The sequence below is a fragment of the Arthrobacter sp. MDT2-34-1 genome (genome assembly GCF_059091365.1).
This window is the reverse complement of record NZ_JBNHGO010000001.1, coordinates 1,027,299-1,141,165: the sequence shown is the minus strand read 5'-3', so window position 1 is coordinate 1,141,165 and position 113,867 is coordinate 1,027,299. Positions and strand designations below refer to the sequence as shown.

Sequence of the window (113,867 nt, the reverse complement as noted above, 5' to 3'; positions counted from 1 at the left end):
GAAGCGGGCACTGCGGCTGCTGGAGCTCGTCGAGCTGCCCGACCCGGAAAAGGCCTTCCGGTCCTACCCGCACCAGCTGTCCGGCGGCCAGCGCCAGCGCGCCATGATCGCCCAGTCGCTCTCCTGCGACCCCAAACTGCTGATCGCCGATGAGCCCACCACCGCCCTGGACGTTACCGTCCAGGCCGAAATCCTGGACCTGATGCGCAACCTGCGCAACAAGCTGGACAGCGCCATCGTGCTGATCACCCACGACATGGGCGTGGTCGCCGACCTGGCCGACAAGATCGCCGTGATGCGCCGAGGCCGCATCGTGGAGGCCGGCACCGCGTTGGAAATCTTCAACAACCCCCGGCACGAATACACGCAGGCCTTGCTGGCCGCCGTGCCGCACCTGGGCGGGCGCCCCGAGGACGGAACGGAAGTCGACCTCACGGCGGCGCTGGCCGCCGCCACCGGGGTCTCGCTGAGCATCGACGAGACCGAGCTGCAGCGGCGCGAACGCGAAAACGCCGAAGCCCTGGCGCACTCACGCCATGAATCGGCCAAGGGCGACCCGGTGCTCCAGCTGACCAATGTGGCCATCGAATATCCGAAACAGGGCCGGGTGCCCGCCTTCCGCGCCGTGGAGGGGGCCAACCTGTCCATCTATCCGGGACAGGTGGTCGGGCTGGTCGGAGAATCCGGATCGGGCAAGACCACGATTGGCCGCGCCGCCGTGGGACTGCTGCCCGTCGCGGAGGGCTCCCTGCGGGTGGTGGGTCACGAGATCGCCGGCGCCCGGCCCAAGCAGCTGCACGCGCTGCGCCGCCACGTGGGCATGGTGTTCCAGGACCCGTCGTCCTCGCTGAACCCCCGGCTGCCGATCGGCGAGAGCATCGGCGAACCGATGTACCTCGCCGGTGTCGCCAAGGGTGCCGCCCTGCAGCGGAAGATCGAGGCGCTGCTGGACCAGGTGGAGCTGCCGCGCGCGTACCGCAACCGCTATCCGCACGAACTTTCCGGTGGCCAGAAGCAGCGCGTGGGCATCGCCCGGGCACTGTCGCTGGAGCCGAAACTGATGGTGGCGGACGAACCCACCTCCGCGCTGGACGTGTCGGTCCAGGCCACCGTGCTGGACCTGTTCCAGAACCTGCAACAGGAACTGGGCTTCGCCTGCCTGTTCGTCACCCACGACTTGGCCGTCATCGACGTGCTCGCGGACCGCATTTGCGTGATGCGCCACGGCCGGATCGTTGAGCAGGGCACCCGGGACGAGATCCTGCGCAACCCGCAGGAACTTTACACCCAGCGGCTGCTGGCGGCAGTGCCGTTGCCCGATCCGGAAAAGCAGCGCGAGCGCCGCGAGCTGCGCGCCCAGCTGCTGGCCGCCGGCGACTGACAGACCCGCAAGCCCGCCATCCACAGTGCCGAGCCCCCGCCCATGATGAAATGGCGGCGGGGGCTCAGCCGCCCCTGGCCGGTGCGCTGCCGCGACGGTGCCGCCGGCCATCGCGCAATCCAGGAGTGTTAGTGGTACGCAGCATGAATATCGAGGCGATCGAAAAGGGCATCGGCGTCAGCTGGGCCGAAGTGGAGGAGTACTTGGCCGGAATTAACGCTAAGGAACTCAGCCACAAGGAGATCGCCGCCGCCTTGCACGAGTCGGGGCTCGCGGACGGCTGGTGGGCGCAGACGGCCACCGTCGCCTACGAACAGCAGATCGGCCGGCGCCAGCCCGGCCAGGACTGCGACGGGGAGTTCCAAACCTCGGTGAGCAAGACCGTCACCGGAAGCATGGATGAGGCGCGGAACAAGTGGGTGGCCGCGGTGGGTGCGGCGGAGGAATTCTCGGGCATCGCGGTCACCCGCGGACCCGAGTTGAGCGACACCGCCAAGTGGCGGTACTGGCGCTGCGGCTTGGCCGACGGCTCCCGGGTCAGCGTGCATATTTATGAGAAGCCTTCGGGCAAGTCCTCGGTGGGAGTGCAGCATGAACGGCTCGAGTCGACCGAGCAGCTCGACCACTGGCGTGCCTACTGGAAAGCGAAGCTCGCCGAGCTGTCCTGAGCGGACGGAGACCGGTCCGTTGCCGTCGCCCCGGTAGGGTTCGTGGCCGTGTCGGTCCCGGCACACCGGCCCGGAAACCTGGGCAGCGGCCGCGTTAGCACCTCTTTTCACCAAATCGCAACCGAATTGGAAGCAAGGCCTGTTATCAGCGTCACAGTTGGCGCCTATGCTGGTGCCACCTGAGCCTGCGCGGCTGAGATCCATGCCGGCGCGGAAAGGTCCGGCGTCACAAGCCGCCGGATGGAGCACGGTACCTGAGGAGGCGGCATGCGTTTCGCTCGAACATCCCGACTGGTTGGACTGGCCGCCGCGGCAGCGCTCGCGGTCACGGCCTGTGGGGGCGGCGGTGGTGGCGGCGGCGGCACGGAGGCCGGCGGCGGCAATGCCGAGGCGGTGATAACGGCCAACAGCACCGAGCCGCAGAACCCGCTGGTCCCCACCAACACCAACGAGGTCGGCGGCGGCCGCGTGGTTGACCTCATCTTCGAGGGGCTGATCAGCTACGATCCCGAGGGCAAACCGGTCAACGAGGTGGCGGAATCCATTGAGACCGAGGACTCGCAAAATTACACGATCACCCTGAAGCCGGACCAGACGTTCACCAACGGCGACCCGGTCACCTCCAGCTCCTTCGTGGACGCCTGGAACTACGGTGCCGCCGTCGAGAACGCCCAGCTGAGTGCCTATTTCTTCGAAAGCATCGAAGGATACGACGAGGTCAGCTCCGAGGGCGCGACCACGAAGGAGATGTCCGGGCTCAAGGTCGTCGATGACACGACCTTCACCGTGGCGTTGAGCCAGCCCGAATCCGACTGGCCGTTGCGCCTGGGCTACACGGCCTTCGTGCCGCTGCCGCCCGTGGCCTTCGAGGACATGGAGGCCTTCGGGGAGAACCCGATCGGGAACGGTCCCTACATGCTGGGCGGCGACGGCGCGTGGCAGCACGACGTGCAGATTGAGCTGGTGCCGAACCCGGACTACCAGGGCACCCGGACCCCGCAGAACGGCGGGATCACCTTTAAGTTCTATTCGTCCTTTGAGGCGGCCTACCAGGACCTGCTCTCGGACAACCTGGACGTGCTCGACACCATCCCGCCGAGCGCGCTGGCAAACTTCAAGACCGACCTCGGCGAGGGCCGCTGGCTGGAAAAGCCGTATGCCGGCAACCAGACCATCGTCATTCCCCAGTACCTGGACGAATGGACCGGCGAGGCCGGGCAGCTGCGGCGCCAGGCCATCTCCATGGCGATCAACCGTGACGAGATCACCCAGGTGATCTTCCAGGGCGGCCGGCAGCCGGCCACCGAGTTCACCGCCCCCGTGCTCACCGGCTACAGCGACAGCATCCCGGGCAACGAAGTCCTGCAGTACAACGAGGAAGAGGCCAAGCGGCTGTGGGCGGAAGCCGACAAGATCGAGCCGTGGGGCGACAAGACATTCACCATCGCTTCCAACGCCGACGGCGGCCACAAGGAATGGATCGAAGCAGTCGTTAACGGCCTGAAGAACGTGCTCGGGATCGACGCCCAGTTCGAGTCGTACGCCACCTTCCCCGAGCTGAGGACCAAGGTGACGGCGAAGGAAATGACCGGTGCCGCGCGTGCCGGCTGGCAGGCCGACTACCCGTCGCTGTACAACTTCCTCGGCCCGCTGTACGGCACCGGAGCGGGTTCCAACGACGGCGACTACTCCAACAAGGAATTCGACCAGAAGCTGCGTGACGGGCTGGGGGCGGCCACGCCGGAAGAGGGCAACCAGATCTTCAACGAGGCGCAGGAGATCCTGATGCGGGACCTGCCCGCCATCCCGCTGTGGTACCAGGTCCGGCAGGTCGGCTGGAGTTCCGTCGTCGACAACGTGGACACCGCCTGGAACGGGGTGCCGATCTACCACCAGATCACCGGCAAGTGACCCCGGGCGTTGCGGGGCCTGGCCACGGCCGGGCCCCCGCAACGCGCCCCAGCTCCCGATCCCACCGAGAGGCAGGATTGATGATCCATCACTTGGCGGCACGCCGGGCGCAAGGAGGAAGCTAGTGCTCTGGTACATCTTCCGCCGCTTCCTGCAGATGATCCCGGTGTTCTTCGGCGCCACGTTCCTGGTCTATTTCCTCGTTTTTTCGCTGCCGGGTGATCCCATCCAGGCCCTGTTCGGCGACCGGGCCGTCAACCCCGCGGTGGCCGCCCAGCTCCGGGCGCAGTACAACCTGGACCAGCCGTTCCTCATCCAGTACGTCCTCTACCTGAAAAACCTCGTCACCTTTAACCTCGGCAACGACTTCTCCGGCAGGCCCGTCGCCGAGGTGCTCGCCCAGATCTTCCCGGTCACGGTCAGGCTCGCCATCCTCGCGCTGATCTTCGAAGCCGTCTTCGGCATCCTCTTCGGATTGATCGCCGGGCTGCGGAAGGGCCGGATGTTCGACGGCACCGTGCTGGTCGCCTCGCTGATCGTCATCGCCATCCCGATTTTCGTCCTCGGTTTCGTCCTGCAGTTCCTCGTCGGCGTCAAGCTCGGCTGGGCCAGGCCCACGGTCGGCGCCCAGGCTGGCTGGTCCGACCTGATACTCCCCGCCGTCGTGCTGGGCCTGGTGTCGCTGGCCTACGTGCTGCGCCTGACCCGAACCTCCATCATCGAGAACATGAACGCCGACTACGTGCGCACCGCGATGGCCAAGGGATTGTCCCGGCCGCGGGTCGTCGTCGTGCATATCCTGCGGAACTCGATGATCCCGGTCGTGACGTTCCTGGGCGCCGATCTCGGAGCCCTGATGGGCGGGGCGATCGTGACCGAGGGCATCTTCAACGTCCCCGGTGTCGGCCAGCGCCTGTACCAGTCGGTGCTGCGGGGCGAGGGCCCCACCATCGTGTCCATCGTCAGCGTGCTCGTGCTCGTGTACATTCTGGCCAACCTGCTGGTGGACGTGCTCTATGCCTGGCTCGACCCGAGGATCCGTTATGCCTAGAGAACCGCTGGAACGCGACAACCAGGCCATCGAGCATTTCGTGGCGCCCCTGGACGAAACGCCGCTGCTGGCGACCGACAAGGTCGACGAGGATGTCCAGCCGCTGAGCCTGTGGGCCGAAGCCTGGCGGAACCTGCGGAGGCAACCGCTCTTCATCATCTCGGCGCTGCTGCTGGTGCTGGTCATCGTCGTGGCGCTCTTCCCGTGGATCTTCACCCAGACGCCGCCGGCGCAAAACTGCCTGCTGGCCAATTCCGACGGCGGACCGGCGCCCGGGCACCCGCTGGGGTTCACCAAGCAGGGCTGCGACGTCTATTCGCGCATCATCTACGGGACCCAGGCGTCGCTGACGGTGGGTATCTTCGCCACGCTCGGCGCCCTGCTGATCGGCGGGACGCTCGGCGCCATCGCCGGGTTCTACGGCGGCTGGCTGGATTCGGTGATCGCCCGGATCGGTGACGTCTTCTTCGCGCTGCCGCTGATCCTGGGCGCCATCATCATCATGCAGTTGCCGTTGTTCCGGGCCAACCGCAACGTCTGGACGGTGGTCATCACGCTGGTGGTCTTCGGCTGGCCGCAGGTGGCCCGCATCACCCGGGGCGCTGTCATTTCCGTGCGGAACGCCGACTTCGTCACGGCGGCCCGGTCGCTGGGCGTCTCCAGGCTTGCCGCCCTGGTCAAGCACGTCATTCCCAACTCGCTGGCGCCCGTCATCGTGGTGGTGACCGTGAACCTGGGCATCTTCATCGTCGCCGAGGCCACCCTGTCCTTTTTGGGCATTGGGCTGCCGCCCGACGTGATGTCCTGGGGCAATGACATCTCCACGGCCCAGGTGTCGCTGCGCTCCAACCCGGCCAGCCTGCTCTGGCCGGCACTGGCGCTGTCGGTCACCGTGCTGAGCTTCATCATGCTCGGCGACGCCCTCCGCGACGCACTTGACCCGAAGGCGAGGAAGCGATGACGCACATCCGCGAAGTCGAGGGCGCCGCGCCCCTGCTGCAAATCAAAGACCTGGCGATTACGTTTCGAACGTCCACCGGCGACGTGGAAGCGGTCAAAGACGCCCACCTGACCGTCATGCCGGGGGAGACCGTGGCGATAGTGGGCGAATCAGGCTCGGGCAAGTCGACCACCGCGCTGGCGGCCATCGGCCTGCTCCCGGAGAACGGCCGGGTCTCCGGCGGGCAGATCGTCTTCGCCGGGGAAGACCTGGCCGGCGCCAGCAGCCAGCGGATCGTGGAACTGCGCGGCAATTCGATCGGCATGGTGCCCCAGGACCCCATGTCCAACCTCAACCCGGTGTGGAAGATCGGCTTCCAGGTCAGGGAAACGCTGCGCGCCAACGGGCTCCGGTCCGATAACGCCGCGGTGGCCAAAGTGCTGGCCGAGGCGGGGTTGCCCGATGCCGCCAGCCGTTCCCGGCAGTTCCCGCACGAGTTTTCCGGCGGCATGCGCCAGCGCGCCCTGATCGCCATCGGCCTGTCGTGCCGGCCGCGGCTGCTGATTGCCGACGAACCCACCTCGGCTCTCGACGTGACGGTGCAGCGCCAGATCCTGGACCACTTGGAATCGATGACCCGGGACCTCGGCACCGCCGTCCTGCTGATCACGCATGACCTGGGCCTGGCCGCCGAACGTGCCCGCAAGGTGGTGGTGATGTACAAGGGCCGGGTGGTGGAGTCGGGTCCTGCCCTGCAGATACTGCAGAACCCGCGCCACCCCTACACCCGGCGGCTGGTCGAGTCCGCGCCGTCCCTGGCCTCGCGGCGGATCCAGTCGGCGAAGGCCGCCGGCGTCGAAACCACGGAACTGCTGGCCCCGGTCGGCCAGAAAACCCAAGCCACGGACAATGTCATCGAGGTCAAGGACCTGACCAAGGTCTTCAAACTGCGCAGCGGGTTTGGGAAGTCCACCGACTTCACCGCCGTGGACAACGTGTCCTTCAATATCAAGCGCGGAACCACGATGGCGGTGGTGGGGGAGTCGGGATCCGGCAAGTCCACGGTGGCAAAGATGGTCCTGAACCTCGAGTCGCCGACCAGCGGCCGCATTGTCTTCGACGGCGTGGACATGACCGGGCTCAACGCCAAGGCCCTGCTGGCCTTCCGTCGGCGGGTCCAGCCGATCTTCCAGGATCCCTACGGATCGCTGGACCCCATGTACAACATCTTCCGCACCATCGAGGAGCCGCTGCGCGTGCACAACATCGGCGACCGCAAGAGCCGCGAAGCCAAGGTCCGGCAGCTGCTGGACCAGGTGGCGCTTCCGGCCTCCGCCATGCGCCGGTTCCCGAACGAGCTCTCCGGGGGCCAGCGCCAACGGGTCGCTATCGCCCGTGCGCTGGCCCTGGATCCCGAGGTCGTGATCTGCGACGAGGCCGTCTCCGCGCTGGACGTGCTGGTCCAGGCCCAGATCCTGGACTTGCTGGCGGGCCTGCAGCAGGACCTGGGGCTGAGCTACCTGTTCATCACGCACGACCTGGCCGTGGTCAGGCAGATCGCCGACCACGTCACCGTGATGGAAAAGGGCAGGGTGGTGGAGGCCGGCACCACGGACGGCGTCTTCGATTCTCCGCAGCAGCGGTACACGCAGGAGCTGCTGGCCGCCATTCCCGGCGCGAGCCTGGAGTTGCCGCCGGAGGTGGCCTGACACGGGATTCCGGCCCCGTCGCCGGCCCGCGGTCCGGGGGCCCGTTAGGCCATGAGTGGCGTTGCGGATTACAATGGAGTGCCTACCCGCATCCGGGCACGGCGCTGGCTGTCCGATATTAGGCCCAGGTTCCATGTAATCCACGGAAGAGTAATCCCGCATGTCTGAAACCACCGCATCGACGCAGAGCGCCGTCCGCAGCGACCTTCGCAACGTCGCGATCGTAGCCCACGTCGACCACGGGAAGACCACCCTCGTGGATGCCATGCTGAAGCACACCGGTGCCTTCTCCAGCCACGGCGAAACCGAAGAGCGCGTCATGGACTCCGGGGAACTGGAACGTGAAAAGGGCATCACCATCCTGGCCAAGAACACCACCGTGTTCTACTCCGGTCCGGCCGCCCAGGGCGAGACCATCACCATCAGCGTGATCGACACTCCCGGCCACGCCGACTTCGGCGGCGAGGTGGAGCGCGGCCTGTCCATGGTGGACGGCGTGGTTCTGCTGGTTGACGCTTCCGAGGGCCCGCTGCCGCAGACCCGTTTTGTGCTGCGCAAGGCGCTGGCCGCCAAGCTCCCCGTCATCCTGGTGGTCAACAAGACCGACCGCCCGGACGCCCGCATCGACGCCGTCGTTGCCGAGGCGATGGACCTGCTGCTGGGCCTGGCCTCGGACCTTGCCGACGAAGTCCCCGATCTGGACCTGGACGCCGTCCTCAACGTTCCCGTTGTCTACGCCTCCGGCAAGGCCGGCCGCGCCTCGCTGACCCAGCCCGCCGACGGTACCCTGCCGGAAGACGAGGACCTGGAGCCGCTGTTCGCCACCATCATGGAGCACGTGCCGGCCCCGTCCTATGACCCCGAGGGCGTGCTGCAGGCCCACGTGACCAACCTTGACGCGTCCCCGTTCCTGGGCCGCCTGGCGCTGCTGCGCATCTACAACGGCACCCTGCAGAAGGGGCAGACCGTGGCCTGGGCCCGCCAGGACGGCCAGCTGAAGAACGTCCGGATCTCCGAACTGCTGGCCACCAAGGGACTGACGCGCGTGCCGGCCGAATCCGCCGGCCCGGGCGAGATTGTCGCCGTCGCCGGCATCGAGGACATCACCATCGGCGAGACCCTGACCGACGCCGAGAACCCGCAGCCGCTGCCGCTGATCAAGGTGGACGACCCGGCCATCTCGATGACCATCGGCATCAACACCTCGCCGCTGGCCGGCAAGGTCAAGGGCGCCAAGGTCACCGCCCGCCAGGTCAAGGACCGGCTGGACAAGGAACTGGTGGGCAACGTCTCGCTGAAGGTGCTGCCGACCGAACGCCCGGATGCCTGGGAGGTCCAGGGCCGCGGCGAGCTGGCACTGGCCATCCTGGTGGAGCAGATGCGCCGCGAGGGCTTCGAGCTGACCGTGGGCAAGCCCCAGGTGGTCACCAAGACCATCGACGGCAAGGTGCACGAGCCGATGGAGCACATGACCATCGACGTGCCCGAGGAGTACCTCGGCGCCGTCACGCAGCTGCTGGCCGCCCGCAAGGGCCGGATGGTCAACATGGCCAACCACGGCACCGGCTGGGTCCGGATGGAGTTCATTGTTCCGGCCCGCGGACTGATCGGTTTCCGCACCCGGTTCATGACCGAAACGCGGGGCGCCGGCATCGCCGCGTCCATCTCCGAGGGCTACGAGCCGTGGGCCGGACCGATCGAGTACCGCACCAACGGTTCGATGGTGGCCGACCGGGCCGGCGTGGTCACGCCCTTCGCGATGATCAACCTGCAGGAACGCGGCTCCTTCTTCGTCCAGCCCACCTCGGAGGTCTACGAAGGCATGATCGTGGGCGAGAACTCGCGGGCTGACGACATGGACGTGAACATCACGAAGGAGAAGAAGCTCACCAACATGCGTGCCGCTTCCTCCGACAGCTTCGAGAACCTCACCCCGCCGCGGAACCTGACCCTGGAGGAGTCCCTCGAATTCGCCCGCGAGGACGAGTGCGTTGAGGTCACCCCGGAGTCGATCCGCATCCGCAAGGTGGTCCTGGACGCCAACGAGCGGCTCAAGGCCGCCCGGGCGCGCGCCCGGGCATAAACTGGACCCTATGACAGAGCAGAGGCAACCCGCCGGAGACCGCGGCGGGTTGCCTTCCGCTGTTTCCGGGCAGGGCCCCGAACGGCGCGCGGCACGACGGCGGAGTCCCGCCTTCCACGGGTGGGGCACGGCCGTCTTCGGGGCGGTGGCGACGGCGGTGGCGGGGACGGCCCTGCACTCGCAGATTCTCTATGCCGGGGAGTCCGGGTATCCGTGGGGCGCCGCGGCAGCCCTGCTGTTCGCCCTGGCGGTGATGGTCTGGGCCGGACTCAAGACGCATAACGTCCTGATGGCCGGCCTGACGGGCGTCCTCTCCTACGTCCTCGTCGGGCTGATGGCGATGGCTCCCGGCGGCGAGCCGCTGATCGTCACGGGAACCACGGCGGCGGTGGAACTGCCGATCGCCGTGGCGGGGCGGATCTGGATGATCGGGCTGGTTTTCGCCACCATCGTGGCGCTGCTGGTCTGCGCCTGGGCGCTCAAGCCGCGGCGGGCCGGCGCCTGACCGGCCCCGCCCGCGCGCGGGGCGTCAATTCGCCGTCTGGTCCAGATGGTGCGCCATGAAGATTGAGGTAGCAGTCCCGTCCTCGTCGGCGGGCAACATCGCGTATTCCTCGAAAATTGCGCGGATCTTCGCCAGCATCTCCTGGCGGTGCGCGTCGTTGAGCTTAATGCCCATCCGCGTGGTTTCGATCTCGTCCGGGGCCAGGCCGTCGATTTCCTGCAGGAAGGTCTCCACCAGCACCGGTGCCGCGTCCGGCATCTTCGCGCCCCAGGACATCCGGGTGGCGCGGTAGGGGACTTCCTTGGCCCCCCGGTTGCCCTTCCGCGGTTCCTCGGCCTCCAGAAAGCCGGTGTTGAGCAGTGTGCGCACGTGGTGCAGCGAGGTGGCCGGATTCAGGCCGAGCAGCTCCGCGATCTCTTTATTGGTCCGGGACCGGTGGAGGCAGAGCCGGAGAATGCGCAGCCGTACCGGGGAGCTGAGCGCCCGCCCGGCGGCTTGCAGGTCCTGATCCGTAGGCATGTCTCCAGCATACGACACCGGGCACCTAATGATTGACTTTCCCCAATCGCTACCCGAGACTGTGACCTGTGACCCAGCTACCCGCGCCCGGGGCCTCCGGAACCGCCCCGGCAGCCGGCGCCGCCCACCCGGGCGGGGCACCGCCGTCGTTATGGCGGGACCGGAACTTCCGCACCTTCTGGTCGGCCCAGGCGCTCAGCCAGGTCGGGGCCCAGGTCGGCCAGCTGGCCGTCCCGGTGCTCGCCGTGGCCGTGCTCGGGGCCAGCGAATTCCAAGTGGGTGTCCTCAATGCCAGCGCCACCGCCGCCTTTCTGCTGATCGGGTTGCCGGCGGGGGCCTGGGTGGACCGCTGGCTCAAACGGCGGGTCATGATCACGGCCGACCTGGTCCGTGCCGCCGCGATGCTGTCCGTGCCGCTGCTGTGGTGGGCGGGCGTGCTGCAGATGTGGCACCTGTACGCGGTGGCGGCCGTGCTCGGCTGCGCAACGGTGTTTTTCGACGTGGCCTACCAGAGCTACATCCCGGTCCTGGTGCGCGGCGACCAGGTGTCGTCGGCGAACTCCAAGCTGGAGAGCACCGCGCAGCTGGCGAGGATGGGCGGACCCGCCGCGGGCGGCGGCCTGCTGCAGGTGATGGCGGCTCCGCTGCTGTTCCTGGCGGATACGCTCGGCTACCTGTTCTCGGCCCTGTTCCTGGTCCGCACCTCGGACCGGGAAGTGCCTGCTCCGCGGCACGGCCGGAGGCCGCTCGCGGTGGAAATCCGGGAAGGGCTCGGCTTCGTGGTCCGGCACCCGCTGATCAGCCGGATAGCCGCGTGCACGGGTTTGACAAATTTCTTCGCCGGACTGGCCTTCACGCTGTTTCCCATCCTGGTGCTGCGCGAACTGGGTCTGGGCCCGGCCGCGCTGGGGCTGGTCTACTCGGTCGCCGCGGCCGGCGGGCTGCTGGGAGCGGTGGCGGCGCCCCGGCTGGCGAAGCTGACCGGCGAGGGGGCCCTGATTCCGCTGGCCAGCGTTGCCTCGGCGGTCTTCCTGGCGGCGATGCCGTTGTCGGTGTTGATGCCGGACACCGCCTCGGCACTGTTCCTGCTGATCGTCGGCGAGGCCGGCGTCTCCTTCTGCTCCCTGGTCTACAACGTGATGCAGGTGACGATGCGCCAGCGGGTCTGCCCGCCGCGGCTGCTCGGGAGGATGAACGCGTCGATCCGCTTCGTGGTGTACGGTGTGTTGCCGCTCTCCGGGCTGCTGGCGGGCCTGCTCGGCGGAACCATCGGGTTGGTGCCTACCCTGTGGATCGGTGCGGCCGGTTCCGCGCTTGCCGCGGCGCCGGTGCTGTTCTCGCCCCTGTGGGCCCTGCGGAAACTGCCGGACAGCTACGAGGTCTGACCGCCGGCCCGCGGGCGGCGTCGCGGCGGGGCGGGCGGCACCTGCTTGGCCGCGGCCACGGCCGGCAACGGGACGACGACGTCTCCGCGCCTGGTGCCTACCGTGCAGCTGTCGGCGTCGACGGCCCGCAGTTCGCCGAGCACGTCGGTGAAGCCGCCCTCGATTCGGTACCGGACCACCACGCGCGTTCCCGGTGCTGCTGCGGCCAGGAACGCGGCGGGGGTAGCGGGTATCACGTGACCATCTTAGGCGGGCCGTGCCCGGCTGGGGAGATAATGGTCCCAACGGATACGCTAGTGGGAACTGTTCAGAAAGGTGCTGACGGACGTGACGTACGTAATCGCACAGCCGTGCGTGGATGTAAAAGACAAGGCATGTATCGAAGAATGCCCGGTGGACTGTATCTACGAAGGCGAACGGTCCCTGTACATCCACCCGGATGAGTGTGTCGATTGCGGCGCCTGCGAACCGGTCTGCCCGGTCGAAGCCATCTACTACGAGGATGACACCCCCGAGGAGTGGGCCGACTACTACAAGGCCAACGTGGAGTTCTTCGACGACCTGGGTTCCCCGGGCGGTGCCGCCAAGCTGGGCAACACCCACAAGGACCACCCGCTGATCGCCGCGCTGCCGCCGCAGAACCAAGACTGAACTCGATGAGTCCTTTCGGCCTGCAGCTGCCGGAATACCCGTGGGACGCCATGGCGCCCTACGCGCAAAAAGCGGCCGGGCACCCCGGCGGCGCGGTGAACCTGTCCATCGGCACGCCGGTTGACTCCACTCCGGCCGTCGTCCGGGAGGCCCTGGCCGCGGCCGCCGATGCCCCGGGCTACCCCACGACCCACGGCACCGCCGAACTGCGGGAAGCGATCACGGATTGGTTCGGCCGCCGTCGCAACGTTCCCGGCCTGGATCCGGAAGCGGTCATGCCCACCGTCGGTTCCAAGGAGCTGGTCGCCTGGCTGCCCACCTTGCTGGGACTCGGGGCGGGCGACGTGGTGGTGCGCCCCGTCGTGGCTTATCCGACCTACGACATCGGCGCCATCCTCGCCGGCGCAACCCCGGTGGCGGCGGACAACCTGGCGGACCTGGATGCGCAGACCAGGAGCCGGGTGAAACTGGTGTGGGTAAACTCGCCGGGCAACCCGACGGGCATTGTCCGGGACCGGGCAGAGCTGCGCACCCTGGTGGAGGACGCCCGCGGCCTGGGCGTGGTGGTCGCTTCCGACGAATGCTACGCGGAGCTGGGCTGGGGCGCCTGGGACACCGCCCGCGGCGGGCAGGCCGTGCCGAGCGTGCTGGACCCGTACATCGCGCAGGGCTCGCACGAGGGCCTGCTGTGCGCCTACTCGCTCAGCAAGCAGTCAAACCTTGCCGGGTACCGTGCCGCGTTCCTGGCCGGCGACCCGGCGCTGATGCCGAACATCATCAACAGCCGCAAGCATGCCGGCATGATCGTGCCGTTCCCGGTCCAGGCCGCGATGCTCGCCGCCCTGCGCGATGACGCGCACGTCCAGGAGCAGAAGGACCTGTACCGGAGCCGGCGCGAGCGGCTGTTGCCGGCGCTGGAGAATTTCGGCGTGCAGATCCGCCATTCCGAGGCCGGGCTGTACCTGTGGGGGAGCGCGGGGGAAGATACATGGACAACCGTGGGCCGCATGGCCGAGCTGGGCATCGTCACCGGACCCGGCGTGTTCTACGGCGAGGCCGGCAACGGCCATATCCGGGTGGCGCTGACCGGCAGCGACGAACGCATTGACGCCGCCGTCGAGCGGCTTTCCTGACCCGGCCCGGCAGCGCCTGACTGTGGATATGAACAAAAATATATGTCGCGGATTAGATATATCCGCGACTCTACGGGTAGCGTTTTACCCGAGTATGTGCATGCTCAGTGCCACAAGCGCCCGGCGTGCCGTTAGCTTCTATACCTCCTGAAGGGGACTCAATGACTGAGCAGACCGGTGCCAAGCTGCACTTCGATGGCGGCGAACTCGAACTCCCACGGCTCAAGGCCGCCGAAGGCAACGACGGTTACGACGTATCCAAACTGCTGAAGCAGACCGGCGCGGTCACCTTCGACCCGGGGTTCATGAACACGGCGGCGACCACCTCGGCCATCACCTACATCGACGGCGACGCCGGTGTGCTCCGCTACCGCGGCTATCCGATCGAGCAGCTGGCCGAGCACTCGAGCTTCCTCGAAGTGTCCTACCTGCTGATCTACGGCGAACTGCCCACCCCCACCGAGCTGGAGGAGTTCGACCACAAGATCCGCCGCCACACCCTGCTGCACGAAGAGCTCAAGGGCTTCTTCGGCGGGTTCCCGCGCGACGCGCACCCGATGCCGGTGCTCTCCTCGGCGGTCAGCGCGCTGTCCACCTTCTACCAGGACTCGCTGGACCCGTTCGATGACAAGCAGGTGGAGCTCTCCACCATCCGCCTGATGGCGAAGCTGCCGGTGATCGCCGCCTACGCGCACAAGAAGTCGATCGGCCAGGCACTGCTCTACCCGGACAACTCCATGAACCTGGTGGAGAACTTCCTGCGCCTGAGCTTCGGCCTGCCCGCCGAGCCCTACGAACTGGACCCGACGGTGGTCAAGGCCCTGGACCTGCTGCTCATCCTGCACGCTGACCACGAGCAGAACTGCTCCACGTCCACCGTGCGCCTGGTGGGCAGCTCCAACGCCAACATGTTCGCGTCCGTCTCGGCCGGCATCAACGCGCTGTTCGGCCCGCTCCACGGCGGCGCCAACGAGGCGGTGCTGAACATGCTCCGCCAGATCCAGGCCAGCGGCCAGGAGCCGGAGCAGTTCATGGAGAAGGTCAAGAACAAGGAAGAAGGCGTGCGCCTGATGGGCTTCGGGCACCGCGTCTACAAGAACTACGATCCGCGCGCCCGCCTGGTCAAGGCCACCGCGCACGAGATCCTGGGCAAGCTCGGCGGCAACGACGAGCTGCTGGATATCGCCATGCGGCTGGAAGAGAAGGCGCTGGCGGACGACTACTTCATCGAGCGCAAGCTGTACCCGAACGTGGACTTCTACACCGGCCTGATCTACAAGGCCATGGGCTTCCCGGAGAAGATGTTCACGGTGCTGTTTGCCATCGGGCGCCTGCCCGGTTGGATCGCCCAGTGGCGGGAGATGATTAAGGACCCGCAGACCAAGATCGGCCGCCCGCGGCAGCTGTACACGGGTGCGCAGGAGCGCGAGTACCCGGCCCGCTAGTACGACGGCGGAGCACGCCATAACGCCGACGGCCCCCGGAGCGATCCGGGGGCCGCTCGTTTTGCTTCAGCCGGCGTAGCCGTTCGGGTTGTTCTTCTGCCAGCGCCAGTGGTCTTCGCACATCTGCTCGAGGTTCTTGACCGCCGACCAGCCGAGCTCGGCCAGCGCGGCGGAAGGGTCGGCATAGCTGATGGCGGCGTCCCCGGGGCGCCGGTCGGTCAGCTCGTAGGGGATGTCGAATCCCGCTGCCTTGCCGAACGCGGCGAGCACCTCCAGGACGGAGGAGCCCTTGCCGGTGCCCAGGTTCCATCGGCGCACGCCGGGCCGGCCGGCGATGAAGTCCAGGGCCGCCAGGTGTCCGGCGGCCAGGTCCATGACATGGATGTAGTCGCGCACGCCGGTACCGTCCGGCGTCGGGTAGTCGCTGCCGAAGACCCGGACCCTGTCCCGGCGGCCCACGGCCACCTGCGCCACGAACGGCAGCAGGTTGTTGGGCACACCCGTCGGGTCTTCGCCGATCCGCCCGCTTTCGTGCGCTCCCACGGGATTGAAGTAGCGCAGCAGGGCCACGTGCCAGCGCGGGTCGGAGTCGCCCAGGTCGGACAGGATGTCCTCGATCTGTTCCTTGGTCCGGCCGTAGGGATTGATCGCGTCCAGCGGAAGCTTCTCGGTCAGCGGCACCTCCTCGGTGGCGCCGTACACGGTGGCCGAGGAACTGAACACGATCGTGCGGACGTTGTGGGCATCCATCGCGCGGAGCAGGTTCAGCGTGCCGCCCACATTGTTGTGGTAGTAATGCAGGGGTTTTTCAACGGACTCGCCGACGGCCTTCAGGCCGGCAAAGTGGATCACGGCGTCCACGGACTCGGTCTCCAGCACCCGGGTAAGCGCGGCCTCGTCCAGCAGGTCGGCCTGGTGGAACCGTGCCTGCCGGCCGGCAAGCTCCTGGACGCGGCGCAGCGACTCCTCGCTGGAATTGGCCAGGTTGTCGAGCACCACCACGTCGTGCCCCGCCTCCAGCAGGGCGAGCGTGGTGTGCGAGCCGATGAAGCCGGTTCCTCCGGTGACCAGAATTCTCATGCCCACCAGCTTAGTAGCTCACCCCCGGTCACCCCGCCACGGCCCGCAGCGGGGCAGGTACAAGGGCTGGACAGCAAGGTCTAGAGTTGAGCTACAGGCGGCAGTGGGGATGCCCGCGGGCGGCACCCGCGTGCGGGGGCCACTGCAGATGAGCTGCGTCGTCGGTCCGAGCGAAAGGACGCGGACAGCATGCACCAGACGGGCGGGCCGGGGTGGCGGATCACCGCAGACACCTCGGGACATATGCTGCTGGCCCTCTACCTTCGCGACGTCGCCGGCCTGGCCGGAGCCGGCCGGCCCGCGGTGTCGCCGGTGTTGCCGACGGTCCGCACCGCCGATCCCACCCAGCTGACCGCGCATGTCGGCGGCCCGGCGGCGCTGCGGGACGAATGGGAGAAGTGGTGGGAGGACCTGGTCCGTGACCGCCCGGGCAACGCCGCGAAACTGGCCCCGCCGTCCTTTCCCGCCTTCGCCGGCAGCCCCGCGCTGCGGCTGCTGCTGCAGGCCCACTTCGGCGCCGGGATGAGCTGGGCGCGTGCCCGGATGGCCGAGTACGGGAAGTTGGCGCAGGAGCGCGAGGCCAAGGGCACGAACGGGTTGATCCGCGAGCTCGTCCAGGACCGGGAGATGGAGCTCGGCCGCGCCGCGCGTACCTTCGAGCTGAAGCTCATCGAGCTGCCGCTGTGCGAGCCGCGTGCCTGGTTCGTGGAGCCGGACCGGGTGCTGCTGTGCCAGACACTGCTGGACGACGAAAGCGCCTTCCGCAGTTACCTTCAGCCGATCGTCGAACTCATCGTCTAGCCGCGCCGGGCGGTTCAGGCGACCGGGCCCCGCGCCACCGTGATCACGACGTAGCCGGTGTCGGTATCGGCGCCGACCCAGCCGCCGTCGTCACGCTGCCAGCTGAGGCCCGCGTGGGCCACCGACTCAAGGTCGAGCCCTTTGGCAGAAGCCACCGCCCACTGCGCCACCGCCCAGCCCCGCTCGTCGGCTGCCGCCACCCGGACCTCGCGGCCGGCGACGGCCATGTCCAGGCCGGGATGCACGGCCTCCAGCTGCGTCAGGACCGCAGCGGGGTCGCCGGCTGCCTCGGCATCCTTGAGCACGCAGTTCAGGGCGGCGGGCGAGTGCCCGGTCAGCGCCGAGGCGAAGGCCTTGGCCTCGGCCTCATGGTCCGCGTACGCCAGCGGATAGGCGCTGCGCTGGACGGTCTGGGCTGCGTCGGTCACCGGCATGGACTCGTAGCCCGGGACCTGTTCGAGCACCTCGTAGAACTTGTTGGCCGCATACACCGGGTCCTGCACTTGTTCCTCGGTGCCCCAGCCCTGGGACGGCCGCTGCTGGAACAGCCCCCGGGAGTCGGGACCGGCCGTGTCGCCGTAATCGATGTTGCGCAGCTTCGACTCCTGGATGGCCGTCGCCAGGGCGATCGACGCGGCGCGTGCGGGCAGCCCGCGCCCGACGGCAATCCCCGAGATGAGCGCGGCGTTCGCGGCCTGGTCCGGTGCCAGTTCGTAGGTGTCCGAACCGACGACGGCGGTGCACCGCTCGCGGACCAGGGTTTGGGAACGGTCAATGAAGGTGGCGGCGAAGTAGGCGGCACCGCCGACCAGGGCCAGCAGGACGATCAGGCTGAGCAGGCTGCGTGTCCTGCGTGCACGGGCTTGCCGGGACATGGCGGTGCCGTCCGGGACTGCTAGTTGGCGTGCAGGACCGCGTTGAGCTCCACGCTCTGGCCCTTGCGCGGCAGGACTTCCACTGCGCCGCTGGTGGAGTTGCGGCGGAAGAGGAGGTTGGGCAGGCCGGAGAGTTCCACGGCCTTGACCTGGCGGTGGTCCCCGGTGGCAACGTCGATCAGGCTGACCCGGGTTCCGGCGGTCACATAGAGGCCGGCCTCGACCACGCAGTCGTCGCCGATGCTGATGCCGACGCCCGAGTTGGCGCCCAGCAGCACGCGCTCGCCGATGCTGATCCGTTCCTTCCCCCCGCCGGAGAGCGTGCCCATGATCGAGGCGCCGCCGCCGACGTCGGACCCGTCCGCCACAATGACGCCGGCGGAAATGCGGCCCTCCACCATGGAAGTGCCCAGCGTGCCGGCGTTGAAGTTGACGAAGCCTTCGTGCATCACCGTGGTGCCGGCGGCCAGGTGCGCGCCGAGGCGGACCCGGTCGGCCTCGGCAATCCGCACGCCGGTGGGAACCACGTAGTCCACCATGCGCGGAAACTTGTCCACGCCGAAGACGGTGACCTGGCCGCGGCGGCGCAGCCGGCGGCGGACCGCTTCGAAACCGTCCACGGCGCACGGGCCGAAGTTGGTCCAGACCACGTTGGGCAGCTGCCCGAAAATGCCGTCCATGTTCAGCGAATTGGGGGTGACGAGGCGGTGGGAGAGCAGATGCAGCCGGAGGTAGGCGTCGGCGGTGTCGGCCGGCGCGGCGTCCAGGTCGATGCTGCGGGTGAGGACCTCAAGACGGGTGCCGCGGTCCGCGTCGGCGCTGTCCGCGGCGTCGGCCTCGAGGCCGGTCTCCGCGTCCCCGGCGGCGCCGGCAGGGCCCAGGGCCGGCGCCGGATACCAGACGTCGAGGACGTCACCGCTGTCGGTGACGGTGGCCAGCCCGGTGCCGTGGGCGGTGCGCGGAGTAGCGGTGGCGGTGGTGCTCGCGGTCATGGATGCAAGTCTACCGAGCGCGCCGGGGCCAGTGACGCGGGGATGCCGCAGGCGCGTCTGGCTAAGCTGGGGGAGTGACTTCCACCATTGCCCTGGACTTGACCGCCGACGTCGCCGAGCTGACCGCGGCGCTGATCGACGTTGACAGCGTGTCCGGCAACGAGACCGCCCTGGCCGACGCCGTGGAGGCCGCCCTGCGGGCCCTGCCGCACCTGAAGGTGCTGCGCGACGGCGACGCCATCGTCGCGCGCACGCAGCTGGGGCGGCCGGAGCGGGTCATCCTGGCAGGCCACCTCGACACCGTGCCGTTGCCCGCCGTGCCCGGCTCCCTCGGAACCGTGCCCTCGGTGTGGGACGGGGACGTGCTGTACGGGCGCGGCGCCACCGATATGAAGGGCGGGGTAGCGGTGCAGCTGGCGCTGGCCGCCGAGCTGACGGCACCCAACCGCGATGTCACCTACGTCTTCTACGACCACGAGGAAGTGGATGCTGCGATGAGCGGGCTGGGCCGGCTGGTGCGCAACCACCCCCAATTGCTGCAGGGCGACTTCGCCATCCTGCTCGAACCGACCGACGGAACCGTGGAAGGCGGCTGCAACGGCACGGCCCGGTTCGAAGCGAGCACGGTGGGCCAGGCGGCGCATTCCGCGCGCGCGTGGCGGGGCATCAACGCTATCCACGCCGCGGCCGACATCCTGGTCCGGCTCCGGGACCATGAACCGGCCACTGCCACGGTCGACGGCCTGGAGTACCGCGAGAGCCTGAACGCGGTGAAGATCAAGGGCGGCACGGCGGGCAACATCATCCCCGACAGCACCACGGTGGAAATCAATTACCGGTTCGCTCCGGATAAGACGCCCGCAGACGCCGAACTGTACGTGCGGAACCTGCTGGAGGGCTTCACGGTGGTCTGCACGGATGCCGCGGCCGGCGCCCGGCCCGGCCTCGACCACCCGGCAGCCGCCGAATTCGTCGCCGCCGTGGGGGCGGAGCCAAAGCCGAAGTACGGCTGGACCGACGTGGCGCGGTTCAGCGAGCTGGGCATTCCGGCCGTCAACTTCGGCCCCGGCGACGCGTTGCTGGCCCACACCGACAACGAACACGTTCCGGCGGAGGCCGTCCGCGAGTGCCGGGCGGCGCTGCGCCGCTGGCTGCTGGCCTGAGGCGGCGGAGGACGCCGCCGCCGGGCAACAAGGCCGCCGGGCAACAGGGAAGGGGAGGACGCGCAGGCATCCTCCCCTTCCCTGTCGGCGGTCAGCGGCAGCCGGTCACACCTTGACGGCCATCGGCTGCGTGGTCAGCGGCGCGGTCTCGCCCGCGGTCCTGCTGCTCAGGAACTTGGAGAGCCAGTTGGCTACCCAGGACAAGGCGAAGTTGACGACGATGAAGAGGACGGCCGCAATTGTCAGCGACTGCAGGATCGGACCGGCGGAGCCGTAAATCTGCATCGACCGCAGCAACTCGGAGTACGTGATGATGTAGCCGAGGGCAGAGTCCTTCAGGATCACCACGAATTGGCTGACCAGGGCCGGCAGCATGGCCACCAGGGCCTGCGGCAGTTCGATGCTGCGCAACGACTGGGCACGGGTCATGCCAATCGCCATCCCGGCTTCACGCTGGCCCTTGGGCAGGCCGAACACGCCGGAGCGGACCAGTTCCGCGATCACCGATCCGTTGTACAGCGTCAGGGCCGTCACGACGGCGTAAAACGGGATGTCTGCCGGGGTGCCGATTCTCAGCTGCCCGAACAGGAGCCAGAAGAAGATCATCATCAGCAACACCGGGACAGCCCGCAAGAGTTCGACGATCACTCCGCAGAGCCACCGCAGGGGGCCGTTCGAGGCGAGCCTGCCCACGCCAAAGAGTAGCCCGAAGACCACGGACGTGAGGATCGAGACTGCGGCGGCCTTAAAGGTGTTGATCAGCCCCGGCAGGATGGTGAACTGCCAGACCTCGCCGGTCAGGAACGGCGTCCACAGCTCGGGTGCCAGCTGGCCCTTGTCGTTCAGTCCGACGAAGACGAAGATCGCCGCGCCGAGGAAGAGCAGGATGCCGATGATGTTGGTGACCATGATCCGCGCACGGGCCTTCGGGCCGGGCGCATCAAAGAGGACGTTCTGCTTGATGTTCATCGTGACACCGCCAGTTTCTTGGAGAGCCAAGTGGTCACCAGGCCGATCGGCAGCACGATGATCACGAAGCCGATGGCGAAGGTCGCGAAAATGGCCATGATGACATCCGGCCGGAACTCGATCATGGTTTTCATCAGCCCGGCGGATTCGGCGACCGACGCCGCCGTTGCCACCGTGGTGTTCTTGGTCAGGGCGATCAGGGTGTTGCCCAGCGGCGCCACGGCACCCCGGAAGGCCTGGGGCAGGATGACCATCCGCGCCGCCGGCAGGAAGCTCAGCCCGATGGCGCGGGCCGCCTCGGCCTGTCCCAGCGGCACGGTGTTGACGCCGCTGCGAATGGATTCGCAGACGAAGGCCGCGTGGTAGACGGACAGCCCGACGATGGCCCAGAGAAAGAAGTTGAAGTCGAAATCGCCGGAGAGGTTCATCTGGAGCTGGAAGACCGCCACCAGGATGCAGAACACCATGATGATGGTCAGCGGCGTGTTGCGGAAGACGTTGACGTACGCCGCGCCGGCCCAGCGGAAGCTGGGCACCGGTGAGATGCGCATCAGGGCCAGGACGGTACCCAGCACCAACGAACCCAGGGCGGCCCAGAAAGCGAGCTGGATATTGACCCACAAGGCTCCGACGACGTCGTAGGTCTCCAGCGCCGTCAGGTAGCTCTGGAAATACTCGGACAAACTGTCCATCCCCTTTCGGTGGGAAGAGGCAGATCATGTTGTGGGGCGGGAGTGCCCCGCCCCACAACGGATGGTGCTAGGCGCAGGCTTCGCCCGGCTTCGGCGGGTTCAGGTCCTTGTTGTAGGAGTAATCCACACCCTCGGTGTTCTTCTTGAGGGCTTCTTCCCAGGCACCTTCCTCGACCATCTTGTTGATGGCTGCGTTGATGTCCGCGCAGAGTTCCGAGCCCTTCGGCAGGCCGACGCCGTAGTTCTCCTCCGAGAACGGGTTGCCGACCACCTTGTACTTGCCGGCGTTGTTCGGCTGCGCCGCGAGTCCGGCCAGGATGATGTCGTCGGTGGTCACCGCGTCGATCTGGCCGCCCTGCATGGCGGTCACGCACTCTGCGTAGCTGGGCCGCTCGACCAGGTTCACTTCGGCGGCGTGCTCGTCCTTGATGCGCTGGGCGGAGGTGGAGCCGGTCACCGAGCAGAGGTTCTTGCCGTTAAGCGCATCCGGGCCGGTGATTTCGGTGTCGTCGGTCCGGACCAGCAGGTCCTGGCCGGCCACGAAGTACGGTCCGGCGAAGTCGACGGTCTGCTTGCGCTCGTCGGTGATGGAGTACGTCGCGAAGATCATGTCCACCTGGTTGTTGGCGAGCATATTTTCGCGGTTCGCCGAGGGCGACTCGACGAATTCGATCTGGTTCTCCGAGTAGCCCAGCTCGTTGGCCACGTACTTGGCGACATCCACGTCGAAGCCGCTGAACTTGCCGCCGGAGGAAAAGCCCAGGCCCGGCTGGTCGTACTTGATGCCGATACGGATGCCTTCGCCGCCGCCTTCGCCGCCGCCGGCAGTCTCGCCGCCGCCTCCGCCGCCTGTGCCGCCGCCGCCGCCGCCGCAGGCGGACAGCACGAGCGCGGCTCCGGCTGCCATGGCAGCCATTCCATAACGGGTCTTTCGCATGTTTTCTCCTTGCGTTGTCGGCCCTCCGTCAGTGAAGGGCCAGGTGTGGGGGTCAGTGTTCGAGGATCTTGCCCAGGAAGTCCTTGGCGCGGGTGCTCTTCGGGTTGGTGAAGAATTCTTCCGGGGTGGCCTGCTCCACGATCTGGCCGTCGGCCATGAAGAGCACCCGGTCCGCCGCCTTGCGGGCAAAGCCCATCTCGTGCGTGACCACGATCATGGTCATGCCTTCGCTGGCCAACTGCACCATGGTGTCGAGCACTTCGTTGATCATTTCCGGATCCAGTGCCGAGGTGGGCTCGTCGAAGAGCATCACCTTCGGTTTCATCGCCAGGGCCCGGGCAATCGCCACGCGCTGCTGCTGGCCGCCGGAGAGCTGGGCCGGCAGCTTTTGCGACTGGTTCGCCACGCCGACGCGCTCGAGCAGGCTCATGGCCAGCTCCTTGGCCTCGGACTGCTTCATCCCCTTGACCTTGATCGGTCCCAGGGTGACGTTCTCCAGGATCGATTTGTGGGCAAAAAGGTTGAAGGACTGGAACACCATGCCGACGTCGGCCCGCAGCTTGGCCAGGGCCTTGCCCTCGGCCGGCATCTTCTCGCCGTCGATCAGGATTTCGCCGTCGTCGATGGTCTCCAGGCGGTTGATCGCCCGGCAGAGGGTGGACTTGCCGGAACCCGACGGCCCGATCACGACCACCACTTCGCCCTTGGTGACCTCCAGGTTGATGTCCTGCAGCACATGGAGGGATCCGAAGTGCTTGTTGACGTTCTTCAGGGACACCAGCGGCTGACCCGCCGGCGCGGCGGACGTGGCTCGGGATGCCGCCGCAGGAGCAGCAGGCGGCGTTTTACTGTGCGATGCGTCACTGGTCATGGAACGAATCTAGCGAAAGATTCCCTTCAAGCAATGCATTCGCGACCGAACCGCCGGAATCGTGATTTAAGAGCAACCTGCGCCCCGGACCGCGTGAGGGCCGAATTGCCACCGAAACGGCGGAAACCGCCACGGATGGCCGGCGGATCTGTAGCCTTGGGAAATGACAAACCAGCAAGACATCCCGCTCCCGTCGCAACTTCCGGGCGCACCGAAAACCCGTTTCAAGGGGCCGGTGGAGCTGCGCCGCAGCCAGGCGGACATCCCGCAGGCCGACCAGTACCTGCTGGACACCAAGGACCGGGCGGAATTTACGCACACGGATCCCTGGCGCGTGCTGCGGATCCAGAGCGAATTCGTCGAAGGGTTCGGCACCCTGGCCGACCTCGGCCCGGCGATCAGCGTGTTCGGTTCGGCCCGCACCCGGCAGGGAAGCAAGCACTACGCCATCGCCGAGGAGATCGGGCAGCTGCTGGTCCGGCATAATTTCGCGGTCATCACCGGCGGCGGCCCCGGTTCCATGGAGGCGGCCAACAAGGGCGCCAGCGAGGCCGGCGGCGTCTCGGTCGGGCTGGGCATCGAACTGCCGTTCGAGCAGGGGCTCAACAACTGGGTGGACCTGGGCATCAACTTCCGGTATTTCTTCGCCCGCAAGACGATGTTCGTCAAGTACGCGCAGGGGTTCATCGTGCTCCCCGGCGGGCTGGGCACGCTCGACGAGCTGTTCGAAGCCATGGTGCTGGTCCAGACGAAGAAGGTGACGTCCTTCCCGATCGTCCTGGTGGGCACGGCATTCTGGTCGCCGCTGATCGACTGGATCCGCAACACGCTCCTGGCCGAAGCGATGATCGCGGAGGCCGATCTGGACCTGGTCAGCGTGGTGGACACGGCCGAGGAAGCAGTCGAGCAGGTCATCTCCGGGCTGTCCGCCCGCTCCGGATTTTGACCCGGCGCGACGTCCTCTCTGGCACGATGGTGCTGTGAGCGCATTCCTGGTTTTCCTTGCCATCGCCGTTGCAGGTGCGGCCGCTGTCGCCGCGTCGGGCTGGCGGGGCCGGAGGAAGGCGGCCGCCACCGGCGCGGGCGGCGAGAGTGACGGCACCGGATGGGAGCGCGGGCACGTGGCCGCGCTCCAGGGCCTGAGCGAGCATGAGGCGCGGCTGCCGGCGGTTTTGCTGCCTGAACACCCCCGTGCCGAAGACCTGGACAGCGTCCGGTTTTCCACCGCCCTGCGGGGCTACCGGATGGACCAGGTGGACGAAGTGCTGGACGTCCTGCGGGCCGAGCTGGGAGCCAAGGAGCGCCTGATCCGGCAACTGAGCCACGAACAGCCGCAGCCCGACGGCGGTGCCCACCCGGCGCGGGAAGGATGACGGGGGTGCAGGACCGCCTTCCGCGCACGCGCGTGCTTCGGGAGGCCGTGCACGCGGAGCTTTCCTTCTGGCGCCGACGGATCTCCGGGTGGCCGTGGTGGGTCCAGGTCTGCGTGCTTTACGCCCTTTCCCGGGTGTATTCGCTGCTGGTCTTCCTCGCGGTGGCACGCCAGCAGGGGCCGAATCCGTGGACCGGACCGCACCCCGACTATCTGTCCTTCATCGGAATCTGGGACAGCGCCTGGTACGAGCAGGTCTACCGGGAGGGGTATCCCGCCGATATTCCCCGCGGCCAGGACGGGCGGGTCGACGAGAACCAGTGGGCGTTCTACGCGCTTTTCCCCGGCATCGTCCGCATCCTGGCGGCGGCCACCGGGCTGGGGTGGCAGTTGCTGGCACCGCTGGTTGCGACCCTCGCCGGTTTTGCCGCCGTGCTGCTCATCTACAAACTTTTCCGTCGCTACGCCCCCCACGGCACCGCGCTGTGGGCCGTGTTCTTCGTGGCGGTCTTTCCGGTCTCGCCGATCCTCCAGGTGCCCTACGCCGAATCGCTGAACCTGGCGCTGCTGGCGGCGGCGCTGCTGCTGCTGGTGCGGCGGAAGTACCTGCCGGCGATTCCCGTCGTCGTGCTGATGTGCCTCTCCCGGCCGGTCGGCGTGCCGTTCGCGGCGCTCGCCGGCCTTCACCTGCTGTGGCGGATCAGGCAGCGCCGCACCGATCCGCTGCAGACCCCGGAATTCCTCCGCGCGGCAGCGCTGGCACTGGTCAGCTGTGCCGCGGCCCTCGCCTGGCCGGTGCTGGCGTGGTCGGTCACGGGCGAGATGACCGCGTACACCGATACCGAGACAGCCTGGCGGGGCGAGGCCCTGATCCTGTTCAAGCCGTGGTTCGACATGGGCGTGAACCTTTTCGGGCTGTTGGGCGGAATGGCCGCCCCGCTGCTGCTGGTGGCCGCGGCGGCCGGGGTCCTGTGCTCCCCGCCTGCCCGGAAGATGGGGGCGGACCTGAGGCTGTGGTGCGCCTGCTACCTGGGCTACCTGCTTGCCTTTCTGCATCCGCAGACCAGCACCTTCCGGCTGTTGCTTCCGCTCTTCCCGCTGGCCCTGGCGGCGGCCTTGGTATCACGCAGCCGGGCCTACCGCGCGTGCCTGGCAGTGATGTTCCTGGCCGGGCAGATTGTCTGGGTGACCTGGCTCTGGTCCTGGGCCGAACTGCCCGGCGGCGGGGACTATCCGCCCTAGCGGCGGCCGGCGCCGGTGCGCCCCGTGTCGCGCAAATTAGCACCCGGTTGTGATGTACGCGATAATGGGTAGTGGTTGGACATGGCGGCCGGGCAACTGAAGGGCCGCCGATGTGAGGTTGGCGGGCAGGGCGATCACCGATCGGGCTGCCCCATGGCGGAAGGGAATTCCCAGATGGCTGCGATGAAACCGCGTACCGGTGACGGTCCGATGGAAGTGACCAAGGAGGGGCGAAGCCTCATCCTGCGGGTGCCCATCGACGGCGGCGGGCGTCTGGTGCTCGAACTGAACGCCGAAGAAGCCGGCAACCTCAAGGACTGCCTGCTCGGCGTCACCAGCGACGTGGCAGGCTAGGAACCGTTTGCTGTGAGCCACGTTCCCTCCACCGCAGAGGAACAAACCGCCCGTCATCTGGAGCAGGCCCTGGTTGAACCGCAGATGGCGCGCGTCCAAGCCCTTCCGGCCCTCGGCCGCGGACGGTCTCCGGCCGAGGGCGCCGGGGATGTCACGGTGCTGGCGGTCCCCATTGCTGAAGGCGAGGCCAACGTTGAGCGGGCCACGCCGCAGCCGCGCCAGGGTGCCGCCGAGGCGGCAGCCGACTTTGGCGCCGACGTGGCGGCCTTGGCAGAGGTCCACGGGATTGCCGGTAAGGCCGGCGAAGTGCTGGCGGTGCCGGCGCCGCCAGGCTCCGCCCGGCTGCCGGAGCGCCTGATCTTGATTGGGCTGGGCAGTGGCAGCGCGGCGGAGCTGCGCAAGGCCGGAGCCGCCCTGGCCAGGGCGACGATGGGCACCGACCGGGTGCGCAGCAGCGCCGTCGACGGCCTGCCCGAAGGGCTGCAACAGGCCTTCATCGAGGGGTTCCTGCTGGGCGGCTACCGGCCGCCGCGCGCCGGGACGTCCGCCGCGCCCAAGCCGATGGCCGCGGTGCTGGAACTGACCGGAACCGCAGCGGGGACGGCCGCAACGGCCGCCGCCGGCGCCCGGGCCACGTGGCTGGCACGGGACCTGGCAAACATGCCGTCCAACGTGAAGAGCCCGGAGTGGATGGCCGGCCAAGCCGCGCGCCTCGCCGCGGCCCGCGGCCTGGGCATCCGCACGTGGGACGAGCATCAGCTGGCTGCCGGAGGGTTCGGCGGTCTGCTGGCGGTGGGCTCGGCCTCGCCGACTCCGCCCAGGCTGGTCCAGCTGGACTACACGCCCGCACAGGCCGGCGAGAACACCAGGCACGTTGTCATCGTCGGCAAGGGCATCACCTTCGACACCGGCGGGCTGTCGCTCAAGCCGCGGGAGCCGATGCTGCCGATGAAGACCGACATGGCGGGCGCCGGCGTCGTGCTGGCGGTGCTGGCCGCTGCGGCGGAGCTGCGCGTGCCGCACCGTGTCACCGGCCTGCTCGCCCTGGCCGAGAACGCCATCGGCGCCGACGCCTACCGGCCCGGCGACGTGGTGACCGTCCACGACGGCACAACCGTGGAGATCGGCAACACGGATGCGGAGGGGCGCATGGTGCTGGCCGACGGCCTCTCGTACGCCGCCGCCCGGCTGCAGCCCGACGTCCTGGTGGATATCGCTACCCTCACCGGCGCGGCGTCCCTGGGGCTGGGCAGGCAGCATGCGGCGCTGTACGGCACCCGGCCGTCCCTGGTGCGCGCGTTCGAAGCCGCGGGGGAGGCAACCGGGGAGCGGGTCTGGCACATGCCGCTGGACGAGGTGGCGGCCGAATACGGCTTCGCGTTGGAATCCGGCATCGCCGACATCTCGCATATCGCGTCCCAGCGGTCGAAGGTCGGCGGGGGATCGATCACCGCAGCGCTGTTCCTGCGCGAATTCACCGGCGCCCTTCCGTGGATCCATCTGGACATCGCCGGCCCCGCCCGGGCAGACTCCGACCGGGCCGAGGTTACGAAGGGCGCCACCGGGTACGGTGCCCGGCTGCTGCTGTCCTTCCTGCGCTCCTACCGCGGCTAGCACCGGGCCGGCGGCGGCCCGGCCGCCCGCGGGCAGGGTGCCGCGGGACGGTCAGCGTTTGACGGCCAGCAGCAGTCCCTCGCCGGTCGGCAGGATGGTGGACAGCAGTTGGTCGTTTTCCCGGATGGCCTTGCCGACCTTGCGCAGCGTGGTGGTGGATTCTTCGCGGATGGCCGGATCCGAGACCCGGTCGTGGTCCAGGGCGTCGTTGACAATCAGCATGCCGCCGCGCTTGAGCAGCCGGACCGCTTGCTCCACGTACAGCGGATATGAGGGCTTGTCCGCATCGACGAAGACGAGGTCGTAGGCGTTGTCGGTCAGCCGGGGCAGCACGTCGGCCGCGCGGCCGGAGATGGTGCGGGTGCGGTTGCCCGGAATGCCGGCATCGACGAAGGACTGGCGTGCCGCGCGCAGATGGTCGACGTCCGCATCGATGGTGGTCAGCACCGCGGCCGGCGGCAGTCCGCGCAGGAGGCAGACCCCGGAGACACCGGCGCCGGAACCGATTTCCACCACCGTCTGCGCCTTGGTGCCCGCGGCGAGGACGGTCAGGGCCGCGCCGACCCCCCTGCCGACAGCGGCAACGCCCAGTTCATGGGAGCGCTCACGGGCCCGAAGCAAGACGTCATCCTCGGCGGGGAGCCCCTCCGTGTAGGACCAACTCGTCTGCTTGTCGGCACTCATGAAACATCGCTTTCTCTTCAGCTTTTGCGGGAAAACGGCGCAGGGCCGCAGTGCCAAGCCTACTGCCACAGGTGGCGGGATTAGGCGCGTGCCCCGGGGACGGGACACGCTGCCGCCGGCCGGGGCAGACGGGGACCGGGCTTAGCGGTCTTTGTGCAGCCGGTTTACAGAATTCTCCCAGTCTTTTGCGCCAAGATGGGTACCCGGGACGCCGAAAGCCAGACCGGCAGCACGCAGCCGCATTCCCGGACCCCCAGGAGGTGGGCGGCCGCGGGCGGTCCGACGAAGGGGCACGATAATGACGAAGCTACAGGACGCCGCGTCGAACGCCGCGGCCGGCAACGATCAGTGGGTCGCTCCGACGTGGGAAGAAGTGGTGAGCAACCACTCCGCCAAGGTCTACCGCTTGGCCTTCAGGCTCACGGGAAACCGGTACGACGCCGAAGACCTCACCCAGGAAGTCTTTGTCCGCGTCTTCCGGTCACTGGACAACTTCAAGCCCGGCACGCTGGACGGCTGGCTCCACCGGATCACCACCAACCTCTTCCTGGACCAGGCCCGGCGCAAGAGCCGGATTCGGTTCGATGGACTGAGCGACGAAGCCGAAGCCCGGCTGCCCGGCAAGGATCCCGGCCCCGAGCGCAGCTTCGAATTTAACAACCTGGATATCGATGTCCAGGCCGCGCTGGAAGAGCTGCCGCCGGACTTCCGCGCCGCAGTGGTGCTCTGCGACCTGGAGGGGCTGTCCTATGACGAGGTCTCCGCGGCCCTTGGCGTCAAGCTGGGCACCGTCCGGTCGCGGATCCACCGTGGCCGGACTATGCTTCGGGAAAAGCTGGCGCACCGGGATCCTGCCGAACGCCCGCGCCTGAAACTGCCGCGCATCGCCGGAGCCCACTAATCGCTGCAATGCTCCACCCGGAAAGAGAGCTGGCGGAGTACCTGGACGGCGAACTCTCCGATGATCGCCGCCCGGCCCTTGAACGCCATCTTCAACGCTGCCGGCGGTGCCGCAAGAGCGTCGACGAATTCCGCCAGATCCAGGACCGCCTGCGCTCGCTGGACGTGCCGCCCCCTGACGACAACCTGACCGCGCGGCTGCTGCGCTGCAGCCGGCTCGGGGCCGCCGGACCGGCCGGGCCCCCGCTCGGCCTCGAAACTTCCGGCACCGCGGAAGACCGGAACTCCGGCGTACCCGCGGGCGGGCGCACCCCCGCGCCGGCCGGTGCCGCCTGCGGCCTCCCGCCCGCCGTCCTCCCTTCCGCCGCCCTCCCTCCCGCCGCCGCCCTTCCTGACGCCGCCGCCGACGCCGCGGCGGAGGCGTTGCCCGCGCGCAGGCCGGTCAGGCGTGTGCTGGCGGTTGCCGGCGGGGTCCTGGCCGGCTGCGCCGTGCTGACGCTGTCCGCGGCCTTCGTCCTGGGCGGCGAGACCGGGCAGGCGGACGCCGGCCGCGGCCTTGCCACCGGGACGGCCTGGGTGCCGGTGGCCGCCGATGCAGGCACCGCCCGTCCGATCGCCCTGGACGGGGCGGCACTCGAGGAGCTGCGGCGCGGCGGCTGGACCTGCCCGCTGCTGCCCGGGCTCGGCTACCGCCTGCGGAGCGCGGAACAGACCGTCGTGGACGGGCAGCCTGCCGTCAGGCTCGAGCTCGGCGACGGCAGCCACCGGGTGACGGTCACCGAGCAACGGCGCGGAGACGGCAGCGCCGGCGGAACGGCCCGGGTGGCGGACCCCGCGCCGCCGGTGAATGCGGCCACGGGCCATCCCGTGACCATGGACGGCTTCCGGGAAGTGGCCGGGCTGGACCGCGCGGTGTGGGTGCGCGGCGGCGAGGACTGGACCGTGGTGCTCCACTCCGACGAGGTGACGTACACGTTGTGGTCCGACCTCCCGCTGGCCGAGATGCCGGAGACGGTCAGCCACGTGGTGCTGTCGGAGAACTCCCGCCTGAAGCTGCCGATGCCGTCCCCAGCCGACGATCCGTTCAGCCGGATCGTCCGCGGACTGGGCATGATGGTCAGCCCGCCAAGTGGCTGACCGGCCCGGCGAACGGGTAACCTTCAATCGTGTTTGGAATCAACGGCTCAGAACTGATCATCCTGGCAATTCTTGCCGTGGTGATCCTCGGACCTGAGCGGTTGCCCGAATACGCCGCGCAGCTGGCCAAGTTCGTTAAGCAGCTGAAGACCATGGCCGCCGGTGCCAAGGAACAGCTGCGCGAAGAAGTCGGCGACGACATCGTCGACATGGACTGGCGCAAGCTTGATCCGCGGCAATACGACCCTCGGCGGATCATCAAGGAAGCCCTGTTGGACGACGACGAGGCGCCGCGTCCCGCGCCGGCGGCGCCGGCTGTCGCGGCAGCAGCCGCAACCGCGGCAGGCACGGCCGTGTCAACCGGTTCGCGGGCGCCGGCCGCGTCGCGCGCGCAGCTGGCCCCGGGTGAGGCAGCGCCGTTCGATACCGAGGCGACCTGACCTCCGGGGCGCATTAGCCACCGGCGCGCCGTTGCGCACGGGGCGTTTCCCGCACTGAGGCCCTAGCGGGGGGTGACGCCCAGCGTTCGTCCGGCCAGGCCGCGCGGACGCGCCGCCAAGTCCGCCGCAATCCGCCGCAGTTCGGCCGCGGCGCTGCCGGCAACGGAGGCGTCCGCCCCGTCCAGGACGATCGGGCGGCCGGCGTCGCCGCCGGCGCGCAGCCGTGGCTCCAGCGGGATGCTTCCCAGCAGCGGTACCGGCTTCTCCAGCACGGCGGAGAGCCGCCCGGCGACGGCAGTTCCGCCGCCGGAGCCGAAGACTTCCATCCTGGATCCGTCCGGCAGCGCCAGCCAGGACATGTTCTCGATGACTCCCGCCACCTGCTGCCCGGTCTGCGCGGCGATGGCGCCGGCGCGTTCCGCCACCTCCGCCGCGGCACCCTGCGGGGTGGTCACCACCAGGATCTGCGAGGACGGGAGCAGCTGCGCCACCGAGATCGCCACGTCCCCGGTGCCCGGAGGCAGGTCCAGGAACAGCGCATCCAGGTCGCCGAAATAGACATCGGTGAGGAACTGCTCCAGGGCCCGGTGCAGCATGGGCCCGCGCCAGGCCACCGGCTGGTTGCCCGAGACGAACATGCCGATCGAGATGACCTTCACGCCGTAGGCCACCGGCGGCAGGATCATCTCGTCCACCCGGGTGGGGGCCTGCGTGATGCCCAGCAGCCCGGGAACCGAGAAACCGTAGACATCGGCGTCGATGATGCCCACGCGCAAACCCTGGGCGGCCATGGCGCACGCGAGGTTGACGGTGACGCTCGACTTGCCCACCCCGCCCTTGCCGCTCGCCACGGCATAGATGCGGGTGAGCGAGGACGGATCGGCGAACGGATTGCCGCGGCCGGCACCGCGCAGCTGCTCCTTGAGCGCGTCGCGCTGCTGCGGCGTCATCACGTCCAGCTCCACCGCCACCCCGGAAACGCCCGGAACGGCAGCCAGGGCGTGCTCGACGTCGGCGGTGATGGTGCCGCGCAGCGGGCAGCCCGAGATGGTGAGCAGCACGCCGACGGTGACCCCTCCGGCGTCGTCAATCCGGACGTCCTTGAGCATGCCCAGCTCCGCGAGGGGCCGGCGCAGCTCCGGATCGATCACGGTTCCCAGTGCGCGCCGTACGGAGGCCGGGTCCGGGTGTTGCGACGGGTGTGGATCAGTCATGCATCAGTTCTCCTGGCCGCCGTGTTGGACGGGCGGCAGCTTGGGCAGCGAGGTGGTGGCATCGGAGGAACGGCGCCGGCCGCGGCGGCGTTCGTCCGCGGACTCGTCGTCCAACAGTTCTTCCAGCACCGAGCGCAGCTCGCTCCGGACGAAGTCACGCGTGGCCACTTCGCGGATGGCGATCCGCAGCGCGGCCAGTTCGCGGGTCAGGTACTCGGTGTCCGCCAGATTGCGTTCGGCCCGCTGGCGGTCCTGCTGCAGCGAGACCTTGTCCCGGTCGTCCTGGCGGTTCTGCGCCAACAGCAGCAGCGGAGCGGCGTAGGAGGCCTGCAGCGAGAGCATGAGGGTCAACGCGGTGAAGCCCAGCGCGGCGCTGTCGAAGCGCAGGTGAGCGGGTCCGAACGTGTTCCAGGCCAGCCAGAGCGCACAGAAGACCGACATCCACATCAGGAACTGCGGGGTGCCCATGAAACGAGCGAAGGACTCCGTGGCCTTGCCGAAATAATCGGGGTTCGGCCGCAACCGGACCAGCAGGCGCGTGCGGGTCTCGCGCGGGGTGTCCAGTCCCGCGACCTTGATTTTCCGGTCTGCCTTTTCAGCCAAAGCGTCCACCTCCGCTTACGGGGGAGTCGTCCTGCGCCCGCCAGTCGTCGGGCAGCAGATGGTCCAGCACGTCGTCAACGGTCACGGCGCCGACCAGCCGGCCGGAGCTGTTGACCACTGCCAGGGCGTTCAGATTGTAGGTTGCCAGGGTGCGGGCCACGTCGCTGACATCGGCCTGGTCCAGCACCGGCTCCAGGTCGGTATCCACGATGTTGCCCAGCGCCTCCGGCGGCGGGTAGCGCAGCAGCTGCTGGATGTGGACCACGCCCAGGTATTTCCCGGTGGGGGTCTCCAGCGGCGGCCGGCAGACGAAGATGGCCGACGCCAGGGCCGGCGTGAGCTCTTCGCGGCGCACATGCGCCAGGGCCTCGGCGACCGTGGCTTCCGGGGGCAGGATCACCGGCACCGGGGTCATCATGGAACCGGCGGTGTTTTCCTCATACTCCAGCAGACGGCGGACGTCCTTTGCTTCTTCCGGCTCCATCAGCTGCAGCAGTTCTTCCTTCTGCTCCTCGGGCAGCTCGGCCAGCAGGTCGGCGGCGTCGTCGGGATCCATCTCCTCCAGCACGACGGCGGCGCGTTCGGCATCCAGCGACGTGAGGATCTGCACCTGGTCGTCGTCCGGCAGCTCCTGGAGCACATCCGCCAGACGGTCGTCCTGCAGCTCGCTCGCGACTTCCAGCCGGCGCTTCTGGGTCATCTCGTGCAGTGCCTCGGCGAAGTCGGCGGGCTTGAGGTCCTCGTGGCTGGCCACGAAGGTAGTGGCCGCCTGCGGTTCGTGCCTGGCGCCCTGGTAGGCCTCGTGCCAGTCCACGATCAGTGTTTCGTTGCGGCGCAGGCTGCGCAGCGGCGACGTCGAATGGCCGCGCCGGACGAAGAGCTGGGACACATACCAGTCGCCGTCGCGGGACTGTTCCATGCCGATGTCCAGGATGGTGGCGTCGCCGCTGCCGTCGGCGAGCGTGACGCGGCGGTCGAACATCTCGGCGACCACCAGGGTCTCGGCGCCGCGCTGCTCGAACCGGCGCAGGTTGACCAGCCCGGTGCAGATGACCTGCCCGGCGGTGATCGAGGTGATCCGGGTCATGGGGACGAACACGCGTTTCTTGCCGGGGACCTCGACCACCAGACCGACCACCAGGGGCGGCTTGGCGGGGCCGTAGTCGAGGACGACGACGTCGCGCAGCCGGCCCAGGCGGTCTCCGAGCGGGTCGAAGACGTCCAGGCCGAGCAGCCGGGCTACGAAGACGCGGTTGGTTTTTGTGCTCACCCCTTTAGGCTACGTGCTGGGCCCGGAAATCCGGGATTTGGCGGGCCGGCTTTGCCTTGCTCCCGGCCGCCGCACTGGCGGAGGCTAAGGCAGCGCGGCGGTTCCCACGTTCACCTGAAGCGATACCCAAACCACCGGTTGCGTATATCAGCGACAATGGGGGTATGTCGATGCTTGGCCGTACAGATTCCCGGGACCCCAGCCGTACCCTTCCGCAGGGCGAGTTGATCGGAAACTACCGCTCGTATCTGGATGCCCAGAAGGTGGTGGACTACCTCGCGGACGAGGAATTCCCCGTCCAGCACGTGACCATCGTCGGCAACGACCTGAAGACGGTCGAGCGGGTGACCGGAAAGCTCAGCTATCCCCGGGTTGCCCTCTCCGGCGCGGCCACCGGCGCCTGGTTCGGCCTGTTCGTCGGCTTGCTGCTGATGCTCTTCGGCGGCGGCGAAACCTTTGTGCTGCTGATCTCGTCGATGGCCATGGGCGCGGCCTTCTGGATGCTCTTCGGCATCATTTCCTACGCGCTGCAGCGCGGCAAGCGGGACTTCACCTCCACCAACCAGGTGATCGCCACCAGCTATGACGTGGTGGTCTCCACCGAGGTGGCACACGAGGCCCGGCGGTTGGCCGCGCAGCTGCCGATGGCCGGGACCGCGGTTCCCGGCCGCCCGGCAAACCACGGGCAGTCGCCCGTCGGGCCGCAGCCGCCTGCCGGCTATGGCCAGCAGCCTCCTGCGGGCCAGCAGCCGCAGGCCCCGGAGCGACCGGCCCAGTGGGGCGAGGACCCGTACCGCCAGGGCGGCGTCCAAGGACAGCAGCCCCAGCCCGGCCCGCCCGACGCGGTCAAGGCCGGGGTGCCGGGCCAGCCCGTGCGCGGGCGCTTTCCGGACCTGCCCGACGGCCGCCCGCAGTACGGAATCCGCGTTACTCCGGAGCCCGCCCAGCCCCAGCAGGCCGGCGAGCCCCAGAACGGCTCCAGCCAGCAGGCCGACGGGCCCCAGAACGGCGCCGGCCCGCAGACCGGCGTCTCCGAGCCCGACGGCGGCACGCCGGCCGGCGGGAGCCAGCCGGGCGCCGGCCCCCGGGCCGGCGAGGGGAACCCGGACTCCTTCAACGACGACGACCGGCCCGGCACCTAGCCGCACGCCACCGGCGCCCCGCAGGATGAACCGCCCGCACGACGAACGGGCACCGTGCGAGGCCCCGCACCATGCGGGCACCATAAACGGGAAGGGATCCACCGTCGCAGACGGCGGATCCCTTCCCGCGTGGCGTTGCTCCGGCCGCGGCCGCCGGGGGCGCTATTCCCCTGACGTGCCGTAGATGCCGGCCATCCAGGACTCCACGTCCTCGGGCTTGCGCGGCAGGGCCGCCGACAGGTTCACCGGGCCGTCGGCGGTCATCAGGATGTCGTCCTCGATCCGCACCCCGATGCCGCGGTATTCGGCCGGAACGGCCAGGTCTTCGTCCTTGAAATAGAGTCCGGGCTCGATCGTGAACACCATGCCCGGGGTGAGCACGCCGTCCAGGTACAGCTCGCGCTTCGCCTGCGCACAGTCATGGACGTCCAGGCCAAGGTGATGGCTGGTGCCGTGCGGCATCCAGCGCCGGTGGTGCTGGCCCTCGGGGGAGAGCGCCTCGGCCAGGGGAACCGGCAACAGGCCCCACTCGTCCAGCCGCTCGGCGAGCACGGTCACGGCGGCGGTGTGCACGTCACGGAACTTCACGCCCGGCTGCGCGGCGGCAAAACCGGCGTCGGCGGCATCGAGTACCGCCTGGTAGATCCTGCGCTGGACCTCGGTGAACGTGCCGTTGACCGGCAGCGTGCGGGTTACGTCCGCGGTGTACAGGGAGTCGGCTTCCACGCCTGCGTCCAGCAGCAGCAGGTCTCCGGCCTTCACCTGCCCGTTGTTGCGGATCCAGTGCAGGATGGTTGCGTTGTTGCCGCTGGCGGCGATGGTGTCGTAGCCCAGGTCGTTGCCTTCTTCGCGTGCCCGGGCAAAAAACGCGCCCTCCACCACGCGTTCGCCCCGCTCGTGCGTCAGCGCGCGAGGCAGCACCTTGACCACCTCGTGAAAGCCGTTCACCGTGGCCTCCACGGCCTTCTTCATCTCCTGGACTTCCCACTCGTCCTTGAGCAGGCGCAGTTCGGACAGCGCTTCGGAGAGCTTGCCGTCGAGCCGGTCTGATTCCTCCAGGTCCACGCCGGTGTTGATCCGGGAGGTGTCCACGAGGGCGTCCACGTTCAGGTCGACCTCACGCAGCAGCCGGATGCGCATGCCGCCCACATGGACGACGCCGGCATCCTTGGTGATCGCGACCTCGAGTTCGCCCAGGTCGGCGGTGGGCAGGCCCAACCGGCGGCTCAGCTCCTCCAGCGTGGGCCGGGGACCGATCCAGAACTCGCCGTACCGCGCGTTGGCGTAGAACTCGGCGGAATCCCGGCCGGACATGGGGCGGAAGTACAGCGTGGCCCGGTGGTGGCCGCCGTCGTCCCCAGATCCCGCCTCGGTGGGTTCCATGACCAGCACGGCGTCCGGCTCATGGTCCAGGCCCAGGCCCGTGAGGTGGGCGAAGCCCGAATGCGGGCGGAAGCGGTAGTCGGTGTCATTGGAGCGGACCTTCAGCGGGCCGGCCGGAATGACCAGGCGTTCGCCGTGGAAGTGCTCCGAAAGAGCCCGACGGCGGCGCGCGGCGTAGGGTGCGACGGCTTCCTGCTCCGGTGCGGACGAGCCGGCCGGAGCCCAATGGCTGCCCATGAACTCCTTGAAGGCATCCGATTCCGGGCGCTGGGAACGGTTGTTGACGCGGTCTTCCAGCGGCTGCTCCCCGGCAGGCTGCTGTGAGGCGTCCTCATTCTGGTAAGTACTCACCGGTCCATCGTCTCACCGGCCCAAGGCGCTGCCAACATCGGCGCCCGGCAGGGGCTCCTGGCGTAAATTAGTTCTGTGATGATCGACCTGCACGCGCATTCCACGGTTTCCGACGGCACCGAACCGCCCGCCGAGGTGGTGCGTGCCGCCGCAGCCGCCGGTCTTGACGTCGTGGCGCTGACCGACCATGACTCCACTGCCGGCTGGGAAGCGGCACGAACCGCCGCCGTCGAGGCAGGCCTGGGGTTTGTGCCCGGCATGGAGGTCACGTGCCGGACCGTGGAGGGCATCAGCGTGCATGTGCTCTCCTATCTCCACGATCCAGCCCACCCCGGCCTGCTGGCCGAAATCAACAAGGCCCGCGACGCGCGGAGGACCCGGGCCGAACGGATGGTGGAACTGCTCGCCGAGGACTTCCCCATCTCGTGGGCAGAGGTCACGGCCCGGGCCGGGCACGGGGCGACCATCGGCCGGCCGCACATCGCCGACGCATTGGTGGCGGCGGGGATCGTGTCCGACCGCAGCGAGGCCTTCGCCCGGATCCTGACTGCCCACTCGCGCTACTACGTGTCGCACTACGCGCCCGACCCGGCCACCGCCGTCGCCCTGGTGCGCGAGGCGGGGGGAGTGCCGGTCTTTGCCCATCCTGTGGCCAGCAGCAGGGGCCGGGTGGTCGGCGATGCCGTCGTCCGCGAGATGCTCGACGCGGGGCTGGCCGGGGTGGAGATCGATCACCGGGACAACCCGGAAGAGGGCAGGGAACAGCTGCGCCGGCTTGCCGCCAAGCACGATCTGATAGTCACCGGTTCCAGCGATTACCACGGCGCGGGCAAGCCGAACCGGCTGGGCGAAAACACCACCGACCCGGCCATGCTGGACCGCATCCTCGCCGCCGGGACGGGCGCTGCGGCGCACCTTCCCGGCCGCATCGCCCGGTGACGCTTTACGTCCTCGTCTGGCCGGTCATTGTGGCCGCGACCCTGTGCGTCTTTGCCCGCGGCTTCTTCAAGGAGTGGGCTCAGGCGCGCCGGGAGGGCCGCAGCATCATCTAGCCGCCGCCCCGGGACACCACAACGACGGCGGGGCGCGGGCCGGTTCCAGGAACCGGTCCGCGCCCCGCCGTTCTTTGCCGCCGGTTAGCTTTCACCGGCGCCGACCGTCGCCTCGGCGCCCACGGCGGCCTCTGTTCCGGCGGCCTCAACCACTGCCGCGTGGCGGCCCAGCCGTTTGCGCATGACGTCGATGGCCTGCGGGTTCTGGTCCACGCAGACGAACCGCCGGTCCATGCCGGCGGCCACGGCGCCGAGGGTCCCGGAGCCGGCAAAGAAGTCGAGCACCCAGTCGCCGGGCCGGCTGCTCGCGGCAACCATCCGGCGCAGCAGCCCTTCGGGCTTTTGGGTGGGGTAGCCGGTCTTCTCCCGGCCGGTGGGGGAGACGATGGTGTGCCACCAGACATCGGTCGGGAGCTTGCCGCGGGCGGCCTTCTCCGCGGTCACCAGGCCCGGAGCCATGTACGGCTCGCGGTCCACTTCCGCGTTGTCGAAGTGGTACGCCTTCGGGTTCTTCACGTAGACCAGGATGTTGTCGTGCTTGGCGGGCCAGCGGTTGCGCGCACGGGCGCCGTAATCGTAGGCCCAGATGATCTCGTTCAGGAAGCTCTCGCGGCCGAAGAGCATATCCAGCAGCACCTTGGCATAGTGCACCTCGCGGTAATCCAGGTGCAGGTACAGCGTGCCGTCGTCGGCCAGCAGCCGCCACGCCTCGGAGAGGCGGGGCTCCAGGAAGGACCAGTAGTCGTCGAACGCGTCGTCATAGCTGGCGAGCGTGCCCTTGACCGTCTGGTACGACTTGCCCTTGAACCCGATGCGGTCGCCTTCGCCATCGGCGCTGCGCACCATGGAGGTCTGCTGCCGGACCTGGGCCCGGCCGGTGTTGAACGGCGGGTCCAGGTAGATCATGGTGAAAGCGCCGTCGGGCAGCGTGGGCAGGAAGTCGGCGTTGTCCGCCCGGACTACCAGCGAGCTGCCGTCGGGCGTCCACCGGATACCGGCCACTATTCCCCGCTGGCGCCGTCGGTGACCTGCTGGGCGGTCCCGTTGACGACCTCGCCGTTGCGGCGGCGGGTGCGTGAACGCTTCCGGCGCGGCTTGTCGGCCGAGGCAACGGTCGTGTTCTCGGTGGCTGCCTCCTCGGTGCCGCGGCGCTGCCGCGGGTTGCCCGAGTCGGACCGGCCCTGCGGGCCGCCCTGGCGTGCGCCGCCGCGGCGCGCACCGCCGCGGCCGCCGTCCTGCCGCTGGCCGCCGGAGCGGGCCGGGTGCTTTCCGGTCTCGCCCAGGTCTTCGAGCTTCTCGGCGTCGATGCCGGCGAGCTTGCGCTGGCTGCGCGGAAGCCTGCCCTTGGTGCCTTCGGGAATGTTCAGGTCGGTAAACAGGTGCGGGGAGGAGGAGTAGGTCTCCTGCGGTTCCGGCACGTCCAGGCCGAGGGCCTTGTTGATCAGGCCCCAGCGCGGGACGTCGTCCCAGTCCACGAAGGTGACGGCGGTGCCCTTGTTGCCGGCGCGGCCGGTCCGGCCCACCCGGTGCAGGTAGGCCTTCTCGTCTTCGGGGCACTGGAAGTTGATCACGTGGGTGACGTCTTCCACGTCGATGCCGCGGGCGGCGACGTCGGTCGCGACCAGCACGTCCACCTTGTTGTTGCGGAACGCGCGCAGCGCCTGTTCGCGGGCGCCCTGGCCGAGGTCGCCGTGGATGGCGCCGGCGGCGAACCCGCGGTCGATCAGCTCCTCGGACAGCTTGGCGGCCGTGCGCTTGGTCTTGGTGAAGATGATGGTCCGGCCGCGGCCCTCGGCCTGCAGGATGCGGGCCACCACCTCGTCCTTGTCCAGGTTGTGTGCGCGGTAGACAACCTGGCGGATGTCCTTCTTGGTGATGCCTTCGTCGTCCGGGTCTGCGGCGCGGATGTGCGTCGGCTGCGTCATGTACCGCCGGGCCATGGCGATGACCGGTCCGGGCATGGTTGCGGAAAAGAGCATGGTCTGGCGTACGGCCGGGGTCGCGGCCAGCAGCGTCTCGACGTCCGGCAGGAAGCCCAGGTCCAGCATCTCGTCGGCTTCGTCCAGGACCACGATGCGGACGTTCTTCAGGCTCAGGTGCTTCTGGCGGTGCAGGTCGATCAGACGGCCGGGGGTGCCGACCACGACCTCGACGCCCTTCTGCAGCAGCTCGATCTGGGGCTCGTAGGCGCGGCCGCCGTAGATGACGGCGACGCGGGCGTTGCGCTGCTTGGAGGCGGTCATCAGGTCGTTGCCGACCTGCACGGCCAGTTCGCGCGTCGGCACAACGATCAGGGCCTGCGGCGCACCGGGCACCGGAAGCTTGTCGAAGCCGTCGTCGTCCGGTCCCACCACCCGCTGCAGCGCGGGGATGCCGAAGCCCAGGGTCTTGCCCGTACCGGTCTTGGCCTGGCCGATGATGTCGTGGCCGCCGAGGGCCACCGGCAGGGTCATGGACTGGATCGGGAAGGGGTGGGTAATGCCGGCGTCGAAAAGCGACCGCACGATGTCCGCGCGGACGTTGAAGTCGGCGAAGGTCTGCTTGGGCAGTTCGTGGGGGCGTTCGTCGGAGGCCAGCACGGCCTCGACGACCAGTTCTTCGGCGCTGTTGTCAGCGTGGATGAGCTGTTCGCCAGCCACCTGGATATTTTCAGTGTTCAATTACATACCGTTCATTCAGGCGCCGACGCCGGCGGTGCTCAACGGTCCCGCAGATGCTGCGGGAGCGGAACAAGGCGGAAGCGTGGCGCAACCAGTGGAAGCCGATCGCGGGCTAACAACTGCTTTCCCGGCCGGCCAACGAGGCAGCCAAGGAGGTTAAAGATCGCGTAGGGACGGATCTGTTGATGGATTCACTTCACTCAATCAACGACCGGGCATCCAGTACTACACGGTTAAGTCTACCGGTCGTTGGCAAACCGGCCCCCGCGCCGCACCGTGCGGGCACTTAACCGTCGGCCAGTTCAAAGTGCAGGCGCCGTTCCCCGATGTCCGCCGTGGTCAAGCGAACGCGCACCGTGGCCCCAGCCTCCAGGATTCCCGAGCACCGTGCGGTGACCGGCGGGTCGCTGAGCTGGACCACGCCGTACGGCTCCTGGCCGCCGTTGCCTTTGCCCCTGCCGGCCACCAGGACCTTCCCGTTGCCGTTCCCGTTCCCGCTCCCGTTGCGGCCGCCGGCGCCGTTTCCGTTTCCGTTGCCCGGGTACCGGGTGCCGGTGATCACGACGGCGTCGAATTCTTCCCCGACGCGGTGGCTCAGCAGCGCCGTTTCAACGGCGTCCAGGGCGGCGCGGTCCACCCGCCCCGCCAGCTGGTCGGAAGCCGCCATCAGCTTGGGCAATTCCTCCAGCGCGTCCTGGGCCCACTGCGGGACGGGTTCGCCGGCGCACAGGGCATGGCAGATCACCAGCACGAAACGGTCCACCAGCCGCCGCAGGGGAGCCGTGGCGTGCGCATAGGGTGCGGCAATGGCGGCCTGCTGCCGTTCGGGCGGGAGCTCGCCGACGAACGGCGTGTAGCCGGCACCGCGGAAGAGGGCGGTGGCCCCGTGCATCAGGGCCAGTTGCTTGGGATCGGTGGTGTCCAGGCTGCGTAGATAGTCGCCGTAGGCCATCTCGTGCGGCCACGGGAACCCCAACGCCTCGGTCTGCCGGCGGTACTGGGCCTCGGCGTCAGCGTCCGGTCCCGGCATGGTGCGCAGTATCCCGATCCGGCCTGCCAGCATGATCTCGGCCGCGGCCATCCCGGTCATCAGCGATATCTGGGCGTTCCAATCCTCCACCGGCAACGGCGGCCTGGTGACAATGAAGTAGTGCCGGCCGTCATGGGCAATCTCCTGGTCGGGGACATCCAGGCTCGCCCCGCCGCGCTCGCGTTCGAGCTCCACCCGCTTGCTGCCCACTTCCTTCAGCAGCAGCAGGGTGGGCGCCGCATCGCCCGAATCGATGTCCTGCTGCACCTGCTCGTAGTTCAGCTTGGCCCGGCTCCGCACCCTGGCGCGTTCCAGGGTGGCCGCGGTGACCCGCGCGGCGGCGTCGAGCTCGAATCGCCACACATAGGCTGACCGCAGCTGGTCCGCCAGCAGCGACCCGGCCTGTTCGCCGATGACGTCGGGATGCAGCGGGATCCGTCCGTCCGGGGCGTAGATGGTCTGGCCCCGCCGCCGGGTTTCGGCATCCAGTTCGCCGCCGGCCTCCACAAAGGAGGGGACGTCGGCGATCGCGTACCAGACCGTGTAACCGCCGTCGGTGGACTCGATGTACAGGGCCTGGTCCAAGTCGGTGGACGCGGGCGGATCGATGGTCACGAATTCCAGTGCGGTCAGATCGGTCTCCGGCAGCCGATGGGCGGCCACGGCGGCCCGGGCCTCCGCGAGTGCGCCCGCGTCGAACTCCTGCGGCAGGTCGAACTCTGTCCGCAGGTCTTTCAGCACCCGTGCCAGCAGATGCTGGGACTCGTTGACCTTCGGGTCCAAATGCGGGTACGGCACACGGTTAGCCTAACGGCAGCCGCGTCGAAATGGGACGCTACCCTTGGATTCATGAGCACCGTGAGCACCGTTCCCGCAGCGCCCAACGAGGATTCCGGCCGCCGCCGGCAATTCCTGATCGATCTGTACGGCGTGATGGCCTACGGCGAGCTGTCCGCCTTCGAGCGGTTTTCCTCCGACGCACGCTTTTCGCCCACCCTGCATGACCGGGCCGCCGTCGGCCGGCTCGCGGTGACCGAGTTTGAACATTTCGAGGCCGTGGCCGCGCAGCTGGAGCAACTCGGCGTGGACGTGGAAACGGCCATGGCCCCTTTCCAGCCCTCCATCGATGCCTTCCACGACCGGACGCGCCCGGCCGACTGGTACGAGTCCCTGATGAAGGCCTACGTCACCGACGGCGTGCTGGGGGACTTCTACCTGCACATCGCCGGAGCCCTCGACAGCGAGACGCAGAAGCTGGTCGCCCGGATCAAGGAAAACACCGAGCAGATCTCCATGATCGCGGCCCGGCTGCAGCAGGTGCTGGCCGACGATCCACGGCTGGCCTCGCGGCTGGCGCTGTGGGGGCGCAGGCTGGTGGGGGAGGCCTTGACCCAGGCACAGCGGATCGGGATTGAGCGCGCCGTGCTCAGCGAGCTGATGCGGGGGCAGGATCCCGACCGGCAGGCACAGGCCACCGGAGAGTTGTTTGCCCGGCTGACCCAAAACCATTCGCGCCGAATGAATGACCTGGGCCTGACGGCGTGAGCGCAGGCCTTCAACGGGGTTGGCTTCACCGGTAGGCTGGCGGCACAGGCGGCCGCAAGCCGCGGCAGCCGGGCCGCGCGGCAGACCGCCGCGCAACCGGGAGGGCATCGTGGGACGTGCGAAAGACGTACTCGACAGTGAGGAAATAGACCGGCAGCTGCGCGGGTTGCCGCAGTGGCGCTACGCGGACGGAGCGCTGGTCAGCGCGTTCAAGCTGGACAATGGGCGCGAGGCCCTGAATTTCATTGCCGCCGTGGGCGACCTGGCCGAGGAGCAGCGGCACCACCCGGACCTTGACTGGCGGTACAACAAGGTCTTGTTGCGCTTCACGTCGCATGACGCCGACTCGGCAGTCACTACCCGTGACGTGTCCGCGGCGGCAGCGGTGAGCGTGCTGGCCCGGAAGCTTGGCGCGGACGCGGACCCGGACGGCTATCCCGGCTAGCTTTCCTGCCCGGCCGGCTTCGTTCAGCCCAGCAGGGCGGTCAGCCGTTCGGTATCCCGCTGCACGCGGCGGCGTCCGATCCACCAGGCACCGGCCCACGCGGCCGGAACGGAAACGGCCATCGGCAGCAGCCAGGACAGGAAGTGCACGCCCGGTTCGGAGCCGAGGCCGGCGGCCATGAGGACGAACCAGAGCAGCACCGCCGCCGCCACCGCGATCCCGGGCAGCAGCAGCACCCCGTAGGCGTGGCGCCGCCGGTCCACCGCCCAAGCAGTGAAGCCGACGGCGGCGGCGACGAGCACCAGCAGGACCAGTGCGACCATGGGTGGTTAGAGAGCGCCGAATCCGACGGGGCGCGGCCCCTCGGCGCCGATCTCGACGTAGGCCAGGACATTGGACGGGATGATGACCAGGCGTCCCTTGGCGTCGGTCAGGCGCAGCTCGGCGCCGCCGTTCATGGCGCGGCTCGCGATCTCGGCCACCTCGTCCGGCGACTGCGACGAATCGAGCACGATTTCACGGCCGACGTTCTGCATGCCGATCTTCACTTCCACGCTGATGCCTCCTGGTAATGCTGTAAGCCGGGTGGGTTCCCTACTGGCGAATCTATCCTAGGGTTCCTTCGGGAACCGTGAAATTCCGCGCCAAGCTAAACGGTAGATCAGTTCGCTCGCGGCGTCCTGGTCCAGTTCCCCGCCCGAGCGCAGCCAGTGCCGGGCACTGATCTGCGCCATGCCGGCCAGGGCCCGGCCCAGCAGTGTGGCCTCGACCGCCGAGAGCTTGGTGTCCTCGGCGATGACTCCGGCGATGGCGCTGGCCAGCCGCGCATTGAAGTCCTCCAAGCGGCCGCTCACGTCGGGGTCGTTGTTCAGGTCGGATTCGAAGACCAGCCGGTGCGCCTGGCTGTCCTGGGCGATGAACTGGTAGTAGGCCCGGATGGTGGCGTGCACGCGGAGTTTGTTGTCCGTCGTCGAGTTCAGCGCAGCCATCAGCATCGCGTTCAGCGATTCCAGGTGGTGATCCAGCAGGGCCAGATAGAGCTCCCGCTTGCCGGGGAAGTGCTGGTAGAGCACCGGCTTGCTCACGTTCGCTGCGTCGGCGATCTCGTCCATCGCCGCCGCATGGTAGCCATTGACCACGAAGACCTCGTGTGCCGCCTGCAGCAGCTGGCGCCGTCGTTCCTCCCGCGGCAGTCGGGTGGGCTTGGCGGCTGAGCGGGGTTCTGTCGTCACGGTAGTACTCGGCCTCTTCCGGCGCTGCGGTCAGGAAAACTTACAGCGCCACGGTGCAGTAAGTGTCAGTCCCGACCAGTCTACGCACCAGCAACCGGCTGGGGCGTAGATTGGAAGAATGAGCACCTTGGAGACCCGGCGGCTGCCGCCGCTCGTGGAACCGGCAGCGTCCCTCAGCAAGGCCGAGACCGAGCGGTATTCGCGGCACCTGATCATCCCCGAAGTCGGCATGGCCGGCCAGCTGAGGCTGAAGAACGCCAGGGTGCTGGTGATCGGCGCCGGCGGCCTCGGATCGCCGGCCATGCTGTACCTGGCCGCTGCGGGCGTGGGCCGGATCGGGATCGTGGACGACGACGAGGTGGAAGCGAGCAACCTGCAGCGCCAGGTCATCCATGGCGTGGCGGACCTGGGGCGCAGCAAGGCGGCCTCGGCACGGGACAGCATCCTGGCGCTGAACCCCGGCGTGGATGTGGTGCTGCACGAGGTCCGGCTGGACACCGGCAACGTCCTGGAAATTTTCGCCGGCTACGACGTCATCCTGGACGGCACCGACAACTTCGCCACCCGGTATCTGGTCAACGACGCCGCCGCGCTGCTGGGCAAACCCTACGTGTGGGGATCCATCCTGCGGTTCGACGGGCAGGTCAGTGTCTTTTGGGACGCCCACGGGCCGAACTACCGCGACCTCTATCCGGAGGCGCCGCCGCCCGGTTCGGTGCCGTCCTGCGCCGAGGGCGGCGTGCTCGGCGTCCTGTGCGCACAGATCGGCTCCGTGATGGTCAACGAGGCGATCAAGCTGATCACCGGCATCGGGCAGACGCTGTTGGGCCGCGTCCTGGTCTTCAATGCCCTCCAGATGAGCTGGCGGGAGCTGAAGGTACGCAAGGATCCCGACGCCGAGCCAATCACCGGGCTGGCCGACTACGAGGCGTTCTGCGGGGTCGCGCCGCCGCGCCGGGTCGACGCCGACCACGCGGTGGACGCCCGCACCCTGTCCCGGATGCTGGCCGACCGCGATGCCGGCAGGGGCGACTTCGAGCTGATCGACGTCCGCGAACCGGGCGAATACGAAGTGGTGAACATTCCCGGCGCCGTCCTGGTTCCGAAGGGACACATCCTGTCCGGCGAGGCCCTGGAGGACCTGCCCCGGGACACGGACCTGGTTTTCCACTGCAAATCGGGCGCGCGCTCGGCCGAAGTCCTGCAGAGCCTGCTGGCGCGGGGCTACACCCGGGTATCCCACCTCGACGGCGGAATCCTGGCGTGGGTCAGGGACGTGGAGCCCTCAAAGCCGGTGTACTAAGGGTCACCCTGGCGCCGGCCGCGACCGGCTGCAGGCGCCGGGGCCGCCTCAGGCAGTGGCGGCCTCGTCGCCGTGCGCGACCGGGCAGGACGCCGCATCCGCGGCCCGGGGCAGGGCGGGGTCTTCGACCGTGATGCCGTACAGCGCTTCCAGGGCGGCAATGTAACGCTCCTGCTCGCCGTTGGCGGCCAGTTCCCGCGCCCGCACGGTGGGCAGGTGCAGCAACTGCTTGACCATGCGGCGCATGGCGAACTCGACTTCCTGGGCCGGGCCGGTGCAGCCGTGCTGCGAGCGCACTTTCTCGAGCTCGTTCTCCAGTACCTGCATGGTGTGCTTGCGAAGCGCCACGATGGCGGAGTCCACGCTGCGCGCCTGCCGGCTGGCCTCGAAGCTGCGCGCCGCGTTGGCGACGATCTCGGCCGCCTGCTGCACGGATTCGGCCTGCTCCTCGGGCGCTGCCATCCGCACGGACTCCAGCGTGATCAACTCCACGCCCTCGAGCGCCCCCACGGCGGGATCAAAGTCGTGGCTCAGCGCGAGGTCGATGATCGTCAGCGGCTTGTCGACGCCGGTGCGCACCCCGGCCACGCGCTCGGCACTGACCTGGTTGTCGCTGCCGCTGCAGCCGATGACGACGTCGGCGGAAGCCATCGCGCTGTCCAGCGCCGCGTGGGTCAGCGGGACGCCGCCGCGGGTTTCGGTGAACGCCGCGGCGCGGCCGGAAGCCGAGTAGACGCTGATGTGGGTGCAGCCGCGTTCGCGCAGCAGCGCCATGGTGGCCCCGGCGTAGGCGCCGGTCCCGAAGAGTACAACCTGCTTGCCCGACCAGTCCTTCTCGACGGCAAGGTCCGTGGCGAGGTCGAGCGCGACCGACACGATCGAAAGCCCGCGGCCGCCGAGTGCCGTCTGCGTCCCGACGTCCTTGGCCGTCCGGGAAGCGGTCTGGAAGAGCCGGACCAGCCCCCCGCTCGCGGTGCCCTTTTCCTGCGCCTCGATCAGGGCCCGACGCACCTGGCCGGCCACCTCGCGTTCGCCGACCACGGCCGAATCCAGGCCGGCCCCGACCGCGAACAGGTGCCGCGCAACGTCCTCGCCGGTGTTCACGTCGAAGGAGCGGGCGACCAGCGCGTCGTCCAGCCCCGAGCAGCGGCTGATCTGTTCAATGAGCGCGGCGCGGGCGGCCTCCAGGTCGGACTCGCTCTCGGTCTCGCAGTAAACTTCCACCCGGTTGCAGGTAGCCAGGACCACGGCGCCGGTGACCGGGGACCCGTCTGCGAGCACGTCGGTATCGATCCGGGAGGTGCCGGCACTCAGGCGGGCCACCGTTTCCAGATCGACCTTGGAATGGGTTGCAACAAGTGAAAGTAAGACCACAGCGCCTCTATCTTAGCGGGAAGCCAGCGTCGGCTCCTCCAAGCTTGGCCCATTAACCCGGCGTTAACCTGGTTTCGGGCGCCGCCGGCGCCGGTGATATTGGCCACTCGGGCCGGTGGCCGCCGCCATCCCGCGCTCCCGGCGCCGCCCGCGGTTGGCCAGAAGCAGGGCCGCTGGACCAGAATCTATGTCATGACACTCAATGCTTCCCATCCCCTGGTGGATGGGCGTACCGCCGACTCGGACCTGATCACCGCCTACCGCGGAGGGAAGCCGGGCCGCCGTCCTGTCTGGTTCATGCGGCAGGCCGGGCGCTCATTGCCCGAATACAAGGAAGCGCGGCAGGGCATCGCGATGCTGGATGCCTGCCTGAAACCGGAACTGGCGGCGGAAATCACCCTGCAGCCGGTGCGCCGCCACGATGTGGACGCAGGCATCTTCTTCTCCGACATCGTTATCCCGTTGAAGCTGGCCGGGGTGGATGTTGACATCGTCCCCGGTGTCGGCCCGGTCCTAGGCGCACCCGTCCGCACCGCCGCCGACGTCGCCGCCCTGCCGGTACTCACCGACGAATCGCTGGAGCCCGTCCGCGAGGCGGTCCGGCTGACGGTGGCCGAGCTCGGCGCCAAGCCGCTGATCGGCTTCGCCGGCGCCCCGTTCACGCTTGCCGCGTACATGGTGGAGGGCCGGCCGTCCCGCGACCACTTGGGGCCGCGCACCATGATGCATGCCGACCCGGAGACCTGGGATGCCTTGGCCGGCTGGGCCGCGGACGCTTCGGGCAAGTTCCTGCGGGCGCAGTTGGAAGCGGGCGCCAGTGCGGGACAGCTGTTCGATTCCTGGGCGGGTTCGCTGTCCCTGGCTGACTACCGCCGGCGCGTGGCACCGGCGTCGTCGCGCGCCCTGGACCACGTCCGCCACCTGGGCGCGCCGCTGGTCCACTTCGGCACCGGAACGTCCGAACTGCTCGTGGCCATGCGCGACGTCGGGGCGGACGTGATCGGCGTCGACTACCGGCTGCCGCTGGACGAGGCGAACCGCCGGCTGGGCGGACGCACGCCGCTGCAGGGCAACATCGATCCGGCGCTGTTGTCGGCGCCGTGGGAGGTGCTGGAGGCCCATGTGCGCGAGGTGCTGGCCGCCGGCAGCGGCGCCCCGGGCCACGTGGTCAACCTGGGCCACGGCGTGCCGCCGGAGACGGACCCGGAGGTCCTGACCCGGGTGGTCAAGCTGATTCATTCCGTGGCCCCGTAGCCATGCAGCACCCGCATCCGCAGCCCGCCCGCCGTCCCGAACGGCAGGGCGGGCGCAAGCCCAAGCCGGGCACCGCCGTCGTCGTCGGCGGCGGGATCGGCGGCCTGGTCGCTGCGCGCGAGCTGGCGCTGGCCGGCGTCGAGGTGACGGTCCTGGAGCGCGGTCCCTTGTTCGGCGGCTGCGTGGTCCGGCACGAGGTGGGTGGGCTGATGCTCGACGCCGGCGCCGAATCTTTCGCGACGCGCTCCAGCGTGGTCCCGGACCTGATCGGCGAACTGGGCCTGGGCAACGACATTGTCCAGCCGAACCCGGCCGGCGCCTGGATCCAGCTGCCGGACGGTGCGCAACGGCTCCCGAAGACGGGCGTGCTCGGCATCCCGGCAGACCCTTCCGACCCGGACGTGGTGCGCGCCATCGGCCGCCGGGCGGCGTTGCGCGCCTCGGGCGACAAGGTCATGCCGCTGGGTTCGCTGCTGCGCCGCGAGCAGCTCAGCCTGGGCCAGCTGGTGCGCGCCCGGATGGGTGATGCCGTGCTGCAGAAACTGGTCGCGCCGGTGGCAGGCGGGGTGTACTCGGCGGATCCGGATGTGCTGGACGTGGACTCGGTGATGCCGGGCCTGCGCGCCTCGGTGGCCGCCCACGGGTCCCTGGCCGCCGCGGTGGGCGCCATCCGGAAGGCCGCCCCGGCCGGTTCCAACGTGGCCGGCATCGCCGGCGGCATGGGGCGGCTGACCGAGGCCCTGCTGGCCGACCTGAAAGCCCGTCACGTGGCCCTGCACACCGGGGCGGAAGCCACAGCCGTCACCCGGCACGGCGGCGGGTGGCAGGTCGAGTCGGCGGCCGGGACGTTCCGCGCGGACGCCGTGATGCTGGCGGCCGATGGCGCTGCCGCCGTCCGGCTGCTCTCCGGCGCCGTCCCCGGGCTGGCCGGACTGGAACCCGAAACCGGACCCGCCGTCTCGCTGGTGACCCTGGTGGTGGACCTGCCCGACCTCGACGCCATGCCGCGGGGCACCGGCATGCTGGTGGCGCCGTCGGTGCGCAACGTCAAGGCCAAGGCACTCACCCATGCCACCGCCAAATGGCCGTGGCTGGCGGACGAAGCCGGCCCGGGAAGCCACGTGCTGCGGCTGTCCTACGGGCGCGCGGTGGGGCAGCGGGGCGCCGAGGACTTCACCGGCTGGGCCGACGACAGGCTCTACCGCCAGGCGCTGGCCGATGCCAGCTTCCTGCTGGGGGTGGCCGTGGGCGACGACGACGTGGTGGGCTCGAAGGTGGTGCGCTGGACCAACGCGCTTCCGTCCGCCACCGTGGGGCACCGCGAGCGGGTGGCAGCGGTGCGCCGCGAACTGGTTGGGCATCCCGGGCTGGGCAGCACCGGGGCATGGCTGGCAGGCACCGGGCTGGTGGCCGTGGTGGGGGACGCACGGCGCCGTGCACGCGATCTCGCCGCACGGCTGCAGCCGGCGGCGCACTGATCTTCTACAATATGTAGAAGTGGTTTTCGATTAATTACGATGCAGAAGGCAGACTGGTAAGCATGAGCGAATCGGCAAGGTCAGAGTCAGCAATCCCCGCCGCCGGCGGCACCGACGAGGAACTGTTCTACACCCTCTGGACGGTCTTTAAGCGCACCGGCGCACCGGTGGATCCGTCCGCGGCCGCGGCGTTCGATGAGACGGTTGCCGAACTCGCCGGCCGCAACGTCACCCTGCGCGGCGCGTACGACGTTTCCGCTATGCGCGAGGACGCCGACGTGATGATCTGGCTGCACGGACCGCAGCCGGACGAACTCCAGGCGGCGGTCCGCGACATCCGCAGGACCCCGCTGTTCGCCCCCGCCGAGATGGTCTGGTCCGCGATGGGCGTCCACCGCGATGCCGAATTCAGCAAGAACCACGCCCCGGCCTTCTCCCTGGGCAAGGACCCGGAGGCCTGGCTCTGCGTCTACCCCTTCGTGCGCTCCTACGAGTGGTACCTGCTGCCGGCCGAGGAGCGCGGCAAGATGCTGCGCGACCACGGACTGCTCGGCCGCGACTTCCCGCAGGTGCTGTCCAACACGGTCGCCTCGTTCGCGCTGGGGGACTGGGAATGGATCCTGGCCCTGGAAGCCCCCGAACTGATCGACCTGGTGGACCTGATGCGCCACCTGCGCTACACCGACGCGCGCAACCACGTGCGCGAAGAGATCCCGTTCTACACCGGCAAGCGCATCAGCACCGCCGAAATCGCCGAGGTGCTGCGGTGAACCAGTCCGCCGAACCGTCCTTTGACCCGCGTGCCGGCGTCGCCGCCGACGGGACCATGCAGCCGAAGAAGTACGACGCCCTGCTGCTGGCCTCCTTCGGCGGCCCCGAGGGCCAGGACGATGTCATCCCCTTCCTCCGCAACGTCACCAGCGGCCGCGGGATCCCCGATGAACGGCTGGAAGAAGTCGCCACGCACTACCGCGCCAACGGCGGCGTCAGCCCCATCAACGCGCAGAACCGGGCACTGAAGGCGGCGCTCGAGGCCGAGCTGGCCCGCCGCGGGATCGAGCTGCCGGTGCTCTGGGGAAACCGCAACTGGGATCCGTACATCACCGATGTTTTCAAGGAAGCGTACGACGCCGGCCACCGCCGCGTGTTGGCCGTGACCACCAGCGCCTACGCCGGCTACTCAAGCTGCCGCCAGTACCGCGAGGACTTCGGCATGGCCCTGGTCGAGACCGGGCTCGCCGGCAAGCTGGAAGTGGACAAGGTGCGCCAGTACTTCGACCACCCGGGCTTCGTGGAACCGTTCGCCGAGGGCCTGGCCGAGGGCCTGGACCGGGTACGCGCCGACTTGTCCGCGCAGGGCGCCGCGGACGCGCCGGTCCACGTGATGTTCGCGACCCACTCCATTCCCCTCGGGGACGCCGAAAACGCCGGGCCCCGCGGGGTGGACTACGAGGGCGGCAGCGCCTACGTGGCGCAGCACCTGGCCACCGCCCGGGCCGTCCTGGACCGCGTGCCGGGAGCAGCCGGCGTCGAATGGTCCCTCGTCTACCAGTCCCGCTCCGGCGCGCCGCATGTGCCGTGGCTGGAGCCGGACATCAACGACGCGCTCGAAGAGCTGCCCGCGCAGGGGGTGAAGGGCGTGGTCATCGTGCCGCTGGGCTTTGTCAGCGACCACATGGAGGTGATGTGGGACCTGGACACGGAGGCACTGGAGACCTGCCGCGGCCTCGGGCTGGCCGCCGCCCGCGTGCCCACCCCGGGCGTGCACCGGAAGTTCGTCGAGGGCCTCGTGGACCTAGTCTGTGAGCGGACGGTGGAACAGCACCGCGCGGACCGCCCGGCGCTGACCGGCCTGGGACCCTGGATGGACGTGTGCATGCCCGGCTGCTGCGCCAACCGCCGCGGCGAGAAACCGACGGTGGCCGGCATGGATTCGACCGTGGGGGTGCCGCAGCCATGACCGTCACAGTCCGCATCGGCACCCGTGGCAGCGCCCTGGCGGTCACCCAGACCACCACCGTGGCCGAGGCGCTGGCCGCCGGCGGGGCCCTGGAATATGAACTGGTCCGGATCAAGACCGAGGGCGACGTGCTGCGGGGGCCGCTGGCCCAAATCGGCGGAACCGGAGTCTTCACCGCCGCGCTGCGCGAGGCCCTGCTGGACGACCGCTGCGACGTGGCCGTGCATTCGCTGAAGGACCTGCCCACCGGCGTGGCCGACGGGCTGCAGATTGCCGCCATTCCCGCCCGCGTCGACGTCCGCGACGCCCTCTGCGCCCGGGACGGGCTGACCCTGGCCGGGCTGCCGGCCGGCGCCAAGGTCGGCACCGGCTCCCCGCGCCGGGCCGCCCAGCTGCGTGCCGCCCGCCCCGACCTGGACGTGGTGGATATCCGCGGCAACGTGGACACCCGCCTGGGACGGGTCAAGGGGCTCACGGGCGAAGAAAGGCACGAGGGAAAGCACGCAGATCTCGACGCCGTGGTGCTCGCCGCGGCCGGGCTGGCACGGCTGGGGCGCACCGAGCACGTCACGGAGCTGCTGGATCCGTCGGTCATGCTGCCGGCCCCCGGCCAGGGCGCGCTGGCCGTCGAATGCCGGGTTGCCGACGCAGCTTCCGGGACGGCGCTGGCCGGCGCGCTGGCCGACTACGACGACGCGGACACCCGCCTGGCGGTGACGGCCGAACGGTCGCTGCTGGCGCGGCTGGAAGCCGGCTGCAGCGCCCCGGTCGGGGCGCTGGCATCGGTCGACGCCGGCTCCCTGGTGCTGCGGGCCGTGGTCTGCAGCCCCGACGGCAGCCGGCTGCTGCACGGCGAGCGGACGGTGCAGGCAGCCGGTTCCGAGGATGCCGTGGCCCTGGGCGCACGACTGGCTGAAGAGCTGCTCGGGCAGGGTGCCGGCGACCTAATGAGCCTGGCCGGGCGCTGACGATGGCGTTGCTGTGGCAGCGCGGCGCGCCGGACAACCAGCTACAGGGCCTGCGGGTGGTGCTGCCGCGCAGCCCTGACCGGGCGGCTGGCATGGCCGCCGAACTGGTCCGCCGCGGCGCGTCCCCCAGCGTCCTGCCGCTGATCGACTTCGAACGGACGGACAAGCCGGACGAACTGGACCAGGCCCTGACCCTGCTGGCGCAGAACAAGGCCGTCTGGCTGGTCATAACCAGCATCACGACGGTGCGGGCGCTGAAGGCGTGCGCCCTGGAGCGTGGCACCAGCCTCGCCGCGCTGGCAGGGGACACGAAGATTGCGGCCGTCGGAAGCCCGAGCGCCAGGGCGCTGGAGGCCGAGGGCCTCACCGTCGACCTGGTGCCACCCGGCAGCATGGACGCCGTCGGCCTGGTCGATGCCTGGCCGCTGCCGCCGGAAACCGCCGGCGGCCCGGCCGAGCGGATGCTGGTCCTGCTGCCGCAGGCCGACATCGCGGCGCCCACGGTGTTCGAAGGCCTGATGGCGAAGGGCTGGCAGGTGCTGCCCGTGACCGCCTACCGCACGGTGGACTACCCCGCCCGTCCCGAGCTCCGCCTGACCGCGGAATTGGAGATCGCCGCCCGCGAGCCCGCCGACGACCTGGAACTCATCACGGCCGCGGAATTCCGCAGCCGCGCCGGCAACGGCGCCATCGACGCCGTCGTCCTGACCTCGCCCAGTGTCACCAGACGGCTGGCGGGACTCCTTGACCCGTGGCCGGCCGGACTGCGGCTGATCGCGATCGGCACCAGTTCTGCTCGGCAGGGCGCCGAACTGGGCTTGGAGATCGCCGCCACCGCTGCCGAACCGACGCCGCCCGGCATCGCCGTCGCCCTGGCGCGATCGCTTGAAAACCATCCCACCGAACCAGAAGGAACGCCATGAGCTTCCCCTCCCACCGGCCGCGCCGGCTGCGGGCCACCGAGGCGATCCGCCGGATGACGGCGGAGGTCCGGACCCACCCGAACCAGCTGATCCTGCCCGCCTTCATCCGCGAAGGCCTCAGCGAACCGGTACCGCTGCAGTCCATGCCGGGCGTGGTCCAGCACACCACCGACACGCTCAAGCGCGCGGCCGCCGAGGCTGTGGAGCTGGGCCTCGGCGGCATCATGCTCTTCGGAGTTCCCCAGGTGCGTGACGCCACGGGCAGCGCCGGAGTGGATCCCGACGGCGTGCTGAACCGCGCCATCGCCGACGTGAAAGCGGAGGTCGGGAACGACCTGGTGGTGATGGGCGACGTCTGCCTGGACGAGTTCACCGACCACGGCCACTGCGGCGTGCTGGCCCCCGACGGCACCGTCGACAACGACGCCACGCTGTCGATCTACGCGGAAATGGCCGTCGCCCAGGCGGCTGCCGGCGCGGACGTGCTCGGTCCCTCCGGCATGATGGACGGACAGGTGGCGGTGATCCGGCAGGCACTCGACGAGGCCGGCTACCAGGACGTCTCCATCCTGGCGTACGCCGCAAAGTATGCCTCGGCCTTCTACGGGCCGTTCCGCGAAGCGGTCGACTCGCAGCTGACCGGGGACCGGCGGACCTACCAGATGGACGCCGCCAACCGGCGCGAAGCCATCCGGGAAGTGGAACTGGACCTGGCCGAAGGCGCGGACATGGTCATGGTCAAACCCGCGATGAGCTACCTGGACATCCTCTCCGACGTGGCGGAGATGTCTCCGGTGCCGGTGGCCGCGTACCAGATCTCCGGCGAGTACGCGATGATCGAGGCAGCCGCCGCCAATGGCTGGATCGACCGGAAGGCGGCCATCCTGGAATCTGTCCTGGGCATCCGCCGCGCCGGCGCCGACATGGTGCTGACCTACTGGGCCCCGGAAATCGCCCGCTGGCTGAAGTAACCGTTCACCGTCGGCCGCCGGTTGCCGCGCCCCACGACCCGTCCGCAGCGGATTCCGCTGTCCCGAAAGGACCCAAGACCATGATTGAAGCCATCCGCTCGGAGGAACTCTTCGAACGCGCCCGCCAGCTGATGCCCGGCGGGGTGAACTCACCGGTCCGGGCCTTCGGCTCCGTCGGCGGGACGCCGCGCATGATGGTCGGTGCCAAGGGGGCCTACCTCACCGACGCCGACGGGCGCGAGTACGTAGACCTCGTGTGCTCCTGGGGCCCGGCCCTGCTGGGCCACGCCCATCCGGCCGTCCTCGAGGCCGTGCACACGGCCGTGGACCGGGGACTGTCCTTCGGCGCCTCCACGCCCGCCGAATCCGAACTGGCGGCCCTGGTCGTCGGCAGGGTCTCCGCCGTCGAGCGCCTCCGCATGGTCTCCACCGGCACCGAGGCCACGATGACCGCCGTGCGCCTGGCCCGCGGCTACACCGGCCGCAACCTGGTCGTGAAGTTCGCCGGCTGCTACCACGGGCACCTGGACGGGCTGCTGGCCGCCGCGGGCTCGGGCGTGGCCACCCTGGCCCTGCCGGGTTCGGCGGGCGTCACCGAGGCGACGGCCGCGGAGACCCTGGTGCTGCCGTACAACGACATCGCCGCCGTCGAGGAAGTGTTCGCCGCCCGCGGCAGCCAGATCGCCGCCGTCATCACCGAAGCGGCCCCCGCGAACATGGGCGTGGTCACCCCCGCCGACGGCTTCAACGCGGCCCTGTCCCGCATCACCCGGGAGCACGGGGCGCTGCTGATCCTGGACGAGGTGCTGACCGGCTTCCGCACCGGCTACGCCGGCTACTGGGGCCTGACCGGGGGAGCCGACGGGGCAGCCGATCCGTTCGTGCCCGACCTGTTGACCTTCGGCAAGGTCATCGGCGGCGGCATGCCGGTGGCGGCCCTGGGCGGCCGCGCCGACGTGATGGATTACCTGGCGCCGTCCGGTCCCGTCTACCAGGCCGGCACGCTCTCCGGCAACCCGATCGCCATGGCGGCCGGCGTCGCGACCCTGACCGCCGCGACGCCCGCGGTCTACGCGGCGATCGACGCCCGCTCGCTCGAACTGCAGGCCGCGCTGACCGCCGCCCTGTCCAAGGCCGGCGTGGACCACAGCATCCAGACCGCGGGGAACCTGTTCAGCGTGGCCTTCGGCACCTCGGCCAACGGCGTCCACAACTACGCCGACGCCCAGGGCCAGGAAGTCTTCCGCTACGCCCCCTTCTTCCATGCCATGCTCGACGCCGGCGTCTACCTGCCGCCGTCGGTGTTCGAAGCGTGGTTCCTTTCGGCGGCGCACGACGACGCCGCGATGGAGAGAATCTTCGCCGCATTGCCGGCGGCCGCGCGGGCTGCCGCGGCGGCCACGCCGCCGGCCTGACCGCAACTCCGGTGCCGGGGCGGGGGCGTCGTCGGCTGCCGCCCGGTCCCGGGGACAGCGGCATGGCAGACTGATGCTGACGGCGGTACACGGAACCGCCGCGCGAACCCAGGAGCGTGCAGATGGGCCTGTTCTCCAGGCGCAGGCAAACACCGGAAGACTACGACGCCGCGCCGCCCCTGGCGGACGCCGCGCCGCCCCTGGCGGACGCCGCGACGCCCCTGGCGGAGGCCGTGCCGCCGCCGGTGCGGTCCGGGACCGAGCCGGCCCCCGCGCCGGTGCAGTCACGGCTGGATCCGGCCCCGGCGCCCATGCCGCCCCGCGCGATCTGGTCCGACGGACTCGGACGAACGGCCACCCGTTCCGCACAGCTGCTGCTCACGCTGCTGCTGGCCGGCGTGGTGATCTACGGGCTGTTGCAGCTGCGGCTCCTCGTCATTCCCGTCCTGATCGCCCTGATCCTGGCGGCGGCCGTGGGCCCGGTGGTGCGGCTGCTGCGCGGCTGGGGCTGGTCCGCGGCGCTGGCCACGGCGACGGCGTTCCTCGGGATCCTCGTGGTGCTCGGCGGCGTCATCACCGGGATCGTCTTCGCGGTCCGCAGCGAAGCGGACGAGCTGGTCAGCTCCGCCCGCGAGGGCTGGATGCAGCTGCAGGAGTTCCTGGCCACCTTCCCGCTGCCGGTCAGCCAGCAGCAGATCGACGAGGCGCTCGCCGGGGTGGTCGACTTCCTGACCAGCGCCACGGTGGGACGCAGCGCGCTGAGCGGATTGTCGACCGCGGCCGAAGTCGTCACCGGGGCCGTCCTGATGGCCGTGATCCTCTTCTTCTTCCTCAAGGACGGGCCGCGCATCTGGCGTTTCCTGCTCAGCTGGTTCCCGGCGGCCAAGCGGCCGCAGCTTGAGCTGGCCGGGTCGCGCGCCATGGACGTGCTGGGCAGCTACGTGCGGGGCACCGCCACCGTCGCGGCCGTCGACGCCTTCTTCATCGGACTCGCCCTGTTCATCCTGCAGGTACCGCTGGCGCTGCCGCTCTCGGTACTGATTTTCATCGGCGGCTTCATCCCGATCGTCGGAGCCACCGTCGCCGGCGTGCTGGCGACCCTGGTGGCGCTGGTGGCCAACGGGCCGGTGGCCGCGCTGGTAGTGGTCGCCGTCGTGATCATCGTGCAGCAGCTGGAGGGCAACTTCCTGCAGCCGGTGGTGATGGGCCGCTCGGTGAGCCTGCACTCGCTGGTGATCCTGTTGGCCCTGACCGCGGGAACCATCCTGGGCGGCATCATCGGCGCCGTCCTGGCCGTTCCGGTCACCGCCGTGGGCTGGGTGGTGATCCAGGTGATGTCGGGAAGGAGCTCCGCGGAGGAACCCGCGCCGGTCCGGCGAGGCCGCTGACCAGGCACGCCGCCGGCCAGATATCGGCCGGACACAGAAGGTCCCCGGAAGCCCAAGCTTCCGGGGACCTTTCTGGCGTCGGCCGTTGCCGCTCACGCCAGCGGTTCGGGACTGACTAGAAAGCGGGGAAGACGTCGCCGTTGGGCCACGTTTCCTCGATGAACTTCTTCACGTCCGGCGAGTGGAGCAGCTCTTCGAGCTTCGCCACGGCAGGATTATCGTCACCGGCGTTCCAGACCAGGAAGTTGGCATACGGGTTGTTCTCCGAGGACTCGACGACCACTGCATCGTCGGTGTTCAGCCCCGCATCCAGGATGAAGTTGCCATTGATGATGGCCAGGTCGATCTTCGGATCCTCGATCAACTGGACCAGGATTTCAGGCTGGTTCTCCTCGAATTTCAGGCCCTTGGGGTTCTGCTCCGCGGTCAGCGTCAGCGCCGCCGAATCGTCCTCGATCCCGGTCAGCAGCCCGGCCGTTTCGAGCATCTTGAGTGCGCGCGGCTGGTTCCCCGGGTCGTTGGTGATCGCAATGGTTGCGCCCTCGCCAAGGTCGTCGACGCTCTGGTGCTTCGACGAGAACCCGGCGTACGGCTCGATGTGGATGCCTTCGCCATGTTCGAAGTCGTAGCCCTTGTCAGCCACCTGCTGCTCAAAGAAGGCCAGATGTTGGAAGTAGTTGGCATCCAGCGAGCCGTCGCTCAGGGCGATGTTCGGGGTCTGGTAATCGGTGAATTCCTTGATCTCCAGATCGATCCCGGCTTCCTGGGCCAGGTTCTCATCAACGAATTCCAGGATCCGGCCCTGCGGCACGGGAGTGGCACCGACCGTGACGGTGACGGGATTGGCCGGATCCAGCGTGGTCTCGGCGCTGGGGGTGGATTCGGATCCACCGCAAGCCGTCAGCGCCAAGGCCGCAGCCAGGCCGGTACCAATGAGCGTTAGTGCTTTACGCATCTGCGTGCGTTCCTTTCGAATGACCGGGCCGGCCGAAGTCGGTTCGTCCCGGATGTGGTGCAGCTAGCGGCTACTGGCTGCATTCTTCCGCTGCCGGTGAGGCGGGCGGGAAGCGTGGGGGCGGGACGGCGGTGTCCCGACACGGTCGCGGACGTTGCGCTCAGACGGCGGTTGCCGGCTCATGCCGCCGGCGCTTCGAGCCTGCGGTGGAAGCGCTGCGGTGGTCCACCCGCCGGGCCACGGCGTCGCCGATCCATTGGATGAGTTGGACAAGGACCACCATGATCACGATGGTGACCACCATGACGGTGGTGTCGAACCGCTGGAAGCCGTAGTTGTAGGCGAGCTGGCCGAGGCCGCCGCCGCCGGTGAGGCCCGCCATGGCGGAGTATCCCACGAGCGTGACCAACGTCGTCGTCAAGGCGGCAACCAGCCCGGGCAAAGCCTCGGGAACGAGGACCTTGGCCACGACCTGCAGGCGGGTGGAACCCATGACGAGGGCCGCGTCGATTTTGCCGGAGCTCACATCCCGCAGCGCGGTTTCCACCAGGCGGGCGAAGAACGGCACCGTGCCGATGGTCAGCGAGACGCAGGCGGCCAGGGCACCGATCGAGGTACCGGTGATGACCCGGGCCAGCGGGATCAGCGAGATCATCAGGATGGCGAACGGAATGGACCGGGTGATGTTCACGATGATGTCCGACACGATCCGGTTCGTCACGGGCATGGGCCGCAGCCCGGCGGGCGCACTGGTGTAGAGGAAGATGCCCAGCGGCAGGCCGATCAGCAGGGTGAAAGCCCCCGAGACCCCGACCATCAGCAACGTTTCGCCGATCGCTTCCGGCAGGGCATTGGTGATGCCCGGGTTGGTGGTCAGTTCGTCGATGAAGTTCATGCCGCTTCCTCCTGCAGGACGCGGACGGCAACGCCCTGGCCGACCAGGTGCTCGGTGAGGGCAGCCGTGTCCGCCCCGGCCGGCAGTTCGATGCGCAGGTGGCCGAACTGGGTGCCGGCCAGCGACTCCACGCTGCCGGCCAGGACGTTCAGGTCCAGGCCGAAGGCCCGGGCAGCCCCGGTCAGCACGGGCTCCGACGCGCGTTCGCCGGAATAGAGGATTTCCAGCATCGTGCCCCCGCCGGTCGCCTCGGCCGAAGGCAGCGGCAGCAGCGTGCTCGAGAGGCGGCCGCCCAGGTCGGCGGCGACCTCGCGCAACGGGCCGTGTTCGACGATCCGGCCGGCCTCCAGCAGCGACACCGAATCACAGATGCGCTTGATGACCTGCATCTCGTGCGTGATCACCAGCACGGTCAGTTGGAGCCGCTCGGTCAGGTCACGGATCAGGGTCAGGATTTCGTCGGTGGTCTTCGGGTCCAGGGCCGACGTGGGCTCGTCGCAGAGCAGCACGTCCGGGTCCGAAGCCAAGGCGCGGGCGATGCCGACCCGCTGCCGCTGGCCGCCGGAGAGCTGGGACGGGTAGGCGTCCTCAAACCCCTCCAGGCCGACGAGCCTGATCAGCTCCGAAACCTTGGCGCGGATGGACGCCTTGGGCGTCTTGACGATCTCCAGGGGATGCGCCACATTCTGGGCGGTGGTGCGGGAGTCCATCAGGTTGGCGTGCTGGAAGATCATCCCGATGCGGCGCCGGGCCGACCTCAGGTCGGCGTCGCGGGCGGCACTGAGCTCGGCCCCGTTGATCGATACCGATCCGGACGTCGGGCTGTCCAGGAGGGTCAGGCAACGCACCAACGTGGATTTGCCGGCACCGGAATGGCCGACGATGCCGTGGACGGTGCCCTTGGGGACGGACAGGCTGACGCCGTCCAGGGCCACCACTTCGCGGCCGCCTTGGCGGTAGACCTTGCGCAGGTCGGTAACGGTGATCATGGAACCTCGGGGAATCGATGTCTGAAGCGTCGACAGCCGCCATAGCATGTGCCGCCATCAAGGATTAATTATGACAGCCGCGACAACACGCCAGAATTCGACGGGACGTTGCGTCATACGGCGACCCGAAGTTGACAGCGCCGCGCTGAGCCAGGGGCGGGCGGGTACGCGCGTGCCGGCGGGGGCAGGGTCAGACAGCGGCGGGCATCAGGCGCACCGGCCAGACCCCGTCCACGACGGCTTCCGGATCCTTGCGCCGCAGCCAGGCCTCGAAATTTGCCGCCTGCTGTGCGCACCAGTCGATCTGCAGGGCATGCAGCTCGGCCGCGCCGATGCACAATGCTGCGTAGCGGCGGGCGAGGGCATCCGCGACGCCGATGGTGGCCAGGGCGTCCGCCGCCGACGTGTGCGCCGCGTCGAGACGGACGCCGTAAAGTTCGCACAGCGCCCCCAAGGTGCGCTTCCCCCGCCGGTAGCGGTCCACCTGCTTGTCCAGGACATACGGATCGATCACCGGAGACGCCGCCGGGGCCGGCAGGCCGTACCGCGAGCATTCGCGTGCCAGCACGGTGAAATCGTAGGCGGCGTTGAAGGCCATGACCGGGATACCCGCGTCGAAGTAGCCGGTCAGTGCCTCCGCGATACCGGCGGTGGCAATTGCCGCGGGCAGGCCCTCGCTGCGGGCCCGTTCGGTGCTGATCCCGTGGATTGCGGCGGCTTCCGCAGGGATCTCCACTCCGGGGTCCACCAGCCACTCCCGCTCCTGCAGCGGCTGTCCCGCCGCGTCGACCAGGACGATGGACGCCGTCACGATCCGCGCGGTGTGGGGATCACGGCCCGTGGTCTCGAGATCGAAGGCGGCGCGGGGACCGGTATGCCAGCTGTTCATGTCCGCAACGCTATCCGGCGGATCGGACAATCCCGGGGAGGCGCCGCGGGGTGTGTGGACGCGGCTCCCGCCGCCCGCCGGTGCAGGCCTCGGGGCCGCTAAATTACACTGGTGTAATGCGCGAGGCGATAGTAGAGGCGGTCCTCGATCTTGCCGCGATCATTCCGCCGGGCCGGGTGCTGTCCTATGGCGATGTCGCCGAGCTGCTCGACGCCGGAGGCGCCCGGCTGGTCGGCAGGATCCTGTCCCTGCACGGCTCGGCGGTTCCGTGGTGGCGCGTTATTCGTGCCAACGGTTCCCTGCCCGGTGAGCTGATGGAACAGGCTGTGGCGCACTACCGCCGGGAAGGCACACCCCTGGCGGAGCCGGCGGCGTGGCCGGCCAGGGTGCGCATGGCGGAAGCCCGTTGGGTGCCCGGGCCTGAAGAATACGCAGCGATCGAGGAGCTCCGGCGCAAAGTGTCCGAACCGGCTGATGGGATGGGGCCATGATCGAGACCAAGCCGTCGGCCGGGCTGCAACTGGTCCGGCCCGAAACCGGATCCGCCGGTGCCCCGCTTCCGAGTCCGGACCAGGCACAGGTCATCGGCCTGCCCGCCGGCTGCGGTCCGGTGCTGGTCCTCGGCGGCCCGGGTACGGGAAAATCGACCGCTCTGGTGGAACTCGCGGTGCGCCGGGTGGAGGAAACCGGACTTGACCCGGAGAACCTGCTGTTCCTGGCCCCGAACCGGCTGGCGGCCGCGCGCCTGCGCGACGCGCTGACCGGGCGCCTCAACCGCAGCCTGGGCACCACCCCGACCAGGACCTGGTCGGCCTATGCCTTCGACCTGATCCGACGGGCACGGGTGGAAGGACTGCTGCCGCTGGTGGAGCGCGCGCCCCGGCTGCTGTCCGGGCCCGAGCAGGACCAGATCATCGCCGAACTGCTGGCCGGCCATCGTGCCGGCTACGGCCCGGGGGCCGGCTGGCCGGAAGACCTGCAGCAGGCTCTGGCGACCCGCGGCTTCCGGCAGGAGGTCCGCCAGCTCTTCGACCGGCTGACCGAGTACGGCAGCACCGCAGGGCAACTGGAACAGTTGGGCGCAGAGTATGGCCGGGCGGACTGGATGGCGGCGGCCCGGCTGTATCGCGAGTACCGTGACGTGATCGACCTCCGGATGCCCGAGGCCTTCGACCCGGCCGGAATCATCACTTCGGCACGCCAGCTGCTGCTGGAGCATCCCGGCCTGCTGGAGCGGGAGCGCAGCCGCCTCCGGCTGATCCTGGCGGACGACCTCCAGGAAGCCAACCCCGCGGTCTTCGAGCTCCTGGCCTTGCTTGCGGAGGGACAGGATGCCGTCTTCGCGGCCTCGCCGGACACCGTCGTCCAAGGGTTCCGCGGCGCCCGTCCGGATGTCCTCGGCAAGTTGCCCGGGCTGGTTGGCACACCGGACAGGCCGCTGCACACGCTGGTCCTCACCACTTCGCACCGGATGGCGCCCGGAGTCGCAACCGCCTGGCAGTCAGCTGCCGCCCGGATCTCGCAGGTCGCCGGGGCGCACCGCGCCCGCGACCTCGTCCATCCCGGTGCGGAAGCAGAAACCGGGAGCGGAACCGCGCCCGCCCACGGCGGCGCGGACCGGAACGACGCGCCCGCCGCCAGTTCGCACGTGGTCGCGTCGCCGGTCCACGAGCACCGCTATGTGGCGCAGCGGATTCTGGAAGCCAGGCTGTTCGAGGGCTACCGGCTCAGCGAGATGGCCGTGATCGTCCGCACCGGCGGCCAGCTCTCGGCCCTCGCCCGCTACCTCACCGGCCAGGACATCGCGGTCAAGGTCCCGGTTGCCGAAAGCGCGGTGCGCGACGAGGCCGCGGTCCGGCCGCTGCTGGACGCGTTGGCCGTGGCCCTGGAGCCGGAACTACTCACCCCCGACGCTGCCGTCGCCCTCCTGACCTCCAGGATCGGCGGCGCGACGGCGATCGACCTGCGCCGCCTGCGCCAGGCACTGAGGCGCGAAGAGCTGCTCGGCGGCGGGGGCCGGTCCAGCGATTCCCTGCTCGTGGAAGCGGTCGGCGACCCCGTGTTCCTCGGCACGCTCGGAAGGGAAGGCGGATCCGCCAGGAGGATCGCGCGGATGCTCAAGGCCGGTCGGGACGCGGCGGCCGAGCCGGGGGCCAACGCCGAGACGGTGCTGTGGGCACTGTGGTCCGCCACCGGGCTCTCCGATCGCTGGGCGGCACAGGCACTGCAAGGCGGCCCGGTCGGCGTGCGGGCCGACCGAGACCTCGACGCCATGATGGCGCTGTTCCAGACCGCCGAGCGGTATGTGGACCAACTCCCCGGCTCGAGCCCGCGGCAGTTCCTGGAATACCTGTTGAACCAGGAACTGCCGATGGACAACCTCGCGCCGCGCGCCCAGGTGCGGGAAGCCGTGGAACTGCTCACGCCCGCCTCGGCGGCGGGCCGGGGCTGGCCGCTGGTCATCGTGGCGGGCGTCCAGGAGGGGGTGTGGCCGAACACCAGGCTGCGTGGCGAACTGCTGGGCAGCACGGAGTTCGTGGAGGTTTTGGAGCGCGGCGTCGAGGAGGCCCGGCGGATCGACGCGGTGACCCGGCTGCGGGAAATCCGGTACGACGAATTGCGCAGTTTCTCCACGGCCATTTCGCGCGCCGAACGCCGGCTGATCTGCACGGCGGTGCAGTCCGAAGACGCCCAGCCGTCCCAGTTCCTCGATCTGGTTGAGCCCTGGCTGGATCCGGAAACCCCCCGTCCGGCGACCGAAGTCCTCCGCCCGCGAACCGTGCGTGCCTTGGCAGCAGAACTCCGGCAGGCCGCCCAGCAAGCCTCGACCCGTCCGGAAGAGGCGGCGGATGCGGCCGCCGTGCTCGCCATGCTGGCGGCCAGCCCGGTGCCGGTGCCCGGCGCTCACCCGCGCGACTGGTGGGGACTGCTGCCGCTGAGCAGCACGGCACCGGTCGTTCCGGAGGGGGAACCCGTCCCGGTTTCCCCCTCAAAGGTGGAAGCCGTCCAGAAATCCCCGCTCGACTGGTTCATCCAAGCGGCAGGGGGCGAAGCGGCCACCGACTTCGCCCGCAGCCTGGGCACCCTGGTCCACGGAATTGCGCAAGACATCCCCGCGGGCACGGGAACGGAATACGTGGCCGAACTGGTCCGACGCTGGCCGCAGTTGGGGATGAAGGAGAACTGGGAGGGACGGCTTGACTTCAACCGTGCCGAAGGAATGGTCCGGAGACTGGCCCAGTATGTGATCCAGATGCGTGCGGAGGGCCGGAGCCTGGTCGGCGTGGAACAGGACTTCTCGGTTGACCTGCCGGGCCCGGAACGCGTGGCCAGGCTGCGTGGACAAGTGGACCGGTTGGAACTGGACGCCGACGGGCGGCTCCACATCGTGGACCTGAAAACGGGACGCGCTGCCCCGACCAAGGCAGAACTGGAGCGGCACCCGCAGCTGGGCAGCTACCAGGCGGCGGTCCAGGCCGGAGGATTCCCCGAACATGCGTCAGCCCCGGGCGGCGCTTCCCTGGTCCAACTGGGACAGGACCTGAAATCGGTCAAAGTCCAGCAGCAGGAGAGCCTGGCCGACGGCGAAGACTGGGCCACAGCGATGATCCACGAGGCCGCGGCGCTCATGGCCGCTTCCGAATTCGAGGCCCGGCACGATCCGCAGCGGTCCGGCAACGGCGGTCACGGCTGCCGTGCACCGGAAATTTGTCCCCTGTGCGCAGAAGGAAGGCAGGTCACCGAATGAGCATAGGAACGGTCACCACAACCTACAGCCCGGAAGAGCTTGCCGGACTGCTGGGCCAGCATCTGCCGACAGCCGAACAGTCGGCCATCATCAGCTCCCCGCTGCAGCCGATGCTGGTCATCGCCGGCGCGGGCTCCGGCAAGACGGCGACGATGGCCGACCGCGTGGTCTGGCTCGTGGCCAATGGGTTCGTCCGCCCCGATGAAATCCTCGGCGTCACTTTCACGCGCAAGGCGGCAGGCGAGCTGGCCACCCGGATCCGCGCGCAGCTGGCCAAGCTGGACCGCAAGGGCCTGCTGCCGCAGGAGGCCGACGATGCTGCCGGACTGGTGGAACCGAAGGTCTCGACGTACCACTCGTACGCCAATGGTTTGGTCAGCGACTACGGGCTGCGCCTGGGAATTGAACGCGACGTGGTGCTGCTGGGCACCGCGCAGTCCTGGCAGCTGGCCAGCCACTGCGTGGAGGCGTACGACGGCCCCATCGAGCACCTGGTGGCCAGCAAATCGACCCTGGTCAACGCCGTGATGCAGTTCGCCGGGGAATGCTCGGAGCATCTGGTCACCCCGGACCAGGCTGCCGGCTACCTCGCGGAGGAGGTGGAGCGGATCGCCGCCCTTCCCTACATCGACGGCAGCACCAAGCAGGCCAAGGCGGAGGTGCGGAAATTGCTGGACCGGCTGCGGACCCGGATCACCGTGGCCAACCTGGCGGCCGGCTACAACCGGGCCAAGCGGGAACGGGGGGTGCTGGATTTCGGTGACCTGGTCTCCCTCGCGGCCCGCATCGCCCGCGAAGTGCCGCAGGCCCGCCAGCTGGAACGCAGCCGCTACAAAGTCGTGTTGCTGGACGAATTCCAGGACACCTCCCACGCCCAAATGGTGCTGTTCTCCGAACTGTTCGGCGACGGGCATGCCGTCACCGCAGTGGGCGACCCGAACCAGTCCATCTACGGCTTCCGCGGTGCCTCCGCCGGCCAGCTCTTCGCTTTCCAGGAGCACTTTCCCCTGGTGGGCGACGACGGCCGGCGGGCCCCGGCTCCGGCCGGTTTCCTCACGGTGGCCTGGCGCAACAGCATCAACATCCTGCGGATGGCCAACCGGATCTCGGCACCGCTAAACCGGGAAGACCCGAACCGTCCGCGCCCCGGCCGGATCAGCGTTCCGCCGCTGCGCCCACGGCCGGGTGCCACGGAGGGAACAGTGGCACTGGGGCGCTACGCCACCGAGGCGGAGGAGACCCTCGCCCTCGCCGACGCGATCGAACGGGCACGGAAGACGGTTTTCGCCCGGGACCCTGAAACCGGCCGTGCCGAACCCGTCAGCACCGCCGTGCTGTGCCGGCGGCGGGCACAGATCCCGGGCATCGCCAAGGTACTCGAAGAGCGGGGCATTCCCTACGAAATCATCGGGCTGGCCGGGTTGCTGGCGCAGCCGGAGATCGTGGACCTCGTGGCGACCCTGCGCGTCCTGGCTGATCCGGGACGGTCCGACGCGCTGATGCGGCTGCTGGCGGGGGCACGCTGGCGGATCGGACCGGCGGACCTGATGGCCCTAGCCGATTGGTCCCGGTTCCTGGAAAGCCGGCGCCGCGCGGCAACGGCAGGCGAGGCCGGCGAGCTGGACCGGGACGAGGCCGCGGGGGAGGCCGTCGTCGAACAGGACCTGGCCGAGGCCGCGTCCCTGGTCGAGGCGCTGGACCGGCTGCCCAAGCCGGGCTGGACCTCGCGCCACGGGCGGTCGCTGACACCCGTCGCGCTGGAGCGTCTGGGGCGCCTCGCGGAAGAGGTCCGCTACCTGCGCAGCTTCGTCGGCGACGACCTGACGCTGTTGCTGGGCGAGGTGGAACGCACCATGCTGCTGGACATCGAGGTTGCCTCCAAACCCGGGCAGAGCATCCACCAGGCGCGGCGCAACCTTGATGCTTTCCACGACGCGGCGGCAGCTTTCATGCAGACGTCGCAGCGCGTGGACCTGCTGGCCTTTTTGGCGTGGCTGGAAGCGGCTGCCGCCGAAGAGGGAGGCCTGGACATGGCGCAGGTGGACGTGCGGCACGATGCCGTGCAGCTGCTGACCGTGCACGCTTCCAAGGGGCTCGAATGGGACGCAGTCTTCGTCCCCGGACTCAACGACGGCGCCTTCCCCTCCTCCTCGGACAACCGGTGGAGCAGCGGCCACGCCGCCCTGCCCTGGCCGCTGCGCGGAGACCGGTCCGACCTTCCCCAGTGGGATACCGACCAGCCGGACCAGTTGTCCTGGCTGAACGCGGAAGCGGACTACAAGTCGGAAGTCCAGGCACACGGTGAAGACGAAGAGCGCCGGCTGGCCTACGTCGCCTACACCCGGGCCAAGCACCTGCTGGTCTGCAGCTCCGCCGGCTGGACCGGCAGCAAGGTCAAGCCCACGGCCGTGTCGGCCTTCCTGGCCGAACTGCACGCAATGTCACAGGACGAACCCACGGCAGTGCAAGTGCGGCAATGGGTAGGGGACGAGGAACTCGGGCCGGAGAATCCGTTTCGGGCCGAAGTGGAAACAGCCATGTGGCCCTTCGACCCGTTGGAAGGGCCGCGGGTCTACCGCAGCGGTGTCCCGCAGCGGCAGCGTCCGGGCCGCCGGGCGGCCATGGAACAGGCCGCGCAGGCCGTGCTGGAGTCGCTGGCACAGCACCGGCAGCCGGCCGCGGACTCGACCTGGGCCCATGAGGCCAGGCTGCTGTTGGAACGCCACAATGCCGCACCGACCGCCGGCGAGGTGGAGCTGCCGGCGCACATCTCCGCGTCGCTGCTGGTGGACCTGGCCGACGACCCGGACGAAGTCACGCGGCGCCTGCGGCGCCCGGTGCCCCGGAAGCCCGGCATGGCCGCCCGAAAGGGTACCGCCTTCCACAGCTGGATCGAGGAATACTTCGGCACCACAGGGATGTTCGATCTCGAGGCCTACCCGGACGCGGCCGACGCCTTCGTCGACGAGGCCTATGAGCTGGCCGGACTGGTCGAGAACTTCAAGGCATCGGAATGGGCCAACCGGGTCCCGGCAGCCATCGAAGTGCCCGTCGAGACCCGCGTCGGGGGCGTCGTGGTGCGCGGGCGCATCGACGCCGTGTTCCGCGACGCCGACGGCAGCTGGGACCTGATCGACTGGAAGACCGGAACCGCGCCGACGGGCCGGCAATTGTCGGTGAAGTCGGTGCAGCTGGCCGTCTATCGGCTGGCGTGGGCACGCCTGCACGGCATCGAATTGGACCGCGTCAAGGCCGCCTTTTACTACGTCGGGCAGGACAAACTGGTGCGCCCGCACGGCCTGGCCGGCGAGGCGGAGCTGGAGGCGGCGGTGCTGCGGGCCTACGCGTAGGGCCGCCGCGCGGCAGCGGTCAGCGCCCCGCACAGCTGCGGTCAGCGGTCAGCGGCGCCGCGCAGCAGTGTCAGCGCCGCTGGTTGATGATCGGAAGTGCCGTGGTGTCCGCGGACGCAGGCTCGGCTTCCTTAACCGGCCGGGCCTCCTTGCCGGCGGCCGCTGCGCCGTCGGCGCCGCCGTTCTCCGGCGGCGCAGGCTCCGCGGCGTCCTGTTCCGCCGCGGGCGGTGCCGGAGAAGCTGGATCGACGTCAGGCCCCTCAACCGGGAGCAGCGTGACCTTGGAACTCCCGGATCGGCCGGCGAGCTGGACGCGGGCGGGTCCGTCGTGCCGGTGCTCCTGCCCGGCCGAACCGTTCCCGCCCGCCGAAGCCGCCCTGCCGGCGCCGTCCTGCTCGCCGTCCGCCGGATCGTCCCCTGTCGGCCGGTCGGCAGCAGCCGGCTCAGCGGCACGGTTCCGGCCCTCGGAACCGGCGGCCGGTTCCCGGGCCGGAGCCGCAGGGACAGCGGCAACCGTGGGCGGAACGGCAGGCGGCGGGGGAGCGGTGACACTGATGGGCTGGCCGCCGTGTACGGCCACGTCGGCCTCGAGCTCGTTCAGCATGTCGACCGCCTCGTCAACCATGGTCTGGTCGCCCGCGGCCAGTCCGCGGACCAGCCATTGGGCCAGCGCGAATTCGGCGGACAGCGCTGCCCGGCGCATCAGGTGGGGATCGACCGGGTCCTTGCGGTACTTGCGGTAGGACTCCAGCACGACGTCGGCGAACGACTGTTCGTGCACGGCCACCAGCCACGCGAAGTCATCGGCGGGATCGCCAATGCGCAGGTCGGTCCAACCGGTCACCGAGCTGACGCTGCCGTCTTGGACCAGGAGGTTGTCTTCGTGCAGGTCGCCGTGCACCACGCACGGATTGAACTTCCAAAGGGCCACGTCCTCCAGGGCGTGCTCCCACCGGCGCAGCAGGGCCGGCGGTATCTTGCCGGTGGTGGCAGCCTGGTCGAGTTCGTTGAGCTTGCGCTGGCGGAACTGGTCGGCCGTGTAGCTGGGCAGATCCGCGGCGTCGACCATGCGCTGGGGCAGGTCGTGGATGCCGGCTGTCGCCCGTCCGATCGATACCGGGACGGCGGCGCCGGCGGCGACCAGAGCTTCCAGCGCCAGCATGCTCCCGGGCACGTGGTTGTAAACGAAGGTGCGCAGCTCGGACTGCTGGACGGTCCCGGCGACCGTGGGCACCTGGAAAGGCAACTCCGCGCGGATCGCGGGCGAGAAGGCCCGGAGCACCAGCAGTTCCGTTTCGAGCCGCATGCTCGCCTCGGCGTGCTTTGGAGAACGCACGCGCCACCGCTTGCCGGACGCATCGGTGAGTACCGCGGACTGGAAATCCGCCGCATCATCCGGCAGCCCGGCAACGCCCGTGGGCGTCAACCCGGGAACGGCCGCGGTGGCTATGGCCGCCAGCTCCAGAGGTGTCTTTCTCACGTAGTCCACCGTACGTGCAACCGGTACCGGCAGCCCGGCCACGGCCGCGGCGAGTCGCCGGAAGGGTGAGGCAGGCCGCACCGGCGGGGCACCGCCGGTGCGCAGTCCACAGCGCCGGCGGCGCGAATAACGGTCCGGGCGCCGGGGTGAGTACGGTAGAGAGCATGAGTCTTAGCACCGCCGCTGCAGGGTTCCCGCCGCTGGGCCAGCTGATGCTGGCGCGCACCACCATGGACCGCGGGTGCGAGCGGCGCAGCCACCCCGGCCTGGTGGACGGCATCTGGGGCAGCGACACCACGCATGTGATGCTGATCGCGGACGGCAAGACGCTGATCCGCGGCGGAAGGATCGTGTTGCTTCCGAGCAGGGAACGGACCGCATCCGACCTGTCCGTCTACCTCGGCCGGGCCGTGGAGGGTGCGGATGTACCCGTCGGGACCGACATTGTGCTCTCGGTGTTGGCGGACCGCGCAGAAGCTGCCGGGTACGACGGCGAGTGGCTGGGCCTGCGGGACGTGGCGGGGGAGCTCTCTGCGCAGGACGCCGGGCTGTTTGTGGAGGCCGCGGCGATTTCCAACTGGCACCTGACCCACACCCACTGCCCGCGTTGCGGCCACCGCACGGAGATCGAGCAGGGCGGCTGGGTGCGCCGCTGTCCCGCCGACGGAAGCCAGCATTTCCCGCGCACCGATCCCGCCGTCATCGTTTCGGTCATCGACGAGGACGACCGCCTGCTGCTCGGCCGCAACAGCGCATGGCCGGCCAGCCGGTATTCGACCCTGGCCGGCTTCGTCGAGCCGGGGGAGTCGCTCGAGGCTGCGGTGGTGCGGGAAATCGAGGAGGAGTCCGGCGTCGTCGTGCACTCGCCGCGCTACCTTGGGTCCCAGCCGTGGCCGTTCCCGGCATCGCTGATGATTGGGTTCACGGCCGTCGCGACGGACGCGGCGTCGGTGCCCGACGGCGTGGAGATCCTGGACACACGGTGGTTCAGCCGGGAGGAACTGGCCGCGGCACTGAAGGCCGACGAGGTCCAGGTGGCCAGCGGCATTTCAATTGCGCGGGCGCTGATCGAGCACTGGTACGGCGGCGAACTGCCGCAGGCCGGACGATGAGCGCAGCGGCAGCCGGGCCCCTCCCGGACAGCAGCCTCGAAGACCGGATCCTGGCCGGACTGGATGACGAGCAGCGGCAGGTGGCCACCAACCTGGCCGGACCGCTGTGCGTCCTCGCCGGAGCGGGCACCGGCAAGACCCGGGCGATCACGCATCGGATCGCCTACGGGGTGCACACCGGGGTGTATACGCCGCAGCGGGTGCTGGCGGTGACGTTCACCGCGCGCGCGGCCGCCGAGATGCGGACGCGGCTGCGCGACCTCGGTGTTGGCGGGGTGCAGGCGCGAACGTTCCACGCCGCGGCGCTGCGCCAGCTGCAGTTTTTCTGGCCGCAGGCGGTCGGCGGTCCGTTGCCCGGCCTGCTGGACCACAAGGCCAGCGTCATCGCCGAATCTGCCCGGCGCCTGCGGCTGACCACCGACCGTGCCGCCATCCGCGACCTGGCGGCCGAGATCGAGTGGGCCAAGGTCTCCATGCTCACGCCCGAGAGCTATGTCCGCCGTGCGGCCGGGCGTGCCGCACCGGCAGGCTACGACCTGACGACGGTGGCGCGGCTGTACCAGGCCTACGAGGACGTGAAGACGGACCGGAACATCATCGACTTCGAGGACGTCCTGCTCATCACCGTGGGGATCCTCGAGGAAGACCCGAAGGTGGCGGCCGCCGTACGGGACCAGTACCGGCACTTCGTGGTGGACGAATACCAGGACGTCTCGCCGCTCCAGCAGCGGCTCCTGGACCTCTGGCTGGGTGACCGTGAAGAACTCTGTGTCGTCGGCGACGCCAGCCAGACCATCTACTCCTTCACGGGAGCGACCTCCCGGCATCTGCTCGAGTTCACCAAACGCTTCCCCGGAGCCGACGTCGTAAAACTGGTCCGGGACTACCGCTCCTCGCCGCAGGTGGTGCAGCTGGCCAACTCGCTGCTGGCCGCCCGCACCCGGCAGCCGGCGCGGGACAACGACAGCTGGCCGACCCCGCTGGAGCTCATCGCCCAGCGTCCGGCCGGGCCCGAGCCCTCGTTCACGGAATGCGCCGACGACGAGGCCGAGGCGGCCCAGGTGGCCACCCGTATCCGCGGACTGATCGACGACGGCGTGGGCGCTGCCCAGATAGCGGTGCTGTTCCGCACCAACGGGCAGTCCCAAGCGTACGAACAGGCGCTGGCCAATGCCGGCATCGGCTATCAGTTGCGCGGTGGGGAGCGGTTCTTCCAGCGGCGCGAGGTCCGCGACGCGATCCTCCAGCTGAGGGCCTCGTCCCGGGCCGCCGGAACCGAACCCGTGCCGCAACTGGTCCGGGACGTGCTGGCGAACCTGGGCTACACGCGGGAGGCTCCGCAGACCGGCGGTGCGGTGCGCGAACGCTGGGAATCCCTGGCCGCGCTGGTGGGACTGGCCGACGAGCTGGACGCGGTCCGCGGTTCCGCGGCCGGCGGTGTTTTCACCATGTCCGACTTCGTGGCGGAGCTCGACGAACGCGCCGCCGCCCAGCATGCTCCCACGGTGCAGGGTGTCACCCTCGCCTCGCTGCACTCGGCGAAGGGCCTGGAATGGGACGCAGTCTTCCTGGTCGGATTGAGCGAGGGGCTGATGCCGATCTCCTTCGCCGACACCGACGAGGCCGTGGACGAGGAACGCCGGCTGCTCTATGTGGGCATCACCCGTGCCCGCCAGCACCTGGCTCTGTCCTGGTCGCTGGCCCGGACCCCGGGAGGCCGCGCCAACCGCAAACCGTCCCGGTTCCTGGACGGGCTGCGCCCCGCCTCTTCCTCCTCCGTCCGCAGCACGCCGGGCCAGCGGCCGGCGCGGCGCAAGCAGGCCGCGCCGGCGACGTGCCGCGTCTGCGGCACCCTGCTCGGCAGCGGGGCGGAACGCAAGGTCGGCCGGTGCCACAATTGTCCCCCCACCTACGAGGAGTCGACGTTCGAGGCGCTGCGCGAGTGGCGCAAGGAGACGGCCAGCGAAGCCTCGATGCCCGCCTTTGTGATCTTCACGGATGCCACCCTCGTGGCCATCGCCGAAGCCCGGCCCCAGTCATTGCAGGAGCTGTCCAGGCTGGCCGGCGTGGGGCCGTCCAAACTGGAGCGTTACGGCGAGGATGTGCTGCGCGTCCTGGCCGCGAACTGAACCTGCGCCGGCCCGGGCAAGCGCGCGCTCAGGCCGCCGGGGCCAGCACGCAACCGCAGGCCGGGTGCGGCGGGTAGGCGTGCCGCGTCACGGTGCCGTCGCCGCTGTCGAGTTTGAGCACGGCGGAGAAGCTGCCGGGCTGGTTCCGTCCATCCAGGAACAGCAGGGCCTGCATCGCCGCCAGGCCGGCCGCGGCCACCGACTGCGACACTTCGTCGGCCGCGCCCCGGTCTGCCGGCGGCTCGGCCGGCCGGCTGGTCAACCGGGCAACGACGTCCGGCCACCCCGGATCGGCCTCGGCGCGGTGCAGTTCCACGCAGCCAAGGCAGCTTGTCTGGCCGGGGACCACCAACGGCCCGATCAGGGTGTCCTGCTCGCGCACCAGGACGCTTAGGTGCGGGTGTCCCCGGCTCATGAGCGCCGCGGCGACCCGGGGATCGGCCACGTCGCGGTCGACGTAGACGGCCAGGCTGAGCGCGCGCGGAAAGATGCCTGCGGCACCCTGCTCCGCGGTCGAGCCGGGCAAGAGGTGGCAGGCTACCGTGGGATCCACCTGGTGCACGGCCCGCCGCACGGCCTGCCCGCGGCCCAGGCCGATGTCCGTGAGCCGGATGGCGCCGGAACCGACATCTGAGGCGGCGGCGACCGCCGAATCCTCGAGCAGAAGCGTGCCGACGCCGGCCGCAGCCAGGGCCGTGCCCAACGCTGCACCGGTGCGTCCCAGCCCGATCAGCTGAACGATGCAGCGGCCCCGGGCGGCCAGCGGTCCTTCACCGTCGGCCGAGTACACCGCCGACCAACGGCGCGCATCCGGCGCGAGCCGGTCGGCGCGCAACCCCGATAGGCGTTCCCCGCCGGAGTCCGGCAGCAGGACCGGTGCCAGTGCCGCCAACAGCGACGCGGCCCGCTCCCTGTCCAGGCCACAGGCTGCCCGCACGTCATCCAGGTCGGCCGATTCGATGCCCCGGCACAGCCGGGACAGGAAGTGCCGGTCCGCTTCCCCGGTTCCCTCGACCACCAGTCCGCCGGCGCCCAGGCCGAACTGGACGCTGCCCGCGGCGCCCTCCAGCATGCGCAGGCCTGGATTGACTCTCAACTGTGCCACCGCAACCCTCCTCGCCGCCTGCCCGTGGTCCGGGCGCGGCCCGGTCCTCCATGCTGGCACGGCGGCGGCAGGCGTCGGAGGGTTATCCACAGAAAACCGGGCACCGGGCCTGGGCGGATGCGGACGGTCGGATTGACCCGGTAACCTCGTCGCATGTCCCGAGCAGATCAGACGCAGGAATCCCGTGCCAGCGCAACGCCTCCGCGGCCGGTCCCGCTGGTGGCCGACACGGGGGAGCGGGTGGCGCTGACCACATCCACCGGGGCCCCCGTGGTGGTCAAACGGTCAGCACGCCGGCGCCGGACCGTCTCCGCCGCGTGGCGGGACGGGGCCGCCGTGATCTCCATTCCCGGCCACTTTTCGCCGGCGCAGGAACGGGAGTGGGTGCAGCGGATGCTGGCCAGGCTCGAGACGCGCGGCTCCCGGCCGGAGGGACGGACCGCCGCGGGCGACACTGACCTGGCCCGCCACGCGGCGGAGCTGTCGCAGCGTTACCTGGCCGGCAACGCCGTCCCGACCAGCATCCGATGGGTTTCCAACCAGAACGACCGCTGGGGGTCGGCAACGCCGGCCCGGGGCACCATCCGCATCTCGGACAAGATCAAGGACATGCCCGCCTGGGTCGTCGACTACGTGATCCTGCACGAGTTGGCACACCTGCTGGAGCTCGGCCACGGCCCACGCTTCTGGCGCTTGCTGCAGGCCTATCCGGAGCTCGAACGGGCCAAGGCCTTCCTCTCCGGCGCCGCCTTTGCCATGGGCCGCGGCCTGCAGGACGGGGACGACGTGGACGGCGCCGGCGAGAGCGACTGCTAGCCGCGGTCTCCGCTTCCGGAACCGTCCGGGCCTCCGTCGGCGCTGCCGGTATCCTCACCGCCAGCGGAGCCGTCCGGACCTCCGCCGGCGCTGCCGGAGTCTCCACGGTCGGCGGTGCCGTCCGGCTTCCGGGCATCGCCGTCGCCGGGCTGCTGCCCTTCGAAGCCACCGCTCAAGAGTTTCTGCAGCGCCTCGTCGACTTCCGCCTCGGAGGCGTCCAGCAGTTTCCGCCGGGCGCTGAAGCCGGCCGGATCGTCCAGATCCTCCGCGGTCGGCAGCAGGTCGGGGTGGTTCCAGATCGCGTCCCGTCCGTCGACCCCGCGTTCCTCCTTCAGTGCGGACCACAGGGCGGCGGCATCCCGCAGCCGGCGGGGGCGCAGCTCCAGTCCGACCAGGGCAGCGAAGGCGTGTTCCGACGGACCGCCGGTGGCCCGCCGCCGTCGGACCGTTTCGCGCAGCGCCGGTGCCGAGGGCAGGTTGGCCGCGGCGCCGGCGGTGAGTTCGTCCACCCAGCCCTCGACCAGCGCGAGCGCAGTTTCGAGCTTGGCCAGGGCGGCTTCCTGTTCCGGCGTGCGCTTCGGCATGAACACGCCCTGCGAGAGTGCCTGCTGCATGGATTCGGGGTTTGTGGGATCGAGGTCGCGGGCCACTTCCTCGATCCGCCCCATGTCGATATGGATGCCCCGCGCATAGCTTTCGATAGCGCCCAGCAAATAGCCGGAGAGCCACGGGACATGGGTGAACAGGCGGGTGTGCGCAGCTTCCCGGATCGCCAGGAAGAGCAGCACGTCCTGCCCGGGGATGTCCAGGCCCTCGCCGAACGACTTGACGTTGGCCGGCAGCAGGGCCATCTTGCCTTCCACCAGCGGGACACCGATGTCGCTGGAACTGACCACGTCCTTGGCCAGGGCGCCCACGGCCTGGCCCAGCTGCATGCCGAACATCGCGCCGCCGAGGTTCTGCAGCATGGAGTGTGCCCCGCCGAGCATCTGCTTCATCTCCTCCGGCACCTGCTCGGTCAGCGCGCTGGTCAGCGCGAAGGCGATGCTGTTGGCGACCGGCTCCGTCAACCGCTTCCAGGTCGGCAGCGTTGCCTCAACCCACTCGGCGCGGGACCAGGCCCTGCCGATGAGCCCGGTGCCGGGCATGCTCGTCACCGGATCGAGCCACATCTCGGCCAGCCGGAGCGCTTCGTCGACGGCGCGGCCCTGTGCGGTAGAGACGGACGGGTCACTGTCCGAGGCGGCCACCTTGCGGGCGCTTTCATGGGCCAGTTTCCAGTTGACCGGACCTTCGGCGGGGGCACTCATCATCGCCTGGACCTGCTGGAACATCTGCGCCAGGGCTGTGGGGTCGGAGGGAAGTCCTGCCGACTTGGCTATTTCCGCGGGATCCATTGCCCCGGCCTGGCCACCGAAGAGCTTGGCGAACATCTCCGCCAGCGGATCCTGCGGGTCGTCGTCGGGCTGCTTGGGGGTCATCACTACCACCGGTCCTCGAGGGGTTGGAGCGGGCACGGGCCGCAGCGGCTGCCGGGGAGGCGGCGGGGGCTGTGCCCGGGGTGTTGCGTGAGTTCCACGTTACCGGCAGCCGGGATTCCTTGTCGCGCCGGGGACCGGCAGTTCGCTCAAGGCCGAGCAGGCGCAGCACCACCGATGCCGGGCCGACGGCGTACGCTAGAGCAGGCGCCGCGAGCGCCCCGGGCGGCAGCGCGTTGGGTGCACGGCCCGGACAGCTGCGGGAGGGAACCACCAGGTGACACAGTCCACCAACAACGGCACGGAGCACGGCACGGACGGCTGGGCCGGCAACGCTCCCGGCCCGCAGCCGGCTGCGCCGCCGACCCGAAACCGCAGGCAACCGGTCATGGCGGCCGCCGCCGTCGTTGCCGTGGTGGCCGGCGCCGCAGGGCTGGCGCTGCCGGCGGGCTACGTCATCGAGACGCCCGGTCCTGCCATCAACACCATTGGTGAGGTTTCCGGCACCCCGCTGATCGAGGTTCCGGACCGCCCCACCTACGAGACGTCCGGCGCCCTGGACCTGACGACGGTGTACGTGGAGGGCGGGCCCAACTCGAACGTCAACATGCTGCAGGTCCTGGCCGCCTGGCTCCATCCCCAGCGCAGCGTCGCACCGGCCGACCTGGTCTACCCCCCGGACGTCACGCAGGACGACATCCAGCAGCAGAATGCGGCGCTGATGGCCTCGTCGCAGGAGTCCTCGATCGCGGCGGCCCTGACCCAGTTGGACGTGGAGTACTCGCAGACCCTCTCGGTGGCCGATTTCACCCCGGACGCGGCGGCGGCAGGAGTCTTGGAGCTGCAGGACGCGATCCGGACCATCAACGGCCGGCCCGTCACCGGCATCGAGGTGCTGCGCGAGGAGCTCAATGCCAGTGCCGGCGCCCCGGTCGAACTGGGCATCGCGCGCGACGGCCGCGAGGAAACCGTGGATGTGGCACCGCGGGCCAACGGCGACGGCGACTACCAGTTGGGCGTCCTGCTGGGCACCGACTTCGACTTTCCGTTCGAAGTGAAGATCCAACTGGACAACGTGGGCGGCCCCAGCGCGGGCATGATGTTCGCCCTGGGCATCATCGACACCCTGACGCCAGGCGAGATGACCGGCGGCAAACACTTCGCGGGGACCGGCACGATTGACGCCGAAGGCACCGTCGGGCCGATCGGCGGCATCCGGCAGAAAATGCTGGGCGCGCGGGAGGCCGGCGCCACCGTCTTCCTGGCGCCGGAGGCCAACTGCGCGCAGGTCGCCGGCCACGTTCCGGAGGGCCTGCAGGTCGTGTCGGTGGCGACGCTGGACGACGCCGTCAAGGCAGTCACCGCGATCGGCGGCGGCGGCGACGCGGCCGCCCTGCCCGGCTGCAGCTGATTCGTTTCAGCTGCGGCGCGGTCACATTCCGGCAACGGTGCCGGACCGTTCCCGCGCCGCGGTTCGCCGGGGCCGGTGTTGACAAGGCAGAATGGGAACGGAACCCTCCGAGACCGCCGTTCGTGGCATCTAGGGGGAGTGTCCCCGCAGCGGCGGTTTCGCCGTGATGCCACGCATGCAGACAACGAGGTAACGAGTGACGTTCGGACAAGACCGGTCTTACGGCGACCGGCCAACACCGCTTAACAGTCCTGGCAAGAAACGTTCCGCATTGGTGCCCACCCTCATCGTGGTGGCCGTCCTGGTGGTGGGCTTCGTCTTCTTCTCCCAGATCTACGCAGACATTCTCTGGTACAACCAGCTGGGCTACCTGGAAGTCATGCTCAAGGAAACCGGCACCAAGATCGCCATCTTCCTCATTGCCTTCCTGATCATGGGCCTTGCCGTCTACTTCAGCCTCCGGCTGGCATACCGTTCACGCCCGGTGTACGCGCCGGACAGCTCGCTGCAGGACAACCTTAACCGTTACCAGCAGCAGCTGGAGCCGGTGCGGCGCCTGCTGATGATCGGCATCCCGGTAGTGCTCGCCGGTTTCGCCGGCACCGCCGCCGCCTCGGCGTGGCAGACCGTCCTGCTGTTCTTCAACCAGCAGCCGTTCGGCCAGACCGATCCCCAGTTCGGCCTGGACTTCAGCTTCTACATGAACACCCTGCCGTTCCTCGGTTTCATTAACGGCTTCCTGATCAGCGTGGTGCTGATTGCCGGCATCGCCGGGCTGCTGACCCACTACCTCTACGGCGGGATCAGGCTGGAGGACAAGGGGTTCTTCGCCTCCACCGCGGCGAAGATCCATGTGGGAATCTTTGCCGCGCTGTTCCTCATCCTGCAGGGTGTCAACTACTGGCTGGACCGGTACGCCACCGTGCAGTCCAACGCCGGAAACTGGACCGGTGCGCTGTACACCGACGTCAACGCCGTGATTCCCACCAAGGCCATCCTCGCCGTCGCCGCCGTGCTGGTGGCCATCCTCTTCATCGTCTCGGCCTTCATCGGCCGCTGGCGGCTGCCGATCGTCGGCACGGCCATGCTTGTCGTCACCGCCATCCTCGCCGGCGGGGTCTACCCGTGGATCGTCCAGCGCTTCCAGGTGATCCCGAATGAGCAGGACGTCGAGGCCCCGTACATCGAACGCAACATCGCCCTGACCCGCCTGGCCTACGGGCTGGACGACGTCCAGACCATGAACTATGAAGCCGTCGTGGAGGCAGAAGCCGGCGCGCTGCGCGAGGACGCCGAAACCACGGCCAATATCCGCCTGCTGGATCCGAACCTGGTGTCGGACGCGTTCGCGCAGCTGGAACAGTTCCGCCAGTACTACCAGTTCGACGAAACCCTCAACGTGGACCGCTACACGGTCGACGGCGAGGTGCAGGACACCGTCATCGCCGTCCGCGAACTGAACACCGCGGGCGTGCCGGCCGGCTGGGTCAACGAGCACCTGCTCTACACCCACGGCTACGGCGTCGTCGCGGCCGCCGGCTCCCGCGTGGAGCCGGACGGCAAACCGTCGTTCATGCTCTCCGGGATCCCGTCGCAGGGCGTGTTGGGCGACGACTCGACCTACGAGCCCAGGATCTACTTTGGCGAAGCGTCTCCGGACTATTCGATCGTCGGTGCGCCCGAGGGCAGCACCCCGATCGAGATCGACCGGCCGCAGAGTGCCAATGCCGAAACCGATACCCGGAACACGTTCGACGGCGACGGCGGTCCCAACATCGGCAACTGGTTCAACCGGTTGGTCTACGCCCTGAAATTCCAGTCGACGGACCTGATGCTGTCGGACGCGGTCAATTCCGAATCGCAGATCCTCTACGACCGGGATCCGCGCCAGCGTATCGAAAAAGTCGCTCCGTACCTGACGGTGGACGGCAATGCCTACCCCGCCATCGTTGACGGCCGCGTGAAGTGGATCGTGGACGCCTACACCACCAGCGAGCACTTCCCGTACTCGACTCCGCAGCAACTGGAGTCGGCCACCATTGACTCCGGGACCACCGGGGGCGCGACGGTGGCGCTGCCGGCGGAGGAGGTCAACTACATCCGCAACGCCGTCAAGGCAACCGTGGACGCTTACGACGGGTCCGTGGACCTCTACGCCTGGGACGACCAGGATCCGCTGCTCAAGGCCTGGACGAACGTGTTCCCGACGACGATCAAGCCGTACAGCGAGATGTCGGCCGACCTGATGGCGCACGTCCGCTACCCGGAGGACCTGTTCAAGGTGCAGCGGGAGTTGCTCACCAGGTACCACGTGACCAACGTCAACCGCTTCTACGAGAACTCCGACGCCTGGAGCGTTCCCACGGATCCGACGCTGGGCGAGGGATCGACCGTCAAGCAGCCGCCGTACTACCTGTCGCTGCAGATGCCCAACCAGGACGCGGCGTCCTTCTCGCTCACCACCCCGTTCATTCCGTTCGCCGTTCCCGGCGAGCAGGCACGCAACGTGCTGTACGGGTTCCTTTCCGCCAACGCGGACGCCGGCACCGGCGAGGACGGTGTGAAGTCCGAGGACTACGGCACGCTGCGGTTGCTCGAACTGCCGCGCGACATCACCGTGCCCGGTCCGGGCCAGGCACAGAACCTGTTCAACTCGGACACCGAAGTGTCGCAGGCGCTGAACCTGCTGCGCCAGGGCGCTTCCGAGGTGAAGAACGGCAACCTGCTCAGCCTGCCGGTCGGCGGGGGCATGCTGTACGTGCAGCCGGTCTACGTCCAGTCCTCGGGCGCTTCCTCCTACCCGATCCTGCGCCGGGTGCTGGTGAGCTTCGGTGAGGAAGTCGGCTTCGCCCCGACGCTGTCCGAAGCATTGGACCAGGTGTTCCAAGGCGATTCAGGCGCCACCACCGGCGACGAAGAAAACGTCGGGGAGACACCGGCGACGCCGGACGCACCGGAGACCAGTGCCGAGGAGGACCTGCAGGCGGCCCTGCAGGCCGCGCGCACCGCGATCCAGGAGGGACAGGCCGCGCTGGCGGAGGGCGACTTCGCCGCCTACGGCGAAGCCCAGGAGCGGCTCCAGGCGGCGCTGCAGGACGCCATCGACGCCGAGGCAGCGATCTCCGGCGCCGCCCCCGAAGGCGGAGCGGACGGGGCAACGGAGCAGCCTTCTCCGGAGGCGACCGAGGGCAACTGACCGATTTGCTTCGCTACCCCGCGGCCGGTAATGTATTCACTGCGCCGCGGGGTGGAGCAGTTCGGTAGCTCGCTGGGCTCATAACCCAGAGGTCAGAGGTTCAAATCCTCTCCCCGCAACCAAGAGCAAGGGCCCCGTCCGATGTCATATCGGGCGGGGCGTTTGCGTGCCCCGATGCCGCAAGCCGGACCTGCTCCGCCCGGGGCCGCGAGCCAGGCGGGTTAGTGCCCGAGGCCACAACCCCGACCGGTAGTATGGTTTCACCCGTCCCCGATTTTCCCTCGGAAAGATCGTTGTTGTCCCATGCTGGAATCAGTGAGCAGCTACGCCCTGGCCGCCGGAGTGGCAGCCCTGTTCAACCCCTGCAGCCTGCTCCTGTTGCCGGCGTGGCTCCTAATGGTCGCCGGCAGCAGCTGGCACAGCACGGCCGCTGACGCCGTGCGCCGGTCCGCCGTGACGGCTCTTGTCTTGACCGGCGGCTACACGACGTCGTTCTCGTTGGCGCTCCTGGCGGCAGGTAATCCGGCGACCCATGCCGGGGCCCTGGCCTACATTTCGGCCGGGACCGGGATGCTGTTGGTCCTGCTCGCGTCCTTCCTGGTGGCCGGCGGGCGGGTCCGGCTGTTGCAGGCAGCGGCGGCGGGAGGCAGATCGTTCGCCCGGCTCAGCGCGATGGCTGTTGCCGGTGCGGTGATCGGGCTGGCCTCGCTCGCGCCACAGCTGCCGGAGTTGCTGGCCGCGGCCGGGGCGCAGGGCGGCCCGGAAGCACCTGTCGCCGGCGTGGCCGCCTACGTCCTGGGCCTGCTCGCCGGTTTCGGCCTGCTGTGCGCCGCCGCATCCTCGGTCGGGGCCGCCGCCGGCCGGCGATGGCCCGAAGCCTGGACGGTGCTGGAAAGAGCCCAGGGCTGCGTGCTGCTGCTCGCCGGGCTGGGCACCGCCTACTACGCCTTCTTTGCTGTCCGGAATGCCGGGGGGCACGAGGTCGAGGACCGGCTGATCGATGCCGCGCACGGGGCCCACGGGTTGCTTACCGATGTGCTGCACGCTGTCCCCGCCTGGTCGGTTCCAACCGCCTACCTTGCACTGATCGGCTGGCTCCTGCTGCGCCGACGGCGTCCCGGGCCCCCGGAACCTGACTCCGGGTACGACCGGGCCGCCACCCCTGCTCCGTCCGCGGCGCCCGCTACCCCTGCTCCGTCCGCGGCGCCCGCTACCCCTGCTCCGTCCGCGGCGCCCGCTACCCCTGCTCCGTCCGCGGCTACCGCCGCACAGCCGGCTCCGGCGGCGTTCCGGGCGGGCTCCCGCCGTCGTCCGTCGCCCGGGCAGGACGGGGGAGTGGCTTCGGCGCCGCGGGGGCGGGGCGCCGGCGTGTCGGACGCAGTCGAGCACCGTCCCCGGCACTACAACCCCAAGGCCCTGCGCCGCGCGCGGATCAGCGCCTCCGGACCCGCCCGTTTCACCGGCCGCAGCCTTCTCCGGGCCGTGAAGCCGCGCCGTTAACGCGATCGCACCGCCCCTGGAAAGGAAGGACCCGGCCCGACAGGAAAGGCTCCGGGCCACACCGGAAGGTGCGGCACGGAGCCATTCATGCCAGGGCGGCCGGAGGGCTGGTGCTCAGTAGCTCTCTGAGGTAGCTTCCTTGCCGGCCTCCAGCGACGACGGGGCCGGGCCGGTCCCGGACTTCAGGGCTGCCAACCGCGCCTCAACCTCCGTCTGCTCGCCGAGGTCTTCCAGGCTCTCGAACTGGGCATCCAGGCTGGAAGCGGCCAGCTCGGCCTGGCCGCGTACTTTTGCTTCCTCGCGGCGGATCTTCTCCTCGAAGCGGCCGACTTCGCTGGTCGGGTCGAGAATGTCGATGCTCTTGATGGCGTCGTGGACCTGCGACTGGGCCTGCGCGGTCTTGGCGCGCGCGATCAGCTCGTCGCGCTTGTTCTGCAGCTCATTGAGCTTGGACTTCATCTGGTTGAGTCCCTGCTTGAGCTTTTCCACGATTTCGGTCTGCGAGGAGATCGTGGGCTCGGCGCCCTTGGCTTCGTTCTCCGAGGAGATCTGGCGCTGGATTGCCACCTTCGCGAGGTTGTCGAACTTCTCGGCGTCGGCGGCATGGCCCGAGGTGCGGTACTCATCGGCCTTTCGGCTGGCGGCCAAGGCCTTGGCACCCCAGCTGCGGGCGTTCTCGAGGTCTTCGTTGTAGTCGTCCTGCAGCATGCGCAGGTTGCCGATGGTCTGCGCAACGGCGCTTTCGGCTTCGGCAATGTTGTTCGTGTAGTCGCGGACCATCTGGTCCAGCATCTTCTGCGGATCCTCCGCCTGGTCGAGCAGCGCGTTGATGTTTGCCTTGGCCAACTGTGCCATGCGGCCGAAAATTGAGTGCTTTACCACGGTGATGCCTTTCGATCGGGATTACTCGAACTTTGCCTTCCAAGCAGCCAGGATGACTGCCCGGTCTGTCTGGTCTAGAAGCCGCCGCCGGCTCCGCCGCCGTCGCCGAAGCCACCGAAGCCGCCGCCGCCACCGCCGAAACCGCCGAAGCCGCCGCCGCCGAAAACGTCACCGCCTCCGCCGCCACCGAAGATCCCGCCGCCGCCGTGCGAGCCGTGTCCGCCGTGCAGGATGGAATCGATGAGGATGCCGCCGAGGATCGCCCCGCCCAGGCCGCCGCCCCGACCGCCGAACATTCCGCCGCCGCCGAAGCCGCCCATGCCGCCGCCGAAACCGTCCACATCCTCCTGGGCCATATGGCTGGCCTGCTGCGCCAGGGCATTGGCTTGGCGGGCGTAGTTGAGCGCCTGCTCCGGATCCGAGTCGGCGATGGCCAGCGCATGGTCGAGATTCCGTTCCGCCTCCGCCAGCCGGGTGCGTGCCTCGCTGCGAACGCCGCCGCGCCGCGCCTGGATGTAATCCGAGGTGCCGGAGATCTGGGCCTGCGCGGACATGATGGCATGCTGCAGGGCCTCGCGGGCACGCCGGTTGCGGTCCTGGGCATCCCGGATCCCGGAGAGCGAGGCATCCAAGGGCTCCATGGCTGCCTCCAGCCGCTGCACCATCATGATCGGATCGATGCGTCCCCCGGCGACCTCCTGCCGGACGGCGGACACGGCCGCCTCCAGCCCGGCCAAGGGGCCGGCAAGCTCGGGGTGCTGCCCGGAGACGAGGATGGCCCTGGCCTGGGCGATGTCCTGGGTCGCGTCGGCGATGCTGCGTTCCATGCTCTGCCGGGCGTCCTCGAGGTCCTTGGCCGTCCTGGCGATGGCCTCCAACAGGATGTTGGCCTGGTGCAGGCTCTCCTCGGCCGCGCGCACGGCGATCACGGCGGCGCTGCGGTCTCCTTCGTCGAGCTTGTCCTGCGCGGTGTCGGCCGCGTTCTCGACGAAATCCAGCCGTTCCCCGGCCTGGCCGATGTTGTCGGCGACCTGTTGCAGCGCGCTGTCGGCGAAGCGGGCGCGAAGCTGTTCCAGCCGGGCCGTGCCGTCGTCCAGCCTGCCGCGGGTTTCCCGGGCGGCGGCCCGAGCCTGCTCAAGCGCCTGCGGTGCGGTCTTTTCCAGCTCCCGCAGCGCGTCGAAGTCCTCTTTGTGTGCCTGGAGGGAATCGTTGACTGCCTCACAGCGGCGGATGATGTCGCCCAGCCAGGCGCGCTGCTCTTCTTCGGTGTCCGGAATATGGTCATCGAGCTGCTGCTGCAGTTTGAAAGACTCCATCATGTGGGACTTGGCCGCGGTGATGTCCTGGCGGAACGGCTGCACGGCTTCGTCCCCGTACTGGGCCATGGCGAAGCCCAGTTCCTGCTCGCTCGATTTGATCGCGTCGTCGGCGGCCACCAGCAGGCTGCCGGCCTTCTTGCGAAGGTCCTCCACGGACATGGCGTCATGCGGATCCAGCGGCCGCCCGTCGGGGCCGGTCTGCAGCTGAGGCTGCGGGCGCTGGTTCTTGTTCCGCTTGGATCGGGCATACAGCAGTGCCGCGCCGCCGCCCACCACCACGACGCCGCCAATGAGCAGCACCGGGCCCAGCGAGCCGCCCCCGCCACCGGATCCGACGGAACCGTCACCGCCGGTGGCGGCGTCCTCGACCGCCGCCACGGCGGTCAGCGCGGCCCCTGCCCAGTCCGCTTCGCCGAGGGCAGGCCGGATGGATTGCGCGATGTTCTGGTCCCGGGAGACGACGGGGTTGCCCTCGGCCGACTGGAACAGGTATTCGCGGCCGTCGACGGCAACGGCCAGCAAGCTGTCGACGGAGCCCAGCGAGTTGAGCTCGGCCATCTCCAGCACCCACTGCTTGCGGTCGGCCGGTTCGGTGAATTCATCCACGAAGACGATGTAGACGTTCAGGCCTTCGGACTGCTGCAGCTCGCGTACCGCGTCCTCGACCTCGGCCGTCCGGGCACCGAGCACACCGGCCTGGTCCACCACGAACTCGCCCGGCGGAATGTCGACCGGCGGCACCGCGAGCGCCAGCGCTGCGGGCGCGAGGAAGACTGCCGTCAGGCCGGCTACGGCCGCCAGACGCCTGAACGGTGAGCGCATAAAGGTCCCTTCAGCAGCAGCTGGGGCCGTGGCGCCCCGGCTCATCGGCGTGGTCCTGGCCCCGGGCGGGGCGGATCCACCCACTCGTGATTCTATGGTCCTGCGTTTGGCACCGTCCACCACAGCCCTCCGCCCGCGGCGAACACCCGAGCAGCTCCTCCGCCGCATGTGGAGGACTGCGATACATCGATTGACCCTGCAGGCGGGCGTGCGGAGGCTTCCGGCGGGGCCGCGCCCCGCCCCGGCATACGGCTGGTTTCCAGATTCCTTACAGGAAACGTGCGACGTTATCCCAGCGAAGCCGTGCATAGTGGAATGCAGACCAAGAAAGGACCTGCCATGAGCGAGAACAACCAGGAGCCGCAGCAGCGGCCCGCCCGGCCGATGCCACCGTTGCCGCAGAATCCGCCGGCCTTCCGTGCCGGGGAGCAGCCGGCGGCAGCCGACGAGACCCAGCGGTTCCGTCGCCCGGCACCGGAAGCTGCGCGGCAGGTTTCGGCGCAAGACCAGGCCCGGCAGGAGCCCCAACACCACACCCCGCAGCAGCCTCAGTACGGCCAGCACGCCCCGGGCACGTTTGGCCAGTATGCCGTGCCGTCCTACGGCCCGGAGAACGCCGGCAGTCCAGGCGGCTACGGGGGACAGGGCCACACCCCCGGATACGGGAGCGGCAGCCACGGGCAGGGGAACGGCTACGGAAACCCGGCAGGCGGGCAGCGTGCCGGGGCGGGCGCCAGGAAACGCTTTGGCACCGGGACGCTGATCGCCGGCATGTTGCTGGCAGGCCTGGCCGGCGGTGGAGTCGCCGTGGGTTCGCAGGCGCTGGCGGACGGCTCGGCGGGCACCTCCATCACCGGCAGCGGTCCGGAGCAGCTGATCGTGAACAACACGGACTCGGTCAACGAGATCACCGCCGCGGCGGCCAAGGCCTCGCCGAGCGTGGTGACGATCTCGGTGGCCAGCGGCAACACCGGGGGATCAGGATCGGGCATCATCCTGGACACGGAGGGGCATATCCTCACCAACGCGCACGTGGTGACGCTGGGCGGCCAGACGGCTAATCCCGACGTCGAGGTGCGCACCAGCGACGGCGGCGTGCACAAGGCCAAGGTGGTCGGCACCGATCCCTTGTCGGACCTGGCCGTGATCAAGATCAATGCCAAGGGCCTCACGCCCGCAACGTTTGCCGACTCCGACAAGCTCAACGTCGGCGACACCACCATTGCCATCGGAGCGCCGCTGGGCCTGGCGGGCACCGTCACCGACGGCATCGTGTCCACCTTGAGCCGCACCATCAGCGTCTCGTCCTCCGCCGTGCCGGAAAATTCAGGTGACAGTGCCCAGCCGGGCCCGGGCGACCAGTGGAACTTCCAGTTCCCCGGCGAGGAACGGTCCTCGAACCAGGGCAGCATTTTCCTGAATGTCATCCAGACCGACGCGGCGATCAACCATGGCAACTCGGGCGGTCCGCTCGTGAACACCAACGGAGAGGTCATCGGCGTCAACGTGGCCATCGCTTCCTCGGGCGAAGACAGCGGCAGCATCGGCGTGGGCTTTTCCATCCCCAGCAACTACGCGCAGCGGATCGCCCAGGACCTGATCGAAGACGGGACGGCGAGCCACGGCCAACTCGGTGTGACGGTGACGGCCAAGCCCTCCGGCAACTCCTCCGGCAACACCCAGTTCTCGGTGGGGGCGGCCGTCGTGGAGGTGGTTGAGGGATCGCCCGCGAAGGAGGCCGGCCTGAAAAAGGGCGACGTCATCACCCGGGTGGAAAACCGCGTCATTGACGACAGCCAGTCCTTGACCGCGGCCATCCGCGAACACGCCGCCGGCAGCACCGTGCAGGTCACCTACCTGCGTGGCGGCGAAGAACGCACCGTCGACGTGACCCTGGGCGAAGGCCAGGCCTGACCGCACGTCCCCGGTGAGGCACCAGCCCTCACCGGGGCGGCGCACAACGGCAGCCCCGCAGGTGTTTACCGCCGCGGCGATGCCGGTAAGGTTAGGGTGTTTGCAGCGGCCCGCAACACCCGCGCGGGCCGTGGACGGCGGAAGGAAGTTCAGCGAGGATGCAAAAAGCAGCAGGCACAGCCTTGAACATCGTGGTGCTGGTCAAGCACGTACCGGACGCACAGTTCGACCGGCACCTGACCGGCGATCCGGCAACGGTGGACCGCTCGGAGAGCATCCTGTCCGAACTGGACGAATACGCCATCGAAGCCGCCCTGCAGCTGGCGGAGGAGCGCGGCGGCCCGAAGGCCGGCAACCGGGTCATCGCACTGAGCATGGGCCCGGCAGCAGCGGCCACCGCCGTGAAGAAGGCGCTCCAGATCGGCGCCACCGAAGGCATGCACGTAAACGATGATGCCCTGGCCGGCTCGGACGCCGCCGGGACGTCGCTGGTGCTGGCGGCCGCCGTCCGCAGCCTCGGCGACATCGACCTGGTGCTCACCGGGATGGCATCCACCGACGGCGAAACCTCGCTGGTTCCGGCGCAGCTGGCCGAGCGCCTGGGCCTGCCGCAGCTGACCTTCGCCGCCAGCCTGGAGGTCGACGGGACCACCGTGCGCGCCCGTCGGGACGGCGATACCCACGCCGACAGCCTGGAAGCGGAACTCCCCGCGGTGGTATCGGTCACCGACCAGATTAACGAACCGCGTTACCCGAACTTCAAGGGCATCATCGCCGCCAAGAAAAAGCCCGTGGCCACCGTGTCGCTGGCGGATTTGGGCATCGAACCCGGCGCGGTCGGCACGGCGGGTGCCTGGACCGCCGTCGCCAAGGCAGAAGCGCGGCCGCCGCGGTCGCAGGGCACCATCATCACCGATGAGGGCGACGCCGGGATCCGCCTGGTGGACTTCCTGGCCGCCCAGAACCTGCTCTAGTCCGCCACGGAAACCGCGAAGGATATCGGCACCATGACTACTGTTCTTGTCTTCATCGACCGTCCCGGCCACGCCCTGCACAAGATCCACCGGGAACTGCTCACGCTCGCCCGCGGCATCGGAGAACCGGTGGCAGCATTCAACGGCGATCTCACCGACGCCCTGCGGACCGAGCTCGGGGAGTACGGCGTGGGCACCGTCTACCTGCCGGCCGCGGACGTGGACGGCGCCCTGGTGGCCCCGAAGGCCGCCTTCCTGGCGGCGGCCGTGCGCCAGGCCGCTCCGGCCGCGGTGCTGCTGGACAACACGTTCGAAGGCAAGGAGATCGCCGCACGGGCCGGCATCAAACTGTCATCCGGGGTCATCACCGACGCCATCGACGTCTCGGCGGACCTGACGGTCACCAAGAGCGTGCTGGCCGGCGCCTATACCGTGCAGGCCAACGTCACCGAAGGCACGCCGGTCATCACCGTGAAGGCCAATGTTGTGGCCGCGGCTCCGGCGGCCCAGGCGGCGGCGCCGCAGGTCGTGACGGTCGACGCCGGGGACTTCGGCCCCGCCGCCCGGATCACCGAACGCACCGAGAAGACCGCCACCGGCCGTCCTGACCTGACCGAGGCACGCGTCGTCGTGGCCGGGGGCCGCGGCACCGGCGGCGATTTCGCGCCGATCGAAGACCTGGCCGACGCGCTCGGCGGGGCGGTGGGTGCCTCCCGGGCCGCCACCGATGCCGGCTGGATCGAGCACTCGGCGCAGGTCGGCCAGACCGGCAAGACCGTCTCGCCCCAGCTCTACATCTCCGCGGGCATCTCCGGGGCCATCCAGCAGAAGGCCGGCATGCAGACCGCCAAGGTGATTGTTGCGGTCAACAACGACGCCGACTCGCCAGTCTTCGAGATCGCCGACTTTGGCATCGTGGGCGACCTGGCCACCGTCTTGCCGCAGGCCGCCGCCGAGATCCGCCGGCGGAAGGGCTAGCGGCGGTGACGGTTGAGGAATTTCAGCCAGCACGCGTCCTGGTCTTTGCCGCGCACCCCGACGACCTGGACTTCGGGGCCGCCGGCACCATTGCCCGCTGGACCGCGGCGGGCGTGGAAGTCAGCTACTGCATCATGACCGACGGCGACGCGGGCGGCTTTGACGACGCCCAGCGCGCCGGCATCGTCGAACTGCGGGCGGCCGAGCAGGCCAAGGCCGCAGCGCTGGCCGGCGTCACCGACCTGCATTTCCTGCATCAGCCCGACGGCTACCTGGAGCCCACCCACGAGGTGATCCGCCAGGTGGTGGAGCTGATGCGCCGCATCCGGCCCGACATTGTGCTGTCCATGCACCCGGAGCGTGCCTGGGACCGCATTCAAAAGAGCCACCCGGACCATCTGGCCTGCGGAGAAATCGTCACCCGCGCGATCTACCCGGCCGTGGAAAACCCGTACGCCTATCCCGAACTGCTCGAGGCAGGGCTGGCCGCCTACAAGGTGCCGTTCCTGTGGTTCTACGGCGGGCCGCGGGAACGCGAGAACCACTACGTGGACATCACCGACCACGTCGACACGAAGCTGGCCGCCATCAGGATCCACGCGAGCCAACACCCGGACTTGGCCGCCATGGACGCCCGCGTGCGCCAGAACCTGGCGGAGAACGCCATGCGCGGCGGCCTGCCCGGACGCAGCGCCGAGGCCTTCCACGTGGTGGAAATCAATACCCCGGAAACCATCGCCGGATTCTGACGCAGGCCGCAGACCGCCGGCCGATCTCCCGCTCACGCCGGCCCGGTGGGAGACCTGCGCCCCCACGGCGTCACGGTGGCAGGCCGCGCGGGTGCCTGCGCCCGTGCCCGGCAGGTGGCCGGCGGCGCCGGGCTACGGCGTGGCGAGCGGAATGACCACGGCGAACGGCAGGCGGGGCGATTCCGCTCCGCCGGGTGCCTCGATGGAGACGGCCAGTTCGCGGCTGGTGGAGATGCCGTCGATAACCACCGGCTTGCCCGAGGTGATGTCGGCGGCGTCGATGGTGCCGGCCGACACCGGCGCCGAACCGTCCACCGGAAGCCGCCAGACCTGGTACGTGCGCCCCTCGGACGCCTGGACGCCGTGGAACGTCAGGACGGCGGCGTTCTCGCGGAGCGACACCGAGGCATCCACGGTGCCGCCTCCCTCCAGTTCCTGCTGGCTGGCGAAGACGTCCGCGGCAGCCGTAACGTCCTGGTCCGAGGTTCCGCCCACGGTTTTCGCTACGGCGATGGCCCCCACCACCACGACGACGGCGGCCAGGGCAAGCAGCAGCCATTTGGTGACGGCCGGCATCGGCCGCCGCTCGGTGTCTTCCGATCCGCCGGTGAGCTGGTCGGCGTGCAGCACGGAGGCATCGTCATCCGGTGCGTAGTCGTTGTCCCCGGGGGAGTTTCCGGGGCTGGCCAGGCGATCAGATGGCTGGGGCGTATCCATAGGATTCAAGTCTATCCGTCCCCGCCGAAGGCAGGGTCCAGCCCGACACGCCGCCGCACCGCACAGCGTGGCGCTACAGTTTGGCCCCGGCAAAACCGTGCTGCCGCCACGCCTCATAGACGGCGATGGAGGCCGCGTTGGCCAGGTTCAGCGACCGCAGCGACGGAAGCATGGGCAGGCGCAGCCGCGCCGTGACGTGCGGATCCTGTTTGACCGATGCCGGCAGACCGACCGACTCCGGACCGAACATCAGCACGTCGTCGGGAGCGTAGGCGACGTCCGCGTAGGAGCGCTCCCCGTCGGACGCAAAAGCGAAGACCCGTTCCGGCTGCAGGGCGTCCCACGCAGCCTCCAGATCCGCGTGGACCCGGACCACGGCAAGATCGTGGTAGTCCAGCCCGGCGCGGCGCAGCTTGGAGTCTTCGAAGGTGAAGCCCAGCGGCTCGACCAGATGCAGTTCGGCTCCGGTGACCGCGGCCAGCCGGATGGCGTTGCCGGTATTGCCGGGGATTTCGGGGGCGTAGAAGAGGATGCGGAACACGGATTACATCCTAAACGCGCCTCAGCCGCGGCCCGGCATCCGGGCTGGCGGGCGGAGCAGCGCCCGGGCGGGCGGGGAAGCACGCCGTCAGGCGTGCATGCCGCCCAGCAACTTGGCGAGCGAGGGGACGTGCACGGTGTTTGGCGCCGGGCCGGAGGACAGGAACTGTTTGAGCTCGCGCACCAGCCGCGCCGCGTTGACCACGTGCACCGGGACGATCCCGTCCGGGTCGTAGCCGCGCGTGTAATCGATCACCGGTTCGTGGAGGTTCCCGTCGGCGGAGTGGATCACCGTCCAACCGGTGACATTGAGCTCCGGAAACAGTTCCTGCATCCTGCGCACCGCCGGTGCCAGCCTCGGCGGTTCCACGATCCGTCCGTCCTTGTGCAGGGTGCGGCCGTCCCAGCGGAAATTCCCCCGCGGCAGCAGCATCGAATCAATCAGTGCCAGCCGGTAGCCTGCCAACAGCGCGTGGTCGATGAAGCCGTTGTCCGCCGGCGAGTGCAGGCCGTTGACCAGCCGTGCGGACGGGATGGCCGGCAGGATCTGCCGGCTGATCAGCTGCGCCGTCAGCGCCTCGCGCCGCAGCCGGGTCCCGGCGCCGAAGATGCCACGCTTCCGCGGCGCCCCATGGATGTGTTGGCGGGCGATGTTCTCCGGCAATGCAGGGGACCCGTCCGGGGAGCCGTAGGCGGGAACATAGACGGGGGAGTCCGACGCCGACGGGCCGCGTTGTCCGGGCGCAGAGTGGCGGGGTCCGGGGCCGGCCGCGAAGGTTCCGGTGCTGTCCGTCGGGGCGCCCGGGCCGGCGGCACCGTAGGAACGGTCGTAGCGGGACCTGGCCTGCGGGTTGCTGAGGACTTCGTAGGCCTGGCTGACGCGGCGGAACTCGGCGGCATCCCCGCCATGGTCCGGGTGCGTGGCACGGGCGGCCCGGCGGTACGCGGCCTTGATCTGGTGCGCCGTGGCATTAACCGGCAACCCCAGGACGTCGTAGTGGGATAGGGGAATCACCGGCCGCCTCTCTGTCGGGTCTCGGGAGTCCTGCGCGAAGCCAAGTGTAACCGCCGGCCGCCTGTGTCGTACCGCAGCCGCGGGCCGCCGCGATGCCACAATGATCTGCTGTGACCCCGCTGCCGTCCTCCGCGCCGATCGCCGTCGCCGTCAACCCCCGCGCGTCCTTCGGAACGGCCGCCGGTGCCGGAGCGGAGGTCATGGCCGAGTTGGCCCGGCGTGGCCGCCCCGCCGTCGAGCTGCGGGCAGAAACGGGGGCCGCGCTCGCCGACCTGGTCGCCGGCGCGCTGCGCCGCGGGGTCTCCGCCCTCCTGGTGGTGGGCGGTGACGGAATGGTTCACTTAGCAGTCAACGCGCTGGCGGGCACACAGGTTCCGCTGGGCATCGTGCCGGCGGGCACCGGGAACGACTTTGGCCGGCTGTTCGGCCTGCCCGCCGGGCCGGCCGCCGCCGTCGGGCATTTCCTGCACGCCTTGGAGCAGCCGCGCAGTGTGGACCTGGGCCGGGTGACGCATCCGGACGGGTCCACGGCCTGGTTCGCCGGGGTGCTCTCGGCCGGCTTCGACGCGGCCGTCAACGACCGTGCCAACCGCTGGAGGTTCCCCCGCGGCCGGCTGCGCTATCCGCTGGCCATGCTGCGCGAACTCGCCTCCTTCCGGCCCATCAGCTACAGCCTCGTCGTGGACGGCGTGCCGCGGGAGGTCGACGCGATGCTCGTCGCCGTGGCCAACGGCCGATCCTTTGGCGGCGGGATGCGCATTGTGCCGGGGGCGGCGTACGACGACGGTTTACTGGATCTGTTCATCGTCTCGCCACTGTCCCGTCCGGCCTTAGTCGGCATCTTTCCGCGCGTCTACGCCGGCCGGCACCTCGGCCATCCGGCCGTCCGCATCGAGCGGGTCAGGACGATCCGGCTGGAGGCCGCCGGCGTCACCGCTTACGCCGACGGCGAGCGTATGGGGAGGCTGCCGGTGTCCGTGGACGTGGTCCCCGGTGCGCTGTCCGCGGCGGTGTAACGCAACAGCAGCATCGACCCGGACTCGAGCACCTGCCGCAGTTGAAGCCGCTGCAGCGACTCGCGCGCGCCGGGAACATGGTCCGATATCCGCTTCGCGGCCCCGCCGGCCAACACCGGGCTGATCGTCAGGCACAGCTCGTCCACCAGCCCCGCCGCCTGGAAGCTGCCGAAGAGAAGCGGCCCGCCCTCGCTGTGGATCTGCTCGTAGCCGCGGGCGGCCAGCGCCTTCACCACCCGCGCCGGTTCCACCCTGGTGGTGCCGGCGTCGAGCACGTCGGCCACCGGTTCCAGCGCCCGGCGCCGGGTCGCGGGCGACGCGGCGCTGGTCAGCACGATCGGCCGCACGGGCGCGGCGGTGAAGAATGCGCTGCCCGGGTCCAGGTCCAGCGACGCCGAGACCACGGCGACAGGCGGATGCGCACTCATGCCGCGGGCGAGGCGCCAGGCCTGGGACTCAGCCGAGAGCAGCTCGCCGCCGTAGCCTTCGGCCCGGATCGTTCCGGCACCGACCAGCAGGACATCGGCCAGCCTGCGCAACAGCAGGAAGACCCGCTGGTCCACCTCGTCGCCCAGGGTTCCGGAGCGGCCGGCATAGGTCGAGGCGCCGTCCAGGCTGGCCACGAAATTGAAGCGGACCCACGGACCGGAGCGAGGGAGATCGCCGTACCAGGCCAGCAGCTGCTGGTCGGTAGCCTGCTCCGGCCCAGGCGGCAGGAGGCGCCGGATCGGGCGCGTCACGGCGCCGCCGGTTCGTTGACGTCGCCCATGTTGTGCCTCAGGCAGGATGGTTCCCGCCAGCCCATCACGGCCTCGGTCATGCGGATGGCCGAGCTGGCTTCCGCGACGTTGTGCATGCGCAGGATCCGCGCCCCGTTCATGATGCACATCACCGCGGCGGCCAGCGAGCCGGAGAGCCGTTCCTGCTTGCGCTGCGCCAGCGTCTCGCCGATGAAGTCCTTGTTGGACACCGCCGCCAGCGCCGGGTAGCCGAGGGACGCGATTTCGGCAAAGCGCCGGGTGATTTCCAACGAATGCAGCGTGTTCTTGTTCAGGTCGTGGCCCGGGTCGACGATGATTTTCCCGGCCGGGATGCCCAGGTCGAGGGCCAGCTGCACCTTTCGTCGCAGGAACGCGGCGACGTCGTCGACCACGTCGTCGTAACGGGGGCGGGGATAGACGGTGCGCGGGGCGGCGAGCGAGTGCGTGATGACTAGATGCGCCCCGCCTTCCGCCACGACCGCCGCCAGCTCCGGGTGGTGCAATCCGGTGGTGTCGTTGATGACGTTGGCTCCGGCGCGGATGCTCGCTTCGGCCACCTCGGGCAGGAAGGTGTCGGCGGAGATGATGGCGTCCGAACCGGCCCGCACGGCCTCGATGACCGGAACAACCCGCTCGGCTTCCTCGCGCGCGGACAATGCCGGGCCCGGGGCGAACGGCACGCCGCCGATGTCCACCCAGTCCGCGCCCGCGGCCACCGCCGCCAGGGCGGCGTCGATGGCGGCCCGCCGGGTGAAGGCGCGGCCGGTGTCGTAGAAAGAGTCGGGGGTGCGGTTGACGATGGCCATTAGCGCCACCTGGCGGCGGAAGTCCATCCGTCGGACACCGAAGTCATGCACCGGGTGGTACAGCTCGGGCAGGAAGGCGCTGGACGGCGACCGCGTCGTCAGTGGCTGGCTCACAGGCTGGTCAGCTCCTTGTCGGGATTGGACAGGTCCGCGGCATCGACGCTGCGGCCGGAACGGATCAGGTCCTGGATGGGCTCCTGGACGTCCCAGATATTTACATTCATACCAGCCACCACCTTGCCCTCACGCAGCCAGAACGCGATGAACTCCAATGAGTCCAGGTCCTGGTAGTTGCCCCGGAACACCGGCTCACCCCGCGCCGACCAGGGGAAATAGCCGGAGTACTCCATGCCGATCCCGAACTGGTCGGTGTAGAAGTACGGGATGTCGTCGTTGGACGCGTCCTGGCCCAGCATGGCGGCAGCGGCGGTCTTCCCTTGGGCCAGGGCGTTCGCCCAGTGCTCGCTGCGCAGCGGGCCGCCGTAACCGGGATGGTAGGCATGGGCAACGTCGCCGGCAGCGTAGACATGCTCGGCGGAGGTGCGCAGGGTCTGGTCGGTGTCAATGCCGCTGGACACGGCCAGCCCCGCAGCTTCGGCCAAGGCGGTGTTCGGGACGGCGCCGATGGCCACCAGGACCAGGTCGGCGGGCAGGCGCTCGCCGTTGTCCAGGACAATGCCGGCGACCCTGCCCTCCCCGCCGTTGCCGTCCTCGCCGAAAATTTCCACCGGCCAGCGACGGGTGCGCAGCAGGACGCCCTCGCGGCGGTGGGTATCGGCGAAGATGCTGCCGATGGCGTCGCCCAGGGCGGGGGCGAGCGGGATGTCGCCGCGGCCCAGGACCGTGACCTCGTTGCCGAGCTGGCGCGCCGTGGCCGCAACCTCCATGCCGACCCAGCCCATGCCGATCACGACCAGCCGCTGGTCCCCGGAAGCCAGCACCGCGTGCAGGGCCCGGCTGTCCGCCAGCGTGCGCAGGTAGTGCACGCCGCCCAGCCCGGCGCCGGGCAGTTCCAGCCTGCGCGGCGATGCCCCGGTGGCCAGCAACAGCTGCGAGTACTCCACGGTGCCCGCATCGGCGAGCGAGACAGTACGCGCAGCGGGATCGAAGGATTCCACCGTGGTGCCGCGCAACAGTTGGACGCCGTGCTCCGCATACCAGTCGGGCTGCTGCACGAGCCCCGACTGTTCATCCTCCCGGCCCGCCAGAAAGCCCTTGGACAGCGGCGGACGAAGATAAGGGTGCTGGTCCTCGGCGCCGGCCAGCACGATCTCGTCGCTGAAGCCGCCGCTGCGCAGCTCCCTGGCCGCTGTCGCACCGGCCAGGCCGGCCCCGGCGATGACGATCGGTTTCCCAGCCATGGCAGCGCTCCTTCATGTGCCGGCGGGCACGCGGCGGGTCCGCCCCCTGGCCGCCGATCTGATGGAAGCACCGGCAGCTGCCTGTCGGGGCAGGGCCAGATGTTCTAAAATGAGTACATCCGACTTTAGAAACCGGTTCCGGATAAGTCAATGCACCCCCCCACCGGAAAGGACCCCATGGCCGACCAGCCGCCACCCGGACTCCCTGCCGTCTCGGCCCTGGGCGACGACGTCCGCCGCCGCCTCTTCGAATTCGTCCGCTACAGCGCCGAACCGGTGACCCGGGACCAGGCAGCCGCCGCCCTGGAATTGCCGCGCAGCACCGTGTCCCTCCAACTGGACGCGCTCGCCGGGCACGGACTGCTGAGCATCGAGTTCCGGAAACTCAGCGGTAAATCCGGGCCGGGCTCCGGCCGGCCGGCCAAGGTCTACGCGGCAGCGGTGCCCGAAGTATCGGCCTCCGTGCCGGAACGTGCCTACGGCCTGGCCGGCGAGTTGCTGGCCACGGCGGTCGAGGAATCGGCCAGGACCGCCCGCCCGGCGCATGAACTGGTGGCCGAGGCCGCCCGCGCCAAGGGCCGCGAACTGGGGGCCGGCGCCGGCGGCCTGGCGGAAGCCCTCGCCGCGGCGGGCTACCGGCCGCTGCCGGACGCGGCCGGTTTCGCGCTGGGGAATTGCCCGTTCCACCTGCTGGCCCGCAGCCACACGGAAACGGTATGCGGCCTGAACCTCGCCCTGCTGCAAGGGATGCTGGCCGGCTGCGCGGACCAGTCCCACGGCGTCGCCGCGGATCCGGACGGGCCGTTCTGCTGCGCCAGGATCAACCGGCGCTGAAATGCCTGCGGGCTTCGGGCCTCCCGGGGCCGGGCGACGGGCTGAAACCAAGCGCACCGGGGCATGTAAAATATTGGCGTGCCCGTGTACCTTGACCACGCGGCGACCACGCCCCTTGTGGCGCAGGCCCTGGCCGCACTCACCCATGAACTCAGCCGCAGCGGAAACCCCTCCTCGCTGCACGGTTCCGGCCGGCGTGCCCGCAGGGTGGTCGAGGACGCCCGCGAGACCATCGCCGCCGCGGCCGGGGCGCATCCGTCCGAGGTGATTTTCACGTCCGGCGGTACCGAAGCCGACAATCTTGCCGTCAAGGGCCTGTACTGGTCCCGGCGCGACGCCGACCCCCGGCGGCGGCGGATCCTGTGTTCGCCGGTGGAGCACCACGCCGTGCTCGACACGGTGGAATGGCTGGCGAAGCATGAGGGCGCCGAGGCGGTCTGGCTGCCGGTCGACGCCCACGGCGTGGTCTCCGTCGAGGCCCTGCGGCGGGAAATCGAAGCCGACCCCGCGGCCGTGGCGTTGGTCACCGTCATGTGGGCCAACAACGAGGTCGGCAGCGTCCAACCGATGGCAGAAATAGCCGCCGCCGCGAAGCGGCACGGCATCCCGGTCCACTCGGACGCCGTCCAGGCGTTCGGCCACCTGCGGGTGGACTTCAAGGCCTCCGGGCTGGACACCCTCGCCATCAGCGGGCACAAGATCGGCGGCCCGGTGGGGGTCGGTGCGCTGCTGGTCGGCAGGGACGTGAAGCTGACGCCCGTCCAGCACGGCGGCGGCCAGGAACGCGACATCCGGTCGGGCACCCTGGACACCCCGGCGATCGCGGCCTTCGCCGCGGCCGCGGAGGCCGCCGTCGGGCAGTTGCCGGAAGAAGCCGCACGGCTGGCGGAATTGCGCGACCGGCTCATCGCCGGCGTCGCGCGCGGCGTGCCGGAGGCGGTGTTGCGGGGCACCCCGGATCCGGAGCACGAGGGCCTGCGGCTGCCCGGCAACGCGCATTTCACCTTCCCCGGCTGCGAGGGCGATTCGCTGTTGTTCCTGCTGGACCTGGCCGGCGTCGAGTCCTCCACCGGCTCGGCCTGCACCGCGGGAGTGCCCCGGCCGTCGCACGTCCTGCTGGCCATGGGGCTGAGCGAAGAAGAAGCCCGCGGGGCCCAGCGCTTCACGCTCGGGCATACAACAACCGAGTCAGACGTTGACTCACTGGTGGCAGCGCTGCCGGAGGCATACGCGCGGGCCAGAAAGGCCGGGATGGCCGGCCACGTCTCCAGCATCCAGACCGCGGGCACGCAGTCCGGCTGAGGCCTCGGCGGACCGGGCAGGTGCGGTGGGGTGCACGGAACGTGGCGGCCGCGGCGGACACGACAACGAATCAGTAGGGAAACGAATTCATGAAGGTACTGGCAGCGATGAGCGGCGGCGTGGACTCCGCCGTGGCGGCGGCACGGGCGGTGGAGGCCGGCCATGACGTCGTGGGCGTGCACCTGGCCCTGAGCCGGATGCCCGGCACCCTGCGCACCGGCAGCCGCGGCTGCTGCACCATCGAGGATTCGCGCGACGCCTGGCGCGCCTGCGACATCCTGGGCATCCCGTACTACGTCTGGGACTTCTCCGAGCGGTTCAAGGAAGACGTGGTGGACGATTTCATCGCCGAATACGCCGCCGGCCGGACGCCGAACCCCTGCATGCGCTGCAACGAGCGGATCAAGTTCGCCGCGCTGCTGGAGAAGGCACTGGCGCTGGGGTTCGACGCGGTGTGCACCGGCCACTACGCCAAGGTCATCGAGGACGAGCACGGCAACCGCGAACTGCACCGCGCCGCCGACTGGGCCAAGGACCAGTCCTACGTGCTGGGCGTACTGACCCACGAGCAGCTGAAACATTCCATGTTCCCGCTGGCCGAAACGCCGTCCAAGGCCGAGGTGCGCGCCGAGGCGGCGGCGCGCGGGCTCTCCGTGGCGAACAAGCCGGACAGCCATGACATTTGTTTCATTTCCGACGGCGACACCCGTGGCTGGCTGGCCGAAAAGATCGAGATGGAGTCCGGTTCCATCGTTGACCAGGACGGCCAGGTGGTCGGCGAACACGAGGGCGCCAACGCGTTCACCGTCGGCCAGCGCCGCGGACTGAAGCTGGGCCGGCCCGCCCCGGACGGCAAGCCGCGGTTCGTGCTGGAGATCCGGCCCAAGGAGAACAAGGTGGTGGTGGGACCCGAGGACCTGCTGGCCGTCGACCAGATGCGCGGCATCAAGGTCTCCTGGGCGGGCCTGCCGTTGCCCGAGGTCGCGGCGCGCACCGAGTTCGACTGCATGGTGCAGGTCCGCGCGCACGGCGACCCGGTGGCGGCGCGGGCGCAGGCGGAGGTTGGCGAGGATGGCTGGCAGCAGTTGGTCGTGACCCTCATCGAACCGATGCGCGGCGTGGCCCCGGGCCAGACCATGGTGCTCTACCAAGGAACCAGGGTGCTGGGCCAGGCAACCATCGATTCGGCGCGTTCGCTGAGCTGGGACCCGGCCAACGTTTCCTAGATGAAGCGGCACGCCCGGCGCGGAACCCCTTCGTCCGGGCCGCGCCGGCGGCGATCGTCCTCTCGGGACGCGGGCCCGTGACGCGGGCCGGGGGCGCGGGCCGCGTCACGGGCGGTGCTTCACAGAGCGGTAACCGGTGCACCTCCCGCGCGGGCCGAACCATAAACTGGTGGCATGACCGACCCCCGCGTTGCCGATGACTACGACCCGACCGCCAGCTCCCTCTCCGACCAGGTGGCGCCCGAGGTGATGGCGGAGCTGTTGGCGGTGCGGGGAAGCATCGACAACATCGACGCAACGCTGGTCTATCTGCTCGCCGAGCGGTTCAAGGCGACCCAGCGTGTGGGGTACCTGAAGGCCGCGCACAAACTGCCGCCGGCCGACCCCGACCGGGAGACCGCCCAGATCAACCGGTTGCGGCGGCTGGCCGAAGAAGCGCATTTGGATCCGGCCTTCGCCGAGAAGTTCCTGAACTTCATCATTTCGGAGGTCATCAGGCACCATCAGGCCATCTCCGACGAGCACAACGGCGGCAACTGACATGGCCGCCGGTTCCCACGGGCCTGCCGCCGACGTGCCTGCCGGGCCCGGGCGGCCCGCCCACGTGAGCGCCACCGGGCTGGGCAGCTGGCCCGGCACGGAACCAGCCGAGGCCGCGCGCATCGTCCGCGGTGAACTGGGCGAGCCGAACCTGCCGCATCTGGTCGAGCTGCCGGACCGCGGCGCCGGGTCGGATCCGACCGCACGAACTGCGGGCATGCTGGAGGGGCTGTTCATCGATCTGCAGCCGCACGGCTGGCGCTTGGTGGACCGTCCGGGGCAGGACCACCGCAGGGCCGTGTCCGCGCTGCGGACCGACCTGAACGTGCTGGCCGATGTGGTCGGCGCCGAAGACCGCCCCGGCGACCAACTCAAGATCCAAATGCGCGGACCGATGTCCCTGGCCGCCAACCTCCACCTGCACAACGGCGAACGCGCCCTGATCGACGCCGGCGCCCGGCGGGACCTCGCCCAGTCGCTCGCGGCAGGCGCGGCCGGACACCTGGCCAAGGTCAGGGCCGCGTTGCCGGCCGGCACGGAACTGGTGGTCCAGCTCGAGGAGCCGGAGCTCGATGCCGTGCTGGCCGGGACCATCCCTACGGCCAGCGGATACCGCACCCTGCGGGCGGTCGCGGCCACGGAGGCCTCCGCCGCCTGGGACCTGGTGGCCGCCGCGCTGCGCGATGCCGGAGCCGTGGAGGTGGTCGCCCTGGTCCCCGCCGCCGATTCCTCCCTCGACGCCGTGGCCGGCAGCGGACTGGACGGGGTCGCCCTCCCCACCGGTGCCCTGACCACCCGGCAGTGGGAGACCATCGCCGCGGCGGTGGAAGCGGACCGGACCGTGTGGGCAGGCATCATTGACCCGGCAGTGGGCGCCGTCCCGCAGGTCAGCGCCCTCGTCGATGCGGTGGTCAGACCCTGGCGGCAGCTGGGCCTGCCGTTGACGCGGCTGCCGCGGTTGAGGATTACGCCTTCCGCCGGCCTGGCCGGACGTTCGCCGGAGACGGCGCGCGCGGTGGTCAAGCGGCTCACCCAGACGGCCGACGCCCTGAACCAGGTCGTCGCCGAGGCATGAGCCCGGAGCGGCTCCGACCGGGGCGGCCCCGACCAAAGCCGGCCGCGGGCGGCCGGCAAAGAATCCCGGATGCGGCGCTGTGTTGGACTTCGATTAGGCTTACACCGAGTACGTAAAGGATCCGGAGTATTCCAGCACGGTGCCGAGCTGGCGCTGGATCACCTTCGTCCGGATCCGGAAACAACCCTCGGATCCATCCCACCACTGTTCCGTGAAGGCCGCGGCATCCAGCAGCAGCGGAAGCCCGATGGTGAGCGGGCCGGCTGATATCCGGCATCGCCGCGACGCGAGGCGCATCCGGCCGTCGGCACCGACCGAGCACGCCACATCCGTCAGCAGGCGACCGCTGCGGCCCAGGGCACCGACGGGCCGGCGCAGATCGTCGTCCCAACTGGTCCGGTCCTCCACGATCCGGGTCCGGTCGTGGAAGCTGAGTGTCCTGACGGCGGTGAGCTCCGGCTGGCCGCTGGCGTTCAGGGAAGCCCGGTTCTCGATGCTGAAGGGCACATTCTGCTGGTACTCGGGGAACAAGGCGTTGTCGCCGCTGGTCAGGCCGAGGAACGGCCGCAGCGCCGGAACCGGGCAGCCGGCGACGTCGAACAGGCCGGACCCGATGCCCCGGACTTCGTGTCCGCCGTCGTCCGCTGCCGGCGGGGCGAGCGAGAAGTATTCCTGCAGTTCGGGCGCCAGGCGGGGAAAGTCCGGCCCCAAGGCCATCTGGTAGACGGAAACCATTGCATCACCATCCGGGTCGGGGACCGCGGCGGCCAGGCAGGCCGGTGGCGGGGTCCATGGCGGTTACAGCCGTCCGGCGGCTTTGAGCCGGATGTACAGGTCGGCCAGTTGAGGCGGCAGTTCGTGCGGGGGAGCGTCCACCACTTCCGCGCCGAACTGGCGGATCTGCGCGGCGACTGCCGCCCGTTCCAGCACGGCACGCTCGGCGGCGGCGGCCCGGTACGTGTCGTCGGCGGTCCCGCGGACGGCGCGCAGCCGGTCCACGTGCGGATCGCTGACGGAGGCGACCACCACGGTGTGCTTGGCGGTCAACTGGGCCAGCACCGGCAGCAGCCCCTCCTCCGCCGCCCCGGAGTCCAGCGAGGTCAGCAGCACCACCAGCGACCGGTGCGAGGACAGGGCGTGGATCTCCGCGGGTATCTGCGACCAGTCCGCTTCGATCAGTTCCGGTTCCAGCGGGGCCATGGCGTTGACCAGCTGGTTGAGCAGGTTGCCCTTGGCCGCGGAGGCGACCCTGGCCCGCGGCCGCCGGTCGAAGGCCAGGAAATCCACGCGGTCGCCGCCGCGCTCGGCGAGCACGGCCAGCAGCAGCGATGCCTCGATTCCGGTGTCCAGCCGCGGCTCGTCCTCAATCCGTGCGGCCGAGGTGCGGGAGGTGTCGAGCACGATCACCACCCGGCGGTCGCGTTCGGGACGCCAGGTGCGGACGACGACGGCCTGCCGCCGGGCGGTGGCGCGCCAGTCGATGGAGCGCACGTCGTCGCCGCGCACGTAGTCGCGCAGCGAATCGAACTCGGTGCCGGCCCCGCGGATTTGCACCGCCACGCGGCCGTCCAGTTCGCGCAGCTTGCGCAGCTTGGAGGGCAGGTGCCGCTTGGAATGGAACGGCGGCAGCACCCGCAGCCGGCCGGGCAGGGCGATGGTGATCTGGCGCGCGGCCACCCCCAGCGGCCCCAGCGACCGGACGGTGACGTGGTGCGCCTGCAGGTCGCCGCGGCGCTGCGGCGTCAGCTGCACATCGACCAGCCGCCGTTCCCCCGGCGCGAGGCGCACGCGCTGCTCCGGGTTGGCGGCGCCGGCCGAGGGCTGCCAGCCGTCGCGCACCACGGCCCGCAGCCGGCGGCGGCCATGGTTGGCCAGCAGCAGCCGGGCCGTCACGGATTCCCCCAGCCGGACATTCGACGGCAGCCTCCGCTGCAGCCCGACGCGGCGCGGCGACAGCGCCAGCGACAGGTCCACGCCGACCGCCGCGGCCAGCAGCAGGCAGCACATTAGGGCCGTGACGGGGCGCGGGAAGAGCATCAGCGGGATGACGCCCGCCAGGGCCAGCAGGACGAAACGTCCGGTGATCGCCACGGCGTCACTCAGCGGGGGACCGGCACGGTGGCCAGGATGCTCTGCAGCACGTCGTCGGCCTGCACGCCGTCCATTTGCGCCTCCGGCCGCAGTCCCACCCGGTGCCGCAGCGCCGGCAGGGCCATCGCCTTGACGTCGTCCGGCGTGACAAAACCGCGGCCGTTCAGCCACGCCCAGGCCCGGGAGGTGTTGAGCAGGGCGGTGGCGCCGCGCGGCGAAACGCCCAGCTGGAACGACGGCGCGGACCGCGTGGCCCGGACCAGGTCCACGATGTAGCCGACCACCTCCGGCGCGATCGCCACCCGGGCCACGGCGGCCCGGGCCCACACCAGGTCCTCGGCGGAGGCGGCGGCCTGCACCCCGGCGGCCTGCAGGTCGCGCGGGTCGAAGCCCTGGCTGTGGCGGCGGATGATTTCGATTTCCGCGTCCCGGTCGGGCAGGTGCATGGTGAGCTTCAGCAGGAAGCGGTCCAACTGCGCTTCCGGCAGCGGGTAGGTGCCCTCGTATTCCACCGGGTTCTGCGTGGCCGCCACGATGAACGGTTCGGGCAGCTTCCGTGAGGTGCCGTCCACCGACACCTGGCGTTCTTCCATCGCTTCCAGCAGCGAGGCCTGCGTCTTCGGCGGCGTCCGGTTGATTTCGTCGGCCAGGAGGATGTTCGTGAAGACCGGGCCCTCCCGGAAGCGGAATTCGGCCGTGTGGGTGTCGTAAATCATGGAGCCCGTGACATCGCCCGGCATCAGGTCGGGCGTGAACTGGATCCGCTTGGTGTCCAGGCTCAAGGCTGCGGAGAGCGAGCGGACCAGCAGCGTCTTGGCGACGCCGGGCACTCCCTCCAGCAGCACATGCCCGTGCGACAGCAGGGCGATCAGCAGCCCGGTGACGGTGGCATCCTGGCCCACCACTGCCTTCGCCACTTCGGTGCGGACGTCATGCAGGGTCTGGCGCAGGCGGTCGTCGTCGGCGGGCGGCGTGGCGACGGCCGGCCCTCCGCCGTACTGGGATGCCTGCCGCTGTCCTGGCTGATCGCTCATCGGTGCGTTACCTCTTTCTCTAGCTGCTGCAGTTCTTGTGCCCACGCCGCCAGCCGGGCTTCGGTGCCGGGTGCCTCGTGGCGCAGGAGGCGCTCCAGTTCGGCACGCGGGCGGCTGCTGTCCCGGGCTACCGCATCGACGACGTCGGCGCTCGCGGCGCCTGCCGGCAGCCGCAGGTGGGCGGCGAGCCGGGTCAGGGTGGCGGCGCGCAGGTTGTCGGCGGCGTGGTTCACGGCCTTGGCGCTCCGGTACAGCCGGGCACGGCCCTCGATCGTCTCGGCCGAGCGGACCACCACCGGCAAAGGCTCGGACACCAGGGGCCCGAGCCGGCGTCCGCGCCAGAACATCGCGGCGACGCCGACGGCCATGAGCCACAGGGACACCGGAAGCACCCAGGCGGGCAGCAGGCTCATGGGGTTGACCGCTTCGCCGGACACCGGAAGGTCCTCCAGTCCCGCCCGGTACCACACCAGCCGCTCGGTGGCTCCCAGCGTGCGCAGGGCCAGCGCGGCGTTGCCGGCGCGGACGACGCCTTCGTTGCTGAGCACATGGCCGGCCCCGAGCACGATGGTGGCTCCGTCGTCGGACACTACGAAGGGCGCCGCGTCATCGGCCGGTGTCTCGAAGGCGAAGCACAGCTCGCCGCCGCCGCGGTAGGCCAAGCCGCCGCGGGTGATTTCGCCGGCCGCGGCGGGGCCGGGCAGGCCGCAGGCGGCCGCGAGGTTGCCCCCGTCGGCAGGGACGACGCCGGCGGCCCGGACGCCGGGGGCAAGGGCCCGCAGCGCCTCAAAGCCGGGCTCGAGCAGCACGATCCGCGCGGCCTGCTCCTTCAGCGGTTTCAGCTGCCCGGCGGTCAGGTAGCCGTCCGGGTCGTGGATCAGCAGGGCGGCGTCGCCTGCCGTCAGCTGGTCCCGGGTCTCCTGCAGCGAATGCGTGGCGGTCACCTGCACCCCCTGCTGACGAAGCACTTCGGCCACGGCCTGGGCTCCGTTGGGCGCGGCGTTGCCGGGGGAGAGGCCGGCGCGGTCGGCGGCCGGGCCGCGGAGCAGTTCCAGCGCCACCACGCCGCACAGCAGCACCAGCAGCAGGAGCCAGAAGCTCCACCGGCGCAGCCGGTCGCGCAGCGTGGACAGCACCGAGCCGCCGTCGCCGACGGTTTCCGGCAGGTCTCCGGGTGCGCCGCCGGTTCCGGTGGTGCCTCCGGCGGAGCTATCGGCTGCCGCAGCAGTCCGGTCCGCGGCGCGTGCGTGGCTCATCGCGGAACCGCCAGCGGCGCCGGGCCGCTGCCGCCAGGCTGCGGGGAGGCCGCGGCCAGGGAATCGTCCAGGGCCGCCAGCTGGTCAAGGTCCGCACGCGTGGCGGGAACGTTGCCGTACCTCACGGCGTCGAACCGGTTGGCCGCAACCCGCAGCCGCCCGGCCTCGGCGCCGAACGCGGCGGCGATGCCTGCGGCCGCCTCGTCGGCGGTGCGGCCCGGCCGGGCATCCAGGACCACCCGCTCTTCCATCGAGCGCACCAGCGCGCGGAACCGCTCGGTCAGCGCCGCATCCCAGTCGCCCCGGTCCGCGGCCGCCCGGGACTTGCGGCGGTGTTCGTCGGCTGTGAGCGGGACGGCGCCGTCGAACATCTCCGCCGCCGCGCGGCTGCGGGCGTTGCGCCGGGGCTTGACCAGCCACACGGCCGCGCCGATCAGCAGCAGGGCGGCCAGGACCAGGACCAGCGTGCCGAGATTGGGGCTGAAGCCATTGAGTTGGGCGACCAGCCCGGCCAGCCAGTCGAGGATGGCCTGCAGCACCGATTCCAAGACCCCGGGCCGGGCATCCTGGTACTCCTCCTTGGCCAGTTCGCGGACGAGCAGTTCGCGCGCCTCTTCCGGCCCCGGCTCCACCGGGACCTCGAAGGGGACAGCTGCGGAACCCGGTGCCGCCGCCGCGATGCCCGGGGCGTGCACGGTCACGTCGGCCAGGGGCCGGCCGGCCCGGGAACCGCGGGGCCGGGTGCCGCGCCCGCGCCGAGTCCCGGAATGGTCCGGGTCTCCCGGCCGCCGGAGGCTTCATGTTCGCGCAACAGCACGACGTCGAACCCTTCGCGGCGGATCCGCAGGTCGATGTAGACCAGGGCGATCACGGCCGCTTGGAAGGCGTAGCCGATGGCCGAGAAGATGGAAGACAGCAGCATCGAGACCAGCGTGAGCGGCCCCATGGTCGCCAGCATGCTCTCGGGCGATGTGGGGTCGCCCAGCAGCGGACCGGCGAGTCCCACGATGAACGAGATGGGCATGCTGACCACGGAGGTGATCACCGTGACGATGATGGTGCACAAGAGGATGATGCCAAAGGTCCGCCACCAGCTGCGGTCGGTCAGCTGCCACGACCGAGCGAGCGCCCGGAAGACCGAGGCGCGTTCCATGATGATCACCGCCGGTGCCAGCATCAGCTTGATGCCGATCCAGACGGATACCGCCGTCAGGCCCACAATGATCAGCACGATGATCCAGGCCGAGGACACGCCGAGCTGGTCGGCCAGGAAGAAGGAGCCGGCGATGATCGCGACCAGTGCGGCAGCGGTGAGGGCGAGATAGAGCAGGGCCAGCCCGACCAGCGCCCCGATCCGGCCCTTCGCAAGCGCGAACATCAGGCCGAAGCCGGTTTTCTGGTTGACCGCGGCCCGGGCGGTGGGAATGGCGAGGACGCCCTGCAGGACCAGGATCCCCACCCCGGACAGCAGGCCGAGCACGAGCGAGGAGATGATGATGGACAGGCCGAAGGCCACCGCGGATGCATCCGTGAGTTCCTCGTTGGCCATGACCTGCAGGCCGCCGAAGGCCGAAATGATCAGCCCGCCGACCAGCCAGGCCAGCGCGCTGACGACCACCTGGAGCAGCACCGCGGTGCCGAAGACCGCCGCGGCGTTCTTGCGGGCCGCCTGGAAGGCGCCGTCGAGGATCTCGCCGACGCCGAGCGGACGCAGCGGGATGACGCCCGGTTTCGGCGGAGCCACATAGCCGCGGTACGGGCCCGGACCGGCGGGCGCCGGCCAGCCTCCCTGCTGCTGGGCGCCGGGCGCGGGCTGTCCCCACTGCGGCTGCGGGTTCCACCCGGACTGGGAGGGCGCCGGCCAACCTTCCTGCTGCTGTGCGCCGGGCGCGGGCTGTCCCCACACCGGCTGCGGGTTCCACCCGGACTGGGAGGGCGGAGGCTGCTGGCCCGGCGGCGCCCACGTCGGGTGTTGCGCGCCCGGCCCGGGCTGTCCCCAGACCGGCTGCTGCCCCCACGCAGGCTGGCCCGGCGCCTGGCTGTCGGCCCCGGCGCCGTTGCCGGGGCCCGTGCCGTCGGGGCCCTGGCCTTGCGGATCCCTGCTGTCGTGCCCGGCGTCATTGGCCCCGTGGCTCATCGCGTCCCGTCTTCCTCATCTCGTGTCGCCGGCTGCGGGAGGCCTCCGGCGAAGTGTTAGCCTCTCATCAGCCTATAGTTTCGGTCCGCCAGTTCCTACCATCCCGGCGCGGGCCCGCCGTGGGCGCAGTGTCGGTGTGCCCTGTGCGTCGTTACGTCAGGGATGAGGGGAATAGGGAACAATAGGGAGATATGAAGGCACGCATTCTGGTCGTAGACGACGACGAGGCCCTGGCCGAGATGATCGGCATCGTGCTGCGCAACGACGGATTCGATCCCGTGTTCTGCGCGGACGGCGCGCAGGCCCTCGAGGTCTTCCGCAGCAGCAAGCCGGACCTGGTGCTGCTCGACCTGATGCTCCCGGGGCTGGACGGCATCGAGGTCTGCCGCCAGATCCGTGGCGAATCGGACGTTCCCATTGTCATGCTGACGGCCAAGTCGGACACCTCCGACGTGGTCCGGGGCCTGGAATCCGGTGCCGACGACTACGTGCCCAAGCCGTTCAAGCCGGCAGAACTCGTAGCCCGGGTGCGCGCGCGCCTGCGCCCGGGCGATCAGCGGGCGCCCGAGACCCTGCGGATCGCCGACGTGGTGATCGATGTTGCCGGGCATGTGGTCCACCGCGGGGACGAGAAGATCTCGCTCACCCCGCTGGAATTCGACCTGCTGGTGGCCCTGGCCCGGAAACCCTGGCAGGTCTTCACCCGCGAATTGCTGCTGGAGCAGGTCTGGGGCTACCGCCACGCCGCAGACACCCGCCTGGTCAACGTTCACGTCCAGCGGCTGCGCTCCAAGATCGAACGCGATCCGGAGGCCCCCGAAGTGGTGCTCACGGTCCGCGGCGTCGGTTACAAGGCCGGCCAAGGGTAAGTGGAGCCGGTTCTCAGCCGGTGGACAGCCAAGCTGAAGGCGGCAGCTGAGGCCGCTTGGCATGCCACGCTGCGGGCCCGCGAGTTCCTGAACCGGAAATGGCGGCGGTCGCTGCAGTTCCGTACGGTGACCGCCGCCGTCCTGCTCACCGCCTTCGCCTTCATGGGCGTGGGCGCGTTCCTCTCCAGCCAGATCGCCTCCGGGCTCTACCAGGAGCGGGTAAACCAGGCGGAGGCCGAGTCCCGGCGCGGGCTGTCCCAGGTCAAGACAATCTTCGAGAGTTCCTCCGCCAGCGACCGGGCGACCGTCTCCAGCATGGTGGCGGACACGCTGAAACTGCTGGAAGGCACCGGCGCCGAAGCGCCGCGCTACTACCTGCTGACGCCGCTGCCGGGCGGCCAGAACCTCTACGTGTTCAGCCAGTCGAACACCTCCATCACCGCCAACATCATTCCGGAGGGGCTGGCCCGGGAAGTCGCCACCGGCACCGGGCAGTACCGCCAGGCGCTCGCGCTGCCCGTGGGCGACAGCGATGTCCCGGCGATCGGATTCGGCACCAAGGTGTCGTTGCCGCCGGGCAATTTGTATGCGCTGTACCTGATCTACGACCTCTCCTCGGTCCAGCAGACCCTGGACTTCATTCACCGGGTGCTCTGGATCGGCGGCGGGCTGCTGCTGATCCTGGTCGGCGGCATCGTCTGGCTGCTGACCCGCGCAGTCGTGCACCCGGTCAGCCAGGCGGCGATCGCCTCGGAGAAGCTGGCGGCCGGACAACTGCAGGAGCGGCTGGAAGTCCGGGGCGAGGACGAACTCGCCCGGCTGGGGGCCTCCTTCAACCACATGGCCAACAGCCTGCAGGAGCAGATCACGCAGCTGGCGGCGCTGTCCGAAATGCAGCAGCGGTTCGTGTCCGATGTGTCGCATGAACTGCGGACGCCGCTGACCACGGTCCGCATGGCCGCGGAGGTGCTGTACGAATCGCGCGGGGACTTCGATCCCATCAACGCCCGCTCCACGGAACTGCTGTACAACCAGGTGGAGCGTTTCCAGGCGCTGCTCGCCGACCTCTTGGAAATCTCCCGTTTCGACGCTGGTGCTGCCGCCCTGGACGCGGAGCCGACCGATTTGGTGGAGATCGCCCGCACCGCGCTCGACGCCGCCCAGCCGCTTGCGGAGAACAGCGGGTCGGAGCTGCGGCTGATTGCCCACGAGCCGCGCTGCATCGCGGACATGGACCGCCGCAGAATCGAACGCATCCTGCGCAACCTGATTGTCAACGCGCTGGAACACGGCGAAGGCAAACCGGTGGAGGTCACGGTCGGGGCGACCGAGGACGCCGTGGCCGTCTCGGTGCGGGACTACGGCATCGGGATGACGCCCATGGAAGCCTCCAGGGTGTTCGACCGCTTCTGGCGCGCCGACCCGGCCCGGGCGCGGACCACCGGCGGCAGCGGTCTGGGGCTGTCGATTTCCACCGAGGATGCCCGCCTCCACGGCGGCTGGCTGCAGGCGTGGGGCGAGCCGGGCAACGGTGCCTGCTTCCGGCTCACGCTGCCGCGGCACAGCGGCGGCACGCTTACCCATTCGCCGCTGCCGCTGCCACCGGCCGGCGCCTCCGCGTGGCACGGCCAGCTGGTGGCCGAGAATGTGCTCCTCGAACAGCAGGAGGAAAACGGTGTTCCGGATCCCAGCTGAGCCTGCCCGCCCCTCCCGGCTGCGCGCCGTCGTCGTCATGCTCTGTGCCATGCTGGCGCTGGTCTCCTGTTCCTCCATCCCGATGTCGGGGCCGGTGGGCACGGTCCAGGCCGATTCGGGCGAAACCGGGGGGACCGGCTACACCTTCAACCCGCCGGGGCCGTCGCCGGGGGACTCCCCGCAGCAGATCGTCGCCGGCTTCATCCAGGCGGGCACGGCCACGCAGGACGATTACCGGATTGCGCGCGAATTCCTCGCCCCGGACCTCGCCGGCGAATGGCAGCCGGTGCAGCGGACGCTGGTGTACCGGAACGTCGTGCGGATTGTCGGATCGCCGTCCGAAACCGAATTCGTGCTCCAGGTGGAGGTCGATGCCACGATCAACGAGTCGGGCGTCCGCACCCAGGCCGAGGAAGGGGCCACCGAATCGCTGCCGGTGGAACTGGCGCAGGTGGACGGCGAATGGCGGATCTCCAGCGTTCCGGACGGGACCATGGTCTCCACGGTGGACTTCCGCACCTTGTTCTCCCCGTTCAACCTGTACTACTACGACCCGACGTACACGTATGCCGTGCCGGACGTACGTTGGTTCGCCAACCGGCAGGGCATCTCGGCGGCCATCGTGGCTGCCATGCTGGAGGGGCCCGCGCCGTACCTGGCCGGCGCCGTGATCAGTGCCTTCCCGGAAGGCTCGCAGCTGGTGCGGCGGGCCGTACCGATCGAATCGGGGGCTGCCAGCGTGGACCTGTCGGCCGAAGTCCTCACGGGCACCACGTTCCTGCGCCGGCAGCAGATGCAACAGCAGCTGGAACTGACGCTGGGAGAGCTCAATACCGTCTCCACCGTCCAGATGACCGTGGACCAGCGGGAAGTGGACCTGGGCAATTCCCCCGATCCCCAGTTCCAAGCCGCGGTGACGGACCCCGCGGTCGGCAACGTGCAGATCGGGGTTTTGGACGAGGAACTGGTGTTTTACGAAGGATCGCGGCCGGTCAAGCCGGAGGACCTGCCGTCCGTCAGCCGGCTGCGCCCGCGCGAACCGGCGATGTCGCTGGACCAGGAACGCTTTGCCTTCCTGACCGCCGAGCGCAACCGGATGTTCGTGATCGGCGAGGACCGCCGCGCGGTGGAGGCGGCAACCGGAAGCAACCTCACCGGACCCAGCGTCGATCCCTTCGGCTGGGCCTGGGCGGCGGCCGGCGACGGCAGCGGGAAAGTCTCCGCGGTGTCCATCGAGGCGCCGGACGAATCGGTGGCGGTCAGCGCCCAATGGCTGACGGAGCGAACCGTGACCGAGCTGCAGATTTCACGTGAAGGTTCCAGGGCGCTCATCACCACCCGTGAAGGCGAGAGCACCTCGGTCTACGTTGCCGGCGTCGTCCGCGACCAGGACGGCCGGCCCCGGGGCATCACCACCCCCAAGCGGCTGAACCCCTCGGTGCCGGTGGACTCGGGCGTCTGGGCGGACGAGGATACCGTCGTCGTCATGCAGGCCTCGCCCGACCAAGCGGTGACTGCGGAGGTGCTGAACCTGGACGGCAGCACCCTGCGGACCGCGCCCCTGCAGGGGATGGTGGAGATCAGCGCCGGCAACGGCGACCAGGACGTGTACGCCCAGACCAACGAGATGCTCTACATCCGCGTCGGCAACAGCTGGGCTCCGCAGCGAAATTCCCCGCTGGTCATCGATCCGTCCTTCCCCGGATAGCCCCGCCTCCACAGCGGCCGCAGCACCGGAACACTCCACAGCCGGTACCCGGGCCGCCCCGGGCGGGCGGGGGCGCGGCCAGGCTGAAGGGATGGCGGGGACACGGTGATGAAGGTGACGGCGGACGTGGGCACCCGGCTGGACAGGCTGTATTTCAGCCGGGCCGCGCAGGCGCTGCGGATCTGGTCCGGGCAGTTCGGCCGGCTGCTGCTGCCGACCGACTGCGTGGCCTGCGGTGCGACGGATTACGTCCTGTGCGCTGCCTGCGGGCGGCGCCTGCGGCGCTCGACGGTGCGACCGATCGCCGTGGAACAGGACGCCGACTCCTTGCCGCTGGACGAGGCCGGCCGGCCGCTGCCGGTGACCGCCGGGGGACCCTACCGGCGTGAACTGTCCCAGGCCGTGCTGGCCTTTAAGAACCACGGCCGGACCGAGTTGGCGCCGGTGCTGGCCGTCGTGCTGGCCGGAGCCCTGGACGCGGCCGCGGCACGTGCGGGCCGGCCCGCCGCGGCGGTGCTGGTCCCGGTTCCCTCGCGCGGCAGCTCCCGCCGGCGCCGCGGCTACGATCCGCTTCAACTGCTGCTGTCCCGCCTGGCCCGGCAAGGCCTGCTGCCGGCCGGCCTGCAGTTGCTGCCCGCCGTCCGCCAGGTGGACCCGGCGCGGCGCCTGCAGCGGCCGGGTTCCCCGGGCGGGCAGAAGTCGCTGGGCCGGTCGGCGCGGCAACGGAA

General features: G+C 69.7%; 102 protein-coding genes and 1 tRNA gene (2 of these 103 cut by a window edge). 61 read left to right on the top strand and 42 right to left on the bottom strand.

Features of this window, described 5'->3' with window-relative positions:
• The 8 genes from AC5RVV_RS05195 to AC5RVV_RS05160 all read left to right on the top strand — a co-directional run.
• On the top strand, window positions 1-1,381 hold the 3' portion of the coding sequence (locus tag AC5RVV_RS05195) for an ABC transporter ATP-binding protein (RefSeq protein ID WP_494000316.1). It extends 440 nt beyond the left edge of the window; the window shows 1,381 of its 1,821 coding nt (coding positions 441-1,821); the start codon falls outside the window, past its left edge; the stop codon is at window positions 1,379-1,381.
• 131 nt (window positions 1,382-1,512) lie between these two features.
• Complete coding sequence (locus AC5RVV_RS05190) at window positions 1,513-2,049, top strand: hypothetical protein (RefSeq protein ID WP_494000315.1); 537 nt, start codon at window positions 1,513-1,515, stop codon at window positions 2,047-2,049.
• Window positions 2,050-2,316: 267 nt separating this feature from the next.
• On the top strand, window positions 2,317-3,960 hold the full coding sequence (locus AC5RVV_RS05185) for a peptide ABC transporter substrate-binding protein (protein ID WP_494000314.1): 1,644 nt from the start codon (window positions 2,317-2,319) through the stop codon (window positions 3,958-3,960).
• A gap of 124 nt (window positions 3,961-4,084) precedes the next feature.
• Window positions 4,085-5,011 carry an ABC transporter permease gene (locus tag AC5RVV_RS05180; RefSeq protein ID WP_494000313.1) on the top strand — a complete coding sequence of 309 codons (927 nt, stop codon included), beginning with the start codon at window positions 4,085-4,087 and terminating at the stop codon, window positions 5,009-5,011.
• Entirely contained in the window at window positions 5,004-5,972 is a 969-nt protein-coding gene (locus AC5RVV_RS05175; RefSeq protein WP_494000312.1) for an ABC transporter permease, read from the top strand. Before AC5RVV_RS05180 ends, AC5RVV_RS05175 begins: the two co-directional genes overlap by 8 nt.
• The gene (locus AC5RVV_RS05170; RefSeq protein ID WP_494000311.1) at window positions 5,969-7,660 is read left to right on the top strand and encodes a dipeptide ABC transporter ATP-binding protein; all 1,692 of its coding nucleotides are present in this window, start codon (window positions 5,969-5,971) and stop codon (window positions 7,658-7,660) included. Before AC5RVV_RS05175 ends, AC5RVV_RS05170 begins: the two co-directional genes overlap by 4 nt.
• Window positions 7,661-7,820: 160 nt before the next feature.
• Entirely contained in the window at window positions 7,821-9,743 is a 1,923-nt protein-coding gene (gene typA / locus AC5RVV_RS05165; protein ID WP_494000310.1) for a translational GTPase TypA, read from the top strand.
• Between the two features lie 10 nt (window positions 9,744-9,753).
• The gene (locus tag AC5RVV_RS05160; RefSeq protein ID WP_494000309.1) at window positions 9,754-10,248 is read left to right on the top strand and encodes a hypothetical protein; all 495 of its coding nucleotides are present in this window, start codon (window positions 9,754-9,756) and stop codon (window positions 10,246-10,248) included.
• 24 nt (window positions 10,249-10,272) lie between these two features.
• On the opposite strand, the gene AC5RVV_RS05155 is transcribed toward AC5RVV_RS05160, so the two are convergent.
• Window positions 10,273-10,767, bottom strand: coding sequence for an ArsR/SmtB family transcription factor (locus tag AC5RVV_RS05155; protein ID WP_494000308.1), 495 nt, complete (start codon window positions 10,765-10,767; stop codon window positions 10,273-10,275).
• Window positions 10,768-10,835: 68 nt separating this feature from the next.
• Here AC5RVV_RS05155 and AC5RVV_RS05150 point away from each other — a divergent pair, with 68 nt between their 5' ends.
• On the top strand, window positions 10,836-12,152 hold the full coding sequence (locus AC5RVV_RS05150; protein WP_494000307.1) for an MFS transporter: 1,317 nt from the start codon (window positions 10,836-10,838) through the stop codon (window positions 12,150-12,152).
• Here the strand turns inward: AC5RVV_RS05150 and AC5RVV_RS05145 are convergent.
• Window positions 12,140-12,388, bottom strand: a complete 249-nt coding sequence (locus AC5RVV_RS05145; RefSeq protein WP_494000306.1) for a putative acetyltransferase — start codon at window positions 12,386-12,388, stop codon at window positions 12,140-12,142. The two genes, AC5RVV_RS05150 and AC5RVV_RS05145, sit on opposite strands and share 13 nt — an antisense overlap.
• 91 nt (window positions 12,389-12,479) lie before the next feature.
• Here AC5RVV_RS05145 and fdxA point away from each other — a divergent pair, with 91 nt between their 5' ends.
• The 3 genes from fdxA to AC5RVV_RS05130 all read left to right on the top strand — a co-directional run bounded on the left by fdxA (window position 12,480) and on the right by AC5RVV_RS05130 (window position 15,381).
• Window positions 12,480-12,803, top strand: coding sequence for a ferredoxin (gene fdxA / locus AC5RVV_RS05140; protein WP_127511272.1), 324 nt, complete (start codon window positions 12,480-12,482; stop codon window positions 12,801-12,803).
• Between the two features lie 5 nt (window positions 12,804-12,808).
• Complete coding sequence (dapC, locus tag AC5RVV_RS05135; protein ID WP_494000305.1) at window positions 12,809-13,936, top strand: succinyldiaminopimelate transaminase; 1,128 nt, start codon at window positions 12,809-12,811, stop codon at window positions 13,934-13,936.
• Window positions 13,937-14,097: 161 nt separating this feature from the next.
• Window positions 14,098-15,381 carry a citrate synthase gene (locus AC5RVV_RS05130; RefSeq protein ID WP_494000304.1) on the top strand — a complete coding sequence of 428 codons (1,284 nt, stop codon included), beginning with the start codon at window positions 14,098-14,100 and terminating at the stop codon, window positions 15,379-15,381.
• A 66-nt stretch (window positions 15,382-15,447) separates the two neighbouring features.
• Here AC5RVV_RS05130 and galE read toward each other — a convergent pair whose 3' ends face one another.
• Window positions 15,448-16,461 carry a UDP-glucose 4-epimerase GalE gene (gene galE, locus AC5RVV_RS05125; protein ID WP_494000303.1) on the bottom strand — a complete coding sequence of 338 codons (1,014 nt, stop codon included), beginning with the start codon at window positions 16,459-16,461 and terminating at the stop codon, window positions 15,448-15,450.
• Window positions 16,462-16,650: 189 nt separating this feature from the next.
• On the opposite strand from galE, the gene AC5RVV_RS05120 reads away from it, so the two are divergent.
• On the top strand, window positions 16,651-17,262 hold the full coding sequence (locus AC5RVV_RS05120; RefSeq protein ID WP_494000302.1) for a hypothetical protein: 612 nt from the start codon (window positions 16,651-16,653) through the stop codon (window positions 17,260-17,262).
• Between the two features lie 14 nt (window positions 17,263-17,276).
• Here the strand turns inward: AC5RVV_RS05120 and AC5RVV_RS05115 are convergent, their stop codons facing one another.
• Window positions 17,277-18,137: a hypothetical protein gene (locus AC5RVV_RS05115; protein WP_494000301.1), complete on the bottom strand. Its 861-nt coding sequence runs from the start codon at window positions 18,135-18,137 to the stop codon at window positions 17,277-17,279.
• 20 nt (window positions 18,138-18,157) lie between these two features.
• Window positions 18,158-19,129, bottom strand: coding sequence for a 2,3,4,5-tetrahydropyridine-2,6-dicarboxylate N-succinyltransferase (gene dapD / locus AC5RVV_RS05110; protein WP_494000300.1), 972 nt, complete (start codon window positions 19,127-19,129; stop codon window positions 18,158-18,160).
• A gap of 74 nt (window positions 19,130-19,203) precedes the next feature.
• Here dapD and dapE point away from each other — a divergent pair, with 74 nt between their 5' ends.
• On the top strand, window positions 19,204-20,292 hold the full coding sequence (gene dapE / locus AC5RVV_RS05105) for a succinyl-diaminopimelate desuccinylase (RefSeq protein ID WP_494000299.1): 1,089 nt from the start codon (window positions 19,204-19,206) through the stop codon (window positions 20,290-20,292).
• Window positions 20,293-20,397: 105 nt separating this feature from the next.
• On the opposite strand, the gene AC5RVV_RS05100 is transcribed toward dapE, so the two are convergent.
• From AC5RVV_RS05100 to AC5RVV_RS05085, 4 genes are all read right to left on the bottom strand, one after another.
• Window positions 20,398-21,261, bottom strand: a complete 864-nt coding sequence (locus tag AC5RVV_RS05100; RefSeq protein WP_494000298.1) for an amino acid ABC transporter permease — start codon at window positions 21,259-21,261, stop codon at window positions 20,398-20,400.
• Window positions 21,258-21,953 (bottom strand): amino acid ABC transporter permease, encoded by a 696-nt coding sequence (locus tag AC5RVV_RS05095; protein WP_494000297.1) that lies wholly within the window; start codon window positions 21,951-21,953, stop codon window positions 21,258-21,260. The genes AC5RVV_RS05100 and AC5RVV_RS05095 overlap by 4 nt, the downstream gene beginning before the upstream one ends.
• A 67-nt stretch (window positions 21,954-22,020) precedes the next feature.
• A complete protein-coding gene (locus tag AC5RVV_RS05090; RefSeq protein ID WP_494000296.1) occupies window positions 22,021-22,890 on the bottom strand; it encodes a glutamate ABC transporter substrate-binding protein in 870 nt (289 codons plus the stop codon).
• Window positions 22,891-22,942: 52 nt separating this feature from the next.
• Window positions 22,943-23,761 (bottom strand): amino acid ABC transporter ATP-binding protein, encoded by an 819-nt coding sequence (locus tag AC5RVV_RS05085; protein WP_494000295.1) that lies wholly within the window; start codon window positions 23,759-23,761, stop codon window positions 22,943-22,945.
• 163 nt (window positions 23,762-23,924) lie between these two features.
• Here AC5RVV_RS05085 and AC5RVV_RS05080 point away from each other — a divergent pair, with 163 nt between their 5' ends.
• From AC5RVV_RS05080 to AC5RVV_RS05060, 5 genes are all read left to right on the top strand, one after another.
• Window positions 23,925-24,707, top strand: coding sequence for an LOG family protein (locus AC5RVV_RS05080; RefSeq protein WP_494000294.1), 783 nt, complete (start codon window positions 23,925-23,927; stop codon window positions 24,705-24,707).
• Window positions 24,708-24,741: 34 nt separating this feature from the next.
• A complete protein-coding gene (locus tag AC5RVV_RS05075; RefSeq protein ID WP_494000293.1) occupies window positions 24,742-25,134 on the top strand; it encodes a DivIVA domain-containing protein in 393 nt (130 codons plus the stop codon).
• A complete protein-coding gene (locus AC5RVV_RS05070; protein WP_494000292.1) occupies window positions 25,131-26,375 on the top strand; it encodes a hypothetical protein in 1,245 nt (414 codons plus the stop codon). Before AC5RVV_RS05075 ends, AC5RVV_RS05070 begins: the two co-directional genes overlap by 4 nt.
• A gap of 174 nt (window positions 26,376-26,549) precedes the next feature.
• Window positions 26,550-26,729: a DUF3117 domain-containing protein gene (locus AC5RVV_RS05065; RefSeq protein ID WP_493979326.1), complete on the top strand. Its 180-nt coding sequence runs from the start codon at window positions 26,550-26,552 to the stop codon at window positions 26,727-26,729.
• A 12-nt stretch (window positions 26,730-26,741) separates the two neighbouring features.
• On the top strand, window positions 26,742-28,343 hold the full coding sequence (locus AC5RVV_RS05060; protein WP_494000291.1) for a leucyl aminopeptidase family protein: 1,602 nt from the start codon (window positions 26,742-26,744) through the stop codon (window positions 28,341-28,343).
• A 51-nt stretch (window positions 28,344-28,394) separates the two neighbouring features.
• On the opposite strand, the gene AC5RVV_RS05055 is transcribed toward AC5RVV_RS05060, so the two are convergent.
• Entirely contained in the window at window positions 28,395-29,027 is a 633-nt protein-coding gene (locus AC5RVV_RS05055; protein ID WP_494000290.1) for an O-methyltransferase, read from the bottom strand.
• Window positions 29,028-29,325: 298 nt separating this feature from the next.
• Here AC5RVV_RS05055 and sigE point away from each other — a divergent pair, with 298 nt between their 5' ends.
• The 3 genes from sigE to AC5RVV_RS05040 are packed head-to-tail and all read left to right on the top strand — an operon-like array spanning window position 29,326 to window position 31,504.
• Window positions 29,326-29,928 (top strand): RNA polymerase sigma factor SigE, encoded by a 603-nt coding sequence (sigE, locus tag AC5RVV_RS05050; protein WP_494000289.1) that lies wholly within the window; start codon window positions 29,326-29,328, stop codon window positions 29,926-29,928.
• A gap of 8 nt (window positions 29,929-29,936) precedes the next feature.
• A complete protein-coding gene (locus AC5RVV_RS05045; protein WP_494000288.1) occupies window positions 29,937-31,064 on the top strand; it encodes an anti-sigma factor family protein in 1,128 nt (375 codons plus the stop codon).
• Window positions 31,065-31,093: 29 nt separating this feature from the next.
• Window positions 31,094-31,504 (top strand): twin-arginine translocase TatA/TatE family subunit, encoded by a 411-nt coding sequence (locus AC5RVV_RS05040; RefSeq protein ID WP_494000287.1) that lies wholly within the window; start codon window positions 31,094-31,096, stop codon window positions 31,502-31,504.
• Window positions 31,505-31,566: 62 nt separating this feature from the next.
• On the opposite strand, the gene AC5RVV_RS05035 is transcribed toward AC5RVV_RS05040, so the two are convergent.
• Genes AC5RVV_RS05035 through AC5RVV_RS05025 form a run of 3 tightly spaced genes read right to left on the bottom strand, consistent with a single transcriptional unit; the run spans window position 31,567 to window position 34,591 of the window.
• Window positions 31,567-32,718, bottom strand: coding sequence for an Mrp/NBP35 family ATP-binding protein (locus AC5RVV_RS05035; RefSeq protein WP_494000286.1), 1,152 nt, complete (start codon window positions 32,716-32,718; stop codon window positions 31,567-31,569).
• 3 nt (window positions 32,719-32,721) lie between these two features.
• Window positions 32,722-33,321 carry a DUF1003 domain-containing protein gene (locus AC5RVV_RS05030; RefSeq protein WP_494000285.1) on the bottom strand — a complete coding sequence of 200 codons (600 nt, stop codon included), beginning with the start codon at window positions 33,319-33,321 and terminating at the stop codon, window positions 32,722-32,724.
• Complete coding sequence (locus AC5RVV_RS05025) at window positions 33,314-34,591, bottom strand: magnesium transporter MgtE N-terminal domain-containing protein (RefSeq protein ID WP_494000284.1); 1,278 nt, start codon at window positions 34,589-34,591, stop codon at window positions 33,314-33,316. Before AC5RVV_RS05025 ends, AC5RVV_RS05030 begins: the two co-directional genes overlap by 8 nt.
• 164 nt (window positions 34,592-34,755) lie before the next feature.
• On the opposite strand from AC5RVV_RS05025, the gene AC5RVV_RS05020 reads away from it, so the two are divergent.
• A complete protein-coding gene (locus tag AC5RVV_RS05020; RefSeq protein ID WP_494000283.1) occupies window positions 34,756-35,733 on the top strand; it encodes a YflT domain-containing protein in 978 nt (325 codons plus the stop codon).
• Between the two features lie 162 nt (window positions 35,734-35,895).
• Here AC5RVV_RS05020 and AC5RVV_RS05015 read toward each other — a convergent pair whose 3' ends face one another.
• Entirely contained in the window at window positions 35,896-37,467 is a 1,572-nt protein-coding gene (locus AC5RVV_RS05015; protein ID WP_494000282.1) for an aminopeptidase P family protein, read from the bottom strand.
• Between the two features lie 75 nt (window positions 37,468-37,542).
• Here AC5RVV_RS05015 and AC5RVV_RS05010 point away from each other — a divergent pair, with 75 nt between their 5' ends.
• Window positions 37,543-38,406 carry a PHP domain-containing protein gene (locus tag AC5RVV_RS05010; protein ID WP_494000281.1) on the top strand — a complete coding sequence of 288 codons (864 nt, stop codon included), beginning with the start codon at window positions 37,543-37,545 and terminating at the stop codon, window positions 38,404-38,406.
• Window positions 38,403-38,519: a putative transporter small subunit gene (locus AC5RVV_RS05005; RefSeq protein WP_494000280.1), complete on the top strand. Its 117-nt coding sequence runs from the start codon at window positions 38,403-38,405 to the stop codon at window positions 38,517-38,519. The genes AC5RVV_RS05010 and AC5RVV_RS05005 overlap by 4 nt, the downstream gene beginning before the upstream one ends.
• 84 nt (window positions 38,520-38,603) lie before the next feature.
• Here the strand turns inward: AC5RVV_RS05005 and AC5RVV_RS05000 are convergent, their stop codons facing one another.
• The 3 genes from AC5RVV_RS05000 to AC5RVV_RS04990 form a co-directional block, all read right to left on the bottom strand.
• Entirely contained in the window at window positions 38,604-39,521 is a 918-nt protein-coding gene (locus AC5RVV_RS05000) for a DNA-methyltransferase (RefSeq protein ID WP_494000279.1), read from the bottom strand.
• On the bottom strand, window positions 39,521-41,140 hold the full coding sequence (locus tag AC5RVV_RS04995; RefSeq protein ID WP_494001282.1) for a DEAD/DEAH box helicase: 1,620 nt from the start codon (window positions 41,138-41,140) through the stop codon (window positions 39,521-39,523). The genes AC5RVV_RS05000 and AC5RVV_RS04995 overlap by 1 nt, the downstream gene beginning before the upstream one ends.
• A gap of 325 nt (window positions 41,141-41,465) precedes the next feature.
• Window positions 41,466-43,007, bottom strand: coding sequence for an RNB domain-containing ribonuclease (locus AC5RVV_RS04990; RefSeq protein ID WP_494000278.1), 1,542 nt, complete (start codon window positions 43,005-43,007; stop codon window positions 41,466-41,468).
• Between the two features lie 51 nt (window positions 43,008-43,058).
• Here AC5RVV_RS04990 and AC5RVV_RS04985 point away from each other — a divergent pair, with 51 nt between their 5' ends.
• Both AC5RVV_RS04985 and AC5RVV_RS04980 read left to right on the top strand, forming a co-directional pair.
• Window positions 43,059-43,754: a ferritin-like fold-containing protein gene (locus AC5RVV_RS04985; protein ID WP_494000277.1), complete on the top strand. Its 696-nt coding sequence runs from the start codon at window positions 43,059-43,061 to the stop codon at window positions 43,752-43,754.
• 109 nt (window positions 43,755-43,863) lie between these two features.
• Window positions 43,864-44,199, top strand: coding sequence for a 4a-hydroxytetrahydrobiopterin dehydratase (locus AC5RVV_RS04980; protein WP_494000276.1), 336 nt, complete (start codon window positions 43,864-43,866; stop codon window positions 44,197-44,199).
• A gap of 23 nt (window positions 44,200-44,222) precedes the next feature.
• Here AC5RVV_RS04980 and AC5RVV_RS04975 read toward each other — a convergent pair whose 3' ends face one another.
• From AC5RVV_RS04975 to AC5RVV_RS04965, 3 genes are read right to left on the bottom strand one after another with little or no spacing between them, the layout of a single operon-like run.
• A complete protein-coding gene (locus tag AC5RVV_RS04975) occupies window positions 44,223-44,522 on the bottom strand; it encodes a hypothetical protein (RefSeq protein WP_494000275.1) in 300 nt (99 codons plus the stop codon).
• A 6-nt stretch (window positions 44,523-44,528) separates the two neighbouring features.
• Window positions 44,529-44,753 (bottom strand): DUF3107 domain-containing protein, encoded by a 225-nt coding sequence (locus tag AC5RVV_RS04970; protein ID WP_136784705.1) that lies wholly within the window; start codon window positions 44,751-44,753, stop codon window positions 44,529-44,531.
• A 57-nt stretch (window positions 44,754-44,810) separates the two neighbouring features.
• Complete coding sequence (locus AC5RVV_RS04965; RefSeq protein WP_494000274.1) at window positions 44,811-45,431, bottom strand: TetR/AcrR family transcriptional regulator; 621 nt, start codon at window positions 45,429-45,431, stop codon at window positions 44,811-44,813.
• Between the two features lie 118 nt (window positions 45,432-45,549).
• Between AC5RVV_RS04965 and moeB the strand changes: the two genes are divergently transcribed.
• Window positions 45,550-46,734, top strand: a complete 1,185-nt coding sequence (moeB, locus tag AC5RVV_RS04960) for a molybdopterin-synthase adenylyltransferase MoeB (protein WP_494000273.1) — start codon at window positions 45,550-45,552, stop codon at window positions 46,732-46,734.
• 48 nt (window positions 46,735-46,782) lie between these two features.
• Here the strand turns inward: moeB and AC5RVV_RS04955 are convergent, their stop codons facing one another.
• Complete coding sequence (locus AC5RVV_RS04955) at window positions 46,783-48,108, bottom strand: glutamyl-tRNA reductase (RefSeq protein WP_494000272.1); 1,326 nt, start codon at window positions 48,106-48,108, stop codon at window positions 46,783-46,785.
• 192 nt (window positions 48,109-48,300) lie between these two features.
• Between AC5RVV_RS04955 and hemE the strand changes: the two genes are divergently transcribed.
• The 9 genes from hemE (at window position 48,301) to AC5RVV_RS04910 (ending at window position 58,465) form a co-directional block, all read left to right on the top strand.
• Window positions 48,301-49,362, top strand: coding sequence for a uroporphyrinogen decarboxylase (gene hemE / locus AC5RVV_RS04950; RefSeq protein WP_494000271.1), 1,062 nt, complete (start codon window positions 48,301-48,303; stop codon window positions 49,360-49,362).
• Between the two features lie 2 nt (window positions 49,363-49,364).
• Window positions 49,365-50,840, top strand: coding sequence for a protoporphyrinogen oxidase (gene hemG, locus AC5RVV_RS04945; RefSeq protein WP_494000270.1), 1,476 nt, complete (start codon window positions 49,365-49,367; stop codon window positions 50,838-50,840).
• Window positions 50,841-50,902: 62 nt separating this feature from the next.
• Window positions 50,903-51,610 carry a hydrogen peroxide-dependent heme synthase gene (gene hemQ / locus AC5RVV_RS04940; RefSeq protein WP_494000269.1) on the top strand — a complete coding sequence of 236 codons (708 nt, stop codon included), beginning with the start codon at window positions 50,903-50,905 and terminating at the stop codon, window positions 51,608-51,610.
• 56 nt (window positions 51,611-51,666) lie between these two features.
• On the top strand, window positions 51,667-52,800 hold the full coding sequence (locus AC5RVV_RS04935) for a ferrochelatase (protein ID WP_494001281.1): 1,134 nt from the start codon (window positions 51,667-51,669) through the stop codon (window positions 52,798-52,800).
• Window positions 52,797-53,768, top strand: coding sequence for a hydroxymethylbilane synthase (gene hemC, locus AC5RVV_RS04930; protein WP_494000268.1), 972 nt, complete (start codon window positions 52,797-52,799; stop codon window positions 53,766-53,768). Before AC5RVV_RS04935 ends, hemC begins: the two co-directional genes overlap by 4 nt.
• Window positions 53,769-53,770: 2 nt before the next feature.
• The gene (locus AC5RVV_RS04925; RefSeq protein ID WP_494000267.1) at window positions 53,771-54,691 is read left to right on the top strand and encodes a uroporphyrinogen-III synthase; all 921 of its coding nucleotides are present in this window, start codon (window positions 53,771-53,773) and stop codon (window positions 54,689-54,691) included.
• The gene (gene hemB, locus AC5RVV_RS04920; protein ID WP_494000266.1) at window positions 54,688-55,662 is read left to right on the top strand and encodes a porphobilinogen synthase; all 975 of its coding nucleotides are present in this window, start codon (window positions 54,688-54,690) and stop codon (window positions 55,660-55,662) included. Before AC5RVV_RS04925 ends, hemB begins: the two co-directional genes overlap by 4 nt.
• Window positions 55,663-55,742: 80 nt before the next feature.
• Window positions 55,743-57,077, top strand: a complete 1,335-nt coding sequence (gene hemL, locus AC5RVV_RS04915) for a glutamate-1-semialdehyde 2,1-aminomutase (protein WP_494000265.1) — start codon at window positions 55,743-55,745, stop codon at window positions 57,075-57,077.
• A gap of 122 nt (window positions 57,078-57,199) precedes the next feature.
• Window positions 57,200-58,465, top strand: a complete 1,266-nt coding sequence (locus AC5RVV_RS04910) for an AI-2E family transporter (protein WP_494000264.1) — start codon at window positions 57,200-57,202, stop codon at window positions 58,463-58,465.
• A gap of 115 nt (window positions 58,466-58,580) precedes the next feature.
• Here the strand turns inward: AC5RVV_RS04910 and AC5RVV_RS04905 are convergent, their stop codons facing one another.
• The 4 genes from AC5RVV_RS04905 to AC5RVV_RS04890 all read right to left on the bottom strand — a co-directional run bounded on the left by AC5RVV_RS04905 (window position 58,581) and on the right by AC5RVV_RS04890 (window position 62,193).
• Window positions 58,581-59,420 (bottom strand): MetQ/NlpA family ABC transporter substrate-binding protein, encoded by an 840-nt coding sequence (locus tag AC5RVV_RS04905; RefSeq protein ID WP_494000263.1) that lies wholly within the window; start codon window positions 59,418-59,420, stop codon window positions 58,581-58,583.
• 160 nt (window positions 59,421-59,580) lie between these two features.
• On the bottom strand, window positions 59,581-60,315 hold the full coding sequence (locus AC5RVV_RS04900) for a methionine ABC transporter permease (protein WP_494000262.1): 735 nt from the start codon (window positions 60,313-60,315) through the stop codon (window positions 59,581-59,583).
• A complete protein-coding gene (locus tag AC5RVV_RS04895; protein ID WP_494000261.1) occupies window positions 60,312-61,304 on the bottom strand; it encodes a methionine ABC transporter ATP-binding protein in 993 nt (330 codons plus the stop codon). Before AC5RVV_RS04895 ends, AC5RVV_RS04900 begins: the two co-directional genes overlap by 4 nt.
• 190 nt (window positions 61,305-61,494) lie before the next feature.
• Window positions 61,495-62,193: a 3'-5' exonuclease gene (locus tag AC5RVV_RS04890; RefSeq protein WP_494000260.1), complete on the bottom strand. Its 699-nt coding sequence runs from the start codon at window positions 62,191-62,193 to the stop codon at window positions 61,495-61,497.
• Window positions 62,194-62,309: 116 nt separating this feature from the next.
• Between AC5RVV_RS04890 and AC5RVV_RS04885 the strand changes: the two genes are divergently transcribed.
• Genes AC5RVV_RS04885 through AC5RVV_RS04875 form a run of 3 tightly spaced genes read left to right on the top strand, consistent with a single transcriptional unit; the run spans window position 62,310 to window position 69,291 of the window.
• On the top strand, window positions 62,310-62,684 hold the full coding sequence (locus AC5RVV_RS04885; RefSeq protein ID WP_494000259.1) for an MGMT family protein: 375 nt from the start codon (window positions 62,310-62,312) through the stop codon (window positions 62,682-62,684).
• Window positions 62,681-65,941 (top strand): ATP-dependent helicase, encoded by a 3,261-nt coding sequence (locus AC5RVV_RS04880; RefSeq protein ID WP_494000258.1) that lies wholly within the window; start codon window positions 62,681-62,683, stop codon window positions 65,939-65,941. Before AC5RVV_RS04885 ends, AC5RVV_RS04880 begins: the two co-directional genes overlap by 4 nt.
• A complete protein-coding gene (locus AC5RVV_RS04875) occupies window positions 65,938-69,291 on the top strand; it encodes an ATP-dependent helicase (protein WP_494000257.1) in 3,354 nt (1,117 codons plus the stop codon). The genes AC5RVV_RS04880 and AC5RVV_RS04875 overlap by 4 nt, the downstream gene beginning before the upstream one ends.
• Window positions 69,292-69,361: 70 nt before the next feature.
• On the opposite strand, the gene AC5RVV_RS04870 is transcribed toward AC5RVV_RS04875, so the two are convergent.
• Complete coding sequence (locus AC5RVV_RS04870; RefSeq protein WP_494000256.1) at window positions 69,362-70,771, bottom strand: macrolide 2'-phosphotransferase; 1,410 nt, start codon at window positions 70,769-70,771, stop codon at window positions 69,362-69,364.
• Window positions 70,772-70,935: 164 nt separating this feature from the next.
• On the opposite strand from AC5RVV_RS04870, the gene nudC reads away from it, so the two are divergent.
• Both nudC and AC5RVV_RS04860 read left to right on the top strand, forming a co-directional pair.
• Window positions 70,936-71,883 carry an NAD(+) diphosphatase gene (gene nudC / locus AC5RVV_RS04865; RefSeq protein WP_494000255.1) on the top strand — a complete coding sequence of 316 codons (948 nt, stop codon included), beginning with the start codon at window positions 70,936-70,938 and terminating at the stop codon, window positions 71,881-71,883.
• A complete protein-coding gene (locus tag AC5RVV_RS04860; RefSeq protein WP_494000254.1) occupies window positions 71,880-74,012 on the top strand; it encodes an ATP-dependent DNA helicase UvrD2 in 2,133 nt (710 codons plus the stop codon). Before nudC ends, AC5RVV_RS04860 begins: the two co-directional genes overlap by 4 nt.
• Window positions 74,013-74,040: 28 nt before the next feature.
• Here the strand turns inward: AC5RVV_RS04860 and AC5RVV_RS04855 are convergent, their stop codons facing one another.
• Window positions 74,041-75,117 carry a TOMM precursor leader peptide-binding protein gene (locus AC5RVV_RS04855; RefSeq protein ID WP_494000253.1) on the bottom strand — a complete coding sequence of 359 codons (1,077 nt, stop codon included), beginning with the start codon at window positions 75,115-75,117 and terminating at the stop codon, window positions 74,041-74,043.
• Between the two features lie 153 nt (window positions 75,118-75,270).
• On the opposite strand from AC5RVV_RS04855, the gene AC5RVV_RS04850 reads away from it, so the two are divergent.
• Window positions 75,271-75,933: a YgjP-like metallopeptidase domain-containing protein gene (locus tag AC5RVV_RS04850; protein ID WP_494000252.1), complete on the top strand. Its 663-nt coding sequence runs from the start codon at window positions 75,271-75,273 to the stop codon at window positions 75,931-75,933.
• Here the strand turns inward: AC5RVV_RS04850 and AC5RVV_RS04845 are convergent.
• On the bottom strand, window positions 75,930-77,414 hold the full coding sequence (locus tag AC5RVV_RS04845; RefSeq protein WP_494000251.1) for a zinc-dependent metalloprotease: 1,485 nt from the start codon (window positions 77,412-77,414) through the stop codon (window positions 75,930-75,932). The two genes, AC5RVV_RS04850 and AC5RVV_RS04845, sit on opposite strands and share 4 nt — an antisense overlap.
• 274 nt (window positions 77,415-77,688) lie before the next feature.
• On the opposite strand from AC5RVV_RS04845, the gene AC5RVV_RS04840 reads away from it, so the two are divergent.
• The 4 genes from AC5RVV_RS04840 to AC5RVV_RS04825 all read left to right on the top strand — a co-directional run bounded on the left by AC5RVV_RS04840 (window position 77,689) and on the right by AC5RVV_RS04825 (window position 83,518).
• Window positions 77,689-78,822 (top strand): YlbL family protein, encoded by a 1,134-nt coding sequence (locus AC5RVV_RS04840; RefSeq protein ID WP_494000250.1) that lies wholly within the window; start codon window positions 77,689-77,691, stop codon window positions 78,820-78,822.
• 271 nt (window positions 78,823-79,093) lie between these two features.
• Complete coding sequence (locus tag AC5RVV_RS04835) at window positions 79,094-82,018, top strand: UPF0182 family membrane protein (RefSeq protein ID WP_494000249.1); 2,925 nt, start codon at window positions 79,094-79,096, stop codon at window positions 82,016-82,018.
• Between the two features lie 45 nt (window positions 82,019-82,063).
• Window positions 82,064-82,140, top strand: a tRNA-Met gene (locus AC5RVV_RS04830).
• Between the two features lie 181 nt (window positions 82,141-82,321).
• Entirely contained in the window at window positions 82,322-83,518 is a 1,197-nt protein-coding gene (locus tag AC5RVV_RS04825; RefSeq protein ID WP_494000248.1) for a hypothetical protein, read from the top strand.
• Between the two features lie 114 nt (window positions 83,519-83,632).
• On the opposite strand, the gene AC5RVV_RS04820 is transcribed toward AC5RVV_RS04825, so the two are convergent.
• Window positions 83,633-84,400, bottom strand: a complete 768-nt coding sequence (locus AC5RVV_RS04820; RefSeq protein WP_494000247.1) for a PspA/IM30 family protein — start codon at window positions 84,398-84,400, stop codon at window positions 83,633-83,635.
• Between the two features lie 74 nt (window positions 84,401-84,474).
• Window positions 84,475-86,541, bottom strand: coding sequence for a TPM domain-containing protein (locus AC5RVV_RS04815; RefSeq protein WP_494000246.1), 2,067 nt, complete (start codon window positions 86,539-86,541; stop codon window positions 84,475-84,477).
• 339 nt (window positions 86,542-86,880) lie between these two features.
• Between AC5RVV_RS04815 and AC5RVV_RS04810 the strand changes: the two genes are divergently transcribed.
• The 4 genes from AC5RVV_RS04810 to AC5RVV_RS04795 all read left to right on the top strand — a co-directional run bounded on the left by AC5RVV_RS04810 (window position 86,881) and on the right by AC5RVV_RS04795 (window position 91,156).
• Window positions 86,881-88,455: a S1C family serine protease gene (locus tag AC5RVV_RS04810; protein WP_494000245.1), complete on the top strand. Its 1,575-nt coding sequence runs from the start codon at window positions 86,881-86,883 to the stop codon at window positions 88,453-88,455.
• A 158-nt stretch (window positions 88,456-88,613) separates the two neighbouring features.
• Window positions 88,614-89,429, top strand: a complete 816-nt coding sequence (locus AC5RVV_RS04805) for an electron transfer flavoprotein subunit beta/FixA family protein (RefSeq protein ID WP_494000244.1) — start codon at window positions 88,614-88,616, stop codon at window positions 89,427-89,429.
• Window positions 89,430-89,462: 33 nt separating this feature from the next.
• Window positions 89,463-90,407 (top strand): electron transfer flavoprotein subunit alpha/FixB family protein, encoded by a 945-nt coding sequence (locus AC5RVV_RS04800; RefSeq protein WP_494000243.1) that lies wholly within the window; start codon window positions 89,463-89,465, stop codon window positions 90,405-90,407.
• Between the two features lie 5 nt (window positions 90,408-90,412).
• Window positions 90,413-91,156 carry a PIG-L deacetylase family protein gene (locus AC5RVV_RS04795; protein ID WP_494000242.1) on the top strand — a complete coding sequence of 248 codons (744 nt, stop codon included), beginning with the start codon at window positions 90,413-90,415 and terminating at the stop codon, window positions 91,154-91,156.
• 132 nt (window positions 91,157-91,288) lie between these two features.
• Here the strand turns inward: AC5RVV_RS04795 and AC5RVV_RS04790 are convergent, their stop codons facing one another.
• The 3 genes from AC5RVV_RS04790 to AC5RVV_RS04780 all read right to left on the bottom strand — a co-directional run bounded on the left by AC5RVV_RS04790 (window position 91,289) and on the right by AC5RVV_RS04780 (window position 93,428).
• Window positions 91,289-91,873 carry an anti-sigma factor gene (locus AC5RVV_RS04790; RefSeq protein ID WP_494000241.1) on the bottom strand — a complete coding sequence of 195 codons (585 nt, stop codon included), beginning with the start codon at window positions 91,871-91,873 and terminating at the stop codon, window positions 91,289-91,291.
• A gap of 73 nt (window positions 91,874-91,946) precedes the next feature.
• The gene (locus AC5RVV_RS04785) at window positions 91,947-92,414 is read right to left on the bottom strand and encodes a tRNA (cytidine(34)-2'-O)-methyltransferase (RefSeq protein WP_494000240.1); all 468 of its coding nucleotides are present in this window, start codon (window positions 92,412-92,414) and stop codon (window positions 91,947-91,949) included.
• A gap of 87 nt (window positions 92,415-92,501) precedes the next feature.
• Window positions 92,502-93,428, bottom strand: coding sequence for a J domain-containing protein (locus tag AC5RVV_RS04780; RefSeq protein ID WP_494000239.1), 927 nt, complete (start codon window positions 93,426-93,428; stop codon window positions 92,502-92,504).
• A gap of 110 nt (window positions 93,429-93,538) precedes the next feature.
• Here AC5RVV_RS04780 and AC5RVV_RS04775 point away from each other — a divergent pair, with 110 nt between their 5' ends.
• Window positions 93,539-94,444, top strand: a complete 906-nt coding sequence (locus AC5RVV_RS04775; protein ID WP_494000238.1) for a diacylglycerol kinase family protein — start codon at window positions 93,539-93,541, stop codon at window positions 94,442-94,444.
• On the opposite strand, the gene AC5RVV_RS04770 is transcribed toward AC5RVV_RS04775, so the two are convergent.
• Genes AC5RVV_RS04770 through AC5RVV_RS04760 form a run of 3 tightly spaced genes read right to left on the bottom strand, consistent with a single transcriptional unit; the run spans window position 94,366 to window position 97,372 of the window.
• A complete protein-coding gene (locus AC5RVV_RS04770; protein ID WP_494000237.1) occupies window positions 94,366-95,184 on the bottom strand; it encodes a pyrimidine reductase family protein in 819 nt (272 codons plus the stop codon). The two genes, AC5RVV_RS04775 and AC5RVV_RS04770, sit on opposite strands and share 79 nt — an antisense overlap.
• Window positions 95,181-96,125, bottom strand: coding sequence for a dihydropteroate synthase (gene folP, locus AC5RVV_RS04765; RefSeq protein ID WP_494000236.1), 945 nt, complete (start codon window positions 96,123-96,125; stop codon window positions 95,181-95,183). The genes AC5RVV_RS04770 and folP overlap by 4 nt, the downstream gene beginning before the upstream one ends.
• Window positions 96,122-97,372 carry an NAD(P)/FAD-dependent oxidoreductase gene (locus AC5RVV_RS04760; protein ID WP_494000235.1) on the bottom strand — a complete coding sequence of 417 codons (1,251 nt, stop codon included), beginning with the start codon at window positions 97,370-97,372 and terminating at the stop codon, window positions 96,122-96,124. The genes folP and AC5RVV_RS04760 overlap by 4 nt, the downstream gene beginning before the upstream one ends.
• A 177-nt stretch (window positions 97,373-97,549) precedes the next feature.
• Between AC5RVV_RS04760 and AC5RVV_RS04755 the strand changes: the two genes are divergently transcribed.
• The 5 genes from AC5RVV_RS04755 (at window position 97,550) to AC5RVV_RS04735 (ending at window position 102,349) form a co-directional block, all read left to right on the top strand.
• Window positions 97,550-98,206, top strand: a complete 657-nt coding sequence (locus AC5RVV_RS04755; RefSeq protein ID WP_494000234.1) for a helix-turn-helix transcriptional regulator — start codon at window positions 97,550-97,552, stop codon at window positions 98,204-98,206.
• Between the two features lie 78 nt (window positions 98,207-98,284).
• Entirely contained in the window at window positions 98,285-99,508 is a 1,224-nt protein-coding gene (locus tag AC5RVV_RS04750; RefSeq protein WP_494000233.1) for a cysteine desulfurase family protein, read from the top strand.
• Window positions 99,509-99,597: 89 nt separating this feature from the next.
• A complete protein-coding gene (gene mnmA / locus AC5RVV_RS04745) occupies window positions 99,598-100,734 on the top strand; it encodes a tRNA 2-thiouridine(34) synthase MnmA (RefSeq protein WP_494000232.1) in 1,137 nt (378 codons plus the stop codon).
• Between the two features lie 174 nt (window positions 100,735-100,908).
• Window positions 100,909-101,274 carry a chorismate mutase gene (locus AC5RVV_RS04740; RefSeq protein WP_494000231.1) on the top strand — a complete coding sequence of 122 codons (366 nt, stop codon included), beginning with the start codon at window positions 100,909-100,911 and terminating at the stop codon, window positions 101,272-101,274.
• A gap of 1 nt (window position 101,275) precedes the next feature.
• A complete protein-coding gene (locus AC5RVV_RS04735; protein ID WP_494000230.1) occupies window positions 101,276-102,349 on the top strand; it encodes a uroporphyrinogen decarboxylase/cobalamine-independent methonine synthase family protein in 1,074 nt (357 codons plus the stop codon).
• A gap of 99 nt (window positions 102,350-102,448) precedes the next feature.
• Here the strand turns inward: AC5RVV_RS04735 and AC5RVV_RS04730 are convergent, their stop codons facing one another.
• The 6 genes from AC5RVV_RS04730 to AC5RVV_RS04705 all read right to left on the bottom strand — a co-directional run bounded on the left by AC5RVV_RS04730 (window position 102,449) and on the right by AC5RVV_RS04705 (window position 108,867).
• Window positions 102,449-103,084, bottom strand: a complete 636-nt coding sequence (locus AC5RVV_RS04730) for a DUF4166 domain-containing protein (RefSeq protein ID WP_494000229.1) — start codon at window positions 103,082-103,084, stop codon at window positions 102,449-102,451.
• A gap of 63 nt (window positions 103,085-103,147) precedes the next feature.
• Entirely contained in the window at window positions 103,148-104,440 is a 1,293-nt protein-coding gene (locus AC5RVV_RS04725; RefSeq protein ID WP_494000228.1) for a DUF58 domain-containing protein, read from the bottom strand.
• An 8-nt stretch (window positions 104,441-104,448) separates the two neighbouring features.
• Window positions 104,449-105,474, bottom strand: coding sequence for an AAA family ATPase (locus tag AC5RVV_RS04720; protein ID WP_494000227.1), 1,026 nt, complete (start codon window positions 105,472-105,474; stop codon window positions 104,449-104,451).
• Window positions 105,471-106,730: a DUF4350 domain-containing protein gene (locus AC5RVV_RS04715; RefSeq protein ID WP_494000226.1), complete on the bottom strand. Its 1,260-nt coding sequence runs from the start codon at window positions 106,728-106,730 to the stop codon at window positions 105,471-105,473. The genes AC5RVV_RS04720 and AC5RVV_RS04715 overlap by 4 nt, the downstream gene beginning before the upstream one ends.
• On the bottom strand, window positions 106,727-107,431 hold the full coding sequence (locus tag AC5RVV_RS04710; protein WP_494000225.1) for a DUF4129 domain-containing protein: 705 nt from the start codon (window positions 107,429-107,431) through the stop codon (window positions 106,727-106,729). Before AC5RVV_RS04710 ends, AC5RVV_RS04715 begins: the two co-directional genes overlap by 4 nt.
• Window positions 107,428-108,867 carry a proline-rich domain-containing protein gene (locus tag AC5RVV_RS04705; RefSeq protein ID WP_494000224.1) on the bottom strand — a complete coding sequence of 480 codons (1,440 nt, stop codon included), beginning with the start codon at window positions 108,865-108,867 and terminating at the stop codon, window positions 107,428-107,430. The genes AC5RVV_RS04710 and AC5RVV_RS04705 overlap by 4 nt, the downstream gene beginning before the upstream one ends.
• A gap of 191 nt (window positions 108,868-109,058) precedes the next feature.
• Here AC5RVV_RS04705 and mtrA point away from each other — a divergent pair, with 191 nt between their 5' ends.
• The 4 genes from mtrA to AC5RVV_RS04685 all read left to right on the top strand — a co-directional run.
• Window positions 109,059-109,736 carry an MtrAB system response regulator MtrA gene (mtrA, locus tag AC5RVV_RS04700; RefSeq protein WP_493989146.1) on the top strand — a complete coding sequence of 226 codons (678 nt, stop codon included), beginning with the start codon at window positions 109,059-109,061 and terminating at the stop codon, window positions 109,734-109,736.
• Window positions 109,737-111,431 carry an MtrAB system histidine kinase MtrB gene (gene mtrB / locus AC5RVV_RS04695; RefSeq protein WP_494000223.1) on the top strand — a complete coding sequence of 565 codons (1,695 nt, stop codon included), beginning with the start codon at window positions 109,737-109,739 and terminating at the stop codon, window positions 111,429-111,431. It begins immediately after the preceding gene.
• Window positions 111,412-113,139, top strand: coding sequence for an LpqB family beta-propeller domain-containing protein (locus tag AC5RVV_RS04690; RefSeq protein WP_494000222.1), 1,728 nt, complete (start codon window positions 111,412-111,414; stop codon window positions 113,137-113,139). The genes mtrB and AC5RVV_RS04690 overlap by 20 nt, the downstream gene beginning before the upstream one ends.
• A 108-nt stretch (window positions 113,140-113,247) precedes the next feature.
• On the top strand, window positions 113,248-113,867 hold the 5' portion of the coding sequence (locus AC5RVV_RS04685; RefSeq protein ID WP_494000221.1) for a ComF family protein. The gene runs 232 nt beyond the window's last position; only the first 620 of its 852 coding nucleotides appear in the window; the start codon lies at window positions 113,248-113,250; the stop codon falls past the right edge of the window.

Excerpts from the sequence above, each read along its gene's own strand:
- dapC (WP_494000305.1), top strand. The coding sequence starts at position 12,809 with ATGAGTCCTTTCGGCCTGCAGCTGCCGGAATACCCGTGGGACGCCATG.
- AC5RVV_RS05170 (WP_494000311.1), top strand. The coding sequence starts at position 5,969 with ATGACGCACATCCGCGAAGTCGAGGGCGCCGCGCCCCTGCTGCAAATC.
- AC5RVV_RS04705 (WP_494000224.1), bottom strand. The coding sequence starts at position 108,867 with ATGAGCCACGGGGCCAATGACGCCGGGCACGACAGCAGGGATCCGCAA.
- AC5RVV_RS05070 (WP_494000292.1), top strand. The coding sequence starts at position 25,131 with ATGACGGGGGTGCAGGACCGCCTTCCGCGCACGCGCGTGCTTCGGGAG.
- AC5RVV_RS04790 (WP_494000241.1), bottom strand. The coding sequence starts at position 91,873 with ATGGATACGCCCCAGCCATCTGATCGCCTGGCCAGCCCCGGAAACTCC.
- AC5RVV_RS04740 (WP_494000231.1), top strand. The coding sequence starts at position 100,909 with ATGACCGACCCCCGCGTTGCCGATGACTACGACCCGACCGCCAGCTCC.
- AC5RVV_RS04730 (WP_494000229.1), bottom strand. The coding sequence starts at position 103,084 with ATGGTTTCCGTCTACCAGATGGCCTTGGGGCCGGACTTTCCCCGCCTG.
- hemL (WP_494000265.1), top strand. The coding sequence starts at position 55,743 with ATGATTGAAGCCATCCGCTCGGAGGAACTCTTCGAACGCGCCCGCCAG.
- AC5RVV_RS04815 (WP_494000246.1), bottom strand. The coding sequence starts at position 86,541 with ATGCGCTCACCGTTCAGGCGTCTGGCGGCCGTAGCCGGCCTGACGGCA.
- moeB (WP_494000273.1), top strand. The coding sequence starts at position 45,550 with ATGAGCACCTTGGAGACCCGGCGGCTGCCGCCGCTCGTGGAACCGGCA.
- hemQ (WP_494000269.1), top strand. The coding sequence starts at position 50,903 with ATGAGCGAATCGGCAAGGTCAGAGTCAGCAATCCCCGCCGCCGGCGGC.
- hemE (WP_494000271.1), top strand. The coding sequence starts at position 48,301 with ATGACACTCAATGCTTCCCATCCCCTGGTGGATGGGCGTACCGCCGAC.
- hemC (WP_494000268.1), top strand. The coding sequence starts at position 52,797 with ATGACCGTCACAGTCCGCATCGGCACCCGTGGCAGCGCCCTGGCGGTC.
- AC5RVV_RS05130 (WP_494000304.1), top strand. The coding sequence starts at position 14,098 with ATGACTGAGCAGACCGGTGCCAAGCTGCACTTCGATGGCGGCGAACTC.
- AC5RVV_RS04715 (WP_494000226.1), bottom strand. The coding sequence starts at position 106,730 with ATGAGCCACGCACGCGCCGCGGACCGGACTGCTGCGGCAGCCGATAGC.
- AC5RVV_RS05090 (WP_494000296.1), bottom strand. The coding sequence starts at position 22,890 with ATGCGAAAGACCCGTTATGGAATGGCTGCCATGGCAGCCGGAGCCGCG.
- AC5RVV_RS05185 (WP_494000314.1), top strand. The coding sequence starts at position 2,317 with ATGCGTTTCGCTCGAACATCCCGACTGGTTGGACTGGCCGCCGCGGCA.
- mtrA (WP_493989146.1), top strand. The coding sequence starts at position 109,059 with ATGAAGGCACGCATTCTGGTCGTAGACGACGACGAGGCCCTGGCCGAG.
- AC5RVV_RS05175 (WP_494000312.1), top strand. The coding sequence starts at position 5,004 with ATGCCTAGAGAACCGCTGGAACGCGACAACCAGGCCATCGAGCATTTC.
- AC5RVV_RS04755 (WP_494000234.1), top strand. The coding sequence starts at position 97,550 with ATGGCCGACCAGCCGCCACCCGGACTCCCTGCCGTCTCGGCCCTGGGC.
- AC5RVV_RS04885 (WP_494000259.1), top strand. The coding sequence starts at position 62,310 with ATGCGCGAGGCGATAGTAGAGGCGGTCCTCGATCTTGCCGCGATCATT.
- AC5RVV_RS04810 (WP_494000245.1), top strand. The coding sequence starts at position 86,881 with ATGAGCGAGAACAACCAGGAGCCGCAGCAGCGGCCCGCCCGGCCGATG.
- AC5RVV_RS05120 (WP_494000302.1), top strand. The coding sequence starts at position 16,651 with ATGCACCAGACGGGCGGGCCGGGGTGGCGGATCACCGCAGACACCTCG.
- AC5RVV_RS04845 (WP_494000251.1), bottom strand. The coding sequence starts at position 77,414 with ATGACCCCCAAGCAGCCCGACGACGACCCGCAGGATCCGCTGGCGGAG.
- hemB (WP_494000266.1), top strand. The coding sequence starts at position 54,688 with ATGAGCTTCCCCTCCCACCGGCCGCGCCGGCTGCGGGCCACCGAGGCG.
- AC5RVV_RS04935 (WP_494001281.1), top strand. The coding sequence starts at position 51,667 with ATGCAGCCGAAGAAGTACGACGCCCTGCTGCTGGCCTCCTTCGGCGGC.
- AC5RVV_RS05115 (WP_494000301.1), bottom strand. The coding sequence starts at position 18,137 with ATGTCCCGGCAAGCCCGTGCACGCAGGACACGCAGCCTGCTCAGCCTG.
- galE (WP_494000303.1), bottom strand. The coding sequence starts at position 16,461 with ATGAGAATTCTGGTCACCGGAGGAACCGGCTTCATCGGCTCGCACACC.
- AC5RVV_RS04910 (WP_494000264.1), top strand. The coding sequence starts at position 57,200 with ATGGGCCTGTTCTCCAGGCGCAGGCAAACACCGGAAGACTACGACGCC.
- typA (WP_494000310.1), top strand. The coding sequence starts at position 7,821 with ATGTCTGAAACCACCGCATCGACGCAGAGCGCCGTCCGCAGCGACCTT.
- AC5RVV_RS05100 (WP_494000298.1), bottom strand. The coding sequence starts at position 21,261 with ATGAACATCAAGCAGAACGTCCTCTTTGATGCGCCCGGCCCGAAGGCC.
- AC5RVV_RS04880 (WP_494000258.1), top strand. The coding sequence starts at position 62,681 with ATGATCGAGACCAAGCCGTCGGCCGGGCTGCAACTGGTCCGGCCCGAA.
- mnmA (WP_494000232.1), top strand. The coding sequence starts at position 99,598 with ATGAAGGTACTGGCAGCGATGAGCGGCGGCGTGGACTCCGCCGTGGCG.
- AC5RVV_RS04860 (WP_494000254.1), top strand. The coding sequence starts at position 71,880 with ATGAGCGCAGCGGCAGCCGGGCCCCTCCCGGACAGCAGCCTCGAAGAC.
- AC5RVV_RS05155 (WP_494000308.1), bottom strand. The coding sequence starts at position 10,767 with ATGCCTACGGATCAGGACCTGCAAGCCGCCGGGCGGGCGCTCAGCTCC.
- AC5RVV_RS05160 (WP_494000309.1), top strand. The coding sequence starts at position 9,754 with ATGACAGAGCAGAGGCAACCCGCCGGAGACCGCGGCGGGTTGCCTTCC.
- AC5RVV_RS04850 (WP_494000252.1), top strand. The coding sequence starts at position 75,271 with ATGTCCCGAGCAGATCAGACGCAGGAATCCCGTGCCAGCGCAACGCCT.
- AC5RVV_RS04720 (WP_494000227.1), bottom strand. The coding sequence starts at position 105,474 with ATGAGCGATCAGCCAGGACAGCGGCAGGCATCCCAGTACGGCGGAGGG.
- AC5RVV_RS04800 (WP_494000243.1), top strand. The coding sequence starts at position 89,463 with ATGACTACTGTTCTTGTCTTCATCGACCGTCCCGGCCACGCCCTGCAC.
- AC5RVV_RS04900 (WP_494000262.1), bottom strand. The coding sequence starts at position 60,315 with ATGAACTTCATCGACGAACTGACCACCAACCCGGGCATCACCAATGCC.
- AC5RVV_RS04805 (WP_494000244.1), top strand. The coding sequence starts at position 88,614 with ATGCAAAAAGCAGCAGGCACAGCCTTGAACATCGTGGTGCTGGTCAAG.
- AC5RVV_RS05045 (WP_494000288.1), top strand. The coding sequence starts at position 29,937 with ATGCTCCACCCGGAAAGAGAGCTGGCGGAGTACCTGGACGGCGAACTC.
- AC5RVV_RS04875 (WP_494000257.1), top strand. The coding sequence starts at position 65,938 with ATGAGCATAGGAACGGTCACCACAACCTACAGCCCGGAAGAGCTTGCC.
- nudC (WP_494000255.1), top strand. The coding sequence starts at position 70,936 with ATGAGTCTTAGCACCGCCGCTGCAGGGTTCCCGCCGCTGGGCCAGCTG.
- AC5RVV_RS05065 (WP_493979326.1), top strand. The coding sequence starts at position 26,550 with ATGGCTGCGATGAAACCGCGTACCGGTGACGGTCCGATGGAAGTGACC.
- AC5RVV_RS05055 (WP_494000290.1), bottom strand. The coding sequence starts at position 29,027 with ATGAGTGCCGACAAGCAGACGAGTTGGTCCTACACGGAGGGGCTCCCC.
- AC5RVV_RS04895 (WP_494000261.1), bottom strand. The coding sequence starts at position 61,304 with ATGATCACCGTTACCGACCTGCGCAAGGTCTACCGCCAAGGCGGCCGC.
- AC5RVV_RS05085 (WP_494000295.1), bottom strand. The coding sequence starts at position 23,761 with ATGACCAGTGACGCATCGCACAGTAAAACGCCGCCTGCTGCTCCTGCG.
- AC5RVV_RS04905 (WP_494000263.1), bottom strand. The coding sequence starts at position 59,420 with ATGCGTAAAGCACTAACGCTCATTGGTACCGGCCTGGCTGCGGCCTTG.
- AC5RVV_RS05035 (WP_494000286.1), bottom strand. The coding sequence starts at position 32,718 with ATGACTGATCCACACCCGTCGCAACACCCGGACCCGGCCTCCGTACGG.
- sigE (WP_494000289.1), top strand. The coding sequence starts at position 29,326 with ATGACGAAGCTACAGGACGCCGCGTCGAACGCCGCGGCCGGCAACGAT.
- AC5RVV_RS05095 (WP_494000297.1), bottom strand. The coding sequence starts at position 21,953 with ATGGACAGTTTGTCCGAGTATTTCCAGAGCTACCTGACGGCGCTGGAG.
- AC5RVV_RS04825 (WP_494000248.1), top strand. The coding sequence starts at position 82,322 with ATGCTGGAATCAGTGAGCAGCTACGCCCTGGCCGCCGGAGTGGCAGCC.
- AC5RVV_RS04890 (WP_494000260.1), bottom strand. The coding sequence starts at position 62,193 with ATGAACAGCTGGCATACCGGTCCCCGCGCCGCCTTCGATCTCGAGACC.
- AC5RVV_RS04735 (WP_494000230.1), top strand. The coding sequence starts at position 101,276 with ATGGCCGCCGGTTCCCACGGGCCTGCCGCCGACGTGCCTGCCGGGCCC.
- dapD (WP_494000300.1), bottom strand. The coding sequence starts at position 19,129 with ATGACCGCGAGCACCACCGCCACCGCTACTCCGCGCACCGCCCACGGC.
- AC5RVV_RS04975 (WP_494000275.1), bottom strand. The coding sequence starts at position 44,522 with ATGGTCGCACTGGTCCTGCTGGTGCTCGTCGCCGCCGCCGTCGGCTTC.
- AC5RVV_RS04760 (WP_494000235.1), bottom strand. The coding sequence starts at position 97,372 with ATGGCTGGGAAACCGATCGTCATCGCCGGGGCCGGCCTGGCCGGTGCG.
- AC5RVV_RS04925 (WP_494000267.1), top strand. The coding sequence starts at position 53,771 with ATGGCGTTGCTGTGGCAGCGCGGCGCGCCGGACAACCAGCTACAGGGC.
- AC5RVV_RS04985 (WP_494000277.1), top strand. The coding sequence starts at position 43,059 with ATGAGCACCGTGAGCACCGTTCCCGCAGCGCCCAACGAGGATTCCGGC.
- hemG (WP_494000270.1), top strand. The coding sequence starts at position 49,365 with ATGCAGCACCCGCATCCGCAGCCCGCCCGCCGTCCCGAACGGCAGGGC.
- AC5RVV_RS05020 (WP_494000283.1), top strand. The coding sequence starts at position 34,756 with ATGTCGATGCTTGGCCGTACAGATTCCCGGGACCCCAGCCGTACCCTT.
- AC5RVV_RS05080 (WP_494000294.1), top strand. The coding sequence starts at position 23,925 with ATGACAAACCAGCAAGACATCCCGCTCCCGTCGCAACTTCCGGGCGCA.